Below are 115343 nucleotides of genomic sequence, written 5' to 3'. Positions count from 1 at the left end.
ATCGGGTTTATTGTGATCCCCATTCCTTTTTGCTCGCTCTCGCTGACCGCAGGTATGGTCACGGCCAATTGCGCCAGAATAGCCGGATCCAGCACTAGCGATACCGCAACGTAGGGCTGCCCCTCATCAGTATCAAGAATCTGCCCACTCAAGGGTAAATCCAGGGCACTGATGAGGTATTGCTCACTGTCGTAACTCAGAAGATGGTTGTTGATCGCAACCCGCTTCGAGCCTTGCAGGATGAAACAGATCATCGAGCGATACAGGCATGGCGTCTTGTCGGTAGAGCCTTGTCCAACGCAGATGTCTACCCGCGGGATCCGTGTGATAGTCAAGCCTGGTGGCGCATGGCGCAGGGCAATTTCAAGGTGCGCTGCAAGATCGTTATTCATGAAACGATTATGCCAATGCCGCGTCACCACGCAAGGTAATTGAGACAATCAGGCAATAAACTGAGCATATTGGGCGTGGGTTACAAACAGGGTTTTGTCTATCTTGAGCGGGTCAAGAATGCACCGAAAGGCGCAACTAACCTACAGAGATAGCCCATGACCAACCAGATCGCTCTCATCACTGGCGCCAGCCGTGGCCTTGGCCGCAATATGGCTCTTCACCTCGCCAAGCGCGGCGTCCACATCATCGGTACCTATCGCAGTGGCGCGGCAGAAGCCGAATCGCTGATGCGGGAAATCGAAGCGCAGGGCGGCAAGGCCGCCATGCTGGCGCTTGATATCACTGATACCGCTAGCTATCAGGCTTTTTCGAACGCAGTGACCGATATCCTGAAGACCGTTTTTCGCCGCGAGCGTTTTGATTTTCTAGTTAACAATGCGGGTAATGGTCTGTTTGCAAACTTTATTGATGCGACCGAAGACCAGTTTGCCTCATTGATCGCCACGCACCTTCGCGGGCCTATTTTCCTGACTCAGAAGTTGCTACCACTCATGGAGGATGGCGGTCGTATTTTGAACGTTTCATCCGGCTTCGTGCGCTTTACTCTGCCGGGATACAGCGTTTACGCAGCGGTGAAGTCAGCAGTCGAGGTGCTGACCCGTTACATGGCCGTGGAACTCGGTTCGCGGAAAATCCGGGTGAATGCGATTGCCCCAGGCGCCATCGCAACCGATTTTGGGGGTGGTGCGGTACGCGACAACAAAGATGTGAATGCCTATGTGGCACAAGGGATCGCTCTGGGTCGTGTCGGTCTTCCGGACGATATAGGCGGTGCAGTTGCGGCCATCCTGTCGGATGACATGGCCTGGGCTAACGGGACGACGTTTGATATTTCGGGCGGCCAGTTGCTCTAGCCACACCTGAATGGGTGTCCGGAATCATTGGACCATTACACTCCAAGTGATTTCGGTTTGGGTACAAAAGGGCCCCTAAGAGACCTTTTTGCTTGGAGGCTGTTATTTAGAAACGGCTATTACCTGATCACTTATAAGCTGAACTAAAATTCGCACAGGCTCCGTAAAACTGTGTCGAGACCGATGTACCAGCCCGATATCCCGGTGAAAGGTGTGTTGTCCCAAATCGATCGCTCGTACACCTGCGGGCCATTCCTGATGAAGTTCTGTCTGTGGCACCAGCGCTATGCCTACACCTTTTTCAACTAGCTTGATGATGGCCTCCAGCTCATCCAGTTCGCAAACCTCCTGCAAGGTGAAATGCATCTGCCGCAGGAAACGATCGACCTGTCTGCCGCCGAAGGATGATCGGTCATAACGAATGAATGGCTGGCTGGACAGCAGTTCCGACCAGTCTTCTCCCTCTAGGTCACTTGGCACGATCAGTCGGTAGGGCTCTAGTGCCAACGTCGTCCAGCGCAGGTCACTTTGAAGGGAGAAGGGCGGGCGAATGATCACGGCCATGTCGATCTCACCGGCGTCGACGAGGTTCACCAGCTCCATTGAAAGGCCCGGGATGACACGTGTGCGGCACTGCGGACACTGTTGGTGAAACTTTGCTAGCGCATCGGGCAAATAGGAGCGCTGCACGGACGCAATCGCACCGATGTTGACCAGCACGCTGGGAGGCTTGCCCAGCGTTGTAGAGCCCAAATTGTCATAAAGCCTCAGCAGCTCTTGCGCCTGCAGAAGTATCTGGTGGCCCATTTTGTTGAGATGGGCTGAGCGTCCTTTCCTGTCGAAAATTTCAAAACCGAGCTCGGTTTCCAGGCGCTGGATTTGCGCGCTTACGGCGGCCTGAGTCAGGCCGATCTTGTTACCGGCAGCGGCGAATGTGCCTTCCCGCGCCACAGCAATGAGTGTCTTCAGTTCTTTGATCATTCACAAATATTAATTGTGTTTCTAAGAAATATATATTGATTTTTATGTTCTGTTTTCCGTCTTACGATGTTTTCCACCCCCGGCAACGGCTGAATCCAGAGAGCCAATGACGGTGGAAATACTCGCCAACCAACAAAAAATATTTGGAGTTCTGATGAGCCTCTCGCCATTCCACCTCGCAATCCCCGTTTACGACCTGGCTGCAGCTCGCACCTTTTACGGTGAGGTTTTTGGTCTTGAAGAAGGGCGCTCCAGCACGCAGTGGGTAGATTTCGATTTTTATGGTCACCAACTGGTGATTCACGAACATCCAAAAACCGCTTCGCAGGAAAGCGTTCATAGCAACCCGGTCGACGGGCACGATGTTCCAGTTCCGCACTTCGGCATCATTTTAGGTTGGGAACAGTGGGAGGCACTGGCCGAACGTCTGAAGTCGTTTGGTACCGAATTCGTGATCGAACCGTACATACGTTTCAAAGGCCAAGTGGGTGAGCAAGCCACCATGTTTTTGTTTGATCCGTGCGGCAACGCTCTTGAGTTCAAGGCTTTCAAGGATATGAGCCAGCTCTTCGCCAAGTAACAACACCCATGGCACAACTGCGTTGTGCCATTTGATCTCAAATGAGCTGGAAGCTCATGACTCTAGCAACTGCGAATAGACGCAGACCTTTCATTCCAACAAGAAGGCTAGACATGAAACGTATTCCCTTGGTGTGGCAAATCGTTGCCGGGCTGTTGCTTGGCGTGCTTGTCGGTTGGTACTTCAATACGCATCCGTATTATCAGACATGGGTGAGTGCGGAGATCCTCAAACCACTCGGCGATATCTTCATCAAGATGATGAAGATGGTGGTTGTACCGATTGTGTTCTGTTGCATGATCCTGGGCATCGCAGGCGGTGGCGATAACAAGTCGTTTGGTCGCATGGGGATAAAGTCGCTGGGCTACTTTTTTGCCATTACCGCCTTGGCCATTGTCATTGGCTTGTGTTTCGCCAACGTTTTCGAGCCGGGTACGGGCACCGACATTTCCGGTATTTCGCACGGTACTGCAGCGATCACTCTGGAGCCGTCCAAAGGCGCATTGGTCATCTTGCAAAACATCGTCCCTGACAATGTGCTGGTTGCTATGTCAGAAGCGAAGTTGCTGTCCGTGCTGTTTTTCGCTGTGCTGTTAGGCATGGCATTGAACGCTCTGCCGAAGGACAAAAGCGCACCTTTCATCGCGGTGGTTCAGAGCCTTTCCGATGCGATGTTCAAGGTCGTCTCAATCGTCATGGCTTACGCACCGATCGGTGTGTTCGGGATGATCGGCGCGACCGTGGCGACGTTTGGGTTCGCCTCATTGTTGCCGTTGCTCAAGTTAATCGGGGTGGTTTACCTGGCGCTGATTGTTTTCGCATTGGTGATACTCGGCGGTATTTGCTACTTGATTGGCGAAAACATTTTCAAGTTGATCCGCTACTTTCGCAATGAGTTGATTCTGGCGTTTTCGAGTGCCGCGTCTGCCGCCGTTATGCCGCAGTTGATGACGCGATTGGAGAACTACGGTGTACCGCGTCGGATCGTCAGTTTTGTGGTGCCGGTGGGTTATGCATTCAACCTGGATGGCGCATCGATTTTTCTCGGTGTGGCGACAATTTTCGTGGCGCAGCTCTATGGCATCGACCTGTCGCTGTCGCAGCAGATCCTGCTGGTGGTGACGATGGTGCTGACTTCGAAGGGCGCAGCAGGGGTGCCGGGTTTTGCCATCATCATCTTGTCAGCGACATTGGCGTCTGCCGGGTTGCCGTTGGAGGGGGTGGCGTTGATTGCCGGCATTTTCAGGATTATCGACAGCGGTACCACCACCTTGAACGTATTGGGCAACGCCATCGCACCTTTGGTGATCGCCAAGTGGGAAAGGGTCGAACTGGAACCCGAGCGGGCTCATCCAGCCGCTAGCGTCTAGTCGTTCGTCAGATACTCAATAGCGGCTCTAGACGACCGGTCTAGTTTTGTTTGGGCTTTGCCCACTATGAAAAAACCTACTCAAGACATGCGACAACACATCATCGATGTAGCGAAGGCATTGATGACCCACAAGGGCTACACCGCTGTCGGTCTTATGGAAGTGCTGAAGGCGGCGGGTGTACCCAAAGGGTCGTTTTATCACTACTTCCGCTCCAAAGAGGAATTCGGCCAGGCACTATTGGAAGAATACTTTCAGGAGTACATCGGGCGGGTAGACGTTGTTATGGCGGCGCAAGGGACGGGTGCCGAGCGGCTCCTTGGCTATTTGCGCTATTGGGCGAAGACGCAGGCGTTCGATCATCCCGAGGAGAAATGCCTGGTGGTGAAACTCGGCGCCGAAGTGTGCGACCTGTCGGAAGATATGCGCGGCGTATTGGAGGAGGGCACCGCGCTGATCATCCAGAGAATCAAGCGGTGTGTTCAGCAAGGAATGGCTGATGGCTCAATCACTTCGACCCAAGACGCAGAAGCACTGGCTGAGTCGCTGTATCAATTGTGGTTGGGGGCATCACTGCTGGTGAAAGTGCGCAATACAACAGCTGCTTTTGACACGGCACTAATGACGAGTGAGCGCCTGCTGGCATAGGGGCGTTTTTTTTAAGACTTTTACTAGACGACCGGTCTACTTAATTGGAGTTTTATGACTGATATTGCTGTAGACACCGACCTTTTTTCGCCCATGAATATGGGCGCGCTGCAACTGGCTAACCGAATTGTAATGGCGCCCGTTACGCGTAGCCGAATGGCCGACGACGGCGTGCCGAATGAAATGCACGCGACTTACTACGCCCAGCGTGCCAGCGCAGGCCTGATCATCGCCGAGGCCACGAACATTTCAGCTCAGGGGCGTGGCTATGCCATGACGCCGGGTATCTGGTCGGAAGAGCAGGTGGCAGGCTGGAAAAAAGTCACCGACGCAGTACACGCGGCAGGCGGCAAGATCGTCAGTCAACTGTGGCACGTAGGTCGCTTCTCCAGCGTCGAGTTGCAGCCGAACGGCGAAGCGCCGGTCGCGCCCTCGGCAATCAAGGCCGAAGGTACCACCTATACCAACAATGGCATGGTCGAAGTGTCCATGCCTCGGGCGCTTGAGACTTCAGAGATCCCGGGGATCATCGAGCAGTACAGGCATGCGGCAGGAAATGCCAAGCGAGCCGGTTTCGACGGTGTGGAAGTCCATTCTGCCAACAGCTATCTGCTCGACCAGTTCCTGCGTGATTCCACCAACCAGCGGACTGACCAGTACGGCGGCTCCATCGAGAATCGGACACGACTGACACTTGAAGTCACCGAAGCCGTGGTGGCGATTTGGGGTAGTGACCGGGTCGGCATCCGCCTTTCACCAGTAACTCCTGATGCCGGTAACACGCCTCCAGACAGCAACGTCATGGCGACCTACGGTCACCTCATTCAGCAGTTGAACAGATTCAACTTGGCCTATCTGCATTTCGTTGAAGGCGCCACCGCCACCTCTCGTATCGTTCCCGAGGGAGTGGATCTGAGTGCGCAGTTCGAAGGGTCGTACATTGGCAACAACAACTATGACCTGGAAATGGCGCTGGAGCGCAGGGCGCAAGGGCGGATTGATGCCGTGGCATTTGGTCGATTGTTCATTGCCAACCCCGACCTGGTAGAGCGCCTGCGTCGCGGCGTCGAGCTGACCATAGCCCCGCGCGAGAGTTACTACGGCGGAGGCGCCAAGGGCTACATCGATTGGCCTACGGCCAACTCCAACTAATTAGAGATTTCCTCGGCGTCAGTTCGGCGCGGGGAGGCTCGGTCGCGAAAGCATTTTCGCCGCACAAGAGGCACTTAAATATGAATTATCTGCAAAACAAGGTCGCCATCGTCACTGGCGCATCTTCCGGCATTGGTGCGGCCACCACCCGCGCATTGGCCGCACAGGGCGCTCGCGTCGTGGCAGCAGCAGTCGATCAGCACGGGTTGGAAGCGTTTGTTGCCGAGCTGCGTGAGGCCGGGAGCGAGGTGGTCGCTTTCACCGCAGACGTTACCCATCTGGATCAAACCAAAGCGCTCGCGAAGTTTGCACAAGACACCTATGGCGCAGTGGACATCCTGGTCAACAACGCCGGCCTGATGCTCTTTTCCAACTGGGTCGATCTGGCCGTGCAGGACTGGGAAAAGATGATCGATGTGAACATCAAGGGCTACCTCAACACTATTGCTGCTGTGTTGCCATTTATGCTTGAACAGAAGTCCGGGCAGATTCTCAACATGGACTCTGTAGCAGGTCATCAGGTCGGCCCGGCGGCGGGTGTTTACAGCGCAACCAAGTTTTTCGTCCAGGCCATGACTGAATCCATGCGAAAGGAGTTGGGCGTGCAGCATGGCATTCGTGTCAACACCGTCAGCCCGGGGGTGATCAATACCGGCTGGGCAGACAAGGTCAGTGATCCTGAAGGGCGTAAGGCTGCCCAAGCGCTGAACAGGATTGCCATTGCGCCTGATGATATTGCCCGCGCAGTGATCTACGCCCTCGACCAACCGGAAAATGTCACCGTCAACGATTTGATCATCTCGCCGACTCGCCAGGATTGGTAATTGTCGTTTGAGTTTTCCGTGTCCGATTGACCAAAAGGGTCACCGGCACATGCAACCAGGAGTACATCATGAGCAATCCAACTTACGTCCAGGAATACAACGCGATCGTTGCTGTTCTGAGTCAGTACAACGAGGGTGGCGCCAAGGCTGACAGCACTTTGATGAAGCCCGCGTTCAACGAGCAAGCGACCATGTTTGGCGTCGACGGCGACAAGCTCGTCGGCGGGGCGATCCAGAATCTGTACGACGTCATCGACAACTCTTTCCGCCCATCTCCCGAAGCCAAAGCTGCGATCGTTCGCATCGACATCGTGGGTACTGCCGCCAGTGCGCGTGTTGATACCGACAATGTTTCGGGGTTTCGATTCACCGACTTCTTCAACCTGCTGAAGGTAGAAGGCAAGTGGACGATCGTCAGCAAGATTTACCACACCCATCCGAGCATTTGAGCGCTTCTGGCGAGGTGTGTTTTACGTCGCCCTAATGAAAGGAGAGAACCATGTCGAAGAACATCAAAGCAGTACCAACTTCCGAGTACAACGCTGTCATCGCTACTGCCAATCAATATGTTGAAGGTCTGCGTGTGGGCAGTGCAGAAGGCGTTGCTCAGGCGTTCCATAAAGACGCCGTGATGTACGGTTTCACAAATGGTGAGCTGCTTGGCGGCCCGATCAAAAATTTGTTTGATTTCGTTCAGAAGAACGGCAGCGCCCCAAAAATTACAACTCGGCTCGACATACTGGCAATCACACCCACGACAGCCGTGGTGCGTGTCGATATGGAAAATGATGCGATCGGTGCCGACTACAACGACTACCTGACCCTGATCAAAATCGACGGCGCCTGGAAGGTAATCGCCAAGGTTTATTACCAGTTCGAAGGTTGAGCATTCACCGATCCCGGTTGAGTCAATGCCGGGATCGGGGCTTATTCATCGTCAAATGGAGAAGCGATTGGTTAAGCAACTCGTCGGGCGAGGTCACGAAGCGATCGCACAGCATCGGAACCCGGAGCCGGAGCGATCTTTGTTCATTTTCTCTAACAAGTGAGCGTGACCTAATTCGTTGTATTAATTGAAATTAATATTAACTTTTCATAATTTGGTGACAAATTGGAACCAAAAAAACACAAGTTTTTGAAATCTCCTATATGAAAATCAATAGGTTACGATTCTGTGTTTTTTTGACAAGTGGTACTGGTCGGATGACACCCGGGGCCTAGGCTTATGGAGAACGTTTCAGAGGCCTGCGTCATGATTAGCATTGGCTCCTTCGTCCACACGACCCGTAGCACAGATCTGTGCTACGTCCTGAGATCCAATTCCCAAAAGGGCGAGCTACGCATCTGCAGGTTACTAGACGGAAACGCATATTGGCTGCCCTACAAGCATGTCATTGTTGAGGCCCAGCCAGCTGAACGTTTTCGCGAGCATGTTCGAGCAGTTGTTGATCAAGAAAAAGCTACAGACGCTTCTGTTCATGTGACGTTTTCGAATTTTTCTGAATACCTGAGCGAATATGTTAGCTCTGCCTTCGAAAGTAACTCTCAGTATGCAATTGATGCCACGGTAAATTTCCTGATTATCGTGCTTAGCGAGCAGGATAATGGAGGCTTCGAACGTTCGATCGAAGTTTTTTATCAGGACGTGTGCTGGTTTTGCTATCAGTTAGGTATGGAGAACCCATCCGAATCGATTGTAAGAGTTCGCTTAGCAAGTATAAAGGCGCAATCGAGCACTGATTCAGGTGCTGAAGCTGAATGCGATGAAGTATAAAGTTGGTAGCCTAGTCGCCTTGCGAGACAGGTCAGGGATGTTCACTGTTGTGAATTATGACGGCTCGGAGCACCAGTTAATAGTTAGGAGTTCGGTGAGTGGCGACATTGTCAGAACCACTGAAGAAAATGTGGCTGCCGCTTCAGATGATGCTTTAAATAAGATCAGAGAAGAGATTTTGGCTGACGCTCCAGTTTTTGAGGATGATAATCGCCCTGTATCGCCGTATACCGATGAGGAAATATTATATGCTACGGGTCGGCAGGAAATATTTGACAAGTTGATAGCTGGCGTTATCAGCCTCGAAGAGACAAAAACTTTGCTTGGGCTTAAAACTACGATGGTCAGAAAGCTAAAGAATGAATATCTGATTATCGGAGACTGGTCAGTTTTTGTTTCAGGAAAGCCTGGCCCAAAAAAGGGGGACACTAAATTCCCGCTTGAAATAGAAGAGCTAATCATAACCGTTGCTGCATCAGACTATACAGGCCCAGGTGCTAATGAGGAACGGGTAATTGATTCCATTATTTCATTATGCGGGAGAATGGTCGCCCCCTCAAGGAGTACTCTACGAAGGCGTTTGCGGGCAATCCATAATGAGCGCGAACAGGTCAAGGTGAAAGAAGGGATAGAAGCTGCTCGGGATAAATTTGGCAGTTATCCCTTCGGAATGAAAGCCAACGCCCCCCTTGAAATTGTTGAAGCTGATGGAAGTCCACTCGATATGCATGTGAGGTGCAGGCAGACTGGAATGCTGCTCGGGAGACCTTATCTCATGTTGATTAAAGATAAGTTTAGCAAAGCGTATCTCGGATTTGCACTTTATTTCGGTGCGCCGAGCAGATGGACTTTGGCGCAAGCTTTAGATATGGCGATTAAACCAAAAGACGATCTGCTCCGTTCTTTGGGACTTGACGACGTCTACAAATGGATTCAGTACGGGCGTATGTCCTTACTTCTTGTCGACGGCGGCCCCGATCTTAACGCGAAAACAGTGAAGGCAGCATGTGAGAGTCATGACGTTCAGCATGCCCGAAGAAAACGCAAGCAAAGTGGCGGTTCGATCGAGCGAGGACTCGGGATTATCAATCGTTATTTTATCCAAACCTTAGAAGGTGCGGTGCCATCTTCTGGAAAAAAGCCTCGTGGAAATAAAATCGAGCAATCATCCATATATTACCTTGATGAGGTTTTTAAGATGATTGTTATTGAAATTTGTCGACGGCACGAAAAAACTGGCTCTGATGGATTCACGGCCAATCAGCGATTTCTGAATCACTACGGCGAACACAATGGCGAAATTCGCACACCGCCCAGATTTGAAGATCCTTTAAGCTTTATAATTGGCATGTACCATGAACATCATGTGAAAGTTAGGAAGAATGCGATACTGATACAGATGGCGTTACGTTACGATCCTGGCCCTTACTTCGGTAAAACCGGCGCTCATGTAAGAGTGAAAATTGATAATTCGAACATCGATCGGGCTTGGGTAATGTCTGATGGTCAGTGGAAGCGCATTGAGCGCTTAGGGCCAGACTTGGAGGAGCTTCGACCATATCAAGACGGCCCAATATCAATGCTTGCATGGAAGGCTAAACTTTACGGTCAACCGAAACCTGGTGAATTAACTGCAGATGGTGAACGCATACATCTTAGCCAGCGTGAGTTCAAGAAAAAGCTGGAAAAGGAGGCTCGGGAGCGAGCTCGGAATGCGGCCAATGCGGAGCAAAGTGAAAGGTTTGGGCCATTTTCCAAGGCTGAACTTGGTAAAGTTAAAAGCAAAGAGAAAAACACGTCAATGGTTGATGCGGCCGATGTTAAGCCTTTGAAAGGTATCGACCTATGAATTCTGATCATAATCACCTTGTCGCCCTACCTAAAGAACAGCGCATAAATTCTTGCATGCGAGAGATTTTTATTATGCGGCCGGAAGTTATGATTGCAATTGACAGCTATAAAAGGTTGCTCACACTTCCAAGACTTTCCGACAATCCGGGCATGTCGATTAAAGCGAAGTCTGGACAGGGTAAAAGCACGATTGGAGCTTATATGGCGAAGCATAGCTGCGCACCAAACTCCGATTGGCCAGGAAAAATTATTTATATCGATCTGGCCAGAAATCCTGCAAATTTGGACTTGACAAAGCTGATGCTAATGGAGATTGGTATTCAATTCAGCCCTGCCAAAAAGCCGCTAAACAGAAGTTATCGGGATCTTGCTATTGCTGAGGGGCTTATCAAAGAAAATAACGTGCGGGGGGCGGTAATTGATGAGGCTCAATTACTCTATAAGGGATTGACTGACCGGCACCGAGAAGTAAACTTCGGTTCCGTAAAAGGGTTCTCTGGCTTCAATTGGGGGTTCAATATTTGCCTAATGGGAGACCCCGACCAGCTTGAAGAGCTTTTTAGATTGGATGATACCATAAGTAGTCGTTTTAATTTGCGTTTAGCCACTCTACCATTGCTGACATGCAATCCTTCATTTATTGCGTTCGCAAAAGGTTTTGTGGAAATGATGCCTCTTCGACAAGAGTCTATTATTGATAATTCCTTCTGCGTGAAACTTTTAAAATTAGCAGCAAGAACGGTTGTTACTGATATCAAAAAAGAGCTATATTCTCCGTTGAGGTCTGTTGTCGCAATTCTCAGAGAGGCATCACAGATTGCAATAGAGTCCGGTGATGAATATCTCAACTCCGAATCTCTAGATAGAGCTTTTTGTATAATGACAAACAAAGTTGATACTCAAGCTTATCTAGATCGGTATACCAGGCTGTAAAAGTAACTGCTGAGCCCGCATGGAGAACATCATGCTCAATCATTCAGCATCAATTGCTAGCGCGCTATGGTCTTGTTTGTCAGGCAATCAACGTGTCCTCACGGCGCTCATTGATTCAATTTGTAATGAGACAGCAGAGAGAGATGATTATACTAGAGCCCCATTATTCTTGGTTGCAGGGTCGCCTGGCTCAGGATCGTCAGCATTATCTTATCAGCTGGAATTTCAGCTGATTTCGAAAGGCAAGAGAGTTTTATCAGTTGAGCGCCATCCTGAAAAACAGACAACCTTATTCTCTTCTGATTTGGTGTGCTCTTTTAAGCTCCCTGAAGAGGTATCAGTAGAATTCAAAAAGCATAAAGGAAAATCGACCCTTAATGAGGTATATTGGCACCTTCTAAACGATAGACATTACGACGTAATAATTGTTCGGGATGCGCATGAATGGATTTCGTTAAAGCTGATTGCTTCCCTTCAATCTTTGTTGGGTATGCAAGAGCTTATTACTCGTTTCGCCAGCATTTCAGTTGTCGCATTCGCGAATCAAGAATCAGTTCAGAAACTTAAGTATGCCACTTCAGGGGCTAATGTGCCTGCATGCATGTTTGAGCTTGTGCCTATGGCCAATGATCAAACATTTCAGAAGTTTGTATATGGTGTCTGTCGAAAGATACTGTCAGCTCGAAATGACGTGGCTTTACTTTCTCCTGAGCAAGTAAAGGCAATTCATGCTAAGTCTAAGGGTTTTATTGGTAGTGCGGTCAAGTTAGTGCAGCTACATTTGGCTGATGCTGATAATCTAGGGTTTTGTAGGTCGGCAGATTTTAAATGGCCGCTACTGAAGCCTAGGAGTGGAGAATCTTTCTCTTCATGGATGGGAAGGCTTTCAGTCGAAGCTAAGAACACCTCACACCTTGAGGCAGTAGAGATTTTCGCCAACCATTGCGCTCGTGTAGCGGTTGATCCCGATAAGCTGTATGAGTTGTCTAGCATCAGGAAGTGCTTCAGTAGCGGGGAGCAAGAAATGTTCGATACTTTCGAGTGTTGTTCTAGTAGCTATCTTCCATTCGGGCAGAGTACAAGCTACTGCCCTGAATGCCAAAAAGTGGATATCAAGGAGGTTGGGCTTCCAGCTTGGCGTTTGGCTTGGCGCCGACTGGATATGTGTGTTTGCCTCGAGCATGAGCCTCCGGTAATGCTGCAATGTCTTTCTACTCCTCACTACTCCCCGCTGGATAAGGCATGGCGTGCATACTGCGAGTACGTCAGCAGCCCAAGTTCTAGGTTGCTCGTTAGCTTTCCCCTCATCAGTAACGGCATGCAAGCCGTCGCAGATAACGAAATGCTGCTTCGGTTGACTGCTAGGGTACAGAACTGGATTCTCACAGATTTCCAAATCAACCAGACTCCAAAGCCATCCAGGCGGGTGGTGGAATTTTTGTTAGGCGTGTGGCTATGCGACCCCTCCTGGCGGAAGGCTCCTGGGTTTGCTTGTTCTTTCTTCTTTCCTCAACGCAAAGGTAATAACGCTAACCTCACTCTCGACACGTCCTTTATCGATTCTCCCCCCCGATATTCATGGGCTACTCCCCGTCAGTTAGCGGTTGCATACTGGATGCTTGGCGTGGCTTTTGGTTTGATTACCCGCGATGAGGCTCAGCTAATTCGTGATGTATGCCGGCCGTACTCTCTTCCATTCCCAGTGGATCGGACTGAGATCAAACGTGTAGGGCTTGGTGTACATGGACGACTCATCCGGGAAGAGCTGATCGCATTGGCCCGCAGCACGCTCACCGGTGAGGATTTAGATCAAGTGATTTGGGCTTTGGATTAGGTAGACATGAACAATTAACCGTTCACCACGTCCTGCTTTTTCAAGTCGTTTTTTTCAACCCGTCGAGCTTATTCTGCGTTTCTGGATTGATTTCTGCACTCATTTTATTATTTTGTGGAACAGTCTCGCCAAACGGATTTATCCCGTCGTCTGTTGCAAATACCGCTTGGCCAGGATTAGATTCCTAACCCGAACAGACTGAATAACTACGCGTATTCTTTTCCAGTCCACAGCAATGAAACTTTCGATAATTTAAATGCACTATGATCACTTGGAAAGATTCTTGACCGTGGCAATTAAGTGCATATTAGCGTGTACGCTTTTGCGCTTGTCCCGGAATAGCAAGGTGCTTGTAACTGCTTGGCCGTGCTGTACCGACTTAATAACGTTCCGTTTAGCATGCTCCGGCCGCTTGGCCGAACCATTGTATCCAGCATCGCTCGAAACGTAGGTTTCGGTACCGTGAAGCAACTGTTCGACCTAGGCGTTATTCGCCACGTTGGCGACCGTTCCTACCAAGCTGTGAACCCGACCCTACGTGGCGCCGACACTAATGTGGGCCTTCATCCTCAAGTGCCATTGATCTCTTTTTTTGTTTGGTGCATCTCGGGATCGCGCGAGTCTTTGACCGAGGGCAGTGCGGCGATCAAAGTGGCATCGACAATGGTGCCTCTTTTGAGCAGCAGACCCAGGCTGGCCAAATGCTGGTTAATCGATTCAAACAACGCTCGCGTGTGCTGATGTGTTTCCAGTAAATGTCCAAAGCGCAGTAAAGTGGCGGCATCCGATGCCGACTCACTGCCCAAATCGACGCAGATAACACCACGAATGGTCTGGCTGTCGTATACGGCATCTCCGGAACCTTCATCAAAGAAACCGAAGCACTGCTGCACAACAAACATGCTCAGCATGCGCGACCACCCAATCACAGGAACGCCGGCGCTGGGCTGTAGCGTTGCTGTAGAACGAAATCACCTGCGTTTCCAGTTGTGCTCAGGATACAAACCGTTCAAGGTCAGCCCAAAAGCCATCGCGATGGGGCTGTTTTTTTTGCCGGTGTATTCGAGCGTGGATATATTTTTCACGTGCGTAATAAGGCTCAGTTAGGGGGGGGCAGTTGGAGCTCAGTGAGCCATGGGTGAGGACGGTTGGCTATTTTTGCAGCGTCTCCTTAGGGAGTTGGTCAGTACAGGTAACTGTGACTTGCCGACAAATCCATTTTTGGTGGCTTTAAGGTATTTTCAAAGAATTATTTCCTGCTATCTCAGTGAGTTGGACTGACCCGGCAGCAAATTTCTAGTCCGACAATTGGCAAGTATTGTCAAAAAGCAATTTAACCCCTTAGATTACGATCCAGCCGAACACGATAATTTGCTCAGTCATGTGGCATTAAATAGATATAGTTGCCATTTTTGTAAGAGTCTTGAGGTGTTACAAGCGAGCACATGAGCGGCTTTCACTTAAAAATTCCAAGGTTTAGCCTCTCCGGGAATTCTGACTGACGGTTACCTGAGGCGTACGTCATAGCCTATGATTCCAGCATAACATACTGAAAATTAATGGCTTTCAATATCGTCAATATTATTTGACAGTAGTGCCAAGCTTTTCATTGGCGGGTGCGATTTAGGCTAAACTAGGATGACGGTGTGATACCACTGGAAAGGATCAGTTATGGCGCGCTCGCATCCTCTCGTCGAGGCTCGGCAGTTAGAGTATGAATTCGAAAAAGTTTTTCGGGGCTTTGAGCAGCGAAAAAAAGAACCCGAGTATGCTCAAGACGTAGAGTTTTTCCGTAAGCTGGAAGAACTAAGGGGCAAGTATGGTTATTCTTTGGGCGAGGTAGTCGATCTTTTGGTGAGCAGATATGTAGGGTCGGTTGAAGCACTCTCTGGTGGGGTGGGGTCAATTAACACTAAGGCAGTTAAGCAACTCGTAGATATTTATGCCGATCAGAAAGAGCCAACTTTGCTAGCTAAGCATGGCGAAGACTGTTCGAGGTCAACCATCGAGCAAGCTGAACAATAAAGTATGAGGTTGAGAGGAAATGGATCGCGTTCAAGAGCTTCTTTTTATCACGAACCGCATAACTAAAGAGTATGAGACTTTGCTACCGTTACTTCGCGATCCAGAGGTAGCTAAGGCAGTATCCTTTTTATCTGAGCTGGACTCATTGGCTGAGAACTATGAATTCATGGCTGTGGACATTGTTCGTTTGATAGACCCAGGACGTGCGGAAAAGATGCAATCTGACTGTCTAGCTCAGGCCAAGAGTCCAAAATCCACACGCGTACCTACGGGCAAAACTACGAAATGATAGGTAGACGGTGCTAATCGTCCAATGCGTTGTCGGGGGCAATTGTGCCCAGAGGTAGGCTCGTCACTTGTCATTTTATCCAATACTCCATCACTGAACTCAGAGCCAACCCCAACCTGGTAGCAGCCTGCCGTGGTGATGCACCTTCAGCCTTAAGGGCGAGCACCACCTTCTCATTCTCGCGATTCAGAGGTCTTCTGCGAGATCTCTTGACTAGAAAGCCAGTGATGTCGAATTGCTCCCGAATCTGCTCCATCCCGCCGGCGTCCTCGAAGTCGGTCAGCTTGGCGATCGAATCGAGAATCCTCTCAGCTGACGCCCGCATGAGCTTTTTGACAGACTCCGGATTTTTAGCATCTTCCTTCTCCTCAGAGAAAACTCGCTTTTTTGTCAGCTACAGATTTCAGCAAAATGGATCCAGCCAGCGATGACTTGAGCCCAGGCGAGTAACTGGAAACAATCAACCCCAGAATCTCTGGACAGACGACTTTGAAATACCTAGCGTTTCGGCGACTTCCTTTCTTGATTTACCTTCCTCTTTGAGCCGCTTGACAGCGCGTCTCTTGCTGTTAGCGATTTCGCGAGCCTGGGCTTTTGATACGAGGCTTGAGCTTCGCTGCTCCTCGCGTATTTCCTCATCTAGGCCGATCGAGCGGAAATGACGAAGCTCCTCCTTCAGCTTGCCTATGACATCCAGAGAGTCCTGTCCACTCTCGATAGACTCGCACAATACCATAAGCGCCAGGGGAGTGATCTCAAGGCTCTTTGAAAGCTCCCGCAGCTTGCCTAGCGATATATTTTTCGACGTACCTGCCTCTAGGGCAAAGGCGTAGCTCCTACTAGAGGGGAGTCGTTCCTGAGTGAGCTCTCTAGTTTTTCGTAGCGCGCGAAGCACCACCGCGAGACTCTGAGTCAGCATGACGACTTGTCCTCAAAGCGGAGGATAAGGCCAGCAAATTTAAGACCCAGCTACTCTGTACATCGAGTATGCGGGTCTGGTATCGTTATGCTCTTCTTGTCTTAATCATACTTTCAAGAAGGGTGCAACAAAAAACATTAGGCATAAATTGACACCTGATGAGTGGACGCAAAAAGTCGGCAAGGACTCATTCCTTTTCGTCCGAAAGCCACATTTCCATGCTCGTTGAATGCAGAAGAAGCGCCGCAGAGCGTTTTATGGCGGGTGGTGTCACTCACACTTTAAGAGCTCTCAAACCGAAATATTGATGTACGGATATAACCATCATGTTTATTTCAGATGAAACTTGTCTTGTAGGCTTCCTTGGCTTTCCAGGGCCTGGCCGCACGGCTTGGCGGATGGTCGAGCGAGACTCGGAAGATTTTTGGTATCACGTTCGCTTTCGCATTTGTGATGGGTCAGGGGTTCGGTTCAAAAAAATGATGCCAACAGACCCCTCTATGTTGGCCCACCTAATCTCACAGCGGAGCCGAGAGCACACGATTGAGGTGGTTCAGGTTGTGACTCCCCCCTGCATGAATGGGAGTTCTTTAGAGCGTATGGAAAAGTTGATCAGTGTGATCGTCGGCTATGACAGAAACGGTGAGTGCGTGCTGCTCCATAAAGTCGATAGCGGAGCAATCTACAGCAGCTCGCCCAGCATCACCGACGCAGGCTTGCTCAGCAATACTCGAATGATCTACGACGCCTTGACTGCCGCCGGGAAGCATTTCCATTGCACCGACTGTCAGACCCCGAATCGCTCTGCCACTACAACAGCGGCAGGTTAATCCATGAAGATCCAAGTCTACTCAGATCTGCACCTCGAGTTCGCTAGGTTCGATCCCACCCCATGCGACGCGGATGTAGTGATTCTCGCCGGCGACATTAATATCAAAACGCGCGGAGTCTCATGGGCGAATGACACATTCCAGTGCCCTGTGATCTATGTGTGTGGCAATCACGAATATTACGGCGGGCACATAGGTCACACATTGCGAAAGATGAAAGAAGCTGCATTGCCCCATGTGCATGTACTCGAAAACGAGATGCTCATTCTCGATGGCACACGCTTTTTGGTCACAACTGCCTGGACGGATTATTCGGCTACGGGTGATGTGGTTGCGGCAAAGCGAGTTGCATGGGATTCGATGAACGATTTTTTGGTGATTCGAGCCGACTTGGATTACAGGCGCTTGCGTCCAGACGACCTAGTCGCTAAGTCAATGAGAGCTCACCTATGGCTAACCCACGAGCTTAATAGACCTTTCGACGGCAAAACAGTGGTGGTCACACACCATGCACCAGTGTTGGATCACCTGGGTGACGATCACCCTGGACATCTGGCTGCAGCGTATGCGAACGATTGGTCAGAGTTACTTAGCAAGTCCGATCTTTGGATACATGGGCACACGCATTTTGCAGCAGACTTCCTCAAGAATGGGTGCCGAGTGATTTCCAATCCGCGCGGTTACCCGGGTCAAAGCACAGGCTTCGATCCTGAGTGCTTGGTGGTGGTTTGAGGGTAAATAGATCTCGTCGGCGTCCTCCATTGGGCTCGGAGTTGATAGATCAAAACTAGCGGGTGTGAGCTCGTTCGAACGGTTCGTTTTTAGTGCAAGTCTGGGATTTTTGAATGGTCAATTTGAATGAAATCTCGCAGTTATTATACGGAGCTGGAGATGAATCGCCTGGCTGGCAGGACTCTGAAGAAGAACTGATCTATTTGGCTGCAAAGACATTCCCAGGCAAAGCATTCTGTGTGGTGAAACAGTGGATCTTGATCGACCTCACCGTGACGCCGGTTGAAAGGGAAAAGCTTACGAGCCTCGGTCTACTTCCCGCGACGCTTTTCGCTCACGAAGTCGTGCTGGACAGTAAAGGTCGTTTTCAATCTGGCATGTGGGTACGCAGTAACTTCGGCAAATCCTTCACTGAAGGCTGCATGTTTGAAACCAAGAGTACAGTCTACCTCCTTTGTGGGGTGGGCCTTAGAAAAGAGGCCAGTATAGGTGCCGCTTTCTCTATGAAAGCCGGTTAAGTAATGACTGCCGCAAATACAGTTGAGTCATTTTGGAGCTTTGGCCGGATGCCAGAAATCATCGAAGTCGAATTTCATAGTAAGTATCTCAGTGACTTTCAACTGAGTCGTCTTGTACAGGCGAGTCTTCGAAAATACACCGTGGCCATTACGGCATATATCAGCGAAGCGGTGATCATTGAAGACAGGTGCCTTGGCGTGTTCTTCGATCACCTTCAGGAAGACGAGGCGTATCGAACAGCCAATGGAGGAATTATTTGCACGACAAAAATTCAAAGGATATGGAAAGAAGGGCGTTTCTGGATTTTGGAAGCTGGGGAGGGAAACTACCTCGTTGGTAGCTTCAAGCGCGGCGGTGGGCGACGTAGTTTCCTTGAGTTGCTTCAATCATATGAACGTCTCAAATCAGAAGATTGAATACTTGATCTCTGGCGTAGTGGCGGTTTGAGTGCATGGCCGTTGATGAGCGCTGGATGGCTATTACGGTTTTGATCTGCAGCGCTCAGAGTTAGACGTGCGGAGCGCTTCAAATTGCAGCTGTCCGGTGAAACTCATTAACCGAACTCGTTCAGCAGTTTCTGCTAAAACTCACGCCTCCGTTGGACAATGCTCAAAATTAGGTAGTCACGGTCGGAGTCTCTCGTCGACGGCTGACTAACGGTCGTTCCTTGTCACCATCACGTCATAAATCAACCCCAAGCTAAATCAAATGGGCCAGGATTTTCCTGACCTAGAGGAGGCTTGCTTGCCCTCTCCACGTACGCGGACAACAACAGAAAACTCCTCCGATAGCCTGGTACCGGCTGCGGAATACGTTCGCATGTCCACAGATCATCAACGCTACTCCACCGAAAACCAGTCGGCGACCATCCATGCTTATGCCATGAGTCATGGCATGGAAATCGTTACCACCTATCGTGATGAAGGGAAAAGCGGCCTGGATATAGGCGGTCGCGATGCATTGCGCACACTGCTTGATGATGTACAGGCCGGGAAGACTCAATTCCAAGTCATTCTGGTCTATGACGTCAGTCGTTGGGGACGTTTTCAAAACACAGATGAGAGTGCTCATTACGAGTACCTTTGTACCAGTTCCGGCATCAATGTGGTGTATTGCGCGGAGCCCTTCGAAAACGACGGTTCGCCACTGGCAACTATATATAAAGGCATCAAGAGATCCATGGCCGGCGAGTACAGCCGTGAGTTGTCCCAAAAAGTTTTCGCAGGCCAATGCCGTCTAGTCGAGAAGGGTTTTCACCAAGGAGGGCCTGCTGGGTATGGACTGCGTCGTGCTCTGATCGATGAGAGAAACGAGTTCAAAGCAGAGCTATCGCGGGGTCAACAGAAGAGCATCCAGACTGATAGAGTCATATTAATTCCCGGCCCGAAAACCGAAATTGAGATCATTCAACGCATCTACTATCAATTCGTACATGAGCAGATGAGCGAATGTGAGATTGCCAATGCGCTGAACGCTGAAGGTGTACTTACCGATTTTGAGCGCCCTTGGAATCGAGGTAGCGTGCATCAGGTGCTGACTAACGAGAAATACATCGGCAACAACGTCTATAACAAGACATCCTCGAAATTACGTAAACGCATCACTCGTAACGAACCAGACAAGTGGATTCGCTGCGATGGGGCGTTTCAGGGCATTGTCTCACTGGGCGTATTTGCTGATGTACGTGAAATCATCTTGCAGCGCTCACAGCGCCTAGACGACGCACAGCTCCTAGAGATGCTTCGCACCCTGTTAAAGCGCGCAGGCACTCTCTCTGGGATGCTCATCGACGAGCAGGACAACATGCCTTCCAGCACGACCTATGTAAGCCGCTTCGGCGGGCTTTTGCGTGCCTATACTCTCATCGGCTACACACCAGACCGAGACTATCGATACCTTGAAATTAATCGGTCACTTAGACAATTGCATCCCCAGGTTCTTGAAGACGTAGTGAAGCATTTCGAGCGCGTTGGAGCGGGAGTCGAACTGAACAATCAAAATGACCTACTGACCGTTAACGATGAATGGACAGCATCCGTAGTCATTGCCCGTTGCCAGGCTACACCTGCTGGAACTCTTCGCTGGAAACTTAGATTCGACAATAGCCTAACGCCCGACATCACTATCGCTGTGCGTATGGAAGAAGCGAATCTTCAAGTGAGGGACTATTACCTTGTTCCCTGCATAGACATGGGGACATGGCCACAAAAAATGACCGAAGAAAACAGCCCCTTGATAGACAGCTACTGTTTCGCAACGCTGGACGTACTTGATGGGCTGGCAGCGCGTTGCTCCCTAAAGGAGGCTTTTCAATGACAGTACCATCTGCATCACGTGATCGCGTCACGCTCATTCCTATCGCGCAAATCCACATCCTGAACCCTCGCTCGAGAAACAAGAAAATTCATCGTGAGCTTATCGAGAATATCAAGACGGTAGGCCTTAAACGTCCAATTACCGTCAGTCGAAGGACTGTGCTGCAAGGACTGCTCACTTACGACCTCGTTTGCGGACAAGGTCGCCTTGAAGCGTTCCTTTCGTTAGAAGCTACAGAGATTCCGGCGTTTGTCATCGATGCGGTAGAGGAAGATTGTCTGGTCATGAGCCTGGTAGAGAACGTTGCTCGAAGACAGCATCGTCCTATAGACCTGATGAACGAAGTTGGGCGCCTAAAGGAGCGTGGTAAAACAGACACGGAAATCGCACAAATAATTGGCACCACGTCCTCATGGGTAAACATGATTACGGGGCTGCTGGAGCGCGGCGAAGAAAAGCTCCTATCTGCAGTTGAAACGGGCTTGATTCCTCTAAGCATGGCCACGGATATCGCCCGCAGTTCGGAGAGTGAAATACAAAACGTACTCACTGACGCTTACGAACGAGGAATAAGGGGGAAGAAAATTACAAAACTGAGACATCTTCTAGAGTTACGGGCCAAAAAGGGCAAGCTTGTCCGTGGAAACCCGTTAGGAGGTAGCCAAAGTAAGAAGAAACGAATGACTCCTGTAGACCTGAGACGTCTTTTTGAACGAGAGGCCGAACGCCAGCGTCTGATGGTGAAAAAAGCAGCCTTCACTCATGATCGAGTGGTGTTCGCCACGCAAGCTATCAAAGAACTGTTGTCCATCAGGGATTTCGCACAACTGCTCTCTACCGCGTGCCTGGACTCATTGCCGAAACTTATACAAGCTCGACTAAAGCAATAAGGGGACGTCGATGTCAAATCAGCCACCCGAGCCTACCAGCCATCATCCAGCTACTGTGCCTAAAAGTGCTTTTTTGAGTGAATGCGTTCGAATAAGAGTGGCCAATATTCTTCCTCTTAAAGTCTCACGGCCATCAGTAAAAGAAAGTCTGAAATATCAACAAATACTTGCTTCGATCCAGGATGTGGGTTTGGTAGAACCGCCTGCTGTTACGCCTGTCCCCGGGCGCGACGGGCATTACTTTTTGCTGGATGGCCATCTGCGGGTTGAGGCGTTGAAAGATCTGGGAGAATTAGACGTAGATTGCTTAGTGGCGACTGACGATGACACGTACTCCTACAACAAGCGTACCAATAGGCTTTCTGCTGTCCAGAGTAACAAAATGATTGTTCGAGCTATGGAAAGTGGTGTCTCGGCGGAACGTCTAGGTAAAGCCCTTGGATTATCACCGCAGACGATTAAACAAAAATTTCGTCTGCTCAATGGCGTCTGCGAGGAGGCTATTGCCCTTTTGCGCGATACAAGTTGCCCAGCCAATGTATTCAACCTTTTAAGACAAATGAAACCCCTGAGACAGATCGAAGTTGCTGAATTGATGGCAGGAAACAAAAATTTCTCAGTCATGCTCGCCAAGGCACTTTTGGCCGCCACACCGTCCGATCAACTCGCTATTCAAAGAAAAATCCAACCAGAGCAACAAGTCTCTGCTGAATCAATCGCTCGGTTGGAACGTGAACTTGCCGCCTTGCAGATGCAGATCAAAATAGTGGAAGACGATTATGGCCCAGACGTACTGCATCTAACTGTCATCAAAGGTTACCTAACCAAGCTTCTTGCCAACGCTACCGTTGTCCGATGGCTGGCCAAGCATCAACCTGAGTACCTTAAAGAGTTCCAATCCATCGCGGAGCTGACGGAGCTGCCGTGGGGAACCGAGGAATCAGATGAAGAAGTTCAGACTTGACCTGACAGTGACCCGATTTGCGGTCGTGACTGTAAGGTCAAATTTAGTTGATCATCTCGGCTTGCCAGATTTTCTTTCCATATTTAAATGTCTAAGCAGGCACTAGGCCACAATATTTTTTTCCGCGATGAGTCCGCGCATCATTTTTATTGGGTCAGAGTCTGGCCAAATCAGCTACCTATGGACACGAAGCTTCGGTGAAATGCATCATCCCGCTCGACTGAAAGGCGAGGTCATTAAATCCAAGTTGCCAAGTTCGCCGACCACCTGCCTCTCTATCGACAGGAAAAGATCTTCGGCCGTGCCGGCCTGGCCATCCCGTGTTCGACACTGGCGCAGTGCGAGGAGCAATCCGGCGTGCAACTTCAGCCGCTGACAGATGCGCTACGCGAAGCGGTGCTGGGCCAGCGCGTAGTCCATGTCGATGAAACGCCAGTACAAATGCTGTCGCTAGGATAGAAGAAAACCCACCGTGCTTACGTCTGGGCTTATAGCAGCACGCCGTTCTCGGTATTCAAGGCCGTGGTCTACGACTTCAGCCCTGGCCGTGCAGGCGATTATGCGCATAACTTCCTGGGCGCCTAAAACGCCAAGCTGGCCTGTGACGACTTTGCTGGCTATTAGGCCAGCTTCGAGCTGGGCATCACCGAAATTGGCTACATGGCCCATGCGCGCAGCAAGTTCTTCGATCTGCATGTAGCCAATAGAACCAATTGGTGGAGCCGGCACTCCATTCGATTGGCGGGCTATACGAAGTCGAGCTACACGCCAAAGAAATGAGCGGCGAAGACCGTTGGCGATTACGCCAGGAAACGGCTGTGCCCATTGCGGAGCAACTGTATGTATAGATACTGGCCCAGCGCGAGCTAGTGCCCGAGGGCTTGGCTACGGCAAAGGCCTTGGATCACAGCCTTAAACGCTGGGTAGCGCCGACGCGCTACCTGGAAGATGGTGCCGTACCCATCGACAATAACCAGATCGAGAACTTGATCCGGCCATGGGCGCTTGGACGGTCGAACTGGCTGTTTTCTGGGTCGCTATGCAGCGGGCAGCGGCGATCATGAGTCTGATCCAGTCGGCTCGCATCAATGGGCATTATCCGTATGCTTATCTCAAGGATGTGCTGCAGCGGCTTCCAACGCAGCGAGCCAGCGAGTTCAATCAACTGCTGCCACATCAGTGGGTGCCTGCCTCATCTGGGCAAGTGGTGTTCGCTGGCCGCTTATACTTGGTCGTCTAAGCGCATAATATCTACGACTATCCAAAGCTGGCTTTTGTAGTTTGACCGCTATCTCAATCACATCACCAAGACCAACACATGCCTGCGATTATCCGCCTTGCTTTACCTGAAGATGCACAACTGCTGCCCGCCATTGAAATCTCCGCTGCTCAAGCATTTCGCATGATTAATGAGTTGAGTTGGCTGGCTGATTCGCCTCCGATGTCCATCGAACGTCATAGCCAACTCATTGCGCTATCGACATGTTGGGTTGCACTTGATGCCGAAAATCAGCCACAAGGATTTCTCAGCAGCGAGCGGTACGGCAGTGATCTTCACATCTATGAATTATCAGTGATGCAATCGATGCAAGGAAAAGGTACAGGGCGGCGTCTGATTGAGGCTGCGAAGGGCTATGCGCGCTCAAGCAGACTTAGTTTTATAACGCTTACGACATTCACAAATGTGCCATGGAATGCACCATTTTACTCCCGCGTAGGCTTTCAGACTAAAGCAACCACAGATCTGGATCAGAGGCTGGCGGGGATATTGAGCGAGGAGTACAAGCATGGATTCGCTCCGGAAAGTCGGTGTGCCATGGCATGGCCAGTGACTTAATTACAAAACTGTCAGACCTCTACGCGTATAGGAAAGGAAGGTGTGTCAGCCGGACGCTTACGAAAATCCATCGATACTGTAAATAGTGGGCCGAGCACGGGCTCCAATGACAGGCCACGCTAACAATCGTTGTAAAGGATTAGGTTGTTGAAGATATTCCTAGATTGCGAATTTACCCAGCTAAATCAGGATATCGAAACTGATATCCCTAGCGCTGGCGTCGGAGTCAGGCGACGAATTCTATGTTGAACTGACGGATACTTATTCGGACGAGGAGCACAGTGATTTCTTCATCCAAAACGTTTTACCGCAGCTCGATCCTCTGCGATATGGTCAGTCGCTTATCGAAGCTCGAGCTTCGTTTCGAAAGTTTCTTGAGCGGCTCTCGGGTTTAGTTACTCGCTTTCATTTACTTCACCACTGCCTGTGCCAACTACACCTTCACTTTTTGGTTGCCCACGATCATCAAAGGATTGGGTGTTACGAGCGCCTCACATACTGGGATATATTCCGAAATTCCTTATGTGTTTTCCTCACTCGGGGTGCTCTTTGTGTCGGCGAGTTCTGACAAGTGCAAAGAGCGTCGATGGCATGTGGCTGTCCAGCACGTTCATAAGCCGTTTCACCTCCATCGCGTAGCGGTCAATCGCGTACTCAAGCTTTTCATCGGCGTAGTGGTAAAAGTGGCCAAAGCCGCCCCCCAGATAGGGAGTCCTTCCCACCTGCCAGAACAGCCAGGACATGCAAGAGGAGCGAGTCGATCCAGCAGGCAGAAACCGGTCGAATCTTTCCCCCAGATAGACAAGGATCGCCCCGGATTCAAAGATGGGTAATGAATTGCCGACGCCAACGTCGACAATTGCCGGGATCTTCTAATTTGGGTTGATTTCACAGAACCCCGTGGAAAACTGGTCACCCTTGGAAATGTCGATCAAGTGGGCATCGTATTCTGCCCCTTCGCGCTGCAGCTGCTTCAGCTCATCGAGCATGATCGAGACCTTGATACCGTTAGGGGTGTGCATTGAGTAGAGCTGGATGGGGTGCGTACCCCAAGGCAGTGAGCTCTGGAACGTCGGGCCGGAAGAGGGGCGGTTGACCATCGCGAATCTACTCCCACCTTCCGCGGGCATTTCCCAGATCTTGGGCGGAAGATAGTGAGACATTTGTCATTTCCTAGTCGGCGTTCTGAAAATTCATGTTGGCCGATGACACCAGCAACATTAAGCCCGCATTCGGATAAGGCGGTATAACGACTCGCGTTGTTCGGGCTGAGGAAGCGTCAAGACCCGCAAAGCTCCGTGCCGATCGTTCGTGACACTTGAGCAGGTAACGATTAGCGTTACACCGACACCTTGCAGATCGGTATTCTAATAAGCATTCCCTTGGACTAATGTCGACGTTTTCACGACCATAGGGTTGCCATGATGAGCGATACAACGAGCAAGGGCGCGAAGGTCGCAGTGAAGGTTTGGATCGATTTTGTTTGCCCCTACTGCCTATTGGGCGAATCGATCGTCGACCAGGCAACGGAAGGACTCGATGTGGACATCGAGTGGATGCCTTTTGAGTTGAGGCCGTATCCGACGCCCACGTTGCGCCCTGAAGATGACTACTTGCCGCGCGCCTGGGAGTCGGGCGTCTACCCGACAGCTGCACGCATGGGAATACCAATAAAACTTCCGACAGTGTCACCTCAGCCTTACACCCGTGACGCATTCTTGGGGCTTCAGTACGCGGCGGAGCAGGGCAAGGGCATTGAATATGCCGATGCAGTACTAAAGGCGTTTTTTCAGCAGGATCGCGATATTGGCAATCTGGATGTGCTCCGAGACATTGCCAACAACCTCTCGCTTGATCTAAAAGGGTTCGAGGCGGCTCTGATTTCCAAAACGCGGCAAGAGCGCCATGAAGCAGCTTTGGAATATGCTCATAAAGTCGGTATCCGCGCCGTTCCGAGCATTGCAGTCGGTACGAAAATGTATTCGGGGACGCCTGAAAGCTCGACTCTGCGAGCTGAAATACTCGCACAATCACGCTGACGGAATTGCTAATTACTTAAGCCGTGATGAGATGGCCGCAGCATTTTTGAGACCGCTATTCCTGTTCCATGGCTGCCCTCAGATGCTCAATGAACAACGTCACCCGGGGAGGCAGGTTTTTGTTGGTGGGCAGAAGGGCCCAAACACTGAGGTCTTGCGGGGTGACGTTGTCGAGCACCACCTCAACGAGCGCTCCAGAATTGAACTCGCGTTTGACGTCCATCAGCGTGAGTTGCGCGAGGCCTAAACCCTCCATACACAGCTCGCGAACTGAGTCGACGTTGTTACAGCTAACTCGGCCTTCGATGCTGACCACGGTAGGTTGTCCATCGGCGATGAACGTCCACTGTGGAACATTCAGAAGTCTGATGCAGTTATGACGATGCAGATCCTCCAGGCTGCTCGGCACGCCATGCTGGGTAAGATACTCGGGAGATGCGCAGACGACGCGGGCATTATTCACGATTCGCTTGGCGATCAGCGTTGAGTCCCTTAACGGCGCCACACGGATTGCGACGTCAATCCCTCTGCCTACAATGTCCAGGACATCATCGTGTAGCTGTAGCTCCACCCTCAGTTCGGGGTTCTGCTCGAGCAGCGGCTTAATCAGTGGCATCACATTGCGCCGTCCTATCCCTGATGGAGATGTGACTCGCAGCAGCCCGGATGCGCCCTTTGGGTTGGGTGAGAACAGAAACTTCGCGCTTTCCTCCGCTTCGACCATTGCTTTTGCATAGGGCAAAAAATCTTCACCTTCAGGTGTAAGCGAAGTTGAGCGTGTTGTCCGGTGAACTAGTCGGGTTCCAAGCTCCTCCTCAAGACTTGCCAACCGTCTCGATGCTGCCATGGCTGAAATTTCCAAGCGTTTGGCTGCTTGAGTCAAGCTCCCGGAAGAACTCACCATCAAGAATACATGTACGTCGTTTAAATTCATGATTCGTTGATCTCTACTGGAGGCACTGGCTCTAGAACGGTTGTCCAGAACCAGGACGCTTGGCCAAAATCAAAAAGACACGGCTAAACAGTTGGTGATTTGCTGCATGTCGCAGGCAACCGAGTTGTCTCGATCTTCTCTCTGGCCATACCGCTCAGCCCGTGCGACACCGTCATTCTACGACAAGATCGCAGCCTGATTATAACGTAAATCGTTATATCGACTTGTCGCTTTGGCGGGATTCTATTCACTGATTGTCACGCCTAACGTAGACCGATGACTTTTCATTTCCGTTGGCATCCTATTTCTATACCAAAGATATGAGTCGATTTTTCGCGTGTCTGAAGCATTGGAATATGGAATGGTCGGAATCAATACCGGGCTGATTTCTACAGAGGTGGCTCCGTTCGGGGGGCATCAAGTCTTCAGGGCTCGGTCGTGAAGGCTCGAAGCATGGTATCGAGGACTACCTCCAAATCAAATATCTGTGCCTGAGCATTTGATTCTATAACTAGCAAGCCTCCAGCACATCGAGCGGCCAAATGCTGGAGTGGCGCTATCACTTTGGGCTACCGGGCAATGCGTCTCGGTACAGGAGCTCAAAATGGATCTGGGGCTTGCTGGGAAACAGGTGTTAGTGACTGGTGGGTCGAGGGGTATTGGTCTGGCTGCCGTTAAGATTTTTCTGGAGGAGGGTGCATCGGTGGTTATCGTGGGTCAGAACTCTGATAACGTTTCCGATGCAGTCGCCGACTGCTCCAAGCTCCACCCAGACAATGTAAGTGGAATCGTAGCTGATCTTGCTACCGCGCAAGGTCGCAAGCTAGTTGTGGATCTACTACCGAGGATCGATGTTCTTGTTAATAATGCCGGTGCGATTCCAGGCGGTGGGATGGACGCGGTTGATGACGACACTTGGCGCAAAGCATGGGAGCTGAAAGTTTTTGGCTAAGTTGAGCTTTGCCGTGAAGCGTTGGCCATCATGCGCTCAAATGAGCGGGGTGTGATTGTAAACGTGATCGGTATTGCCGGCGCAGCGCCACGTTTCGACTACATCTGCGGTTCAATGGCTAATGCAGGTTTGATTGCATTCACACAAACCGTCGGCGCTGATTCAACCAAAAAAGGCGTGAGAGTAGTGGGCGTAAATCCAGGGCCTACTGAAACCGAGCGCTTGGTCAAGCTTTACAGGGCTAGAGCCGAGCAGCGATTCGGTGACGAGAACAGATGGCCTGAAATACTTCAGCATTTACCCTTTGGTCGCCCGGCCAAGGCGCAAGAGATAGGGGATTTGATCGTATACCTGGCGTCCCGGCGCGCGTCTTACCTCAGCGGTGTTGTGGTGGACGCCGATGGTGGTGGCCGTTTCTCGGGATAGGTTCGGGCGACGGTATTGAGTTCACCCCAACAATGCGCTGCCGAGGGCGGCGCACTGTTGGGGGCGGTTACTACAGGCGGGCTGGGCAGGTAGAGATCAGCTCAGTCCTGTCGGCATGGACGAGTACGTTGTGCTCGAACTTCACATAGCCAGTGTCTTCGCGACCTGCCATGCATTCAATCGCGATAGCCATTCCGGCCTCAATTTTCGTCTCGTTGCCTGGAACAAGCCACGGTGACTCCCACCCGATACCGTACGAGTGGCCGTGCAGCGGATAGCCACAGTAGATTTCGCGCTTCTGAAGCTCGGCAAACACGACGTCATAGAGTGCTTGCGCAGAGATGCCTGGACGGCATGCTGCGACGCCGGCATCGATAGCTGCGATTGCTCCGTCATACACCTCGTTCTGAGCCGAGCTCCATTTACCACCCGTGACGACTGTACGGGAAAAATCCCAGCAGTAACCCTCGACTGCAGCGCCATACATGTCACAGTGAAAAATGTCCCCTGAGTCAAGAGGGCGAGTTGTCCACTGTGGCGCCATCCCGTCGGAATACAGTGCCGAATGGCGACCGGACGAACAGGCGGCGTCGATCATGGCACTGCCGCGGCGTATAGCCACGTTGTAAGCCTCGGCTACTGCATCGGCTTCAGAAGTCCCAGGAGTGGATGCACTCTTCATCATGGCTTCCATCGAGGCATTTCCGATGACGGCGGCTTCGCGAAGCAGCTCGAATTCAAACTCCGACTTGTGAGTTCTCAATGCTTCAATCACGTAATCAAGCTCGATGAAGTCGACTCCTTTTGCGGAGTTAAGCAAGCGCTTGTAGACGGAAGCTACTAGCCACGGCCCAGCTACCAATCCAACCCTGGAGTTGCCAAGACCCATCTCACGCAGCGTTGCTGCGACTTTATCCGGAACGAAGCCATCGGCTGAGCGGACGTCTTGAACACTGACGATGTCTCGGCGGATCGCGGGTGACTCCGTGATCAGGATCGGCTCGCCATTAACTGGGATGATTACCGCACCATGAGACAGTCCAGCCCAAAGGCCAGGAAGATCCGGGGCGTAAGGGAATACGGGGCAGTAGTTGGCGAGGTAGATAAGGTCGTTGGCAGTGTCCACTGTCCCCCCACCTTTCCCCCAAACCACGAGAGCCTCAACACCGCATGCCTTAGCCGATGCCTGGGCACGTTTCCATCGGTTTTCGTATTCTGATCTTGGTGTGCGATTGGTAAGCAAGGTTGTTTCCTCATGCGAGATGAATGGATGCAACCAGCTTAAGGGGGCGTACTGTTGACGATAAGTGGTGAAGATGTGTATAGGTTATGAACCTACGGTTCATAGTGAAATGACGATGATTACGACTGCACCTTCTTTGCTCCCAGCACTATCCGTGTTTGTCATGGTCGCCCGTACATTGAGTTTCACGAGGGCCGGAGCTGAGCTCAGTGTCAGTGCGACTGCCGTCTCCAAAACCATCAAGCAACTGGAGGCGACCCTTGGCGCGCGACTCTTAAATCGGACAACTCGGAGCGTTTCGCTAACCGATGCAGGAGCTCAATTGCTTGCGGTGTTGGGCCCCGCTTTAGAATCCGTAGAAGGCGCCATCGAGCTCGTACGCTCTTCATACGATCAGCCCAGTGGGGAGCTTCGTATCAACACATCTCATGTCGCATTCGTGACCATGGTGGAGCCTTACCTCGCCGAATTCCTTGCCCTTTATCCAGATATAAATGTCGAGATATCAGTCGACAATGAGCTCACCGACATAGTTGGCAATGGGCTTGATTTGGGCATCAGATTGGGCCACACGGTGCAACGGGATATGGTGGGCATACCATTAGGAGTACCGCAGCATCGCGTCGTTGTGGCCTCCCCGGATTACTTGCTTAAGTGCGGCGTGCCACAAACGCCTCAAGAGCTCGTCAGTCATCGATGCATCAGGCAGCGGTTGCACTCGCGCGGGCAGTTTTACGAATGGGTGTTTCGAATGGGGGGGCGTAACGTCCAGATCAACGTTGCTGGCAACTTGATCTTTGATGAGATGAGAGCCGTGGTTTCAGCGGCCTGTAACGGCGTAGGTGTCGCGTACGTATTCAAACAGTTCGCACAGGCTCAAATTGGTAAGGGAGCTTTACAGGTGATACTGGAGAGCTACAGCCCTCCCGGCGAGCCTTTCTTCCTTTACTACCCACACAGGACTCAAATGCCAGCAAAGCTTCGGGTATTTGTGGACTTTATCAAGAGCAAATACAGGTAGCACACCCGGTGCGCCCTTGTTACTGACTACGCGTTGATACGCACGCTTGAGGTTGGTCGGTGCAAGCACCCGCTCCATCAGCGTGTCTGGCTCTGCGTTCGTCCACGTCGCAGACGCCGCCGATGTTCGCGCCCTGTCTGCCGTCATCTTCGGATAACGTCCGGGACTTGGAGAAAAAGTTTTCTCTTGGAGAATATTCTGCGTTTCAATATACGACGAGACTCTGACACCTACTGGCGGCATAACCTGTTCAGCCCTTGGTGACGCTGTTGGCCAGCACAGCCAAACTGGTTGCGCTTGCGCGCAACGGCCATGCCTGGCGCACCATAAAAAAGCCCCGCAGTTGCGGGGCTCGACGCAAATACCTACGTCAAATAGATCTCTTAAGCCAGTTCGCTGTCTTTGATGTTGGCAATTGGGCTGAGAATCGATGGATCGAAATCCCGCAGGTCTTCGCCATTTTTGGCACGAGTTGGCAGATCAGGGTTTGCGAGCGCGCCTCTGCCATAGGCAATAACATCGGCACCTTCCTCAAGCAGCTGTTCTGAGCGGCTCAGGTCGTGGAGTGAACCGTTCGTGATCACTGTCACTCCAGGAGCGTGCAGCCTTGCAAGCGTGGCAAGACTTTTCTCTGTATTGGAGAACGCTGGCTGCCACGCTTCAAATTCAGTGACGTGGATGTAGTCCACACCGAGGTTGGCAAGAGCCTCGAACACCACGTTGGCGCCTTGCTCTCCCTCCGACCATTTGTGGAAGAAATCATTAACTTTGCCTTGGGAAATTCGCACGCCCAAAGCAGAGCCTGGTTTGATCGTTTTCTTAACCGCTTTCACGGTTTCGAGAATCAGCTGTACTCGGTTAGAGACGTCACCACCCCAACGATCGGATCGGCTGTTGCCGTAATCGGTGAAGAACTGGTCGAGCAGATAGCCATTTGCGCCGTGAATTTCTACCGCATCAAAACCAGAGATATGGGTAGCAAGATGCGCTGCGCGTGCAAAGCCTTCGATCGCATCGGCAATGTCTGTTTCCGAAGCCTCTTTAGGGATAGGGAACTTCCCTTTGCCGTAGTAGGAAGTCATTTGCTCACCACGGGGCTGGACAGCGGAAGGGCCAATACTGCCTTTTACGAATCGATTGCCCTGTACCAACGGCCCCGCGTGCATGAGTTGGGCTACGATCTTGGCTCCGGCCTTGTGGGTCTGTTCTACGATGGTTTTCCAGGACTCAGCTTGAGTCTCATCACTCATCCCCGGTTGGAACAAGTTACCTTGCGCATACTTTTGATCCGTGTAGAGCCCTTCGGTGATCAGCAGTCCAAATCCACCCTTGGAAAACCGATCGTAGTACTTCGCCATGAGCTCCGTTGCACTGCCTTCTTCAGTGGCACTGACACGAGTCATTGGCGCCACCGCAAAACGGTTCTTGAGCTGAAGTGGCCCAGCATTGTGAGGTGCGAAAAGCGGATCTTTAGCGGTCATAAATTTCTCCGAAGGGCTGTTGCCCATGTAGTGATTCATGGCACCAAGATACGTTGCTCGGATGTGGCTTAGAATTGAGGCATTCAGATAAGGCAGCGTAACGATTAGCGTTAGATAACCAATAGGGGACTGATCACGCCCAGTGGTTGGCGGAAGCAGGAATGATGAGGAGCAAAAGGATACGGATGACAGATCCCATTTGCCGCAGCATGTTGAGCAGGACGAATCTCAACTCACTTCAGGGGGCAATGTTGGGGTAGGGAGCGTTCCTGCGGATCAAAGAGACGCTAGGAGTATCTCAAGGGATTCGTGCTCCCACGTGGACAGCAACTCGCATGGATCTGTGCCTTGCTGTCTTGACGCATCAAGTCGGTACTCACGCCCATCGGGGCAGTAGGCAGAGTCGCAGTAACTCAACGTATTGCAGTGGTTGTACAAGGTAATCACCCAGCCATCGACTTTTACGGTCATCAGGCCGGCGTTGATGTCAGTCCATCTGTGGTCACCTATACGTCGCGCAGAGCGCACGCCAAGAGCGACAATCTTGACTCATCCTCGTGGAGCCATGAGCGCGATACGCTGAAACGAAATGAATAGGACGTTAACCGGCGGCGCCAACGCTATGAGCGAATGCCTGCTAAAACTTCGCAAGCTCGATCTCAATCACCTGATGGTCTTCGTCGCGATTTACGAATGCTAAAGCGTGTCAGGTGCGGCGTCAGCGTTGGGCATGAACCAACCTGCAGTGAGCATGGCGCTGAAGAGCCTACGCAAAGATTTTCAGGACAAGCTGTTCTTCAGATCTGGCTGCCGGGTCTGCGCCACTCACTTGGCGACCAAACTGGTGCAGCGCATTATTCCCGCAGTCTCACAACTAAATCTGCTGACTCACCTCACAGGCAGCGAATGATTCAGCAGTCGCAAATGGCCGCACATGAGGGAAATCTGTCAGCCGGCATCCAGCTCATCTGCACTTGGCAAACTGCTATCTGCGGCTCTGAGCTGGTCAATCTCATCAAGCAGATCAGCATTAGCTTCAGCCCAGTCGTAAAGCGCAAGGAGAGGCTCTACAAACCTCTGGCCATTGGTCGTCAATGAGTACTCAACCATTGGTGGAACCACCTGAAATACCTTGCGAGCGATCAAACCGTCCCGCTCAAGTTCTCGAAGCGACTGAGTCAGCATTTTCTTGGAGACGCCAGGCATGCATCGTTGGAGCTGACCAGTGCGCAAAGTACCAAAGCTCAGGATGTAGATCACCATGGATGTCCATTTAGGGGCCATCAGCACATGGATTCGGCGGGGTGGGCAATCCTCGCGAACGATGCGAGGGATTGCTAGGTTCGGAGCAATAGGGTCAGTCATGGTTACCTTTAGGTGCATAGGTCACAAAATAGTGCCTAGTCGACAAATCGGATCTGGCATAGCAATCTTACTCCATGCAGCAGATCCTGTCCCCATCTGCCGAGAACCAGGAGTCCATTATGTCAGTACAGAAAATGCGTGCCCAACTGCTGAATGATTACGCCGACGGCACTTTCAAAGAAGTAAGCGTCGACCGTCCCGTAGCAGGTAAAGGTCAAGTGCTTGTCCGCATTGTTGTCAGCGGTGTGAACCCGATTGATACCAAAATTCGAGCTGGCGTTGCCCCATATGCGATGCCCGAACTGCCGGCAATTTTGGGCACCGATCTCGCCGGGGTGGTTGAGGAGGTCGGTGAAGATGTTACAACTTTCAAAGTCGGCGACGAAGTGTATGGTCTGGCCGGTGGCGTACGGGGCCTTCAAGGCTCGCTGGCTGAGTACTCTGCCGTCGACGTAAACCTTCTGGCTATCAAACCAAAAAACGTATCTATGCGCGAAGCCGCTGCCATCCCGCTGGTCTTCCTGACAGCATGGGAAGGCTTGGTTGACCGCGCCAACGTTGGTGCCGGGCAAAGTGTACTGGTGCAAGGTGGTGCGGGGGGCGTGGGTCACGCGGCTGTCCAGATCGCAGTTGCCCGGGGCGCTAAAGTTTTTGCTACTGCTTCGAAAAGTAAGGCTGCGATCGTGGAGTCTTATGGCGCAACTGCCATTGACTACAACACATCATCCGTCGATCAGTACGTTGCCGAACACACAGCGAGCGTGGGGTTCGACGTCGTTTACGACACGGTCGGCGGCAAGAGCCTCGATGATTCTCTCGTAGCTACATGCCCATACGGTCACGTGGTGAGTTGCGCCGCGTTCGGAACCCATTCCCTGGCGCCAGGTTCGTTACGGTGTGTCACGCTTTCTGGCGTGTTCGTGCTCTTGCCCATGTTGAGCGGGGAAGGGCGCGCCCACCACGGCGACATTCTTCGTGAGGCAACCAAGCTGGTTGAAGCGGGCCAGTTCAAACCTTTGCTCGACAGCCACACCTTCAAGCTTGCTGATGCGCAAGCGGCTCACGAACTCCAGGAGTCGGGTAAAGCGTTGACCAAGATCGTCATTGACATCGCGTAACACCCTTGCAGGTAAACCTGTCTAGGCGAGCACAGAGCGGTAACTTGAAGCGACGCGGTAACAACCCGCTTCGCTTCTCCGCTTGCAGGCTACTCAGGCCATATCTGCGAATGTAACTGACTTAACAGCATAATCTGACGCTCACGCCATTTTGGTGATTCAAGAGCGCTGCGAGCGGCTGCCTGCTCCTTGGGTTACGGCGAGGAGCAGTTCAAAAGACTAGCAACCTAGAAAAACCGATCCACCTGACCATCACATACTAAGCTCGCAGGAACACCATGTCTTGAGCTTGATGAGCCTGATCCACCCAAGCAGGAAATTTGTTGTTCTCGCATGGAGATGTAGAAAGGTACAAGGTCTTTAAGTGACGGGCTTAACGACCAAAGCGGTGCACAAAAGTCTCTACTCCAGCGTCAAACTGGCTAAACCATCTGCGAGGCGCGTAGTTCGTGGACGGTTCATATTACTTCTGCTTTGGGCTTACCCCCTTCGGGGTGCGGCTGGCGTGAAACCAAACCCTGACTACGTCAAGTTTTGGCCCTACGGGCTTTCATTCTCAAGCCTTTGGCCCATCGGGGGCCGGCGCGCTCCGCTTGCGCTGTAGGGGCACGCCACAATTAGGCAACCCCTGCCCATCGCTCATTGTTTATAAACTAATGCGTCAACTACAACGCCAAATGCGGATGAATGCTCTCGTCGATTCGGATAGTAAAGATGGTAGCCCGCGAACGGCTGGCACCAATCTTCCAGAACCCGCACGAGACTGCCCTCCGCTAGTTCGTTGGCCACCATGTCCTCTGGAAGAAACGCCAAACCACACCCCGCAACAGCCGCACGCAAAATTGGCACGCTGCTGTTGAATGTCCATTGCCCTTCTACGCGTGCCTTGAGTTCGTGACCGTTCTTCTCGAAATCCCACTGCATGAGGCTCCCATGAGTGGGGAGACGCAGATTAATGCAGTTGTGCGCGGCCAGATCCGCCGGCTCCATGGGGATTTGCTGCCCTTTGAAATATTCAGGCGAGCCCACCACTGCGATTCGCAACGATGGGCCAATCGGTACGGCAATCATGTCCTTGGCTACCTGTTCGCCCAGGCGCACACCCGCGTCATACCGCTGCGCGACGATGTCGGATAGAGCGTAATCGACGGTGATTTCGACCTTGATATCTGGGTAGTCGGGCAGCACTTTCAACAACTTTGGCCAGAGAATATTGTTCGCAGCATGCTCGGACGCCTGGATGCGAACATTGCCGGCAGGAGTGACGCGAAACTCGCTTACGGCGGCCAGTTCCAATTCGATCTCGTCAAAGCGCGGCGCCATCGATTGATAAAGCCGCTGACCTGCCTCGGTTGGTGAAACGCTGCGGGTGGTGCGCGTCAAAAGGCGTACCCCGAGCCGGCTCTCCAGTGCACGCATGGTGTGACTTAATGCCGACTGCGAGACGCCCAACTGTGCAGCGGCACGGGTGAAACTGCCCGCGCGGGTGATGGCCACGAAAGCTTGCAGATCATTGAGATTAGCGCGGGACATTGATGAGAGCCTCTCATGAGGGACGCGTGATCATTCCATGAAAGCAGGTTGCGCACGGATGCGCGACCCTCAGAGAACTCAATACAGGGTGCGAGCGTAAAACGCCGTCAGTTTCCCAATTGCGGCGTCGACATAGCGAGGCACCCAATAGGTTTCAATATGCGTGGCGCCGTCGAGGATGAACATTTCCTTGTCCTTGGTGCCAGTAGCTTTGGGGAGCGCATCCTGGGTCATATACAGGCTGTCGGCCTTGCTGCCAGCAATCATCAACAACGGTTGGTTGATCATTTCGATATGGTCGGTGGCGTCGAAACGCATCAGATCCAGCAGACTGCTGGTGGTGTATTTGAAGGTCGAGTTCGGGTGTGCGTGGGTCTTCCAGTAGTATTCGTAGCCTTGGCGATAAAGCTCGAAGGGCAGCTTGGCAATCTGTTCATTAGTAAGGTTGGCATCACCGGAATACAGAACCGCACCACCGGCTGCTTCTTGCGCACGTGCCGCCGACGCCTGCTGCAGACGTTGTTGAATGCTATCTTTTTGCGAGTCGTTATAGCCGTTGCGACGCACCAGGCCCGAGTTGAACATGCTCACTGTCGCCAGCGATTTGAAGCGTTTGTCGGTTTGCGCCGCAGCTAATGAGTAACCGCCCCCACCACAAATACCGAGCAGACCCAGGCGGTTGTCATCAACGCCGGCAAACTGGCTGATGAAATCGGCCATGCCGTGGATGTCTTCAATGCGATACGAGGGTTTATCGATGCTACGCGGTTGACCATCGCTGGCGCCCTGGTATGCCGCGTCGGCGGTAATGGTGATGTAGCCCTGTTCGGCCAGACGCTGGGCGTACAGGCCGGCGACTTGTTCTTTCACACCACCATTGGGGTGCGCGACGACCACGGTCGGGTAAGTCTTCTTCGCATCGTAATTGGCCGGGGTGTAAACGTTGGCGGCGATGTCTAGACCATTGAGCTTGTAGCTGACTGGGTGGATATTGACCTTGCCCGGTTCGTTCTTGGTGATCGCGCCGTCATAGGCCAGCGTGAACGGGTTCTTTTTGTAGTCGGCGGCCAAGGCTTCACCGGCAGATAGACCGACCAATGCCGACATGAGCGTGGCTTTGAGAGTGTTTTTCACGTGAAACTCCTGAGCAATCAAAAGGGAGGCAGTCGAAAGGACGGGCGGATCAGTCCAGCTGTTTTTCTTTGAGGAATTGCGACACCAGATCAGCGATCTGCACGTTGTTCAGATCCGACATGGGGAAGTGGGTATTGCCGTTGATGCCTGTCTCGGGCAAGTGGATCAGTCGTACATCGCCACCGTGCTGATTGACCGCGTCGCGCCATAGCCGGGCCATCTTAAGGCGAGCGCGCCAACTGTCCTGGGCAGGCAGATCGATGGCCTGATCGGGGATGTTGTCGCCGTAAATGATAAGAATCGGGATTCGCGTGAGCGCCATGAATTGCTCCATCGGCACAGCCGCGCCTTGCACCGTGTCAAATGCGCTGGGAATCGGCGCAGGTACTTCACCTTCGGCAAACACGAAGCTGCTACCAGGCTCGAATGCCACGATAGCCTTAACCTTGTCGTTCTTGATCGCCGTCAACCAGCCCGGCCCGCCACCTTGCGAATGGGTGAACAAGATTCCCGGGCCGATTTTGTCGAATAGCGCCGAGACGCCATCAGAGACGACGCCCATTTCGAACGGCCCGGTGTTCGGCGTCATTGCCCGGAAAAACTGCTCGCGGGTCTGGGCATCCTGTGCCACTTGCACGCCGTTGAAGTAGTTGGGCCACAGGCCAATGCGGAACTGGTTGAACCACAGTTGTTCGTCCGGCGTCGGCTTGATTGTGGTCTCGACTATGCTGCGCCCGGCATCACCACGCCGTGGCTGATCGATAAGATAAACGCTGTAGTGACGCCGCAGAAAAATATTCTGAAAACCTTCGCGGCCATCGGCGGTGGTCTCCCAGGTTTTGGAGAACTGACCCGCGCCGTGCCACATGACGATGGGCAGTTTTCGCGCATCGACCGGGATTTGGTAGAAAGCGTAGGCGTGGTCACCGTGATAGGTCTGGCCGTCGGGCGTCATTGGTTTGCGCGGGTTGAACGTACCTGGTGCAGTCGTCATCGTTCCGCCAGCGGCGAAGCTGCCTTGTTTTTCTATTATCAGTGGGCCGGAACTATCGGGTTGGCTTGCGCAAGCTGCCAAAAGGCTAAGGAGTGTGGCACCCAACAATTTTTTAGCGGTCATTTCATTTCCTCGAAGCTGCGAGGGCTTGAGCCAGCGCTGTACCCGCACGCTCGGCGGTCTGGGCATCACCGTGCTTTTTCAATAAATCGGTCACTTGACGCAACTGCGCTGCGCTGAGTCCGACACGAAGGCTCGCCAGCATGTGCGAGCGGAGTTGCGATTCCACTCCCGGTGTTGCCGCTAGCGCTCCGACAGTCGCCAGTTCGCGGCTTTGCCAATCGAGGTTGTCGCGCTCGAAGATGTCGCCGAACAGGTGGGATTGCAGGAACTGGTTGATCACTGGCGCGAATTCGAACACCGTTCCTTTGACCGGGGCGCCGGAGATCTTGGTTTGATTCGCCGTACCCGCCGCCAACAACTCAGCCCCGACCGGAATCGCCCGGCTTGGTTCGCGTCCCAGCGCATCTGCAATGCCGCGTTGTTTGCGTGCCTGCACCACAGTCATCAGCTCGTTTAAGGCATTAAGGCTCCGCGGGAAACCGACGTAGGCGTAGAGCTGTACGAGAATTTCCCGAGCTTCGCTGACGCTCAGGCCCGCATCGAGTCCTTGGTTGAGGGCTGCGTTGAGGCTAGGCATGTCGCTAGTCGCCATAAACGCGGCAATTAGGGGAATCGCTTGCTGTCGGGTCGACAGTGATTCTGAGCTGGCGGGTGAGATCGTCACGGTTTGCGATGCCTCGGCTGCTTGAGTGGTCACGCTGAACATCGCACCAGCGCTTAAACAGAGCATCAACAGTGCGGAGAGGGCAGTGGTCTTGCTTGCGTCACTGGTCATCATGAGGCTCTATCCATTGCGAGTCGTTGCGGTGTTGCTGGATCGTACGGAGGATGGTTGGGGAGATTAACCCCGGTATTGCGCAAGGACTCCTGAGCAGAACTCATGAGTGCTCGTTGCGATAATCGCCGAAATCCCGGCGCGACCTCGCTGGTGCGGGGCCTAGCGGTCGGATGACTGTTTGCGGCGTGGGTGCCGGACAAGCAGCTTCGACACATTCCGTAACTTCATTTACCAGAGTATTGCGCCTCAGAGACCTGCTCCGCCCAGGTGACGGTCTTGCCGTCCTCGGCTTCAGCGATGGCGATGTGGGTCATGCCGTTGCTGGCCGTGGCGCCATGCCAGTGGCGGGTATTTGGCGGAATCCAGACAATGTCTCCCGGACGAATTTCCTGACGCGGGCTACCTTCTTGCTGCACGTAGCCGACACCCGCTGTGACGATCAGCGTTTGCCCGAGTGGATGGGTATGCCACGCAGTTCGTGCGCCGGGTTCGAAGGTTACCGTGCCACCGCCGATGCGTGCTGGCAGTTCTCCCTTGAACAGGCCATCAACGCGCACCGTGCCCGTAAAGGTTTCCGCCGCGCCTCTAATCGAAGGCTGCGAGTCGTTCGGGGTTATGCGGATTTCACTGGCTGCCTGCGACTTTGCCGTCATAAGTGAAAAAGCAACGAGTGGTGCGATTAATCGGTTCATTGGATCAATTCCGGTCAGGCAATGAAGCGGCTCCGTACACGGAGCCGCGTAGGGCAGACTCAGAGTCCGGTCATCTTCAGCGCCGATTCCGGCAAGCGTTCACCGTGCACTTGAATCTGGGCGATCTGCTCGTTGATCACGCGCAGGTTGTCATCCGTCAGTTGCAGTTCAACTGCGCCAAGATTCTCTTCCAGCCGATGTTGTTTGGTCGTGCCAGGGATGGGCACAATCCACGGTTTTTGCGCTAGCAACCATGCGAGTGCCACTTGCGCCAGCGTGGCGTTTTTGCGTTGCGCGACGGCTTTCACCACATCGACCAACGCCAAGTTGGCCTTACGCGCCTCAGGAGAAAAACGGGGGACAAAATTGCGGAAGTCGCTGGCGTCAAATTGGGTGTTCTGATCGATCTGCCCTGTGAGGAAGCCTGCGCCAAGTGGACTGAACGGAACGAAGCCAATACCCAGTTCCTCCAGTGCGCCAAGGAGTTCCTGTTCCGGGCCACGCCAGAACAGCGAATATTCGCTCTGCACCGCCGTCACTGGCTGCACTGCATGTGCCCGGCGAATAGTTTGGACGCCCGCCTCGGATAGACCGAAATGCTTGACCTTTCCCTCGGCGATCAAATCCTTAACGGCGCCGGCCACGTCTTCAATCGGCACCTGCGGATCAACGCGGTGCTGATAAAACAGGTCGATGCACTCAGTACGTAAACGCTTCAACGATGCCTCTGCCACAGCGCGTATGTGTTCTGGGCGGCTGTTGGTGCCGCCGCCACGTGCGCCAGTGATCAAGTCAATATCGAAGCCGAACTTTGTGGCGATCACCACTTTTTCGCGGATCGGCTGTAAGGCTTCACCCAGCAGCTCTTCATTGGCGAAAGGGCCATACGCCTCGGCGGTGTCGAATAGGGTGACGCCTTGCTCATGGGCCGAACGAATCAACTTGATCATGGTGGCTTTGTCGGCGGCAGGCCCGTAGGCCGAGGTCATGCTCATGCAGCCCAAGCCCAGTGCGGAAACTTCAAGGCCGTTGCCCAGCGTGCGGGTTTTCATAATGTCACTCCGTAACGAATTCGATTAACGCGTGATGGGGTGATCGCTCAACCAACCGTTCACGCGCTCCATGGTCTTGCGTTCCTGCTCACCTTCCATCACAAAACCTTCCAATACCTTAGCCTTCGGTGCGTGTTTTACTAGCACGCTGCGGCTGTTGCCCAAGCCATAACCGCCGTGGGTGTTGAAGGGGATGAGGATCTTGCCGGTCAGGTCGTGAGCACTCAAAAAAGCACGGATGATTGGCGGCGCAGTTTCACCCCAGATCGGAAAGCCGAGATAAATCGTGTCGTACTCGTTGAGGGCGCGAATCTTGCTTTGCAGCTCGGGTTCGAAGCCTTTGTCACGCTCCTGACGCGCCTATTCCACGGTCTGCAGATAATCCTCGGGGTAGGCGTGGGCCGGGCGAATTTCGAAGAGGTCGGCACCAAGGCCGCGTTGAATCAGCCCGGCGACCACGTGTGTATTGCCAGAGCGAGAAAAGTACGCAACCAGAATTCGAGAGCCTGAACGCGGTGCTTCACTGGTGGTTTGCGTGTCAGCAAGCGACAGTAGCGGCGCACTCGCAAGTGCGGCGATGACCGTACGCCGCAGCGGGTCGTGATCGTTGCTCATCGCCCGACGCGTTCCTTGAGTGATTCGGGATAACGCTCGCCTTCGATGCGGATCTGCGCCAGTGCAACATCAATCGCTTTGAGGTCGCCCGCATCGAGCGTGATGTCCGCGCCGCCGAGATTTTCTTCCAGGCGATGCAGTTTGGTCGTTCCCGGAATCGGCACAATCCATGGCGTCTGCGCCAGTAGCCAGGCCAGTGCTATCTGCGCTGGGGTGGCTTGTTTCTGTGCAGCGATTTTCCGGATCAACACCACCAGACCTTGGTTGGCTTGCAGCGCCGACTGGCTGAAGCGCGGGACAATGCTGCGGAAATCGTCACTTCCGTAAGTGGCCTCTGCCGATACGGTGCCGGTGAGAAAACCCTTACCTAGCGGGCTGAACGGGACGAAGCCAATACCCAATTCCCAAAGCGTCGGCAAGATCTCCTTCTCAGGCTCGCGCCACCACAGCGAGTATTCGCTTTGCAGCGCTGTGACCTGTTGTACCGCATGGGCGCGACGAATGGTTTGCGCACTTGCCTCTGACAGACCGAAGTGCTTGACCTTGCCTTCACCAATTAGATCCTTTACCACACCGGCGACGTCCTCGATGGGCACGTTTGGGTCAACCCGATGCTGGTACAGCAAATCGATGTAATCGGTCTTCAATCGACGCAACGAACCCTCGACGGCTACACGTATGTGCTCGGGGCGGCTGTTGAGAATTTGCTGCTTATTGTCGTCACCGAAGGTAAAGCCGAACTTGGTGGCGATCACCACTTCATCGCGAACCGGTGCCAATGCTTCACCCACCACTTGCTCGTTCAGGTAAGGCCCGTAAACCTCGGCGGTATCGAAGAAAGTGACGCCTTTATCCACCGCCGAGCGGATCAGCGAGATCGCTTGCTGTGTGTCCGTCGCCGGGCCGTATCCATGGCTCAAGCCCATGCAGCCGAAACCGAGTACTGATACTTCAAGTGAGCTGTTGCCGAGTGTGCGCTTGTGCATTTCGTTCTCCTGAATATAGCGTTGGAGAACAGTAAGCGTGCTAACGACTTCGGACTAGACGGGTAAATCTGCAAGGGGTCATGAGGGGTGCTCATCAATTACCTTTTGTAGTTGCGGTTAGCAACGAACTACGGTGTCCCGAAGAGTTCGGGAGTGTGCACCCAGCTAACGCGCGCTCAGGTGGATCGTAAGCGTCTGCCCAACACACCTTTCGTGATTAAACGGGCGCCCACCTGTGCGGCAACAGCTCGGTAATCTCACTCGCACACTGCGTCGGTAGGCCGTGTGAACCCAAATCTATCTGGCTGGACAAGGTTTTTGGCGAGAGCAAAAAATTTCGGTGCTGGCGCAGATTGCTGTAGATATGGCGCACTTTGCGTTCTTGCTGAAGTTCAAACCCCCTACACTTATCTTTTTGATAATCAGAGATCAACTCGAAGCTTGAGCTGGGATGGAGATTCGATGACACGTAATCAATCATTTTACTTTGACTTCGGTTGGCAGGTTTTACTGAAAGATATGGGCTTTCAACCGAGTCATGTACTGCGAAAGGCCGGGCTTCCAGAAGATCTATTTTCTCGCGAGGGGTATGCACTTACTACTGATGAGTATTTCCGCTTCTGGCGTAACCTCGAAGCCGAAGCAGGAGATCCCCTATTTTCCTTGGGCATGGTCGAGAAGGTCTCAGCCGAGTCTTTCATGGGGTACGTGCACGCGCCCGAGCCCGAGCCCGAGCCCAGTCTTCGGCTCACCCGAAATGGCATCGCAATCCATAAAATTCAGGGCGTGAGCTTCACTTATAAATCCGATCCAGTTCACCACGAGCCCTGGTCAGAAGGAACACGTCACTACGGGATTCGATAATTGCCAACGTCATTTGCTTTCCAAGAACCGTGACGATCGATGCCCGGTGGAGCAGAGTGGTGCGACACGGTGCAGTGAGGAGATCGACAAGTACAAAGATTCGCCTATAGCATCGTGGGCACCCATTAATAAACTCGCATTATTCGCCAAGGGAATGACGACTCATGATCACCAGAATTCACATCCGTGGGTACCGCATCTACAAGGATTTCAACCTTCTTCCGAACCCGAAAATGAACATTTTGGTTGGGGGTAACGACGCGGGTAAGTCCACCTTGATGGAAGCGGTTTCGCTGGCCCTGAACGGTCGGATCGGCGGCCGCAGCGTCCTTGAAGAATTGAACCCGCACTGGTTCAACACCGAGCTCGTCAAGGAGTTTCTAGCGGAGCGAGCTGCCGGCAAAAAGCCCGCATTGCCCGAAATCCTGATAGAACTTTACCTGCGCGATGACGATGAATTGCAGGTGCTTTGTGGTGCCGTGAACACCGCCGTCCCAACCAATGCCTGCCCGGGAGTCTTCTTGAGGATCTACCCCAACGAAGAGTACCAGGACATGCTGGATGACTGGCTCAAGACACCCAATGCCCTGCTGCCCGTTGAGTACTACACGTGCGAATGGCGGTCGTTCGCTGATCGGGAGCTTACCAAGCGTCCGCGGGTGCTGTCGGTGGCAACAATCGATTCCAGGACAGTCAAATCCTCAGCGGGTGTGGACTACCACCTGCGCCAGATCCTGAGCGACCACCTGGAGACCACTGAGAAGGCTGAAATCTCGTTGGGCTTTCGTACTGTCAAAGCCTCAATGACCGATGGTGCGCTGGCGACAGTCAATACACGGTTCTCGACACTGGGTGCATCATTGCTGGCGGAGCCTATGGCATTGGCTATGGATCAGACGTCGCGCACGTCCTGGGAAAGCGTCATTACCCCTCATGTAGACAATGTTCCCTTCTCGATGGCAGGCCAGGGTCAGCAAGCTGCGATCAAGATATCGCTCGCGATGAAGCGTCACTCGGCCAAAGTGAAGATCGTCATGATCGAAGAGCCCGAGAATCACCTGTCACACACCAGTCTTACCACTCTGCTAGACCGCGTTGAAAAGCTAGCTTCTGACGACCAACAACTGTTTGTGTCCACGCACAGCACGTATGTGCTCAATCGCCTTGGCCTGAACGCGCTGCACCTTCTGAATAGAAATTACGCGTCGAAGATTACGGCTCTTGATCCCGGAACTGTCCGGTACTTTCAGCGCCTTCCTGGATACGACACGCTCCGTCTCGTGCTGGCTAAAAAGGTTGTCCTGGTGGAGGGGCCGTCTGACGAAATCATTTTCGAAAGGGTGTTTCACGACGTGCATGGGTTAACACCTATGGCTGCCGGCATCGATATCATCAGCATGCGGGGGCTTGCGCTGGCCCGCTGTCTTGAATTGTGTGCTGCCGTCGATAAACCGGTCGCGGTGATGCGAGACAACGACGGAATTGAGCCTACCGATCTTCGGGTGTCGGTCGAGAAATGGCTGGACGGCACGAAACGCGAACTCTTCATCGGCCAGGTGAGTGATGGCCGTACCCTCGAACCGCAGCTGATTACAGCGAATGGTGAAAGTCATCTCAGAGAGGTGCTCGGAATCACGCCGAAGGCAGACTTGGTGACCTGGATGACTCGCGAAAAGACTGAGGGTGCTTTACTTATCGCCGAGTCCCCGAAAGCTCTGTCCGCCCCGAATTATATGAAGGAAGCGGCGGAGTTCATCCAAAATGCCTAACCATTTGACGCTTGCAGTCGCCGGGGGCAGGAAAACTCAAGGGCTCGTTGATTACTGCCGCGAAGCGACTGATCGAAAGATTGCAGTGTTGACCTTCACGCAAACGAACCAGCAAGAGATTCGATCGCGCTTGGCAAGCCAGGCAGGCGACAGCAACACCATGGAAGTCATGGGTTGGTACACCTTTCTGCTTCGTCATTTCGCACAACCATTCCTACGGTTCAAATTCCCTAAGGATCGGGTCAAGGGCTTTGACTTTGAAGGCAGACCCTTCAAGTTTGCCACGGGTAGAAGTAGGTTCATGGACTCGGGTGACCGGGTCTACGGATGCGAATTGGGGAAGCTCGCGTTTGAGTTGATGGAAGCGACACCGACGCTTCTACGCAGGTTGGAGTGCATCTACGATAAAATATTGATCGATGAAGTCCAGGATCTCGCCAGCTACGACTGGGAAATTTTGGAGGTGCTTCTGGGCTCGAAAATTGATGTGCGCATGGTGGGAGATGTCAGGCAGGCGGTTTTGTCTACAAATCCTCGAGGCCAGAAGAACAAGAAATTTGGCTATGCCGCGTCGCTGGAGTGGTTCAGGGATCGCGAAGCGGAAGGCTTACTAACCATCACCTATGCGACCACGACCTACAGGTGCAGGACAGAGATTGCTACTTTTTCCGATACCATATTCGACGCAACCTGGGGGTTCCCAGATACCACCTCGGAGAATTTCGACGCTACAGAGCATGACGGTGTATTCCTTCTCCACACGCAGCATGTCGAGGAATACGTCGGCCGTTATAGGCCACAGTGCCTGAGACATTCCGTGAACTCGGCAAAGCATCTCGATCTGGATTTCCAGAATTTCAAAGGGGTAAAGGGAGCGACATTCGAGCGGGTATTGCTTGCACCCACTACTAATATTGAGAGTTTTATCAAGAAGGGAGCGCATCTAGAAGCTACGGCCGCGGCGGCATTCTACGTAGCCGTAACCCGGGCCCGGCAGAGTCTTGCGATCGTCGTCGACAAGCCCGGGGAATCGAAGCTACCGGTATGGGCCCCATAGGCTCGATGATTGCTGGATTGGAGGTTTACAGGGCTCTGCAGGACTTTGCAGAGCCGGCAATTGCTCTTCAGCAACATGATCGCCTTTGACCTCGACCCCATCAATCCTGATCGGCTGCTCTATGCCTCGAAGGACTCCGGTGAGCGGGAGTTGGGGCTTGCGCGGTGCACTCAATTCAACAACCGAAACCTGGTGTCACTGGCCCACAGTTTGGGGTTACGGATTCGGCCATGGCCATTCGAATCAAAGAGCTGGAGTTGGTGCGCTGGCCTTAGGGAGGCCAGTTTCACCAGGGTTAGATCTTCAGGTCATCCGGGTAGTCTTCCACGGGAAGCCCTGCAACAAGGTATCCGTCTTCCGACCTGGTCTGCGACTCCACATGATGCATGGCCAAGCAGAGGTAAACCAAAGCGGCTCGGCATAACCGTATGATCAGGTGGGTCTTCGCAACGAGATCCTCCCTCTCGATAACAAAGGCTAGCTGGTCTGCATGGCGCTCCGACGCACCAGCAATCCAATGGAACGCATCTACGACCTTGGCATGTTTGTGTTCAAGATGGTTTCTCAATTCATCCAGGGCCTTCGCATCAGGAGTTGCGACGCTCCTGAGTACTTCGGAGTAGATGTCTTGGGATACCCAATAGAGCGCTCGAAGCGGCGAGTTGTGGGTTGATATAAACTCTCGCCGAACAGTCCATTCCTGCGTTGGGCCTCCTTTTTTGCGTGGTTCGAACCAAAGCGTTCGGAAGCTCACGCTTCGCTCAGGGATTCCCAGTTGCCAATAGCCGTTGACGAAATACGCCACCTTATCCAGCAGCGAATAGGCATTACGGAACGCGGTCTTGATCTGCTCCAGCCCTATCGAATACAGGGCATAGTCACAGTTGAAAGCCAGTGCGACTTCTTTGTCAGCGTAATGGACTGAGCGGGCCTGCTCGCCCTGAAACAGAGAGTGGCGGGCGTAGGCATACTCCTGCTTCATCTGATTAAAAAAGGCCAAGTAGGTAATGCCCACCTCGGCATTGTGGTTAGGCAGGCGCAGCGTGTCATAGGCCGCGACGGGGAGGGCGCCTAGATCGTTCATGGGGTTCAGGAACAACTGGTTGTCCAGGCACCACTGACGATACTCACGCTCCGCTTTGGACTTGCCAAGATTGTGGTCGAACAGCTCAGTGTCATCCTCCTGGTCGACCTCTTCAGCGAGTCTCACCTGGTACCACTTGAATGCCTGAATAGCTTCATTTGTGGTTGCTCCGTCACGGCCCACTCCACCTTCGATGGCAGACTCTAAATGCCGGCGCGCGTGAACAAAAAACCAATGGGTATGCCCAGGGTCGTACAGCGCGCCGCCATAGCGCACGAGACCTATCCCTTGGTTACCGAGTGCCATCCCAAGTATGGGCTGCTCCACCAAAGCTCTGCGCCACTCAGACAAAGCTTCTATCCAGCGGCCGCAGGCGCTCAGGGCGTTCCCAAGGTTGCAGTGAATCTTGGCACGACGGTCAGCCGGTATGGCCGTGAAACCCTCATGTTGAATGGCTGCACGCAGGAAATACAGCTCGTTCAGCAGGGCGGGATGGTTGACAATGGTTGCCTGGTCTTCTTGATATTCGATGACATACAAGTGAGCCCAGGCGTTGGCACAGGAATACAAAACAAGGCACCCTGCAGTACGTTCGCAGAGCGCCACGACCTCGCTTGCCAGCTCAGTCGCTCGCCCTAAGAGCGCGACATCCTGCGCATCACCTGCCGAGTCTACGAGGCAATCGAATGCATTCTGCAGTTGGTCAGGATGATCCCCAGAGCTGACAAGCGTCTCGACTACCTTGAGCCAAGCATGGCGATCATCGGCTAGAGGCTGGTAATTCTTTGCTGCCAAGCGTTTGTGCATTCAAGCTGTCCATTAATGAGTGGACTGAAGATTACGCGTTTCCGGAGAGTTGTGTGCGAATGCCCGTCCTATTACGACAGACATTCAGTGTCCGAATAGCAGGAGTGCGAACGGAGCTAACGTTGCAATGATAAATGGGTATGATGGGTAGTGTCTCGGAATGACGCCACACCAGACGCCAGGGCGGTGGCCACTACTGGGAGGAGGGTGAGGGAGGTACGTTCTGGTTGACCTGAAGAGTCATACCCCAGAGGACAATCTTCATGAATAAATTGCTTAGCTAGTAGGCAGCCTGGGCAAGTCGTATGAAGCGACAAGCCGAATTTGGGGTCATCTAGGAGTCTTTTTTTTACGCGCGGGGTGCCGATTTTCGCGCGTCGTACACTACTCATGGGATAAGGCATCAGAGAGTTCTTGAACGAGAGAATTCAAACTAGCCTCGTCCAGCCTCCATTGCGCACAGCTGCTCGTATTAGCGAAATCACGCAGCTACAGAGTGGAAGATTTACGCAGGCTTGAAAACGTAAGATTTTGAAACTTCGCGGCAGCAATCCTTATCTGCGGCTCATCTGAGCCTTGAGCCATCTGCACCAACTGATCCCTACACTTTCGCGCAAATTTTCCTTCAGGGGAGGACTCGAATAGCTTAGCAAGTGGAAGGGGTTGATCGGGATCGAGCTCTAAGTGCTTCAAATAGCTCTCAAAAATGAATGTGAACTGCTCATTCAAAGCCCTAATTCCACCTCCTGGGAGCGTCTCTACCCATGCCCCATGCGCGCCCTTATAAAATTGATTCAATAGCCCTGGATTGCTTGAATTCCCCATCAGCCTGCGTCTTGACTGCCGAGACCACCTAGCAAGCGCAAAATACACCAGAGTACTTTGTTTATACATCTCACCATGAGACAACGCCCCAAGACTCGCCATATACCAGTCCATTTCATACTCAGTCAATTTATGGAAATTCTTAACAGCTTTTTTCTTATGGAACCCCCTGAGGACTGGACTTAACCCTGGTTTACAAACCTCCCGGCGATAGAAATCAATGAACCTATTGATCACGACTTGTGCCATGCCAAACTGACATGAAGCATCACGAGGCGTTGACAAAAATGGACGCCAAGCAGGGTTTACCATCCAGCTTTCGTAGGGCTTCAATGGGTTCGGCAGGAATTTCAAGCTCACTGTAGGAGCGCACCAATCAGCGCTGGGAGAGCTAAAGAACTCCCCATAACGGTGCAGATCCCGAGCCCGCAGACTCAATAGTGACAAACCTTCGGAGAAGCACCAATTGAGAAGACGCTCGAGATGTATGGTCTCGAAGTAATAAGCCTCATTGGCTTGCTCTGGAGGCCAGCTGTGGGCGATCCAAGCCAGGTAACGCTGGCAGTACCATAAGCTAATGAGTGGAAAGCAAGACTCATCTACAGCTGCAAGCCGAGCTAGCAACTCGTTATTCTCCGGAAACTGAACCAAACCAGAGGGTCGCCACTGAGCGTACGGGCAAAATATCGGAAAAGGGACAAACGGTGACATCATGCGGACACCAGCATCGTAAGATCATTGAACGAGTTACGAACATTGTAGACGCTGGCAGAATGCATTATCGGGCGACACTGATGAATGAGTGCCGAGGTCAAGGCGAGGCGAGGCATTGTTGGCTAAGCCGTTGATATTCCACTCGACACAGGTTCATGAAAAAACCGACACAGAATGGTGAAAATGAACAATCTTGATCTGCTCTAACATAATACTGAATTTAACATAATATACATTATGCGTAATTACGCATGCGCCTATTAGGGCCAGTGTCTCTCACATTTCAAGGCTGGCAATCCCACTCTGGAGCGATCCCCGTATTTCGGTGCCTACAACAATGCCCTGACACGATCTGCTACGAACATTCTGCGCGCTCTGTTCGGTTTTTTGCATGCCCATCGCTTTTCTGCATAATTGCAGGCTTTGCATTGAGCTTGTCTGCCAACACCACAATGGAATGACACATGATTAGACAATTCGAACATGACGACATGGAACGCGTTCTGGATATCTGGCTGAGCGCATCGATCAAGGCACATGGATTTATTGACGCTTCGTTCTGGCAATCCCATGTTGCGACGATGCGTGACGTTTACATCCCGGCATCAGAAACGTTTGTCATCCAAGACAAGTCCAGGGTTCTGGGTTTTTGTAGCTTGCTGGGTGATCAACTGGCTGCAGTGTTTGTAGACCCTGACGTTCAAGGCACTGGCCTGGGCAAACAGTTGCTCGGACATGCGAAAACATTGCGCAATGAGTTGAACCTGACGGTTTATAAGGAGAATGCGCCCAGTATTGCCTTTTATCAGTCGCAAGGCTTTGTGCTGATCAAGGAACAGATTGACTCGCAAACCGGCCATGCCGAATACCTGATGCAGTGGTTGTCGAGCAGAACTTTTTGAGGGATGGCCAACATCTTGTGCTCCGGTAGATGTTGGCCGCAATCAGTGGCGCTGATTGCTGTGCATGGTCAAAGTCGATCCGTTACTGCACCGGGGCTCGCGATCATTTTTGAAGTGTCGCCCCCCAAATACAGGCTTCATAGATGATGCCATTCCATGACGAGCAATCATTTTTACAGGTATGTTGGCCCATGCTAACGCAGGCATTGGCTGTCTGTGAAAAGGCCAGAGTAAGTACAAATACAATGATTAATTGTACGGCTGGTTTCATATAAAAAGCTCTTGAGCTGAAATTGATGGTGGTTGCCAGCCTACCTTTCAGGCCCTTGTTGGATTGGACTCGGCAACTGTCGATCGCAGTATTGCGTGATTACACCAGGATAAAAGTCGGCAAAAACCGACGAGACGCGGAATACCTTTCCCGCGTTCTCGAGTGAAATTACAGCTAAATACTAGGTATAAATCCTACTGCGCTCGAGTGACTTTCATCCCAACCAATAGCTGGTTTATATGCGAAAAAACGATAACTAAACTAAAGAACTATTTAGTATAGTTATAACTAGGGGTGAATCTTAACTCTTTCGCCGTGAAGCCAGTTCGAGTTTTGCGCGGCTCAATGATGTTTAAATTCTTGACGCCCTCCCCGATGTAATTAACGCCTGACTGTTAGTGGCAGGGTTGAAGTTACGGGTTAATACCAGCATCGACACAACCGCTACAACCAGTACCCACCAAGCACTGACGAAGCTACCCGTGAGCTCTCGAAGCCAGCCGGTCATCCATGGCGACACAGCATTGATGAGGAACCCCACCCCTTGCACAAAGCCGGCAAGGCGCCCTACTTCGGACGATTTGCGCGAATGGTCGAGAATCAGAATCATGCTCAGGGCAAAACAGGCACCCAGGCCGAAGCCGATCAATGCCACCCACAGGTGTGGCGAATCAAGCGGCCACATCACCAGGCCGACAAAACCCAGCGCCTGCGCGCTAAGGCTGATCGACAATAGCGGGCGTCTGTCTGTACTGCGATGTGCCAGCGTAGGCATCACAAGTGCGCCTATTACCTGGAATACAGTCATAAAAGCCAGAAGCGAGCCGCTTTGTGTTGCGCTCCAGTCCATTTGCAAATAATAAGCGGGTAGCCAGGCAACCATGCTCATGTAGCCACAATTGACCAGGCCAAAATACACCGCCAACAACCACGCCCGACGGTTAAACCACGGGAGCTTGGACGGCCCGCCCATACTCAGGGCAGTACCGGCAAGGGGCAGCAACCACCACGCCACCAGTGCCACAGCCGCCGGGACCAGCCAGATCCCCAGCCCAGCCTGCCAGTGGCTGAAGTGCCCGGCAATGAACGGGCTAAGCAGTGCCGCCAGACCGCCGCCTGCCATAAGCGATGCGCTATACACGCCCAAAGCCAGCGCTACACGATGCTGGAACTGGCGTTTGATCAGCGCCGGAACCAGAGCCTGAATCAGCGCAACACCAGCGCCGCCCAACAAGGCTGTGGCCATCAGGGCTTCGGCTTGCAATACATACAAACGCCAGAGGCATGCGCCCAGTATCATCGTAAGGCCCAAAGCTACTCCACGGCGCTCTCCCAAACGGGCTTGCAGGCCAATCCCGTACAAGGCCACCAAGCCCATGCAAATCACTGGCAAGCTGGTCAACCAAGCACTGCTTTGAAAGCTCATGCGAGTGTCGGCGCGAATCTCCAGTAACAGCGGGCTAATGGAGCTGAGAATCGGGCGCATATTGAGCCCGATGACAATCAGCAGCGCCCAATTGGCAAAAGTGCGTGCAGAGGCTCTATTCAGGCACATTCAAAGCTTTCCAATCGCGGTAGATTTCGACCATGACCGGTTGTGCAAGATACTGTACCGGCAACTGCTGGTCGCACAATGGTAGAGCCATTTGCTGGTAGATCGCGGCGGTAGACAGCCCGAAAGGCTCGCCCTGCTGGTTCGTGGTGGCATACACCACCCTTGAAACACCACACAGGTACATAGCGCCTAAGCACATCGGACACGGCTGACCACTGGCGTAGATAACACATCCATCCAGACGTGCACCCAGCTGCTCACAGGCCGCACGTATCGCTAGCATTTCTGCATGAGCGGTAGGGTCCTGGCTGATATGGATTGTGTTTACCGCTTCCACAATCACCCGACCGTCTTTGACCAGTACTGCACCAAAAGGTCGACCGCCGGAGGCAACGTTGTCGGCGGCCAATTCCACTGCACGTTGCAGGTAATGCTCATCGTTATACATAGGAACTCCAGAACGAAAATCAGTGCGCGCCGGCATTGCGCAGCAATTGTGCAATAGTGTTCTGACCGCGTTTTTGCGCTTGCTGCAGCGGGCTCAGACCATTGCTATCGGGCAAGTTCAGATCTGCGCCCGCCTCGATCAGTTGGGTCACAATTTGTTGATGTGCCAGGCCTCCATCGGAAAGCACGATGGCTTCCATCAAACAAGTCCAGCCCAGACGGTTTTTGTAATCAAGATCAACGCCCGCCGCGATCAACAGGCGCACTGTTTCAACATGGCCGCGCTCGCACGCTGGGATCAAGGCGGTGCCACCATAGCGGTTGGTACTCTTTAGATCAGCGCCATGGGACAGGACAAGTTGCAGGATTTCATTGCGTCCGCTTGCACCTGCCAACAGATAAGGGCTGTCCTGGATCAGATTTTTCTGATTAACGTTGGCGCCGGCTTCGATTAATGCCTTGGCGATTTCTGTCTGGTTTGATCTCGTTGCAAGCAGTAACGCACTGCTGCCATCAATCGTCTTGACGTTGAGGTTTGTACCTTCCGCTATAAGTTGCTGCACCCTCCCCAGCTCACCGTCCTTCACGGCAGCGAGCAGTGTCTTGTCGCTGGCCATGACCACTCCGATCATAAGCAGCCCGGCCGTCAATAGGCCGTATTTGAGTGTCAAGGAGCCCATGTCATGCCCTCTTATAAGTTTTATGAAAAGCCAGTATGGTCAGCGCCTAAGGTATTCTGAAATTAAATATAAGCATGCCTTTCAGTGGCTTTATGCATGGAGTTGCAGATGTTCGATCCCGTACTGTTACGCAGCTTTATCGCTGTAGTGGACTGCGCCAATTTCACTCGGGCAGCCCAACGCCTGCATCTCACTCAGTCCACGGTCAGCCAGCAGATACGGCGCCTGGAAGACAGTCTTGGCTGCAAGCTGCTTAACCGCGAACAGCGCCGGGTAATTGCCACACCAGAAGGCGAACGCCTACTCGCTTATGCTCGACGCATTCTGGTGCTTCAGGAAGAAGCCCTGGAGGTGCTGTTTAATTTGAAAAGTGAGGGCGTATTGCGTCTAGGCGTACCCGAAGACTTTGCTGCCGAACGCTTGATGCCGATTCTCTCGCGGTTTGGCCAAGAGCATCCCGGAGTACGCCTGGAAGTCACCAGCGGTTTGGGCCCGGAGCTGCTGGGGCTGTATCGCCAAGGCGAGTTCGACCTTCTACTGGTCAAACAGATGGGACAAGGTGTCGATTGCCTGGCTTCCTGGCCTGAACCCATGTGTTGGGTGGATAGCCGCTCACTACCGGCCTTGGGACGCGACCCATTGCCTCTCGTTGCCTTTCCTGTAGGCGGTTTGTACCGCAATGAAATGCTTCATCACCTGGAGATGGCAGGATGGCGCTGGCGCATCAATTACTCGAGTGCAAGCCTGGCCAGTGTCTGCGCTGCAGTGGCTGCTGGCTTGGGAATCAGCTTGCTGCCAGAGCGGGTGATCCGCCCGGATCACAAGGTGCTGAAAGCTGGCAGTGGCCTGCCTGACATTCAAGGGGTATTTCTGGCTCTTTACGGTCAAAGCGGACTCAGCCACGCGGGCAAGCTGTTGCAATGCCAACTGACAGAACTATGCGAGGCACTCTGAAAAAATTAGCTTTGGGTTTTGGGCTGGATTTAAACGTGCTAGTGTCGATGCATGACTGATTATTGCAACACCTCGACGACCACCACCACGACCGCACAATGCGGTGCGTGCGAAGTGTCGTGAAGCAATAGCAAACGAACTTCAAAGGCCCGCCAGCGATGGATAGGGCCTTTTTTTGTGCCCTTGTGTCGCTGGTTTAAACGCAAGGAGATGCACCCATGTACGCCCTGTTGATTCTTGATATGCAGATTGGACTTGTTCACGGCCCGGACAAACCTTGGCGCAGCCCAGAGTTACTGGAAACCGTGAACGCCCTGATGGATAAGGCTCGCAGCGCCGGTGCCGCGATTTTTCTTGCACGCCATATCGGCCCTGTTGGCTCCCCTATCGAACCCGGCAGCCCGTTGACGATGTTGGCCCCTGAATTGAGGTTGCAAGGCGGCGAAGTAGTGTTTGAAAAACGCCGGCCCAATGCCTTTAGCCTGACAGGGTTGGCGGATCAGTTACGCGCTTGCGGCGCTACCGGTGTGGTGGTTGCCGGGATGAAAACCCAATACTGCGTCGACAGCACTTGCCGGGCTGCTCGTGACCTTGGCTTCGATGCCGTGCTGATCGCTGACGGCCACACCTGCTCAGATACCCCCGAGTTAAAGGCTGAGCAGATTGTTGCTCATCACAACGCAACCCTTGCCGGACCGTTCTGTCAATTAGTTCAGGCACAGGACTGGACCTTCTAAGCCCGCCCCCCTCTCCAATCGCCCGGCACTGACAATTTGTCGCAGGGCCGGGTTTTTGTTAAAGTCTCAAAACTAACTATTTAGTACAAAGATGTTTCGGACATTTCCCGGTCTGTCGATCTGACCTGCTCGGGGTCTTGACGCTCTGCAGAAACTCCGGTCACGCCTGCGCCTGCTTTTCAAGCAGCTACAGTTAAAGGCAATGCCCTCCCCCAACCGTTCATGCATCAATAGGGTCATGCACCATGATTAAATCTCAACCTACGGCAGCTGTAAGCCGTTGGCCCATCTGGGTCGCCGCTCTCGGTGTGCTGGTCTTCGGACTGCTGTTTATAGCCGGTGGCGGTTATCTAGCCACGCTCGGAGGCAGCCTTTATTTCCTGCTTGCGGGCCTTGGCATGCTCGTCTCCTCCGTGTTGCTGTTTAAACAGCGCCTGTCAGGTGCCTGGCTGTTCGCCGCAGTGATGGTAGCCAGTATTATCTGGGCGCTGATGGATGCCGGGCTGGTGTTCTGGCCACTGGTTTCACGCCTGTTTGCCCTGGCCGTGCTGAGCCTGGTGGTCGCGCTGGTTTACCCGACACTGCTCAAAGCCAATGGCCTGAGCGGTAACGGGGGTTACGGGCTGAGTGCTGTACTGGCCGTGGCCATCGTTGCCGGTGCCTGGGGAATGTTTCAGCCTCACGCTTCGGTATCGCCTACCGGTGACGGCCCTGGCCTGACCAAGGTCGATCCGGCCAAGGCCCAGAAAGACTGGGCACATTACGGTAACGACGAGGGTGGCAGCCGCTTTGCAGCGTTGGACCAGATCAACCGCAGCAACGTTTCCAAACTGGTTCCGGCCTGGACCTACCAGACCGGTGATGTAGCCATCAGTAATGGTAACGGCGCGGAAGACCAGATGACCCCGCTGCAAGTGGGTGACAAGGTATTTATCTGTACCCCGCACAACAACCTCATCGCTCTGGATGCCGACACGGGTAAAGAGTTGTGGAAAAACAACATCAATGCCAAGTCGGCTGTCTGGCAGCGTTGCCGTGGCCTGGCCTATTTTGACGCCACTGCCGCAGTCACCCAGCCAACCGATGGCAGCACTCCTGCCGCCGCTGTGACAGTTGCTCCCGGCGCTGCGTGCCAGCGTCGCCTGCTGACCAACACCATTGATGCGCGCCTGATTGCTGTGGACGCAGACACCGGCAAGTTCTGCCAGGACTTCGGCACCAATGGCCAGGTTGATCTCAAGGCCGGGCTTGGCAATGTGCCTGACTCCTACTACCAGTTGTCGTCGGCGCCATTGATGGCGGGCACCACAGTGGTGGTTGGCGGCCGTGTTGCCGATAACGTGCAGACCGATATGCCTGGCGGCGTCATCCGTGGTTTCGACGTGGTCACAGGCGCCATGCGCTGGGCTTTTGACCCGGGCAACCCGCAAGACAAACAAGCGCCGTCTGACGGCAAGACCTATGTTCGCAGCACGCCTAACAGCTGGGCGCCGATGTCTTATGACCCGCTGATGAACACTGTGTTTTTGCCGATGGGCAGTTCGTCCACCGATATCTACGGTGTGGAGCGTACGGCGCTGAATCACAAGTACGGCGCATCCGTATTGGCGCTTAACGCCACCACCGGCGATGAAAAGTGGGTTTATCAGACCGTCCACAATGATCTGTGGGACTTCGACCTGCCGATGCAACCAAGCTTGATCGACTTCGCTAAGCCTGACGGCAGCAAGGTGCCCGCGCTGGTGATTGGCACCAAGGCTGGCCAGATCTTTGTGCTTGATCGCCACACCGGCCAGCCTCTGACCAAAGTTGAAGAAGTACCGGTAAAAGCATCGAACATCCCGAATGAACCTTACTCGCTGACTCAGCCAAAATCCGTGGGCATGCCGCAGATTGGCGCGCAGACCCTGACTGAGTCGGACATGTGGGGCGCAACCCCATTCGACCAGATGCTGTGCCGTATTTCGTTCAAGAAAATGCGTTACGAAGGTTTGTACACCGCACCGGGCACCGATGTTTCGCTCAGCTTCCCCGGTTCACTGGGCGGCATGAACTGGGGCAGTCTGTCGACTGATCCGGTACACGGCTTTATCTTCGTCAACGATATGCGTCTGGGCTTGTGGATACAGATGGTGCCGCAGCAAAAAGAGGCTGTTGCCAACTCCGGTGGCGAAGCGCTGAACACTGGTATGGGCGCAGTACCGCTCAAAGGCACGCCATATGCCGTAAACAAGAACCGCTTCCTGTCGGTGGCAGGTATTCCGTGCCAGGCGCCGCCTTTCGGGACGCTGACGGCCATCGACATGAAAACTCAGAAGATCGCTTGGCAAGTACCGGTAGGTACTGTGCAGGATACCGGTCCTCTGGGTATCAAGATGGGCCTGAAACTACCAATCGGTATGCCGACTCTCGGCGGTACGCTGTCCACTCAAGGTGGCCTGGTGTTTATCGCAGGGACGCAGGACTACTACTTGCGCGCCTTTAACTCGGCCAATGGTGAAGAAGCCTGGAAAGCCCGTCTGCCGGTCGGCAGCCAGGGCGGCCCGATGACATTTGTCTCGCCTAAAACCGGCAAGCAATACATCGTCATCACGGCTGGTGGAGCCCGCCAGTCGAATGATCGCGGTGACTACGTAATCGCTTACGCGCTGCCTGACAGCCAGTAAGCGTTAGTTCCAATGGGAGCTGGCCTGCCAGCGATGCAGACGGCGGAGTGTTTCAGACACTCCGCCGTGATGCCATCACCGGCAGGCAGGCTCACACACTAGCTGATTCCAGCTGCCTTGCTCAGCAACACCCGCGTCACACGCCGCTCTTCAACTTCGACTACGGTCATGTTCCAGCCTTCCCATGTCAGCTTGTCGCCAACCATTGGCAGGCGATCCAGCAAACTCATGACCATCCCGGCCAGCGTCTGGTAGTCATCCGTTGCCTTGGCCGCAAAGCCGATGTGCTGACGGATTTGGCTCAAGTTCAAGCCGCCACTGACCAGATAACCGTCCTCTTGGGCAACGATATTCGGCCCTTCTATTTCGCTGGCATCCGGCAGCTCACCGGCGATGGATTCCAGGATGTCGGTCATGGTCAACAGGCCGATAAAATCACCGAACTCGTTGATGACGAACGCGATATGCGTCGACTCTTTGCGCATCTGCTCCAGCGCATTGAGGATCGTAAAACTGTCCAGCAGGTTGACGGCCTTGCGCGCCATTGCTTCCAGGTCAGGTTGATGACCTGCCAGCAGCTCTTTGAGCAGCTCCTTTTTATGGACAAAACCCAGCGGTTCATCAACCCGTCCGTCCCGGATCAAGGGCAGTCGGGAGTACGACGAGTGCATCAGAGTCGTGCGGATGGTCTCTGCCGAATCGGCCAGGTCGATATGGTCGATCTCGGCCCGTGGCGTCATCACCGTGCGAATCGGGCGTTCTGCCAGTTGCAGTACACCACTGATCATCACCCGCTCGCGCCGATGGAAGACTTCCTGGTCATTGCCGCCCTCTAGCATGTCGGCAATCTCCTCCCCCACTTCATCCGCGCTCAGGGTGCGACCGCCGAGCAAACGCATGACCGCATGGGCCGTACGCTCGCGCATTGGGCGCAGGCCCTGCACGCTTTTCTTGCGCCGTGCGCGGGCGATCTGGTTCAGCACTTCGATCAGGATCGAGAAACCAATGGCTGCGTACAGATAGCCTTTAGGGATATGGAAGCCCAAGCCCTCGGCGGTCAGGCTGAAGCCGATCATCATCAGGAAGCCAAGGCACAGCATGATCACTGTCGGGCGACTGTTGACGAAGTGGGTCAGCGGCTTGCTGGCAATAATCATCAGGCCAATCGAGAACACCACGGCAATCATCATCACCGACAGATGTTCAACCATGCCCACCGCGGTAATCACCGCATCCAGGGAAAACACTGCGTCGAGCACCACAATCTGCGCCACGATCGGCCAGAACATGGCATAGCCCATCCCCGACGAACGCTCGGCCACATGCCCTTCGAGCCGCTCATGCAACTCCATGGTGGCCTTGAACAACAGGAACAAACCACCGAACAGCATGATCAGGTCACGGCCAGAGAACGCTTTGTCGAAGACCTCAAACAGAGGCTGTGTCAGCGTCACCATCCACGAGATGCTGGCCAGCAGGCCCAAGCGCATCACCAGCGCCAGCGTAAGACCAATGACGCGCGCACGGTCGCGCTGCTCCGGTGGCAGCTTGTCAGCCAGGATGGCAATAAACACCAGGTTATCAATGCCCAGTACCAGTTCCAGCACAATCAGGGTCAACAGGCCGAGCCAGGCCGTGGGATCTGCAATCCATTCCATAGGTATCAGTCAATCTCACGAAGGTTCAGGGTTAACGAAAAACGCGCACAGACAAGCGCAGCAACAGATGTGCTGTCGAAGAACGGAGGGCTGGAGAAAGGTGGCGCGTGCTCGATAGCGATGATCAAGCGAAGAAGGGACGCAGGCTCAGAGCTGCGACTGGGTGGTTCCTTAAGGGTGTTCATACAAACCTGTAGTGAATTGGGGATGTAATCCTACAGTGATTAACCCCAATTCCTGTGAGCTGACTTATTACAAAATTTAACAAGTCCACCCGCCCCGGTGTTACTCGACTTGCTGGGCGAACCATTGCAGCACCTGCGCGCACGCCGGATGTGAGGCCGCTGCAGGTTGCAGGCACAACGAATAATTGCCCCCGGTTTTCAACGCTTCACCGAACGGAATCACCAGTACCCCGCGCTGAATCGACTCTGCCGCCAGCGTCATATCCGTTACCGCAACGCCCAGGCCACGCGCCGCTGCATCCAGCGCCAGCTCGTCCAGGTTGAAAGGGATATGCCTGTAGGCATCCAGTGGCTTGCCGTCATTCGCCGCCAGCCAGTCAATCCAGGCTTGCTGGTCGGCAGAGCGATGCAGAAGCGCAAAGCGCACCAGATCGTCCATCGACGTCAGCGGCCCCAGGCCCGGCGCGCACACCGGCACCAATGCCTCGTCAAACAGTGCCAGGCAAGCTGGATCACTCGAAGGTTCGGGCAAATAGAGAATATAGGCGTCGCTATCGCTGGCTGGTTCGACAACTTCGGTGGCCACCGTCTCGATCGACAAGGCGATGTCCGGGTGCTGCAAGTAAAAATCGCTCAGCTTTGGCAATAACCAACGTACGGCCAGGGACACATGCATGCGAATGCGAAAGGGTCGTTTCTGCGGTGACAGCCGGTCCTCAAGGGTCTTCAGTTGCTCAAGAATGGCGCGGGCGCTGACCAGCACCTGCTCGCCTTCGGCAGTCATGCGCACGTTACGGCTGGTTCTGGCGAATAGAGCAACACCGAAGTGCGCTTCAAGTTGCTGGATCTTTCGGCTGACTGCGCTTTGGGTCAGACACAAGGTTTGCGCCGCTTGGGTGAAGCTGCCCGAGTCAGCAACCTCAACCAACGCTTGCAAGCCCTGGAGTGACGGTACGTGGCGAATCTTATCCATGCGTTTTTAGAATCAATCAATGAATTTATAACGTTGGTTATATCACCAGCCCCGGCATAAATTCCAGCTATAGAGAGCGCCAACTGACAGCAGTCATGCATAACGTGCATGTATTAGCCTCGCAGAAAAGGCGTAACAACAGGCAAACGAGGTGAAACGTGAAAAATGAATGTGGCTGGATTGCTCTTGCAGGAACCTCCCCCGGCCGTGATCACCTCAAAGGCTCGGAGAAAGCCGACTGGCTGATTATTGGCGCAGGTATCACCGGATTGAGTGCGGCCCATTCACTGGCTGAACTGCATCCTGAAGCGCGCATCGTAGTTGTCGACCGCCAGCGCGCGGCTCAAGGCGCTTCTGCGCGCAATTCCGGGTATGCCGTGGCCCACGAAAATCCGGGCGATGATGAGTTGATAGGCAAGAGCGGCTTTGCCGGGTTTGCGGTGGACTCTTCGATTGGTCAGGCGGCTGGCGATGAAGTACGCATGCGTATTGCTCGTCATGGCATCGACTGCGAGTACCGGGATTGCGGTTACTACTTCGCGGTCAACGATCCGCGCAAGTTGAGCCATGTCGACGCCAAGCTCAAAACCCTCAACGCGGTGGGCGCGTCTGCACAGTTTCTGCAAGGCGAGCAACTGGCACAAAAGCTCGGCACTCGGCATTACCAGGCCGCAATCTGGTGCGGCAATGGCAACGCGTTGTTGCAGCCCGCCAAGTATGTCAAAGGTTTGCTGGATGCATTGCCGGCCAATGTCACCGTCTTTGAGAACACCGAAATTACCGGACTGGAACGCTTGAGTGGCGGACGTATTCGAGCCAATGGCACCCAGGGCAGCATCGAGGCCAGCCAGGTGTTGGTGTGCCTGAATGCCTTTATTCCCCGCGCCGGGATCGATAGCAGCGCGACCTTTGCGATGGAGCTCAGCGCCAGCCTGACCCGTCCTTTGACCGACAAGGAATACCAGGCTATCGGCGGTGTGGAGCCGTGGGGCGTGCTATCGACCCGCCCATTGGGCGCTACGGTACGGCTGACCCCGGATCGTCGGGTGATGATCCGCAACACAGCGGAATACCGCACCAGGGATCTATCCAGCAGTGATCTGTTGCAGCGTCGAAAACACCACGTACTGGGCTTGCAGCGTCGCTTCCCCGGTCTTGGCGAGCAAGATATTCACTACACCTGGACCGGGCATCTGAGTGCTACCCGCAGTGGGCAGCCTTACTTTGCCAAAGTGGAAGAAGGCATTTACGCCGTAGCTGGCTGCAATGGCTCCGGCGTAGCCCGCGGCACCCTGTGGGGGCGTCTGCTTGCCGAAGTGGCATCCGGTGTCAGTTCCCCCCTGTTGCAATCGGTCATGGACAGAGCCCAACCAGGCTGGCTCCCGCCGCGCCCGTTCTTCGATATCGGTGCGGTGTTACGAATGCGCATGGAAGCCGTCAGGGCCAAGACAGAAATCTAAAAACTCTCACACCACAAAAGAATAAAAGCTCCTTGAAAAGGTGATTGAACATGCACATCAACACGATTTCCCTGGCGGTAATGCTTGCGGCGTTCTCGACAGTCAGCCATGCGGCCGAGAGCGTCAACATTTCCAACTGGAACGGCTATATCGCCGACGACACCCTGACCACCTTTACCAAGGAAACAGGGATCAAGGCCACATACGACATCCATGACAGTAACGAAGTGCTGGAGTCCAAGTTGATGACCGGCAATACCGGTTATGACGTGGTCAGCCCGTCCAACCACTTTCTGTCCCGGCTGATCAAGGCCGGTGCCATCCAGAAGCTTGACCGGAGCCAACTGCCCAACTGGAAAAACCTTGACCCGGTGTTGATGAAAAAACTGGAAGTGAACGACCCCGGCAACCAGTACGGCTACCCCTACATGTGGGGTACGGCGGGGATTGGTTACAACGTAGAGAAGATCAAGGCGATCTTTGGCACGACTGATGTGACCCGCTCCTGGAGCCTGTTTTTTGATGAAAACAACATCAAGAAACTCAGCCAGTGTGGCGTAGCGATTATCGACAACCCGACCCAGGTGTTGCCGATCACCCTTAACTACCTGGGCTTGCCACCGCATAGCCACGAGCCTGATGACTACAAAAAAGCCGAGCAGGCGCTGTTAAAAATTCGGCCATATGTTCAGTACTTTCACGCTTCCAAGTACATCAGCGATCTGGCCAACGGCAATATCTGCGCGGTGATCGGTTTTAACGGTGACGTGGTGCAGGCAGCAGCCAGCGCCAAGGAAGCCAAAAACGGGATCGATATCGCTTATTCAATCCCCAAGGAAGGCTCAACCTTGTGGCTGGATATGGTGGTCATGCCCAAAAGCGCGCCCCATGAGAAGAATGCCTACACCTACATGAACTACCTGCTGACCCCGCAAGTGATTGCCAATATCAGCAACCATATCCACTACGCCAACCCTAACCAGGCGGCGGATGTCTATCTGTCGCCAGAGGTCAAGCAAGACCCGGCGATCTACCCTTCCAAGGAAGTGATAGACACGCTGTTCACCGTGGAAGACTTGCCAGCCAAAATCGCACGCCTGAGCACACGCTTGTGGACCAAGCTTAAAACCAATACTTGAGGCATTGAGTGTGTGGGAGCGAGCCTGCTCGCGATGGCTTCCCCCCTCGGGGCATTGCCTGCATCGCGAGCAGGCTCGCTCCAACCAGTATCAAGATTGTGCTCTTACAGCAAAAACCGGTCTGTCACATTGCGCCGCTCGTTGTCATCACGCACGTCATAGCTGACGGTGGTGGCAATGTTGGCGTGGTGGGCCAGTTTTTGCGCGATCGATACATCGTACTCTTCGATAACCCGGGTGATAAACGAGCGGCGAAAGTCGTGGGGCATGATGTCCACCCCTACCTGCTTGCCCCGCTGTTTGGCGATGTAGTAAATCGCATGTTTGGTTATGCGCTCGCGGGTGATGTGATTGCCACGGCGGATGCGATTAAACAGAAACTCGTCATCACTGACCCCCTCCGGCAAGTTCGCCCGCCGAAACGCCAGCCAGGCTTCAAGCTTTTCAAAGGCCCAGGCCGGGGCGAACTTGATCAACTCCTTGTTGCCCTTGCCCAACACCTGCAGGCTGCGTTGCGCTACATCGACCTGCCATAGATCCATGTTCACCGACTCGGACTTGCGCATCCCCGAGCCATACAAAATCGCAATGATCGCTGCGTCCCTCAGCCCTTGCGGGCGCGGGTCTGCGGCACACACATCCATCAGTTCACGAATCAGGTTGCGCCGCAGGTTACGGCCCTTGACCAGGCGCGAGCCACCGCCCGCCTTTACTGCGCGAACCTTGAGCAAATGGTCCTGGGTAATCAGATTTTGCTGCCATGCCTGATTCATCACGCCGCGAATGGCATTCACATACAGTGATGAGGTGTTGGGGGCGTAACCGTCCTCCCGCAACGCCGCTACCAGAGCGGTGATGTGCCCCGGTTGCAATTGGTGCCAAGGGAAATCATCGATCGCCACATCTTCAACGCCCAGGCGATCCGCCGCGTCCTGCAATACATAGCGCATGGTCTGGCGGCTGGACGGTGCAAGGCGCTGAAGATAAAGCGCAACAGGGGCTTGAACCTGATTTAACTCAATGGCTGAAACCAGCGTTACGGCAGGGTCAATAGTCGACAAAAGCACTCTCGATACGGGTTGAAACACGACCTAATATAACCCATACCCATGATAATTCAGCGCAGTTATAGCGTTTTGATCAGCGTTCAAATCCCCGCGCCAGCATCAGGGCCACGCCCAACAACATCAGCGCCGTTGCCCTTTGCAGCAACACCTGGCGCGACGGGCTCTGCAGGACTCGCCGAATACGCTGACCGAAGTAGCAATACAGGCAGCCGCTGGCGAACTGCAACAGTAAAAAAGCCAGCCCCAGCACCACCAGATCCTGCGCCCTGGTAGCACTGTCCTGCCCTGCAAACTGCGGAAATACCGCACTGAACATGACGATGGTTTTCGGATTGGAAAAGCCAGTGAGCAACCCCTTGCCAAAACGCCCCTTGAAACCGCTGTCCAGGGTTGCCGTACGTTCCAGCGCCAGCCCGTTACTGGTCCATTGCCGCCAGGCCAGATACAGCAGATAGGCAACGCCTATGTACTGCAACAGCTGACTGATCAGTGGGTTGCCCTTGATCAGTTCTGCAAAGCCGACGGCGAAAATCAGGATCGACACCAGATACGCCGCACTGGCGCCCAGTTGCACCGGCATCGAACGCTTCAAGCCTTCCTGCATGCCAAAACCCATCAATAGCAGGGTCATGGGCCCGGGGCTAAAGGTCATTGTGGCGCAGAAAATCAGAAAATAAGAAAACGAAACAAGTGTCAGTTGGGTGGCCATTTCGATTGTTACATCCCGCAATCAACGCTCGAACCTATGCGAGCGACACCGCAGTCTAGGCAGGGCGCAACAGAATGGGCAGATGAACCACCGGCAAACTTTACCGACCTTTACTGGTAACATGACCGGCAAAGTCTGAGGCCCTGTATGCACCTACCTACCGTTTCGTTCCAGCCTGGAATTCCCAAGGTCCAGCAGATCGTTGATGCCCTGAGCGAGGCCATCGACAGCGGCCTGCTCAGCGCCGGCAGCAAGCTGCCCTCTGCGCGAGTGATGACCGAGCACTGGGGCGTGAGCAAATTCACCCTGATTGAAGCCCTTGATCGCCTGCGTGGGCACAACCGCATCACCTCCAGTCAGGGCCTTGGTTACTTTGTCGTGGCAAAACCTGTACCGCCACGGGGGGCCGGGCTTGATTTGTTGCCACAGGATTTGACCAGTGTGTTGCGCCGCTCCCTGATCAACGCCAGCAGCGCCTTGCGTCCGGGCGGCGGGCACTTGCCGGAAAGCTGGCTGCAAACCAGCTCCATGGGCGCCAGCGTGCGTCAGATCAGTCGCTCGCCCGCCCTGCAACTGGCCAGCTATGGAGACCCGGCAGGCTATTTGCCGTTGCGTCTGGCCTTGCAGCAAAAACTCTCGGGGCAAGGTATCGAGGTGCCTGTCGAGCAGATCATCACCACCGCCAATACCGTGCAGGGGCTGGACATGCTGCTGCGCTTGCGTATCCGGCCCGGCGATACGGTGCTGTTGGATGCGCCCTGCTACTTCAACTTTCACGCAAACCTGAGCCTGCATGGTGCCCGTATCGTCACCGTTGACCGCACCGCACAGGGTCTTGACCTGCAAGCGCTGGAGCAGATCCTGATCGAGCAGCGCCCCAGTCTGTATATAACCACCAGCCTGCTACACAACCCCACCGGGCACTCCTTTTCGCCGGGGCAGGCCTATGGCTTGCTGGAACTGGCCAAGCGCTATGACTGCCATATCATCGAAGACGATCTCTACGGCGATTTGCACCCCGGCCCGCCGCCGCGACTGGTTGCGTTGGCCGGGGTGCAACACGTGACCTACCTCAGTGGCTTTTCGAAAACCCTCAGCGCAAATCTACGGGTCAGTTTTGTGGTTGCCGCGCCACAAGTAGCCGCCAACCTGACGCAAATGAAGCTGATGTGTGGCGGCATCACCGCGCAAATGCTTGAACAGGTGGTGGCTGCGATGCTCAACGACGGCAGTTATCACAAACACCGTAAGCGCATGGTGCAAGGCCTGCAGACCTGCGGGGCAAAGGTTGCCGGGTGGTTGCAACGGCTCGGTTTTACCCTCGACCACCCCTACGAAGGCGGCTTGTTTATTTGGGCGACCTTGCCACCGGGTTTCGATGCGCAAACCCTGGCCCGGCAGGCATTGGCCCAGGACGTGGTACTGGCTCCGGGCAGTTTGTTCGGCCACGATCTTGCATTGCAACGCTTGCTGCGTTTCAACGTAGCTCATACCGACCAGCCGGGGGTCATGGCCGCCGTTGAGGCCTTGCTCGCTAGCGCAGCTTGAGCGGATCAACCAATCCTGCCGCGATGGCCATGCCTACCAGGTCCGGCAAATGCTGCGCCTGCATGCGCTTCATCACCCTGGAGCGATACAGGTCGATGGTCTTGGGACTTACCGCCAGTTGCTCGGCAATTTCACGGGTGGTATAGCCCTTGACCAGAGGCAGAAATACATCCCGCTCCCTGGGTGTCAGGCTCTGCAGGCGCGCTTCAAGTTCCGTTTGTTCCTGGCCAGCGCTTTGCTGCACATTACCGGTGCTCAATGCCTGCTGGACGCTGTCGAGCAGCAACTGCTGGTTATAGGGCTTTTCGATAAAGTCATGGGCGCCAGCCTTGAAGGCACGGACCACAATGGGTACATCGGCATGCCCGCTGACAAAGATCACCGGCATCTTGATCCCGCGCTCCTGCAGGGCCTGCTGCACATTGAGCCCGCCCATTGCCGGCATTCGAATATCCAGTACTACACAGGCATTGAGCGCGGGATTGCAGGCATCGAGAAAGGCTTGCCCACCGGTAAACGCCTGGGCATTCAGGCCCACGGACTCCAGCAGCCAGACCGTCGAGTCGAGCATGCCCTGATCGTCATCCACCACGTACACCACAGACCGGGTTTGGGTTGTCATGTTTATTCTCTTGTTGGTTTGAGTGAAGCCATCAACGGCAATCTGCAGCACATCAATAAACCTACGGGTTGTGGCCTGGCCTCGAGTTCTCCGCCAAAGCCTTCAATGATGCTGCGACTCATCGACAACCCCAGCCCCAGCCCGTCTACCTTGCTGGTGTAAAACGGGGTAAACAGTTGCTCAAGCTGCTCGGCACTGACTCCGGGGCCTTGATCCTGCACGCTGATCAGCAGTGCCCCGCCTGCAATTGCCTGAGCCTGCAAAGTGATATTTGAAGCCTGCCCAGGATGCTGCTCGTTGTTGGCGTCTATGGCATTGCGCAGCAAGTTGAGCAGTACTTGCTCCAGCAGCACGCGGTCGGCGTAGACCAGCGCCAGGTTGTCCGGCAATTGCTGCTCGATGTTTACGTTACGCTCGCGGGCTTCCCAGGCGCACAGACTTACGGCCTGACGCGCCACCTCACTGACATCCAGCGCTTGCAGGTTACGTCGACCTTTGCGCAAAAAGCCGCGCAGGCGCTTGATCACTTCGCAAGCGTGGTGGGCATGCAGGTTGATCCGCTCCAGCCCCTGTGCCACTCGCTCTACGGCCTGGGGATTAGTGCCCAGGGTTTGCAGATAACGTTGGCTGGCATTGGCGTAATTGACCACGGCCGCCAGTGGCTGATTGATTTCATGGGCTATCCCGGAGGCCAGTTCACCAAGGGTGATGAGTCGCGCCGTGTGGGCCATTTCGTCCTGATGATGACGTTGTTGGGCTTCGCGCAGTTCGCGCTCACGCATATCCCTCGCCACCAGCGAGAAGAACCGCTCACCGGCGGTCGAACGATGGGCCAGCAATAGCAGCGACACCGGCACCGAGGGTTCGCCGTTCAAGGGCAGTACGCGGGCTTCACTGCTCCACAACCCATGTTTTTCGGCGCTGCTCCAACCGCTGGCTTCGAGCGTCTCCAAGGTTTGCGCGGTCAGGAACCCGCTTAGCGAAGGCATTCCCTGTGCAGGCAGCAAGCCGAGGATGCGCCGCGCCGCCGGATTGAGATAGGACACCCCGCCAGCGGGATCAATAAACAACACCGGATCGGGGTTGGCCTCGACCACATCCGCCAGCCGCCGCTTGTTTTCTTCGGCCTGAATGCGCGCGGTGATATCCCGCGACACACTGACCACTTCCACCACGGCCCCGGTATAGGTCTCGCGAATTGCCCGGCTCGCCGTTTCGAACCACAGGTAATGCCCCGCGTGATGGCGAATGCGATAAGTCATGGTGTGATAGCCATCGAGCTGCAGGGCATCACGGGCCTGGCGCAGTGCTTGTTTCAGGTCGTGAGAGTGAAACAGGCGCTGCGCCAGGGTGCCGCGTAGGGCCTCGGGCCAATAACCGAGCAAGGTCCAGGACGCCGGAGACGCATCGAGAAAACGCCCGTCAGGGGTATGACGCGAGATCAGGTCCGTGGTGTTTTCGGTAATCAGCCGATACAGACGCCGGGCCTTGGCCGCTTCACGCCCCTCGCGCAATTCGGCACTCGCCTCACGCCCACGCGCCACCACGTATTGGCTGTCGGGGTCGGGGATCAATGTCCACAGCCAGATCTGTTGGTTGCATTGCGCCTCTACCTGCTCAATGGCTCTGCCCTGTTGCAGGCAGGCACGCACCAGCTCGGGCAGGTTGCCTGGCAACAAGGTGATCGCGTAGCTCAGCGCCTTGCCCGCCAGCAGGTCGATCAACGCCCGGTTTGCTTTTAGCGGCAAGCCGTCTGCGTCGAGGATTACAGTGGGTTGAGGATCGTGGATCAGCAGGGAAAGCGGCATTCGGCATCCTGGCGTCTGGGCGATATTTTTTAATATAGTACAACTACTATAGTGCTTAGGTATTACTTCCATATCAAACGCAGAGTGAGCTATAAGTCAGACCGGACATAAAACTGACCCGCTCGCCACCGGCAGAACGGGCAGCCACAGAGCTAACAATCAGCCACCGGAATGACCCTCATGTCGATTTTTGAGCACGGCCTTGAGCCGACTGCCGTAAACCATATAGCCCTGTCCCCGCTGGGTTTTATCGAACGCACCGCCAGTGTCTACCCCGACTACCCTGCCGTGATTCATGGCTCCATTCGCCGCACTTGGGCGCAGACCTACAGCCGTTGCCGCCGCCTGGCCTGTGCACTGGCCGGGCGCGGAATTGGTCAAGGCGATACCGTGGCGGTGATGTTGCCCAATATTCCGGCGATGCTTGAAGCGCATTTCGCGGTGCCCATGATTGGCGCCGTGCTCAATGCCCTCAACGTGCGCCTCGACGCCGAAGCCATCGCCTTTATGCTGGCTCACGGCGAAGCCAAGGTATTGATTGCCGACCGTGAGTTCCATGACGTGGTCCACGCTGCCGTGGCCATGCTTGACCATCCGCCGCTGATCATTGACGTGGACGACCCCGAGTATGGCGAAGGCCAACCGGTCAGCCTGCTGGATTATGAAGCACTGCTCGCGGAAGGCGACCCCGACTATGACTGGCAGTGGCCCGCGGATGAGTGGCAGGCGATTGCCCTGAACTACACCTCCGGCACCACCGGTAACCCCAAGGGCGTGGTGTATCACCATCGCGGCGCTTACCTCAATTCCCTGGGCAACCAGATGGTCTGGGCCATCGGCAACCATCCGGTGTATCTGTGGACCTTGCCGATGTTCCACTGCAACGGCTGGTGTTACCCATGGATCATCACCGCCCTGGCCGGTGTGCACGTGTTTTTGCGTCGAGTAGACCCGCAAAAAATCCTCAATCTGATTCGTGAACATCAGGTCACGCATTTGTGCGGCGCGCCGATTGTGCTCAATGCGCTGGTCAATATGCCCGAGTCCGCCAAGGCCGCCATCGACCACCCGGTGCATGCGATGGTTGCAGGCGCGGCGCCACCGGCCAAAGTGATTGGTGCCGTGGAAGAAATGGGGATCAAGGTGACCCATGTCTATGGCCTCACCGAGGTCTATGGCCCGGTGACCATCTGTGCCTGGCATGACAAGTGGGATGAACAGCCCCTCGCCGAGCGGGCACAGATCAAATCCCGCCAGGGCGTGCGCTACCCTACGCTGGAAGGGGTGATGGTAGCCGACCCGAAAACCCTGATCCCCACGCCCCGTGACGGCGAGACCATGGGTGAGATTTTCATGCGCGGCAACACGGTGATGAAGGGCTACCTGAAAAACCCCAGCGCCACGGCCGAGGCCTTCGAGGGTGGCTGGTTTCATACCGGTGATTTGGCCGTGTGCCACCCGGATGGCTATGTCGAGATTCGTGACCGTCTCAAGGACATCATCATTTCCGGCGGCGAAAATATTTCCACGATTGAAGTTGAAGGCGTGCTGTATCGCCACCCCGGGGTAATGGAAGCGGCAGTGGTTGCCCGCCCGGACGAAAAATGGGGCGAAACGCCGTGCGCCTTTATCACCCTCAAGGCCGACCACCAGCAGGTGCGCGAGACCGAGATCATCGCTTTTTGTCGCGACCATCTGGCAGGCTTCAAAGTACCGCGTACCGTGGTGTTTACCCTGTTGCCCAAGACTTCAACGGGGAAAATCCAGAAGTACGTGCTGCGCGACATGGCCAAAGCGCTTTAACCATCATGTATAGCCGCTGCGCAGCCCATCGCTGCCTCGTGCCTCGCCAGCGGCTACCCAATACGTAACAACGAGGTTCTTATGCCTGAATTCAATGCCCCGCTTCGCGACATGCGCTTTGTCCTGCACGAAGTATTCGAAGCCCCTGCGCTTTGGGCCCGGCTGCCAGTACTGGCTGACCATGTGGATGCCGACACCGCCGATGCAATTCTCGAAGAAGCAGCCAAAGTCACCGGCCAATTGATTGCCCCGCTCAACCGCAGTGGCGACGAGGAAGGCGCACAGTGGCAAGCCGGTCAGGTCAGTACGCCCAAAGGCTTTAAGTCAGCCTATGACACCTATATCGAAGGTGGCTGGGTTGGGTTGTCGGGCAGCCCGGAGTTTGGCGGCCTTGGCATGCCGAAAATGCTCGCGGTGCAATTCGAAGAAATGCTCTACGGCGCCAACTCCAGCTTTGCCCTGTACTCGGCACTCACCAGTGGTGCCTGCTTGGCCATCGACGCCCATGCCAGCCATGACCTTAAAAGCACTTACTTGCCACCTCTGTATGAAGGCCGCTGGGCCGGGTCCATGTGCTTGACCGAAGCCCATTCCGGCACGGACCTGGGGATTATCCGCACCCGCGCCGAGCCGCAGGCAGACGGCAGTTTCAATATCAGCGGGAGCAAGATTTTCATCACTGGCGGCGACCAGGACCTGACCGAAAACATCATCCATCTGGTGTTGGCCAGACTGCCGGACGCGCCAGCCGGGCCACGGGGCATTTCCTTGTTTTTAGTGCCCAAGGTGCTGGTCAATGCCGATGGTTCGCTGGGGCACGGCAATGCCGTGAGCTGCGGCTCCATCGAACACAAAATGGGGATCAAGGCTTCTGCCACCTGCGTGATCAATTTTGACGCCGCTCGCGGCTGGCTGATCGGCGAAGCCAACAAGGGCCTGGCAGCCATGTTTACCATGATGAATTACGAGCGCTTGTCGATCGGCATTCAGGGTATCGGTTGCGCTGAAGCTTCCTATCAAAATGCCCGTACCTATGCCCGTGAACGCCTGCAAAGCCGTGCACCTACCGGTGCTGTGGCGCCGGACAAGATGGCTGACCCGATCATCGTTCATCCCGATGTGCGGCGCATGCTGTTGAGCATGAAGGCCATGACCGAGGGCGGTCGGGCATTTGCCAGTTATGTGGGCCAGCAATTGGACCTGGCCAAGTTCTCGACCGAGCCTCAGGAGCAACAGGAAGCCAGTGCGCTGGTGGCCTTGCTGACGCCCGTGGCCAAGGCTTTTTTCACCGACACCGGGTTCGACAGCTGCGTGCTCGGCCAGCAAGTATTCGGCGGGCACGGCTATATTCGTGAGTGGGGCCAGGAGCAACTGGTTCGAGATGTGCGCATTGCGCAGATTTATGAAGGCACCAACGGCATTCAGGCGCTGGACTTGCTGGGCCGTAAAGTGCTGGCCAATGGTGGGGTGACCTTACGCATGTTTACCGCACAGATCCGCGACTTTGCCACCCAACCCGGCAAGCCTTACGCCAGCGAGCTGCTCGAAGCCGTCCAGCGGCTTGAAGACCTCAGCGACTGGCTGCAAGCACGGGCCAGGGTCAACCCCAACGAAACGGGCGCTGCCTGTGTCGAGTATCTGCATCTGTTCGGCTATGTAGCGTACGCCTGGCTATGGGCGCGCATGGCCGATGTGGCGCAACGCTCGCTGAGCGCCGATCCGGCGTTCTACAGCGCCAAACTGGCAACCGCACGGTTCTATTTCAACCGCCTGCTGCCACGCACCTTGAGCCTTGAACAAGCAATCCGGGCCGGGAGTGATTCGCTGTTCGAACTCGACGCCGCAAACTTTTAGTCCCTTCGATAAAACGGCGGCCTGCTAAGGGCCGCCGCGTAGTGTTGCAGCATGGTCTGGGGAACTAAATGCTCAGCTCATCCAGCAGCAATACTTCACGATGTACCAGCAGCTCACCCACCGCGTGGGCCATCGCCTGATAGTGGGCAGTGGTTTTGTGGTGCTCGAAGGCCTCCATATCTGCCCAGCCTTCAATAAACACAAAGCACTCGGGGTCAGTACGATCCACGTGCAAGTCATAGAAAAGGCAGCCCGGCTCGGCTCGTGAACCTTCGACACAGGCGCGCAATGCCTGTTCGACAGTTTTGCCATGCCCTGATTTGGCACGCAACGTGGCAACAGTCTTGATGATTTGAGACATATCTACTTCCTACAGCTTTCGGTGACTTAAGCGCTCAATAGTTGCGCAATTTTATCCTTGATGAGGAGCCTTTGCTCCTTGAGCTTGCGCAGCACATCATCCGGCACACCGATTGCAGCGTTGGCTTCGGCGTCAACAACTTCGGCATCTTTTTCGCTGTACTGCACAAACAGTTGGTTCAGATGAGCGTTTTCGCTACGAAACTTGCTCACGGCCTCATTAGTAAGCCCCAAGTCCTGTAACAAGTCGTGCTTGACTGGCATATCTACACCTCATGGACGTTTCAGTAACGGGATCAGGCGCTGTGATCGAGCCCGATCAAAAATACGCGGTTCACTGTGAACCCACCTAAGCAATAGCACGCAATAGGTCACTCAGAAAGCCAAACGCTGATTATTAGTCATGCTGCCTGCCCTTTACCCGTAAACACGAGCCCGGACTTCAGAACGTCCTGAACAGCAGTCTCACCCATCGGGCGCCAATTTAATGGCTAAAAAATAGAAAGTGATATTTTTTTGACTTTTATCGCTTCTGAACATGGGTTTGGGTATTTTCAAATGCTAAGATGCTGACTTTCCTACACGAATTAAAGTGAAGTACTACTCTTGTCGACAAAGACTAGGTCGGGCTGAAATAAAATATACGGTCAGGGCTGACTTATAACTATGCCAATCGTCATTCTATTGGCGCCATAACAAAGTTAACCCTCAAGGCGATAGCTGATTGCTCCTCATGGACGACAGTACTAAACGCCTTAAAATATGCTTATCCCTGGGGGGACGTTACGCTTGGTTCATATCAGTTTGGCCATCAGCGGATTGCTCGATCAACAGATCGTATTGCGCGCTGGCGGCTTGTATTGGGTCTCGGTCGATCAGCCGGCGGACGCAAGGTTGCTGGCTCGCCAATTTCTGGAAGCCATCCCCGAGCACGTTCCTGCAACGCTGATTGCTGGTGCCGGTTCGGTGCAGAGCATCATCAGTGAGCTGGCTCCTGATCGCGGCCCGGACAAACTCAAGTTGTTCGAAATCGAGAAGCGGGTTATCGATCGCGGACTGGCGACGTTGACCCGTGATCTTGGCCGTGCGGGCATTGCCCCCTCAAGCCCGATACTGCTGATTTTGCCTTCAAGCAGTTGGCCTGAAACCATCAAGGCCTCACAGTTGAAACGCTGGTGTGAGCGTGTGATTGCCTGGCTGCAAGCGCACGACGCAACGTTATTGCTGATCACCCACGGCGAAGCTGCACTGCTGCACAAACAGTTGCTGCAAATAAATCAGACCCTGTCCGGTTTAAGCCATCTGTATCGCTATAACGGTGATCTGCGCTACCAGTTAAATTTCTGGCACAACGATCTGGGCGTCAGTGCGGGCCAGGAGTTCAAGCTTTCGGTGCAGGACAATGCCCTGAGCGTGATCCCGCAGTCCGAGGTCTATACCCAGCCACGGGTGGCCGACGATCAGCACGTGTACCTCGCCGAGCGCACCGTACTGGAAGGTGCACCGTCGATGTCCAAGCACTGGTATCTGTTCGAGAACCGCGAAGCGTTGCTCGCAGCGGTCCAGACAGCCCGTGCTGCCACGGTCATCGTGGGTATCGACAACAGCTACCAGTTACTGGAATTGGCCCAGCAACTGCACGATATGCGTGAGCAATGCGGCCCTGATCTGAAGATCGTGGTGCGGGAAATGGAACCCTCGGTGCGCTACCGCGATGAACGTTTGTTGCTGGCGTGCGGGGCTAACTTGATTGTGCCTGACGGCACCCTGCTGTCACGGTTCCTGAGCATGCTCGAAAGCGTTCAGGGCCAGCGCTGGCAATACACCCAGAATATCGACTTTGCGACACTGCTTGAACGCCAGCGCCCGCCACAGATTCGCGGCCTGGTGAGCCCTCGCGTGTTCTACGAAACCATCGAGCAGATCTACGAGGATAGCTCGGGTGAGGTGACTCACCAGTTGATGAAGTTCCAACCGGTTCCCGGGCTAAGCGAAGAGCTGTTTCTGAACCAGATGTGCCTGCGCCGTTTCGGCGACATCGCGTGCTTGTTGGGCGATGAGTTGTACCTGTTTCTGTTTGCCTGCCGCGCCGACGGCCTGGACCCGGCACTGGGCAATATCTGCCGCCTGCCCTGGCGTGACATGTTCGTCCAGCGTCGCGTGCTGAGCGGGCTCTCCGATCTGCCTGAAGAGGCCTTTATGCAGGCGGATTCGGTGCCCTCGTATTTACATATCCCGATCGAGAACACGGTCTTGCAGGCAGCACCTGGCGTCAATGAACGAGCGCCACTAACCCCCAAAAGATTAACACTGCCTATCAGTGAGCACCGTCATGACGTTTCTTGAGCTGCTTGATGTCATCGCCCTGACCTGCGTGGTGACCATATTGCTGACGCTGTTTTGGCAGCGCATCCGGATGTACCTGAAAAGTCATTTCGAGCAGTACCTGTCGCCTCGCTACTTGAAATCACGCGGCGTTCGACGTCGCGCACCTGCCAGTCCTGCTCAGAGAACGCCCGATGAGTCTGTATAAATCCGATGCCGCGGCACAAAAAATTGCCGGGGCATGGCGCGGCCTGGGGGCCTGGAACCTGTATTTTCTGGCCAAGTTCCTGCTGGCCTGGACAGGCCATCTTAATTTTCAGGTATTGCCCAACCTGATCTTTGCTGTGGTCCTGCTGATTCCCATTACCCACCCGATACTGCGCCGTGTACGTACGCTGGTTGCCATTCCGGTGGCTGTGGCGCTCTTTTACCAGGACACCTGGTTCCCGCCGTTCAGCCGCCTGCTGGCACAGCCCGGCGTTCTGGACTTTTCTTTCGTCTACATCGTCGAGTTGCTGGGACGCTTTATCGACTGGCAAGTGTGCGCCATGTTGTTGTTGCTGATCGTCGGTTATATCTTCCTCAGCCAGTGGCTACGCCTGACCACCTTCACCCTGCTGGGTTTTGCCTGGTTGGGCATGGGTAACCTGCAATGGCTGCTGCCACCTGCTGCCGCGCCGCAAATGGCAGGCACTCAGGCGCCAACCGGGCAAACCGGCAGTACGGGCGAGCCCGACGACGCAACGCTCAATGGTTATCTGGACAAGTTTTATCTCAGCGAGTCGACGCGCAAGGTCGAATTCAAGGAGCCTGCGGTCAAGCCGCAGCCGTTCGACCTGCTGGTAATCAATATTTGCTCCATGGCCTGGGACGACCTGGAGGCTGTGGGGTTGCGTGACAACTCGCTGTTCAGCCAGATGGACGTGATTTTCGACAACTTCAACTCGGCTACCGCCTACAGCGGCCCGGCGGCGATTCGTGTGTTGCGCGCCAGTTGCGGTCAGACCTCCCATGCGCAGCTGTACAAACCACCGGCAGATCAGTGCCTGTTGTTCGATGACTTGCGCAAGCTTGGCTTCTCCAATGAGCTGATGCTTAACCACACCGGGGCATTCGACGGCTTCCTCCAGGAAGTTCGCGAACAAGGCCAGCTTCCGCCTGCGGCACTGGGTGTGGTGCCGGCAGGCTTGCCACGGACCTACGTCGGTTTTGATGGCTCGCCGATCTGGCGCGACCGCGATGTGCTGAGCAAGTGGTGGCAACACCGCCTGGCCGAAGACACACCGAGCATGGCGCTGTTCTACAACACCACCAGCCTGCACGACGGCAACCGCCAGGTGCAGTCCGATGGCGGCACCCAACCGGCTGACTACAGCAGCCGTGCACAGATCCTGCTCGATGACCTCAATGCGTTCCTTAAAGAACTGCAAAAAAGCGGGCGCCGCGTCGTGGTAGCCATCGTGCCCGAGCACGGTGCGGCGCTGCATGGTGACCGGATGCAGATTGCCGGCATGCGCGAAATCCCGAGTGACTCCATCACGCATGTACCGGTGGGTATCAAGCTGATCAATATGGGCGACAACGCTCAAACCCAGCCGGTACACATCGGCGAACCAAGCAGCTACCTGGCCGTGGCGGAAATCATTGCGCGCCTGTATGCCGATCCGGCACTGGGTAACGGCCAGACCGTGGACTGGTCGAAACTGCTCACCGACCTGCCGCGAACCCCGAAAGTATCGGAAAACTCAGGGACAGTTGTGCTGGATTACAACGGCAAGCCCTATGTGCGAATCAAGGAGAATGGCGGATGGCTGCCCTACCCACAGCGGTTCAAATAAGCGCCGATATTCTGTCACGCAGACAGCGGGCCGATGACATCGCGCGCCTCAAATCGATGATGGAGTTGCACGCACTGGAATATGTCGACGTGTCGGCCCATATGGAGCTGTTGCAGGCTTTCGAACGGTGGCCGTTGCTGGCCTACCTGGAGGCGCAGTACCAACTGCCCGTTGACCTGCAAAAACACAAGGAGCCAAGCCCATGATTGCCATGAGTTTGCGTGGCGTTCGTGGTGGCGTGGGCACCAGTTCGACACTGGCGGCTCTGGGTTATGCACTGCATGAACTGGGGCAGAAAGTCCTGTTGGTAGACATGTGCCCGGAGAACTCCCTCGGCCTGCATTTCAACCTCAACCTGGCCCCGCGCGAAGGCTGGGCCAGGGCGACGCTGGATCAACAGCCGTGGCATGAACACGCCTGGAGTGTCGAGCCCGGCCTCTGTGTGCTGCCTTATGGGCAGGTGCAGCCGGCCGAATACACCCGCCTGGATGCCCTGCTGCTTGAGCAGCCGCAACTCTGGAGCCAGCGTCAGGCCGCGCTGGCGGATGCGTTTGACTGGGTGCTGTTCGATCTGCCGCAGCGTTTGCCAGGGCACGCGGCCAACCCCCACTGCGATATTGCAGTGATGGTGCTCAATGCCGATGCCGCCTGCCACGTGCTGTTGCAGCCGCTACTGGCGAAAAAGCCGTTGTTTCTGGTTAACCGTTTCGATGCCGCTAGCCAGTTACAGCGCGATCTGGTGCTGATCTGGCAACATCGCTATACCCAATCGCTGGTACCCCTGAGCCTGCATGCGGACGAAGCGATGGGTGAAGCCCTGGCCAGAAGCGAGCCTGCCGGTCGCTATGCACCTGGCAGCCTGATTGCCCACGACATTATCAGCCTGGCCAGTTGGTGCCTGCTGCGTGGCCGGAGGCCTGCATGATATCGCGCTGGTTTCCCTATACACGCTTGCGTCGTGAGCAAAACTGCACCCGCTTTACTGCCTTCACCATGGCGCTGATTCAAGCCCTGGGCTGGGTTTTCCTGCGCCTTGAGTCACCCAACTGGAAAGCCCTGCGTGCACAACAGTGGCGCCTGTACCCGCATCTGGCCAACAAGCGCTCCACCATTGGCGACCCGCTGCGCTACATCGTGCAAACCTTGTGGCTGCTGGTAGTGCGAACCCCCAATCTGGATCAGATCGGGCGCAAGCGTACCCGACGTCGTGTTGGCGCGTATGTGTCGGCCGTACTCAATATTGTGCAACGGCCATGGAACCTGCTGTCCAACTCCTTTGAGCATTTACCCGCGGCCCTCAGCCCGCAAGTGAGCAAAGGCTCGCACTGGTGGAGCACCATGCGCTGGCCAACGCGCAAGGTGCTTTACATCGCCCTGGGTACACTGGCAGTGGCGTTGATCGTGCTGTGCATCACCGAACCCTTCGGTTACCTGGCGCAACTGGTGTTTGTGATACTGCTGTGGGTACTGGCAATGCTGGTGCGACGCATGCCGGGGCGCTTTCCTACCCTGTTGCTGATCGTGCTGTCGATCATTGTTTCGTGCCGTTATCTGTGGTGGCGCTATACCTCGACCCTGAACTGGAACGACAACCTGGATCTGGTGTGTGGCTTGATCCTGCTGATCGCCGAAACCTACTCCTGGCTGATTTTGCTGCTGGGCTATGTGCAGACCTCCTGGCCACTGAACCGTCAACCGGCGCAACTGCCACCCGATACCGATGAATGGCCGGTGGTGGATCTGTTGATTCCGACCTACAACGAAGAGTTGTCGGTGACCCGGGGCACGGTTTACGCGGCTCTCGGGCTGGACTGGCCGAAAGACAAATTGCGTATCCATTTGCTCGATGACGGCAACCGTCCAAGCTTCAAGACGTTCGCTGAAGAAGTAGGCATCAATTACATTGCCCGTACCGACAACCGCCACGCCAAGGCTGGCAACCTCAACCATGCCCTGACGTTGATCGATGGCGATCTGGTGGCGATTTTCGACTGCGACCACATGCCCGCCCGCTCCTTCCTGCAATTGACCGTGGGCTGGTTTCTGCGTGATCCGAGCCTGGCACTGGTGCAAACCCCGCACCACTTTCTCTCGCCGGATCCGTTCGAGCGCAACCTGGGTACATTCCGCAATCGCCCCAACGAAGGCGAGCTGTTTTACGGCTTGATCCAGGACGGTAACGACATGTGGAACGCCGCGTTCTTTTGCGGCTCTTGCGCCATCGTCCGGCGTACCGCAATCGACTCCATTGGTGGCTTTGCGGTCGAAACCGTGACCGAGGATGCCCACACTGCCCTGCGTCTGCATCGTAATGGCTGGACCTCGGCCTATCTGCGCATCCCCCAGGCTGCCGGCCTGGCGACCGAAAGCCTGTCGGCGCATATCGGTCAGCGTATCCGTTGGGCGCGAGGCATGGTGCAGATTTTCCGTACCGACAACCCGTTGCTGGGTAAGGGCCTGACGATCTTCCAGCGCATCTGCTACACCAACGCCATGATGCACTTTCTGGTGGGCTTGCCGCGGCTGGTGTTCCTTACTGCCCCGCTGGCCTTTTTGTTGCTGCACGCCTACATCATCTATGCCCCGGCCGTGATGATTCTGCTCTACGTGTTGCCGCACATGATCCACGCCAGCCTGACCAACTCGCGAATGCAAGGCGCGTATCGCCAGACATTCTGGGGGGAGGTCTACGAAACGGTACTGGCCTGGTACATCGCTCGGCCCACCACCGTGGCCTTGTTCAGCCCGTCGCGGGGCAAGTTCAACGTCACCGCCAAGGGCGGCATGATGGAAGAAAACCAGTTTGACTGGCAGACAGCCAAGCCATACCTGGTGCTGTCGCTGCTCAACGTGTTGGGTCTGGGGTTTGCCGTCTGGCGCCTGTTTACCGGGCCCAAGGATGAGATTTTCACCGTGCTGGTCAGTGTGCTGTGGGTGGTTTACAACCTGCTGATCATCGGTGCCGCGGTAGCCGTTGCAGCTGAAGTGCGTCAGGTGCGTCACACCCACCGCGTGCTCACACGTTTGCCAGGCGCGATCAGGTTGGCCGACGGCCACAGCTATCCCTGTGAGCTGGTGGACTACTCGGACGGCGGTGTCGGCCTGCAACTCAGCCAGCCGCAACAACTGCCTGTCGGTACACCGGTGTCGCTGATTCTTCAGCGCGGCAACCGAGAGTTTGTGTTCACCGGCATGCTGACTCGCTCCCATGATTTGTTTATGGGCTTGAGCTTTGCCCAGTTGCCGCCCGAACAAAAAATTGCGTTCGTGCAGTGCACCTTTGGCCGCGCCGATGCATGGCTCGATCACAACAGCGGATTTGAAGCCGACAAGCCGATCCAGAGTCTCAAAGAGATTCTCGCCCTTGGTGTTAAGGGCTACTACCGCCTCTACGAATACATGCCAGCCTGGCTACGCCTGATGGCACGACCTTTTTTACGCGTTTTCCAGTGGCTGGGCAGCTTTTTGCCGCGCATGCCAAAAGCGCCCACCCCCTTATCTTCCGGCCAGTGAGCAGATCATGAGTCGCATAACTAAAAAAGTAATCTTCGCCAGCCTCGCGCTGATGACCTTCGCCTCACAGCTGATGTCGGCCCCCTTGCCTTTACCCGGCAATTCATCTGTATCCACTGCACTGCCAAAACCACCGGCCGAGCACACGGACCAGGTGTTGCCAAGTTGGCCGGTGACCTACACCTTTGAGCAACTGGGGCGCGCTTCCGACACCCTATTGCTGGGTATCAACAGCGCCGAGCAAGTGGAGTTCGGCCTGCGTCGCGACCGAATCGCCAGTGATGCCAGCCTGCAACTGGAATACACGCCCTCGCCTGCGCTGATCCCGACGCTGTCGCATATCCGGGTTTACCTCAACGACGTGCTGATGGGCGTGCTGCCGATCGAGAAAGACCAGCTGGGGCGCAAAACCTCGCAGAAAATGGCTCTTGATCCACGACTGATTTCGGACTTTAACCGGGTACGCCTGGAGTTTATCGGTCACTACACCGATATCTGCGAAGATCCGGCCAACAACACCTTGTGGGTCAATATCAGCCGTGGCAGCGGCATCGTTCTGCAAGAACAGGCCTTGAGCCTGCAAAATGACCTGGCGTTCTTCCCGCTGCCGTTCTTCGATCCACGCAACAACGGCCCGCTGGAGCTGCCGTTTGTGTTCGCCGCCAACCCAACGCTTGGCGAGCAAAAAGCGGCAACCATCCTGGCGTCATACTTCGGTAGCCAGTCCAACTGGCGCGGAGCAAATTTCCCTGTGTTGTTCGACACCCTGCCCAAGGTGCCTAACAAGGATGCAATCCAGCCAACAGTCGTGTTCGCCACCAACGATCACCGACCTGCATTCATGAGTGATCTGGAAAAATTCCCGGCCGTTACGGCACCTGTGGTCGAGATGATTGACCACCCGGATGCGCCTTACAGCAAGATTTTGCTGGTCATGGGCCGCAACGAGGAAGACCTGGCAACAGCCGCCAAGGCGCTCGCGCTGGGTGGTAACCTGCTGCGTGGCTCACGCGTGACCATCGATAAGGTCCAGGAGCTGCAACCGCGTAAACCTTATGACGCCCCGGCCTGGATGCGTACCGACCGGCCCGTGCGCTTTGCCGAGCTGATCTCCTATCCGCAGCAGCTGCAAGTCAGCGGGCTGCAACCACGGCCTATCACCCTGGATGTGAACCTGCCGCCCGACCTTTTTGTGTGGCGCAACCAGGGTATTCCGCTGCGCACGCAATACCGCTACACCGCGCCATCGGCCAATGATGATTCGCGCCTTAACATCAGCCTCAACGACCAGTTCATCACCAGCCTGCCGTTGCTGCGCAAAGACACCAGCAACCTTGAAGAGCTGCGCCTGGCAGTGCTGTCCAATGACACGGCCAACGTCAACGACAAGTTGATCGTACCTTCGCTGAAAATTGGCGACCGCAACCGCCTGCGTTTCGACTTCAACTTCGCCAGCACCATGGGCAGCGCCCAGCGTGATCGCTGCCAGACCATCCTCCCGGCCAACACCCAGGCGATCATCGACGAAGACTCGACGATCGACATGTCCGGCTATCACCACTACATCAGCATGCCGGACCTCAAGGCATTCGCACGTAGCGGCTTCCCGTTCAGCCGCATGGCCGATATGTCGGAATCCATCGTGGTGGTGCCGAGCAAAACCACGCCGACCCAAATCAGCACCCTGCTGGAAGCCGTGGCCAGCATCTCCGCCCGCTCCGGCTACCCGGCCTTTGGCGTGCGCTTGAGCAATGACTGGCAAGCCGCATCCAAGGAAGATGCCGACCTGCTGTTGTTGGGCGAAATGGCCCCCGATATGCGCGACAACCCGGACTTGACCCTGTTGTTGCAGCGCCAGCGCGACATGTTGGTACAGCCTTACGGCACTTCCGGCATCGATGCCAGTAATCGCCGCGGCCCCTCAACTGACGGTCGCAACATGCCGGCCAACCGGGTCGAAGTGACAGCACAAGCACCGATTGCGGCAATTCTGGGCATGCAGTCGCCGTCTCACAACCAGCGCAGTATCGTGGCACTGCTGGGCAATGACGATGCCGACTACAGCCTGCTGCGCGAGGCCTTGGGCGACAGCGGCAAGATGGACGCCGTTGCGGGCTCGGTGGCCTTGATCCGCAGCAGTGGGGTTTACAGCCAACTGGTCGGTGACCAGTACTTCGTCGGCAACCTGCCGTGGTATCTGCTGCTGTGGTATCAGCTGTCTGAACACCCGGTGTTGCTGGCAGTACTGGCGGTGATCAGCGTGGTGCTCAGTGCATTCCTGTTGTGGCGTGCCCTCAGCTGGGCGGCCAACCGCCGCCTGCACAAGGATGACTGAAGCCATGCAACGATTGGCGGCACTCGCCCTGACTCTGACCCTAGGCTGCGCTCCTCTGGTGGCGAGTGCAGCATCCTGTAACTGGCCCGCCTGGGACAGTTACAAAAAAGCCATGATGAGCAACGATGGACGCATCATTGATGGCTCCTCGGAGCAGATGATCACCACCTCCGAGGGCCAAAGTTACGGGCTGTTTTTCGCCCTGCTCGGCAACGACAGGAAAAGCTTCGCCAGCATTCTCAACTGGAGCCGTAATAATCTGGCCAGCGGCAGCCTTGAGGACCATTTGCCGGCGTGGCAATGGGGGCGTGCCAAAAACGGCAAGTGGCAAATCCTGGACACTAACAATGCCAGTGATGCCGATCTGTGGATCGCCTATAGCTTGCTTGAAGCAGGACGCCTGTGGCAGTGGCCGCAGTACGTGGCGCTGGGGCAAAACATGCTCTGGCGCACTGCCGCGCAAAGTCTGCGCAAGATGCCCGGCCTGGGCCTGATGCTGTTGCCGGGGGATGTCGGTTTTGACAGCCCCCAAGGCTGGCGCCTGAACCCCAGCTATTTGCCGCCACAACTGCTGGCACGGTTTGCCCGCATCTCTCCGGTCTGGGCGGAATTGGCGCGTAATCAACAGCGCATGCTGATCGAAGGCTCACCCAAGGGTTTTGCGCCTGACTGGCTGTTGTGGAAGGCCGGTGGCGGCTGGGCTCCCGACCCCAAGGACGGCTCGCTCGGGGACTACGATGCAATTCGGGTCTATTTGTGGGTCGGCATGCTGGCTCAGGACGCGGCCAACCGCCAAACCCTGCAACAGCACTTTGCGCCCATGGCCAGCCTCACCCAGACCCTGGGTTATGTGCCAGAAAGCGTTAATGCCCTGACTGGCAAGTACACCGGCAAGGCCCCAGTGGGGTTTTCTGCTGCAATGCTGCCACTGCTGGCCAGTCTCGATTCCCCTGCGCTGGCAGTACAACAGGCACATGTACAACAGCAACCGCCTGCGGCCGATGCTTATTACAACCAGTCACTGCTGATGTTTGGCCAAGGCTGGGATGAACAACGCTATCGCTTTGACAAGGATGGACAGCTTTTACCAGCGTGGGCCAACACATGCCAAAAATAACAACATGGGCGCTTCTGTTCAGCGGGTTGTCCTCTGCCGCCATTGCCCAACCGAACACCGTGCAGGAACAGCAGCAGTGGCTACTGGAGCAGGTGCGGATCGGCGAAGCGATGTACCGCGAAGACCTGGTGCGTGACTCACTGGCGCGGTTGCAACTGATCGCACCGAACAACCCGCAAGCGCTGATGGCTTCGATTCGCCAGGCCTTGCTGGACAAGAATCCTGAACTGGCCAACCAGCGTCTGGCCAAGTTGCAAAGCATTGCCCCAAACTCTGCGGCGCTACGTCAAGCGCAGAGCCTGATGAAGCTGCAAGACCCGCAAAGCCAGAAGGACTTGCAACAGGCACGGCTGTACGCCGCTGCCGGCCGACCGGATGAAGCGGCGGCGATTTTCGAAAAGCTGTTCGGCAATGACCCGCCGGATTTCGCCACGGCCCTGGAATACCTGCGCATCCGCAGCAACATCCCGGGCCAGCACCCCAAGGTCATCGAGCAGTTGCAGGTCCTGGACAAACAGTACCCCGGCAACGTCGGTCTGCGCCAAACCCTGGCCGACCTGCTGTTTCGGGAAAACCGCGCCCCCGAAGCCCTGGCCGTATTGCAACAACTGTCCACCGATCCGCTGGCCAGTAACGCGGCGGCCGAGCGCGAATACATCTACCTCAATACATTGCCCGTCAATGGCTCTACGGCCCGGGCCTGGCAATCGTTTGTCGGCCGTTACCCGTCCTCGCCACTGATCGGCGAAGCCAGTAAAAACCTGCAACAGCAGCAGCATTTGCTCGGCGACCCGGCCTGGATTGCCGGGGCACAAGGCAAGCAGATGATCGATCAGTCGCGCAACCCGGTTGCAGCTGAAGGCCTGTTGCGCCGTGCCCTCAAGCAATACCCCGAAGATCCGACCCTTTATGGCGCGCTGGGCATGGCCCTGTTTCGCCAGGGCCGCTATGCAGAGTCGAGTGCCAACTTCGCCACGGCGCGGACCAAGGATCAGGACACCTCCAATATCAGCAAGTGGCAGGACCTGATGGATGCCAGCCGCTACCGCATGCTGCTCAGCCAGGGCGACAAGGCCCTGGAGCAGAATAACCTTGCAGTGGCGCGCAAAGCCTATACCCAGGCGCGCAAGGCCAAGGCCAGCGATGCCGACCCGGTGATCGGGCTGGCAAACATTGCCCTCGCCGAACACAACGACATCCAGGCCGAAGCCTTGCTGTTGCAGGCCCGACGCCTGGAGCCCGGCAATGGCGGTGCCGTCCGTGCTCTGGTGCGCTTGTACAGCGCGCAGTCACCACAAAAAGCCAAGGATTTTCTCAATAGCCTGCCACCTTCCAGTCAAAAGGACTTCGCCGGGCTGCGCCAGAGCATGGCGCTGGACGAACTGAACCAGCAAGCCGACGCGGCGGCGGCACGCAAGGACTGGCCGCAAGTCGTGGCGTTGCTCAGCAAGATTCGTGAGCTGACCCCCGATGAACCTTGGCTGACTTACCGCCTGGCAAACGCCCAGCGTGAAATCAACCAACCGGGTGCGGCAGATGACAGCTTCAAGCAACTGATTCGCCGTCAGGGGCAAAACCCCGAAGCACTGTATGCCTATGCGCTTTACCTGTCGGGTACCGATCGTGATGCCAGTGCCTTGAGCGTGCTGGAGCAACTGCCCAAGACGCAGTGGACCGACTCCATGCGTGAACTGGACACCCGCTTGCAACGCAACGTACTGGTGGCCCGCGCCGATAGCCTGCGGGCTGCCGGACAAGAGCCGCAGGCCATTGCCCTGCTGATGAAGAACCCGGATAACGACGACCTGATGACGGTCGCCGGTTGGGCCCAGGAGCGTGGAGATTTTACCCAGGCGCAAAATCTCTATGCCCAGGTGTTGAGAAAGCAACCTGGCAATACTGATGCACGACTGGGGCAAATCGAAACCCTGATTGCCAGTCAGCAACTGCCCCCTGCCCGCCAGCAGCTGGCACAGTTCCAGCCCGCACCAGGGACTGTGCTGACTCCTTCGCAACAACGTCGTGTGGCCAATGCCTGGGTCGCCGTGGGCGAGCCCGACAAGGCCCAGGCCATTTATGCCCAGTTACTCAAGTCACCCCAGGCCGACCCTCTGATGTACCGCGATGCGGCACGGCTGATAGCGGTCAAGCAACCGCAACAGGCGCTGGACTACTACGCCAAAAGCATGGCCGCAGCGGGCTTGCTTGCACCTGAGCAGGCTAACCCACGTGACAATCGCGCCATGACCATGGCCAGTCGCGAAAAGGACGATGACCAATGGCTGGCCAGTAGCCTGCGCAGTGATGTGGATGAACTGTACCAGCGGCAAAACCCTACGGTTCACCTGTACACCGATTACGGCTGGCGTTCGGACAAAGCCTCTGCCGGTACTTCCGATACCGACACGCGCACCACCATCCTGCAGCTGGACCTGCCGATTGCCGATGGCACCGGGTTTGTCCGGGCCGAACAGCTGAGTATGGACGCGGGTCAATTCAAGGCCGATCCGGACGGCCTCGTTCGTGAGAATTACGGCACCTGTGCGGTGGCGGTCAATCGCAAGGGCACCAGTGGCCCGAACTTCTCGGGTTGCGATGACCGTACTCAATCGGCTAACGGCACCATGATGGCGGCCGGTTGGAAAAACGAGGTCTGGAACGTCGATATCGGCCGCACTCCGGATACCTTCAAAGTACCCAATTGGCTGGGAGGCGTAGCCTACAGCAGCAAGATTGCTTCAGTGGGCTGGACTCTGACCGGTTCGCGTCGCCCATTGAGCAACTCAATCCTGTCTTATGCCGGTGCAACCGATCCCAATACCGGCGTCACCTGGGGCGGCGTGACCTCGAACGGTCTGACCCTGAGCCTGAGCCACGACGAAGGTGGCGTGGACGGTGTCTGGGCCAGCCTGGGGCAGCACTGGTTACGCGGCAAGAATGTCGAAGACAACCACAAGAGCACAGCCATGGCGGGTTATTACTATCGCTTGGTCGAACGCGCCGACGAGCGTATGCGCACCGGCCTGACGCTGATGTACTGGGGTTATGACAAGGACTTGAGCGAGTACACCCTGGGCCAGGGCGGTTATTACAGCCCGCAGAAGTACTACTCGATTGGCGTACCGCTGAACTACGCATTCCGCACCCCGAACTGGTCGGTGTCACTGGAAAGCTCGGTGAGTTGGTCGTATTCCAAAAGCGATGCCAACGACCTGTACCCGCTCAGCGGGCTGAATGACAAGATCCTGCAGGTGGTGGATCAGGAAGGCTACAAGCTGGCCGACCCCCTGGGACAAACTTCGGGCGGCAGCAGCACAGGCATTGGCTATCGTTTACAAGGGCTGGTGGAGCGCAGGCTGACGGACAACCTGGTGCTGGGAGGCGGCTTGCTCTATCAGCACAGTGAAAGCTACGCCCCAAGCCGGGCGATGCTTTATCTGCGCTATACCTTCGATACTTGGCAAGGCAACTTGCCGATGCCGGTGCAACCGTTGATACCTTATGCCGACTTCAGATAACGGCGCCTGATTGTAGCCGCTGCCGAAGAACGAAGGCTGCGATAAGGGGCGAAGACCCACCCTTCCCGGCCCATCGCAGCCTTTGTTCCTCGGCAGCGGCTACATTGGCGGTTAGCGCTTGACCGGCGTACGCATGGTCACGAACTCTTCGGCAGCCGTCGGGTGAACACCGATGGTTTCGTCGAAATGCTGCTTGGTCGCGCCTGCTTTCAGGGCAATCGCCAACCCCTGCACGATCTCACCGGCTTGCGGGCCAACCATGTGGCAACCCAGCACCTTATCGGTTTGCGCATCGACCACCAGCTTCATCAGCGTACGCTCCTGGCACTCAGTGAGCGTCAGTTTCATCGGCCGAAAGCTGCTCTCGAAAATCTGCACCTTGTGCCCCGCTTCAATTGCCTGTTCTTCGCTCAGGCCCACGGTGCCGATGTTGGGCAGGCTGAACACCGCTGTCGGGATCATCCGGTAATCCACCGCACGGTATTGCTCAGGCTTGAACAGTCGACGTGCAACCGCCATGCCTTCTGCCAGCGCCACCGGTGTCAATTGTACGCGGCCGATAACATCACCAATGGCCAGAATCGACGGTTCGGCACTCTGGTACAGATCGTCCACTTCGACAAAACCGCGCTTGTCGAGTTTGACCTCGGTGTTCTCCAGGCCCAGGTTGTCGAGCATCGGGCGACGGCCAGTGGCGTAAAACACGCAATCGGCAATCAGCTCGCGCCCGTCTTTAAGCGTGGCCTTGAGGCTGCCATCGGCCTGCTTGTCGATACGCTCAATATCGGCATTGAACTGCACGTCCATACCGCGACGGGTCAGTTCTTCATGCAAATGCTTGCGCACTGCTCCATCAAAACCGCGCAGGAACATGTCGCCGCGATACAGCAAGGAGGTTTCGGCCCCCAAGCCGTGGAAAATCCCGGCAAACTCAACCGCGATATAGCCACCGCCCACCACCAGCACACGCTTGGGCAGCTCCTTGAGGAAAAACGCCTCGTTGGAACTGATTGCGTGCTCATGGCCCGGGATTTCAGGGATTTGCGGCCAGCCACCGGTTGCGATCAGGATATGTTTGGCAGTGTGGCGCTGACCGTTGATTTCCACCTCATTAGGCCCGGTCAGTTTCGCGTGGCCTTCGATCAAGGTCACGCCACTGTTGACCAGCAGGTTGCGGTAAATGCCGTTCAGGCGATTGATCTCGCGATCCTTGTTGGCGATCAGGGTTGCCCAGTCAAAGTTGGCTTCGCCAAGCGTCCAGCCAAAGCCTGAGGCCTGCTCGAAGTCATCCGCAAAATGCGCACCGTAGACCAGCAGTTTCTTGGGGACGCAGCCAACGTTGACGCACGTCCCGCCCAAGTAGCGGCTTTCGGCCACAGCAACTTTTGCACCGAAACCTGCAGCAAAACGCGCAGCACGCACGCCACCAGAACCCGCACCAATTACAAACAAATCAAATTCGTAGGCCATTTCTCTCTCCTAGGCAGGCCATCAGCATAATCACTCCAGCGCGATTGACCAGCGCGGGAGGTTGCCGAAGGCAAAAAAACGAAAAAGCCACCCGAGGGTGGCTTTGTCTTGAAGCTCTCTACAACACCGCGCTTTTAGTAAGCCTTGCCGGTTTTGTAGAAGTTTTCGAAGCAGAAGTTGGTTGCTTCGATGTAGCCTTCAGCGCCACCGCAGTCAAAACGTTGGCCTTTGAATTTGTACGCGATCACGCAACCGTTCTGTGCCTGTTTCATCAGGGCGTCGGTAATCTGGATTTCGCCGCCTTTGCCCGGTTCGGTCTGTTTGATCAGGTCGAAGATGTCCGGGGTCAGAATGTAACGGCCAATGATGGCCAGGTTCGACGGTGCGTCTTCCGGTGCCGGTTTTTCAACCATGTTGCGCACGCGGTACAGATCATCGCCGATCATTTCGCCAGCGATCACGCCGTACTTGTTGGTCTCTGCCGGATCAACTTCCTGGATCGCAATGATGGTGCAGCGGTACTGGTTGTACAGCTTAACCATTTGCGTCAGAACGCCGTCGCCTTCCAGGTTGACGCACAAGTCGTCCGCCAGTACTACGGCAAAGGGTTCGTCACCGATCAGTGGGCGGCCGGTCAGAATTGCGTGACCCAGACCTTTCATTTCGGTTTGACGGGTGTAAGAGAACGAACATTCGCTCAGCAGACGACGGATACCGACCAGGTACTTTTCTTTATCAGTACCCTTGATCTGGTTTTCCAGCTCGTAGCTGATGTCGAAGTGGTCTTCCAGTGCGCGTTTGCCACGTCCTGTCACGATGGAAATTTCAGTCAAGCCAGCATCCAGTGCTTCTTCAACCCCGTACTGGATCAGTGGCTTGTTCACCACCGGCAGCATTTCTTTAGGCATGGCCTTGGTCGCTGGCAAAAAGCGAGTGCCGTAGCCGGCTGCTGGGAACAAGCATTTCTTGATCATATGAGTCCTTAAAAGGGCTGTGTGTTCCAAATTTGGCGCAGTCTAATCAGGCGGCATCGACGTTACAATGCCTCTCGATAGCAAACTGATGCCAACGTAGATAAATATTTAGGGCATTAGTTCCATTGCTATTGTTGCGGGTTGTTCCCCAGCGGGTGTTCCAACCAATAAAACCGCACGCCTGCCCGCTTGTAAATACCTGCTCACATACTGGCAACACCCGTAATGCCCTTGCGCTATCATCACGCAATTCATGCAGCTAACAAGGCAGTTCTTAGATGTCCGCACCCATCAGCGTCAACGGTTACGAAATCAAACCCAACGAAACGGGCGAATGGTGCGTGTTTGACGCATCCGGCGAAAACATTGCAGGTCCATTCAACACGCAGGAAGCGGCCATTGAGGTGGCTTCGGTGCTTCAGGACCAGCCTGCGCCACCAGCCCGTCGGCGCAACAAGAAAAACTAACCCTACTTTCGTGATGACAACACTTCGATGAAAAAAATTCTGACCTTGCTCGCTCTGGTTTCACTAGGCGGTTGTGCAACAGCGTCCAATACCTACCTTGCCGACGGCAAACAAGGACTGAGCATAGACTGCTCGGGCGAGGCCATGTCGTGGGCCAAGTGCTACGAAAAGGCGGACGCCTCTTGCGCCGGTACGGGATACAACATCGTCGGCAGAAATGGTTCGCCTGCGATCAGGGAAGACGACAAGACCTTGGGCGTCGATGTGGGTAATTTCAACAGCCGAAATATTGTGGTTACGTGCAAATAGGGTTTGTTGACGGATGCCGCTAAAGCGCAAGGCTTCAGCGGCATTAGCGGTTATTGGACGCCTTGTCCGATCAGCACGCCATTCACGGTCTGGCCGTAGACGTTTACCCCGTCATTGGCATGGTACTTGAGCCGGGTTTTTTCCACTGATCCCTCGACCAAGCGTGGGTCCTGTGGCCGTTCATGGGTGTTTACATACGCCGCTACATCCCACGCCTGCTCGTCACTCAAACTGTTGGGCTTGCCCAGCGGCATGTTGTGTTTGATAAACGAGGCCGCCGTATTGATCCTGTGCATGCCAGCTCCCCAGTTGTAGGACTCTTTGCCCCATAGCGGCGGCATTACGTAATCATCGCCAGCCTTTTGCCCTTGTCCGTTGTCGCCATGACAAATCGCGCACTGATCCTTGTACACAGCCGCACCACGCACCAGGTTGTAGCCACCTTTAGGCTCTGACACATCGGGGTAGCCGCGACCAGGCAGCTCAACACCTACAGGAGCCTTGGTCGACAGCCAGTAGGCATATGTCGAGAGAGCTGTAATTTCCCTGCTATCGGCCGCCGGAGGCTTGCCACCGTTCATGCTGAATTGAAAGCAGCCTTGCAGGCGTTCGGCAAAAGTATTGACCTTGTCGTTCTTCTTTCGATACGCCGGGTACATGGGGTAAGCGCCCCAGAGCGGCGCCGAGTTGGCCAGCCGGCCCTGATCCAGATGGCAGTTGGTGCAGTTAAGCCCGTTGCCAACGAACTGTGGCGCCTGACGCTTGGTATCGACAAACAGGGCATAACCGTCCATGACCATTTTGCCGTAGGCGTTGTCCGGCAGTTCGCTCTGTTGCGGCGGCTGAAAGTAGGTGATGTGTTCGGCAGGCACAGGAACTTTGATCTGCGACTGATCCTCCATCGCAATGGTCGCCGCCCCCACTCCCGGGCTCAGGAGAATCGAAAATGCGCAGACGGGCATCAGGATTTTCATGGCGTGACCTCCTTGTGACCCACAGTGGCGAAATAGTCGGCAACCGCCTTGATTTCATCCTCGGTCATGGCCTTGGCGATATGGCCCATCAGGTCATTTGGATCGTTTTTACGCGTGCCATCGCGCCAGGCATTCAACTGCGCAGTCAGGTACAACGCAGGCTGATTGGCCAGTGGCGGGAAAGCGCTCCCCACGCCAACCCCGCCAGGCCCATGACAGCTGACGCACTCGGGGATCTGGCGATCCCAGGCGCCACGCAAGGCCAGTGTCTCACCCAGGCTGGCGGGCATGCGACTGCGGTTGATGGCGGGTACTGCAGGAGCCGGCATAGCGGCGATAGTGCCTGTCACGGAAGTGATTTCCTGGTCCGTCAATGCCTTGGCCAAGGGTTGCATCACGGGGCTGACCCGCTTGCCACTTTGAAAATCATGTAGCTGCTTGCTCAGGTAATCGGCAGAAATACCGGCTAATCGCGGAAAACCGGCTGGCGCCAGTCCCATGCCATCTGCACCGTGGCAAGCCACGCAGGCGGTTGCGCCCGGCTGGGCTCCGCCCTGCAAGTAGATGTTGGGTTGCGCCTGAACGTTGCTGAAAACAAGCAACATTACGCTGCTCAATAGCGTTCGGTTAAGTGGAATCATGACCAGCTCCATTATTGTTATATGCTTAGGCCTATAAAATATAAGCATATGGAGCGTAGGAGAATTCCTACAAGGTCACAACACTGCTTTTAGCCTGTTTACAATGAAGTCGCGAAAAAAAACCTGACGCGGCGCAAGGCAGTCGTCAGGTTCGGGGCAGTTACGGATGAGCTGAAGCGGCGCTTCAATCAACCGGAAATGCAGTGTGTTGCCGCTTTGCGAATGTCTCCCGGACGCACCGGCACATTGGACATGCTTTCGTAGACCTTGATACTGCTGCCGCCGGAGCGCTCTTCAATATCGATGACTGCCGTTGGATTGGAAGTCAGCTTTTGCGGAACAATGATCCGGAACCCTTCTTTATGCGGTTCGATCTGGGGTGCCTTGCGCGTGATGGACAGCTGCTGCACCAGGCATTGTGCGTAGGCGTCCGGCTTCTTGCCCGAAATCACATTCAGCGTGGGCAGCGTCTGTTCTATGTCTGTGACAGATGCACAGCCACCCAAAACCAGCATCGCCGCTAATACGCCCCACTTCATATACATTCTCCGTTAAAGACCCTACGACCGCAGAAACTCAGAATTTCTCCCGGGTCATAGTGAATAAATACTCAATAGTGGCGGATTATCCACGTTTTACGTCAAACTCACCCGCATCACGGCATAATACTCGGCTTTAGCCCCCTGACGGGGCTCGAGCACATGCTATCGTGCTGATTTTTCAGCAGATTCCACCTTTTTGGAGCACCCATGAAATTTATTCACCAGCGCGAGCACCTTAACGAAGACGATATTGTCGTCATCGAGTGCTCCCAACCCTGCAATATTCGCCTGATGAGCGATGCACACTTTCGCAGCTTCAAAAATGGTGGCCGTCACTCCTACCATGGCGGTGCTTTCAAGGATTTCCCGGCTCGCATCACTGCGCCGAGCACCGGTTTCTGGAATATCACCATTGATACCGTCACCACCCGCGCCATCAGCGTAACCCGCAAGCCGAGCTTCCAGCCGACCATTAAAATCGTACGTCGCTCCAGCTCCAAACTCCGCTAAGCCCAAGGCAGGAATTACAGTGCAAACTACCAAGTACGTGATCAAGTACAAGCTCAATGACGAACGCCGTTTTGAGTTTGCTCAGCTTCAGTCAGGCTCGGAAGAAGAAGCTCGCGCAGCACTTGAGAAGCTCCACAACGATGCAGACGATGTAATCACCGACATCAAGGCGAGCAAGGCGCTCTAAGCCCCATGTCTCTGGATCTGTTTGCCGAGCAGGATTTGCAGCAGCCCGCCCGGGTCGAGCGCATCGGCGATCAGGCGTATGTGCTTCGCGGCTTCGCCTTGCCCGCACTCACCCAACTGCTGGCGGCCCTTGATGGCGTGTTGCGCCAATCGCCCTTGCGGCAGATGCAGACGCCTGGCGGCTTTACCATGTCCGCCCGCTTGAGCAGTTGCGGCGATCTGGGCTGGGCTAGCGACCGCGACGGTTATCGTTACAGCCCTGTCGATCCGTTAAGCGCCCAGCCCTGGCCAGCCCTGCCTGCAGCCTTTCTCACACTGGCGCGAACGGCAGCCGAAGCGGCAGGGTTCAATGGTTTTGTACCTGATGCTTGCCTGATCAATTCCTACGCTCCAGGCGCCAAAATGTCGTTGCACCAAGACAAGAATGAGCGCTCCTTTACGGCGCCCATCGTGTCAATTTCTCTGGGCCTGCCCGCGACCTTTCAGTTTGGCGGGTTCCAACGAAGCGCAACGACACAGCGTATTTCGCTGTTCCACGGTGACATTGTGGTCTGGGGTGGCGTTGACCGCTTGCGCTATCACGGCGTGCTGCCGATCAAGCCAGGGCACCATTCGTTGCTGGGCGAGCAGCGAATCAATATCACCCTGCGCCAGGCAGGGTGAACCGGATTTAACCCTTTACCCCCTCCCCGAGCCTTTGCGGGTTTACAAAGCGCTATAAATATTTATATATAGCGACTATCTTCCCAGCGCCCAACACAACTAAATACAGATGGGCCGCCCTCGCCTCTAAATGGAGTTTTGTCATGACCGCTCGTGCTCGCCCCTTTGTCCCATCCGTGCTCGCCATATTTATCGGGTGCAGTGCTTTCACTTCGGCCCAGGCAGATGAGGTGCAGGTCGCAGTAGCTGCCAACTTCACGGCGCCGATTCAGGCCATCGCCAGCGATTTTGAAAAAGACACCGGGCACAAGCTGATTGCGGCGTATGGCGCCACAGGCCAGTTCTATACCCAGATCAAGAACGGCGCGCCGTTTGAGGTTTTTTTGGCTGCGGATGACAGCACCCCCGAAAAGCTTGAAAAAGAAGGCGATATTGTTCCGGGCTCGCGCTTCACCTACGCCGTTGGCACCCTGGCGCTGTGGTCGGCCAAAGACGGCTACATCGATGGTACTGACAAGACGCTGATCGGCAATCAATACAAGCACCTGTCCATTGCCAACCCCAAAGCAGCGCCCTACGGCCTGGCGGCCACCCAAGTGCTGGCAAAGCTGGACCTGATAGACAAGGTCAAAAACAAGATCGTTGAAGGCCAGAACATCACCCAAGCCTATCAATTTGTTTCCACCGGCAACGCTGAACTGGGTTTTGTAGCCTTGTCACAGATCTACAAAGACGGCAAAGTCAGCAGCGGCTCCGCGTGGATTGTCCCGGAGGCGATGCATGACCCGATCCGGCAAGACGCGGTAATCCTTAAAAAAGGCGAGAACAACCCTGCCGCCAAGGCCCTGGCCGAGTACCTGAAAGGTCCAAAGGCCACTGCCATCATCAAATCCTATGGTTATCACCTGTAAATGCCGCTCACGAGTGCTGACTTTTCTGCGATTTGGCTGACCCTGCAACTGGCGTCATTGACTACCGTCATTTTGCTGATTGTCGGCACTCCCATTGCATTGTGGCTGGCGCATACCCGGTCGCGGTTGCGCGGCCCCATCGGCGCAATCGTGGCCCTGCCCCTGGTCTTGCCACCTACGGTTATCGGCTTCTATTTGCTGCTGACAATGGGGCCGCATGGCTATGTTGGCCAGTTCACCCAATTCCTCGGGCTTGGCACGCTGACCTTCAGTTTTGCCGGGCTGGTGATCGGTTCGGTGATCTACTCCATGCCCTTTGTCGTGCAGCCCTTGCAGAACGCATTCACGGCCATTGGCCCCAGACTGCTTGAGGTTGCTGCCACACTGCGGGCAAACCCGTGGGACACCTTTTTTAGCGTGATCCTGCCGCTGGCCCGGCCCGGGTTTATCACGGCCGCGATTTTGGGCTTTGCCCACACAGTCGGTGAGTTTGGGGTGGTGCTGATGATCGGCGGCAATATCCCGGAAAAAACCCGCGTGGTCTCGGTGCAGATTTACGATCACGTCGAGGCACTGGAATATGCTCAAGCGCACTGGCTGGCCGGGGCGATGGTAGTGTTTTCGTTTCTGGTGCTGCTGGCACTGTATTCGAGCCGCAAATCTCAAACCAGCTGGAGCTGAACATGACGTCGCAGATCAACCTTCGACTGCAGCACAGCTATCCAGGTTTTTCCCTGGATCTGGACTTGCAACTGCCCGGCAAGGGGGTGACCGCGCTCTTCGGTGATTCCGGCTCTGGCAAGACCACCTGTCTACGCTGCATTGCCGGTCTTGAACGCGCTACCCAGGCCTATGTGCAGATCAACGATGAAGTCTGGCAAGACAGCCAGCGAGATCACTTTGTCCCGGTGCACAAACGCGCACTGGGCTACATCTTTCAAGAGGCGAGCCTGTTTCCTCACCTCTCGGTACGGGCCAACCTGGAGTTCGGGCTCAAGCGTATTGCGCGCCATGAGCGCCGGGTTGATCTGGCCCACGCCACCGAGCTGCTGGGCATCACCCACCTGCTGGAGCGCGCACCGAATAACTTGTCGGGCGGCGAACGTCAGCGGGTCGGTATCGCCCGTGCATTGCTGACCAGTCCCAAACTGTTGCTGATGGACGAACCCCTGGCCGCGCTGGACAACCAGCGCAAACGCGAAATTCTGCCGTATCTCGAACGTCTGCACGCTGAGCTGGATATTCCGGTGCTCTACGTCAGCCACTCCCAGGATGAAGTTGCGCGCCTCGCCGACCATATTGTGTTGCTCAGGGAAGGCAAGGCACTTGCCAGCGGCCCTATCGGCGAAACCCTGGCCAGGCTCGACCTGCCTTTGGCACGGGGCGATGACGCTGGGGTGGTGATTGGCGGGCAGGTCTGCCATTACAACCTGCACTATCAGCTTCTGACGTTGCAACTGCCTGGTAGCACCCAGCAGTTGCGGGTCGCGCATGCATCGCTGGCTGTTGGCCAGACCCTGCGAGTCAAGGTCCAGGCCCGGGACATCAGCCTGAGCCTGGTGCCTGGCGAACACAGCAGCATTCTTAATTGCCTGCGGGTGACGGTGGTCAGCGAAACTGCCGCCGATAACCGGGCCCATGTGCTGGTGCGCCTGGATGCTGACGGCACCACCCTGTTGGCTCGAATCACCCGCTTCTCACGTGACCAGTTGCATCTGTACCCCGGGCAAGCACTTTGGGCCCAGATCAAGGCGGTGGCAGTGCTCGCCTGAAGCATTGGCCGCAAAGAACGACTGCAACACGGCATGCCTGCCTGGTCTGTGTAATTATTGCCGCCACAAGAAAGCACGCTTACGTGTGAGGTAATAATCAGGATGGATATTTTTCAGGCAATGCGGGTGTTTGTCCGCGTGGTCGAGACCGGCAGCTTTACCGCCGCGGCACAGGCGCTGGGTTATTCCACCGCACAGACGTCGCGGTTGTTGTCTGAGCTGGAATCCTCATTGCAAGCCCGCTTGCTGCAACGCAGTACTCGACGTTTGGCGCTGACCGAAGTGGGAGCGCGCTATCTGGAGCGCTGCCGAATGATTCTTGGGGAAATCGAGGACGCTAATGCCGAAGCTGCCGGTGCGCACCTGATCCCGCGTGGTCATTTACGCGTGCAGTCCACCACCGGGCTGGGCATCCAGTTGCTGGCACCACTGGTGGCCCGTTACACGGAGCTTTACCCGCAGGTCAACGTCGACTTGACCCTCTCGCAGCGCCAGCCAGACCTGCTTGAAGAAGGCCATGACGTGGTGATTACCCTGTCTGCCAACTTGCCGGACTCGGAATTGGTCGGCCAGCAACTGGGCAGCATCTTCAGCGTCATCAGTGCCGCGCCGTCGTACCTCAAGGGCCAGGGCATCCCGAAAACCCCCAACGAACTGCACGAGCACCGCTGCCTGCATCTTGTGGACCCGTTGTTTACCGACAGCTGGACCTTTCGCGATGATCAGGGCGAGCAAGTGATCCGCCCCGGCAACGTATTTCAGGTCAACGTGGCCGAAGCCATGGCGCAAGCGGCCGAGGCCGGGCTCGGGGTGTGCCTGCTACCCGACTACGTGGCGGTAGGTTCTTATCAGCGTGGTTCTTTGGTGCGCTTGCTGCCGCAGTATCGGCTGCATGAGAAAAGCATCTACGCGCTCTACCCTTCCCGGCGATTTCTGGATGCCAAGGTCAAAACCTGGGTCGAGTTTTTGAAGCAGGAAATACCCAAAGTACTGGAAGGACACCAGGCCATCGTCGATGACCCGGCACACTGGGCCTAAGTGACTTGGGTGGCCGCGCGCAGTTGCTCGCGCAAGGCAATGGCGGTGCGGTCAAATTGCAGGGGGGTGACCGAGATGCCGCCCTGGGTGACGACTTGGGTTTCGGTGTCGGCCGCTTCCGGGTGCTGGTGCCGAGTAATGCTCAGCCAGTAGTACTTGGCCTCGCGAAAATCGGTGCGTTCGATGGCGTCCACTCCCTCCATGCGCCCGGCGCCCTGACGGGTGATTTGTATTGGCCCGGCCTCTTCTGCCGGTACGTCCGGAAAGTTGATGTTCAGGCAGGCCGATTGCTCCCAGCCTTTACCCAGCAATTGACGAATCACCCCTGGGGCCAATGTGCGGGCAGTGTCCCAACGTACCGAGCTGCGACGGGTGAAATACTGGCTCAAGGCAATGGACGGAACGCCCATCAACAAGCCGGTCATGGCCGCGCCTACAGTGCCGGAATACAGCGTTTCAACCCCCAGATTGGCACCTTTGTTGATACCTGAGAGCAACAACTGCGGCGGCTGGTCCATCAACTGCTGCAACGCCATCGCGACACAGTCGGCAGGCGTCCCGGAAACCGAAAACCGCCGTTCACCGCGCTTGGTGACGTGCAACGGGTGGTGAATGCTGATGGCCGTGGAGATGCCGCTTTGGTCATGGTCCGGTGCCACTACCCAGACCTCATCCGCCAGCTCGTGTGCCACTGCCTCTAGCGCTTCAAGGCCGGGGGCATCAATGCCGTCGTCGTTAGTGATCAAAATCCGTTCGAGCCGAGCGCTGTGCATGGATGCATTCCTTGTGTTTGAAGGCCATCGTCAAATGCAGGCGGCCAGTCAGAAGCAAGTCTCTAACTGGCCGTTTTAAGCTAACCGCTTAGATGCCCTGCAATGCCAGGTCCATCGCAAAGTAGGTCAGGATCATGTCCGCACCGGCACGCTTGATCGAGCCCAGGCTCTCACGCACAACCCGTGCTTCGTCAATGGCACCGGCCATGGCGGCGAATTTGATCATCGCGTATTCACCGCTGACCTGATACGCGGCCAGAGGCAGATGCGAGGCCTGACGGATGTCGCGAATGATGTCCAGGTAAGCACCGGCTGGCTTGACCATCAACACGTCGGCGCCTTCCTGTTCGTCAAGCAACGACTCGCGAATGGCTTCACGACGGTTCATCGGGTTCATCTGGTACGACTTGCGATCGCCTGTCAGCGCGCTGCCACCGGCTTCACGGAACGGGCCGTAGAGTGCTGACGCAAACTTGGTCGAGTACGCCATGATCGAGGTGTCGATAAAACCGGCACCATCCAGTGCGCTGCGGATTGCCTGCACCTGACCATCCATGGCAGCGGATGGTGAGATAAAGTCTGCACCTGCAGCGGCGGCAGCTACCGCTTGTTTGCCCAGGTTGATCAGGGTCGCGTCGTTGTCGACACCGTGGTCGTGCATCACGCCACAATGACCGTGGGAGGTGTACTCGCAAAAGCAGGTGTCGCTCATCACGACCATGTCCGGTGCGGCATCCTTGCTGATACGTACCATGCGCGAAACCAGGCCGTCTTCACGCATGGCATCGCTGCCGGTGGCATCCAGATGGTGAGAAACACCAAACAGCATCACCGACTTGATACCCGCACGGGCATAACGCTCGATTTCACCGGCCAGCTTCGACTCAGGAATCCGCATCACCCCCGGCATGCTGGTGATCGGCACGAAGTCGTCGATTTCTTCTTCGACGAAAATCGGCAGCACCAGGTCTTTGAGGCTGAATTCGGTTTCCTGGAACATGTCGCGAAGGGTCTGGGAGCGGCGCAAGCGGCGCGGACGAACAGCGGGGAACTGGTTAGGCATCATGGTTCCTGATGGGCAGATTCAAAAAACAAACGAGCCTTGGCCAAGGCTCAATGGCGAAACAAATACAGGATTGAACCTGCAATTGCAAAACATCCGCCCGGTCTGCGGCCGGTTGTCGCGGGGGATTTCTTGTGGGAATGCTGGAGTTGAGTACCGGTTGAACATTTCGTAAAAAAGCGTAGCATGGCCACCCATGATTCTCGAACAGCTTAAAGCCCTGGGCAATGACACTCGCATGCAAATGATGGAGTGGCTCAAAGACCCGCTCAGCAATTTCCCGCCTCAGGATCACGGTGATCCTGCGATTGGCGTATGCGTGACCCATTTGCAGCACAAGGCCGGGCTGTCACCTTCTACCGCTTCGGCGCACCTGGCCATTTTGCAGCGTGCCGGGTTTGTCCTGACCACCCGCATCGGCAAATGGACCTACTATCGACGCAATGAACAGGCGATCGACGACTTTGCGGCTAGGCTGAAAATCGAGTTGTAATTTTTACTTATACATTTCGTTATTTCGCGCAATGTAAAAATATGAGGAAGCCCCATGAGCACTAAAGCAATCTTCGTCCAACCCGGCGGCGGTTATCAGAATGTAGTGGTTGGCAGCAGCGAAGCGCGTGCCCCCGGTATCGGTGAAATCACTGTACGTTTACACGCTAACTCTCTGAATTATCATGACTTTGCAGTTGTAAGCGGCATGTGGGGGCCGAGCGAAAAGCGCATCCCCATGGCCGATGGCGCGGGCGAAGTGATTGCCGTTGGCGCTGCGGTGAGCGAGTTCAAGGTTGGCGACTCGGTAGTCAGCACCTTTTTCCCGGACTGGATCGACGGCACACCGCTGGTTGAAGGTTTTGTCACCGTCCCCGGTGACGGCATTGACGGCTACGCCCGTGAGCAAGTGACCGCCCAGGCCACTTCGTTCACCCTCGCTCCCACCGGCTACAGCCATGCCGAAGCATCAACCCTGACCACCGCAGGCCTGACCGCATGGCGCGCGCTGATGGCTGATGACGCCCTCAAGCCTGGCGACACGGTATTGGTACAAGGCACCGGCGGGGTTTCGATTTTCGCCCTGCAATTCGCCAAAATGGCTGGCGCCACGGTGATAGCCACCTCCTCCAGCGACGAGAAACTGGAGCGCCTCAAGGCGTTGGGCGCAGATCACGTGATCAACTACCGCAAGGACGCCCAGTGGGGCGAAACTGCCCTGGCCCTTACTGGTGGTCGCGGTGTCGATCACATCATTGAAGTAGGCGGCCCAGCGACCCTTGAGCAATCGATGATTGCGATTCGGGTGGGCGGCCACATTTCAATCATTGGCATCCTCAGCGGCGTAACCGGCGCAATGAACTTCGTGCCGATGCTGATCAAGCAAGTACGCCTGCAAGGCGTGCTGGTCGGTAGCCGCAGCCAGCAGCAGGCCATGGTTCGTGCGATCAATGCCAACGGCATGCGCCCCGTGATCGATCGTCATTTCCCGCTGAGCGAGATTGTCGAAGCGTTCAAGTACCAGGAAACCAACCAGCATTTCGGCAAGATCATTCTGGACATCTAAGCCCTCACTTAAGCGAGCGGTACTGCTGTGGGAGTGAGCCTGCTCGCGAAGATCTTTACTGGATAATCACGACGCTCTTGAGGCCTTCGCGAGCAGGAGCGCTCCCACAAACACCCCCTCCCCACAGCGTAAAAACCTCGACAAAGGCTCTAGCACGGGCCTTTTGTCGATATTTATTGTCTGACAATGTAGAAAATACAGTTGCGATCAATTATCATCCGCGGTTCGCGCAGCACCCTGTTACTCCACTTAAAGAAAATCAAAACGTCGCAGGGTGCTGTTTAAAGGGAATGACCTGAGGCGCTCATGCACCGCTTTACTTTCAGCAAATCATTGATTTGCGCAACATTGGGGATTATCAGCCTGCCGTCTTTCGCGGCGTTGCAACCAGAATCAGAGGCTGCCTTGGCGGGCGAAACCCAAAGAGCCTGCCATTTCAACAAAGATACCAGCACCGATTGCACCACGACCTACCGCTACACCATCCTCACCAACAATGGGCGAGAGATGCTGTCGCGTATTGACTTCAGTTTTCCCGAGACAGATCAACTGGAGATCATCGACGCCCAATCGACACAACCCGGTGCCAAGCCGGTGGCACTTGCCCAATCGCAAATCGACACGCGCATGGCGCCCAACCCGGATCAGGGCTTTTTACGGGCCAGACAAACCTCGATTGCTTTCCCGAACCTGCGCATTGGCACCCGGATCACTTACACCGTGCGCGAGCATACGGCGGCAAAACCGCTGATGGAGCACTTCCATTACCTGATGATGTTCGGCCCTACCCCTGTGCGCTCCGATGGGTTCAAGAGTACTTTTACCGCCGAGCAGCCGATTGTCTGGCGCAGTGAGCTGATGGAAGACTTCACGTTCACCCCGTCTGCAGACAACAAGACACTGGTGATCGAGCAGAAAAAACCGCGTTTCGTGAATTACATCAATGAAGCCGGGAACGCCTATATCCGTGAGATGCCACGGGTTGAAATCGGCAGCTCAAACCAGGTGCAGGAGTATTTTGGCAACCTGGCCACACGCTACAACGAAATTCTGGCTGCCAAGCTGCCTGCTAACGCCGCCAAAGCCGTGTCTGGCCTCAAGGGTTTGCCGCCCGCGCAACAAGTGTCCGGTCTGATGCAATTTATCCACGATCAGTACCGTTATCTGGGCGACTGGCGCGCCACAGATCGCGGCTATGTGCCATTTACCCTGAGTGAAATCGAAGAGCGTGGTTACGGCGACTGTAAAGACCTTTCGATACTGCTGACTGCCATGTTGAAGGCCAGCGGCATCCAGGCTGAAACCAGCTGGGTCAGCCGCGGCAGCAATCCGTTGGGTCTGCTGCTGCCTGGCACCAGCTCAGCGAATCATGCAATCGTCAGGGCCCAGGTCGACGGCCAGGTCTGGTGGCTTGACCCAACCAACCCGGTGTTCTTGCCGGGTCGCAGCATGCCCGACATCCAGAATCGCTGGGCGTTGGTCGTCGATGCCGAAGGCAAGGTGCGTCAGGATCACATCCCCGAAGCAGCACCGAGCCTGAGCATGGCCGTGAAGAAGTTCGAGCACTTCAACCGCGATGGCCAGGCACGCACCACCGCTGAAGTCGAAATGGGCCAGATGACGCTGATGCAGCTCAGCTATGCCGACACCGACTCAGGGGTTTCCGCCACGGATCTGAACTTGTGCAATCACTTTGGCAAGGAAATCAGCGACTGCAAGATCAGCCGCGAGAAAACCGGCTTTGTGGTGCCCGAGCGTTACAAGGTACACGCCACCCTGACTAATTTGCGGGCACTGGAAAACCTGTCCGGGCAGCAAATCTACAAGCCGGCGTTTATGAGCGAGCGCTGGGACAGCCTGATGAACTATCGCCGCACCGGGCAACTGGCTGATTTGTATATGGCGGATCCGGAGAAAGTCACCTACGACATCACGTTGTCAGGTGCCAGGGTTGGCAAACCAATCAACACCTGCTCCGTGAGCTCGCCGTGGTTTGATATGGAACTGAGCAGCAAGCGTAACAAGGATGAGTATCGCTACCTGTACTCCATGACCCAAAAGCACAGTTGGTTAAGTCACGACGAGATCATGAGCGCGCCGTTCGAAGCGATGCTCCAGCAAGCCCGTGCCTGCAACGAAAAGATGCAGCAAGTGGTGCAACTCAACAGCAAGGGCTGATAGCGGCTGGATCACCCACAATCAGCCTGACCCCATTGCGGGGTCAGGCTTTTTTTTGGGTTGTCAGGCGATGGCAGTATCTACCAGCACTTGCGCTTCCTCGACCAGGCGGCTCAGGTGCTCGTCACCGATAAAGCTCTCGGCATAGATTTTGTAGATGTCTTCGGTGCCCGAAGGGCGTGCTGCGAACCAACCGTTTTCGGTCATTACCTTAAGCCCGCCAATCGCTTGGTCGTTGCCTGGGGCATGGCTGAGGATCCGGGTAATGGCTTCACCGGCCAGGCTCGTTGACTTGACTTGCTCGGGTGACAACTTGCCGAGCAGGGCTTTCTGCTGCGGGGTAGCCTTGGCATCGACACGGGTCGAGAACGGCAGGCCCAGCTCTTCAGTCATTTTCTGGTACAGCTGCGAAGGATCACGGCCAGTACGAGCGGTCATTTCTGCGGCCAATAGCGATGGGATCAAGCCATCCTTGTCGGTCGACCAGACGCTGCCGTCCAGACGCAGGAACGAAGCCCCGGCACTTTCTTCTCCGCCAAAACCCAACGAACCTTCGAACAGGCCGTCGGCAAACCACTTGAAGCCTACCGGCACTTCATACAGACGGCGCCCCAGACGCGCAGCAACGCGGTCAATCAAGCCACTGCTGACCACGGTCTTGCCAACCGCAGCATCTGCGCGCCATTGCGGGCGGTTCTGGAACAGGTAGTCGATGGACACAGCCAGATAGTTGTTCGGCGCCAACAAGCCGCCTGATGGCGTAACTATGCCGTGACGATCGTGATCCGGGTCACAGGCGAATGCCACGTCGAAACGCTCTTTAAGCCCGATCAGGCCCTGCATGGCGTAGCTGGAGGACGGGTCCATGCGGATCCGGCCATCCCAGTCCACGCACATGAAGCGGAACGTCGGATCGACCGCGGTGTTCACCACTTCCAGATTGAGACCGTAGTGTTCGCCAATCGCCGACCAGTAGCGCACACCGGCGCCACCCAGCGGGTCGACGCCCAGACGCAAATTGGCACCGCGCAGGGTGTCCATGTCGATCACGTTTTTCAGATCGGCAACATAGGTGTTCAGGTAGTCATGGCGGTGCGTGGTGCTGGCCTTGAGTGCCTGCTCATAGCTGATGCGCTTGACCCCGGCCAGTTTGGCCGCCAGCAGTTCATTGGCCTTGGCTTCGATCCATTTGGTGACATCGGTATCGGCCGGGCCACCGTTAGGCGGGTTGTACTTGAAGCCACCGCTTTCAGGCGGGTTGTGCGACGGTGTAATCACCACGCCATCTGCCAGGCCGGTGGAGCGGCCACGGTTGTAGCAGATAATTGCGTGGGAAATGGCTGGCGTCGGGGTGTACTCGTCGCCCGCGGCAATCATGGTTTCGACGCCATTGGCGGCAAACACTTCCAGGGCGCTGGCACCGGCTGGGGTCGACAGTGCGTGGGTGTCGATACCGACAAACAGTGGGCCGTTGATACCCTTCATTTGACGGTAGAGGCAAATGGCCTGGCTGATAGCCAACACATGCCACTCATTGAAGCTCAGCTCAAACGAACTGCCACGGTGCCCGGAAGTACCAAAGGCGACCCGTTGCGTGGCGATCGCTGCATCGGGTTGACCGGTATAATAAGCGGTCACCAGTCGCGGTATATCGACCAGCAACTGAACGGGAGCCGGTTTGCCCGCAAGAGGACTGAGTGTCATGCAAAACCTCGGGAAATTAATGATTCGGAGGAAAAAAAACAGTTTACTGGCAGTTCGACATTGGCGAGAAGCAATCTATCCACGCCACGTGCTCTGTTTTGCACTTTAATGCACTATTCGTTGTCTGATATTGATCCAGACACGTTGTTTAATTCACCTGGGTATACATTTTTAGTTCTGAAATAAGGAAGCAGCATGAAACCACTGGTGATCAGTGCAGCCGTATTACTCTCCCTGAGTACGCTGTGCAGCGTGGCCAACGCCGCCAAACTGGAAGACGTCGCCCCCTACCCTAAAGCCGAAGCGGGCTTTAGCCGTCAGGTCATTCAACTGCCAAAACAGAAGAATGAAGACGACTTCAAAGTACAAATCATCGCGGGCAAGACCTTGCAGGTCGACTGCAATCAGCAGCGCCTGGGCGGTAAGCTGGAAGAAAAGACCCTCAAGGGCTGGGGCTACCCGATGTATCGCCTGAGCAAGGTCAGCGGCCCCATGAGCACCATGATGGCCTGCCCTGAAGGCAAGGCGCATCCCGAGTTTGTGCCGGTCGTGGGTGAAGGTTTCATGTTGCGCTACAACAGCAAGCTGCCAATCGTGGTGTACGTGCCCAAGGGTATCGAAGTGCGTTACCGGATCTGGTCGGCCTCCAAGCAGATCAAGCAGGCTGTGAGCGAATAAGCACTGCCTGATTTGTTTCCGTGGGAACGGGCTTGCTCGCGATGAAAGCACCGCGCTATCTCGGATCAACCGCGTTACCGGTGTCGCGAGCAAACCACTCCTACAAGATTACTGGGTGCTACTGCAAACCCACGCGATACAGCACGCCATCGTCCTCGTCGGTCAACACATACAAATAACCATCCGGGCCTTGGCGTACGTCGCGGATACGTACCTTGAGATCACCCAGCAAGCGTTCCTCATGCACTACCTTGTCGTCGCTCAGTTGTAGCCGGATCAGCTCTTGATCTGCCAAGGCGCCAATAAACAGGCTGTGCTGCCAAGGCTTGAAACGGTCCGAGTCGTAGAAGGCCATGCCACTGATGCCGGGCGACCTCTCCCATACGTGATGCGGGCCAAGTGTGCCTTCGGCGGTTTTGCCCTGAGCTTCGGAGATCGGCAGTGAAGAGTAGTCAACGCCGTGAGTTGCCAGCGGCCAACCATAGTTTTTGCCGCGCTCGATCAGGTTGATTTCATCTCCCCCCTTGGGACCGTGTTCGTGTGTCCACAAGGTCCCCGTCCATGGGTTCAGCGCAGCGCCCTGTTGATTGCGATGCCCGTATGACCAGATTTCCGGCCTCACGCCTTTCTGGCCGACAAAAGGGTTATCGCTGGGGATACGTCCGTCCGGGTAGATGCGCACAACCTTGCCCTGTAACTTATCGAGGTCCTGCGAGGTCGGGCGCTGGTTGTTTTCGCCCAGGGCAATAAACAGGTAACCGTCACGGTCGAACACCAGGCGTGAGCCAAAGTGATTGCCGGTAGACAGCTTGGGTTGCTGACGAAAAATCACTTCAAAGTTGCTCAAACGGGTCAAGTCATCCGACAAGCGTCCGCGGCCAACGGCGGTTCCCGCTTTTCCATCTTCCCCTCCTTCGGCGTACGACAAATACACCAGTCGGTCTTCGGCAAAGCTTGGCGACAACACCACATCGAGCAGGCCGCCCTGCCCTTTGGCCCACACCTTTGGCACCCCCGATAGCGGCGCCGATAGTTTGCCCTCAGGGCTTACAACGCGCAGGTTACCTGGGCGTTCGGTCACCAACATGCCTTGTTTGTCAGGCAGGAAAGCCAGCGCCCACGGATGATCAAGCCCTTCTACGATCGCAGTTGCGGTAACCGTTCCAGCCTCGGAAGCAAACGTCTTCTGCGCATCGGCCTGAACCGATAACGTAACGTTGAGCAGCGAAGCGGCGCACAACGTGGCCAGCAAGGTTTTTCTCAACATCAGTCATTCCTTGTTCGATTATGGTTTGTCTCGCGGTTGTAGCGACGGAGCGGTCGGTTTGAGGGTCTGAGGGGGCGCTTGGTTTCGCTGGTAACCATTGCCTATTCTGCCGTTGTCGATGCCCTGGTTTGGCTGCATGGGGACGGTCGACGGTCCTCTTGGGCCGGGCACTGAAGGTCCCGAGCCCTGACGGCTGTTGGGATTTATGCGCTGGATGACATTATTCGCGGGTGGGGTATTGGTTAACGGGGTGTTTTGCGCCATCAGCGCGCTGCGGTTAGTTGGCGTTGAGCCATCCGTGACATTTGAACCCGCTTGCGCCTGGAAGGTAAGTATCCCCCCTATCAGCAGCAAAAGACTGAATTTAACCGTATGCATCACACCCTCCATTTCTGGTCGACCTTAAACCTTTGATGGCCCTGTGAGTGACAGGTTCGGTTTCACGGTCAAATAAACGTGTCAGGTGTCGATTTCAGGGCCAATCTCGATCACTGTTGACTCTCGCGCTTGCGCCAGAAGCGCCTCGCGGCAAACTTGATAGCAGTCTTCGATATGGCCATTGCCGACCATTTTCATCACCCCGAAGCTGATGGTGGCAGCCACCGCCTGGCCCACAAACGGGACGAAGCGAATCACTGACTTGGTCGCCACTTTGGCGCCCATCTTGCGTACCAGCGACATGACCAGCGTTCGGCTGATGAACTTGCCGATAACTTCACTGCCAATACCGGTGACAGCCACGATAATCAAACGTTTCGAGCGCGAGTCCATTTGCTCGATCTGATGCGGGGTTAACCCGAATTTACCGTTGATCGCGGGCAACATCTCAACCAGTAGCGCCACATCAGTGCCAATATCGAGGCCCGGCAGCGGGATTGCGGCGGCACCTGCCGACACTGCGGAGCGTTTGGTGACCATGGACCTGCACTCGTCACGAATGCGATCAAGTTCGGCTAATGATCTGATTAACATAGAGTTCCCCGACAGTTAGAGATAAAACCAGCGTAGTCTACTACGCCCTTCTGACCAGCAAGGCAGGCCTGTCTTTATATAGAGGGGTAACCGGGCAGGAAATTCACAACAGCTGGGGAGTTTTTAGCCGCAGGTGGGCTCAAGCATAGGGGCAGCCTGTACTCTTGCGAAGTACAGGCCTGGGGCGCGAGGTTATACGTCTTTTTTGACTTTGGCCCATTCAGCCTTGAGCTTGGACACGAAAGATTCTTTTGGGGTTTCCTTGCAGGCAGTCACCACCAGCGGGGTGATTTTAGCGATGCCGTCTACATCCAGTACTGCATCTTCAACTTTGCCTTTTTTGTTAATGGCTTCACCCAAACCCACGGCGGTCGGCTGGAAGCTTTCGTCCACCGCCAGGAAATCAGCGCACGTCCACTGTGCGACGGGTTGTTTGGTTTCAGCCTGAACCAACGAAGACAGTGCAACCAGACCCACAGCGCCCACAAACAGAATGTGCTTCTTCATATATAAATATCCCTATTTTCAAAGATTCAGTAACATGTGTTCTGCCGCAAAGAACATAGTATCGAATGTTGTGTCTGTCAAAAAAACAACCAACTTATCAGCAACTTCATCGCCATGCGCCGACCTGATAATATTTAACACTCAACATCAAGCCACACCAACTCGCGCGCGATAACTTTATAAGCTCGCCCCTGATTCAGCCATCTGCTCACCCAGCCGGCTGGGTGGTAATGCGTTTGCTTTTATTGAGAAAGAATAACTTTCATCGCCTTCTCCTTTGCCGCGTTCCCGAACACCTCATATGCCTGGAGGATGTCAGACAGTGCAAAGCGGTGAGTAATCAACTTGCCTGCATCGATTTTTCCGGATTGCACGGTTTTCATCAGCATGGGCGTTGTATTGGTGTTGACCAGCCCGGTTGAAATAGTGACGTTTTGAATCCACAGTTTTTCCAGATGCAGCTCAACGCTTTTTCCATGAACCCCAACGTTGGCGATACTCCCGCCCGGAGCGATCACCGATTGACAGGTATCGAAGGATGCCGGGATGCCTACCGCTTCAATTGCAACATCTACCCCGACCCCTTGGGTCAGCTCGAAAATACGCTCAACCGCATTTTGCGTATTGATATCGACGACATCTGTAGCTCCAAAGCGCAAGGCGACTTCGAGCCGATTGGTATCGCCATCCACCATGATCAACTGAGCCGGAGAGTAAAACTGTGCAGTCAGCAGCGCAGCCATCCCTACTGGGCCCGCACCAACGATCACAACACTGTCACCCGGCTTGACCTTGCCCGCGAGTACGCCAATTTCAAACCCGGTGGGCAAAATATCGCTCAGCATTACCAGGGCTTCCTCATCCGCGCCTGCCGGCACCGGATACAGGCTGTTATCGGCATGGGGAATACGCACATATTCAGCCTGGGTGCCGTCAATCAGATGCCCCAGGATCCAGCCGCCATCAGCACAATGGGAATACATCTGGCGGCGACAGTTGGCGCAACTGCCACATGAGGTGATGCATGAAATCAGGACATGGTCACCGGGCTTGAAATTGCGTATGGCCGAGCCGACTGCCTCTACCACCCCTACCCCTTCATGACCCAAAACTGTGCCTTGGGTAACTTCTGGCACATCGCCTTTGAGAATGTGCAAATCCGTACCGCAGATGGTGGTGTGGAGGATTCGTACAATGGCGTCAGTCGGTTTATCAATGACCGGCTTTGGGATATCGGCCCAGGCTTTTTCGCCAGGCCCCTGATAGGTGAGCGCTTTCATGATGGCTTTCCTTTACCGGATCAAAAATCATCAACAGCTGCCACTCAGGTGCACCCCTCACGGCAGCCCTCAAAATCATTGATGCAGTTAAGCAGCCTTTTTCAGGCGCGCCCTTGCCGCAGGTCACAAAAAGCGTTTCCTGACTAGCGGTGCGGATGAACCGTGAAAAATACCAGCTTGGTCACAATTGGGCGTACCACCAGAATGCACAGGAACGCGACAGGCATCGCCAACTGATAGGCATGCAGCGCATTGCTTAGGAAATTACCCTCAATCCCGGAGTTTGCTGCAGTGATCACCAGCGACATCAAAAACGCCATGATCGTTGCCATGTAAAAAGCGAACACGTACGGCGTAGCACGTGCTGTGAGCTTGAAACGTGTCGTAGAAGCGGTATCGGAAGATGCTTTTGATGTCATGACAGGCCCTTTTAAGCGTTGAATTTCAGGAGGCATGAACCTTAACAAGATCAAAAACAGGCAACTAGACGCTTACGCATAGTTACTTTATAAAGAAAAACTTACGAATAGCCTTTGGGAGCCAACCAACGTGAACCTGTTAGCGGCGATTGCCTGCTTTATCAAAGTGGTAGAAACAGGCTCCATCGTGGGGGCAGCCAAAAACCTGGGGGTTAGCGCACCAGCTGTGAGCCAGACCATCAACCGCCTGGAAGAGCATCTGGGGGCGCGTCTGCTACAACGCACCACGCGCAGTATGGCGCTGACCGAAAACGGTGCGCTGTACTTCGCGCGGGTGCAGCGCATTGCTTCAGATCTGGATTCGGCACAAATGGCCATTAGCACTGGCGAAACCGAGCTTCAAGGACGGCTGTGTATTGCAGCGTCCTCCGCCTTCGGGCGGCATGTATTGGCGCCATTGATTGCCGGTTTTGCTGAACGCCACCCGCGCCTGGCCCTTGAGCTGCGCACCACCGATGGCAAGATCAATCATATTCAGGATGGGATCGACCTGAGCCTGCGGATCAAACCGCAACTGGAAGAAGGCATCGTAGCGCGCAAAATTGCTTCAATCCCTTTTGTAGTTTGCGCATCCCCAGCCTATCTGGAGCGCGCCGGCATCCCGCGGACCCCTGAAGAACTCCAGCAACATGCCTGCCTGGCCTTTCGCTACCCGTTGGACGGACGGCTGTTGCGCTGGGGGTTTATTCGCGAGGGGGAGCACTATTACGCAACGTTGAATTTCACCGCGATCAGTGACGATATCGATGCGCTGGCTCAAATGGCCATCCACGGCGCCGGGATCGCACGTCTGGCCGAGTTCGTAGCTGCATCCTGGATCGAATCAGGCCAACTGGTTGCCCTGCTTGAGCACAGCCATGAATCGAGTGAATCTAGCGCCGAACCGCTGGATATATATGCCTGTGTTCAGGATCGCGCAGCCATAACTGCCAAAGTTAAAGCGTTTATGGATTACTTGACCGAGCATCTGGGCCAGCGCTGGCCAAAGGAAATTACCGTCAGCGCCCAATCGAGTGCATAGCCATGTTTTAGAGCGCACTAACGTGGTGCGCAACTCATATGGATTACATTCATAATTTAATGCATTCGAAACGCGCTATAAGCCTTTAATTTTTAATATATTTACGTTATTCATCGAAAATAAACCTGCTCAGACACATTTCTTATTTATAACGCTCTGTTACACTCATGTCATAATGCCATTTATGGAAGAGTCATATGACCGTAACAACTAAGCGTGGCTGGAAATGGGCATACCGCAAGTTGCGCGATCTGCACTGCTCGCGCGCTTCTGCGGCCTACAGGGCTGCCCTTTACGTACTCCGCGGCGATACGGGCACCTTTATATGTGAAGTAACGCACAAAAAAATTCGAATAAACCGTTGATCGGCCTACTGTAAAGTTATTGGGCAGCATCTCGTGTGAGGCTTGTTAAAACCAACTCTTACTTGAGGCTGTTGCTTACAAGACAGCAACAAGTCAATTAACTAAAAAGAATATACTTATTCTTTTATTATCAGTCTTGGCCAACACAGCTCTGGCTCACAGGTGCCAACGGCGTACCACAACGCCGCTAGCGCCACCCAGCATCAGATGCTCTCCTGCAGAATCCAGCTCGCCCCCGCCTGTCGGCATCGTTCATGGCATAGCTGGATGGGCAGTAGAGAATTACCCTATGGCTCCTTGCGTCACAAATGAGCCTACCCGGTAAATAAACCCCTGTTTTGCGCCACCAAAGGCATCTTGCCCAAGAAAAGCCGGGGATACGCTACCACCTGCCATATAACTGTCGTCACACCTATGCGACAATATGCTCAATGTCCGGCATGAATCCCGCCTTTATTGCTCAGCAACTTGGCCGTAGCGTCCAAATGTTGCTCTTTACTTATGCGCGCTGGCTTAACCCTAGCGGTGATCGGGATGAGATGGAAAAGCTCTTGAATGGCCCAGGATTGGCCCAAGCGACAAAAGCACACCGCGTAACTCCTTGATAGGTAACCCCTTTGATCTCCACAGCTAACATCACGATGCAGTTCGGCGCAAAGCCGCTTTTCGAGAACGTTTCCGTAAAATTTGGTGCTGGTAACCGTTATGGCCTGATCGGTGCCAACGGTTGCGGCAAGTCCACCTTCATGAAAATCCTCGGCGATGATCTTGAACCGTCTGGCGGCCAGGTCATGCTGGAGCCGAACGTGCGTCTGGGTAAATTGCGCCAGGACCAGTTCGCTTACGAAGAATTCACCGTTCTCGACACCGTGATCATGGGTCACGAGGAGCTGTGGAAGGTCAAGGCCGAGCGCGATCGCATCTATTCGCTGCCGGAAATGACTGAAGCAGACGGCATGGCCGTTGCCGAACTCGAAACCGAGTTTGCAGAAATGGACGGTTATACCGCCGAATCCCGCGCTGGCGAGCTGCTGCTGGGCCTGGGTATTGGTATCGAACAGCACAACGGCCCGATGAGCGAAGTGTCGCCGGGTTGGAAGTTGCGTGTTCTGCTGGCTCAGGCGCTGTTTTCGAACCCTGAAGTACTGCTGCTCGACGAACCAACCAACCACTTGGATATCAACACTATCCGCTGGCTGGAAAACATTCTGACTCAGCGCAACAGCCTGATGATTATCATCTCTCACGATAGGCACTTCCTGAACAGTGTCTGCACCCACATGGCTGACCTGGACTACGGCGAACTGCGTCTGTTCCCGGGCAACTATGACGAGTACATGACTGTCGCCACCCAGTCGCGCGAGCAACTGCTGTCGGAAAACGCCAAGAAAAAGGCTCAGATCAACGAGCTGCAAGCGTTCGTCAGCCGCTTCTCGGCCAACGCCTCGAAATCCAAGCAGGCCAGCTCCCGTGCCAAGGCGATCGACAAGATCACCCTGGCCGAGGTCAAGCCTTCGAGCCGTGTCAGCCCGTTCATCCGCTTTGAACAGAACAAAAAACTGCACCGCCAGGCAGTCATGGTCGAGCACATGGCCAAAGGTTTTGATGGCAAGATTCTGTTCAAGGACTTCAGCTTCACCGTTGAAGCCGGCGAGCGCGTCGCGATCATTGGCCCGAACGGTATCGGTAAAACTACCCTGCTGCGCACTCTGGTCAACGAACTGACCCCGGATGCCGGTACTGTGAAGTGGACTGACGCTGCGGAGCTGGGCTACTACGCCCAGGACCATGCCCACGACTTCGAAGACGACATGACCCTGTTCGACTGGATGGGCCAGTGGACTCAAGGCGAGCAAATGGTACGTGGCACCTTGGGCCGCATGCTGTTCTCCAACGATGACATCCTCAAGTCAGTCAAAGTGATTTCCGGTGGTGAACAAGGTCGCATGCTGTTCGGCAAGCTGATCTTGCAAAAGGCCAACGTGCTGATCATGGACGAACCAACCAACCACTTGGATATGGAATCCATCGAAGCACTGAACCTGGCACTCGAGAACTATCCGGGTACTCTGGTATTCGTCAGCCATGACCGTGAGTTCGTATCCTCGCTGGCCACTCGTATTATCGAGCTGAGCCCAAGCGGCGTGATCGACTTCAGCGGCACCTACGATGACTACCTGCGCAGCCAAGGCGTTGTGTTCTGATTTCAGACACCCCGTATCGCTAAGCAACTAGTCGTAACGAAAACCCCGTCCTGGTGACGGGGTTTTTCGTTTTAAGACGGGTTACCTGACAAACCGCAGCGCCTGCATCGCGAGCAAGCTCGCTCCCGCAGGTTTTGTGGGAGCGTACATAGTTAGCCTGCTTTCATTTATCCCGACGCCGCGCCATCATGCCGATCATCGATCGTCAGCCGGATTATGTGCTTATGCCTGCGCAACACCCCTCCCCCACGAGCTCCCTGTCGGTCACCCTGCAAATTTTGTCGATCGTGTTTTACACCTTCATTGCGTTTATCTGCATTGGCCTGCCGATTGCCGTGCTGCCGGGCTACGTACATGACCAACTGGGCTTCAGCGCCGTGGTCGCGGGGCTGACCATCGCTTCGCAATACCTGGCAACGCTGCTCAGCCGTCCCTCGGCCGGGCGACTGGTAGACAGCCTCGGGACCAAGCCCGCCATCGTCTATGGCCTGATCGGGATCGCCATAAGCGGTGTGCTCACCTCCCTGGCAGTGGCGCTTCAAGGCTGGCCTTTGCTGAGCTTGTGCATTTTGATTGTCGGCCGGGTTTTTCTCGGCATCGCCCAAGGCCTGA

105 protein-coding genes and 7 pseudogenes (2 of these 112 cut by a window edge) are annotated in these 115343 nt (G+C 55.1%); 67 read left to right on the top strand and 45 right to left on the bottom strand.

What is annotated here, in order from left to right; translation table 11 throughout:
• Positions 1-392 carry the beginning of an AraC family transcriptional regulator gene (locus N7D90_RS12260; RefSeq protein ID WP_261738267.1) on the bottom strand. The gene continues 508 nt to the left of window position 1, outside the view, so 392 of the gene's 900 nt are visible here — the first part of the coding sequence; it begins with the start codon at positions 390-392; its stop codon lies off the left edge, out of view.
• A gap of 156 nt (positions 393-548) precedes the next feature.
• Between N7D90_RS12260 and N7D90_RS12255 the strand changes: the two genes are divergently transcribed.
• Positions 549-1307: an SDR family NAD(P)-dependent oxidoreductase gene (locus N7D90_RS12255; RefSeq protein WP_261738266.1), complete on the top strand. Its 759-nt coding sequence runs from the start codon at positions 549-551 to the stop codon at positions 1305-1307.
• A gap of 102 nt (positions 1308-1409) precedes the next feature.
• Here N7D90_RS12255 and N7D90_RS12250 read toward each other — a convergent pair whose 3' ends face one another.
• Entirely contained in the window at positions 1410-2288 is an 879-nt protein-coding gene (locus tag N7D90_RS12250) for a LysR family transcriptional regulator (protein ID WP_261738265.1), read from the bottom strand.
• A gap of 154 nt (positions 2289-2442) precedes the next feature.
• Here N7D90_RS12250 and N7D90_RS12245 point away from each other — a divergent pair, with 154 nt between their 5' ends.
• From N7D90_RS12245 to N7D90_RS12195, 11 genes are all read left to right on the top strand, one after another.
• Positions 2443-2868, top strand: coding sequence for a VOC family protein (locus tag N7D90_RS12245; protein ID WP_039762906.1), 426 nt, complete (start codon positions 2443-2445; stop codon positions 2866-2868).
• A 113-nt stretch (positions 2869-2981) separates the two neighbouring features.
• On the top strand, positions 2982-4238 hold the full coding sequence (locus N7D90_RS12240; protein ID WP_261738264.1) for a cation:dicarboxylate symporter family transporter: 1257 nt from the start codon (positions 2982-2984) through the stop codon (positions 4236-4238).
• 66 nt (positions 4239-4304) lie between these two features.
• Positions 4305-4886, top strand: a complete 582-nt coding sequence (locus N7D90_RS12235; protein WP_261738263.1) for a TetR/AcrR family transcriptional regulator — start codon at positions 4305-4307, stop codon at positions 4884-4886.
• Between the two features lie 54 nt (positions 4887-4940).
• A complete protein-coding gene (locus N7D90_RS12230) occupies positions 4941-6038 on the top strand; it encodes an alkene reductase (RefSeq protein ID WP_261738262.1) in 1098 nt (365 codons plus the stop codon).
• A gap of 80 nt (positions 6039-6118) precedes the next feature.
• Entirely contained in the window at positions 6119-6862 is a 744-nt protein-coding gene (locus N7D90_RS12225; RefSeq protein WP_261738261.1) for an SDR family oxidoreductase, read from the top strand.
• 68 nt (positions 6863-6930) lie between these two features.
• Entirely contained in the window at positions 6931-7311 is a 381-nt protein-coding gene (locus N7D90_RS12220) for a nuclear transport factor 2 family protein (protein ID WP_261738260.1), read from the top strand.
• Between the two features lie 50 nt (positions 7312-7361).
• Positions 7362-7748, top strand: a complete 387-nt coding sequence (locus N7D90_RS12215) for a nuclear transport factor 2 family protein (protein ID WP_261738259.1) — start codon at positions 7362-7364, stop codon at positions 7746-7748.
• Positions 7749-8114: 366 nt separating this feature from the next.
• The gene (locus tag N7D90_RS12210; RefSeq protein ID WP_261738258.1) at positions 8115-8636 is read left to right on the top strand and encodes a hypothetical protein; all 522 of its coding nucleotides are present in this window, start codon (positions 8115-8117) and stop codon (positions 8634-8636) included.
• 94 nt (positions 8637-8730) lie between these two features.
• Complete coding sequence (locus N7D90_RS12205; protein ID WP_261738257.1) at positions 8731-10485, top strand: integrase; 1755 nt, start codon at positions 8731-8733, stop codon at positions 10483-10485.
• Positions 10482-11420 carry a TniB family NTP-binding protein gene (locus N7D90_RS12200; protein ID WP_261738256.1) on the top strand — a complete coding sequence of 313 codons (939 nt, stop codon included), beginning with the start codon at positions 10482-10484 and terminating at the stop codon, positions 11418-11420. The genes N7D90_RS12205 and N7D90_RS12200 overlap by 4 nt, the downstream gene beginning before the upstream one ends.
• 31 nt (positions 11421-11451) lie before the next feature.
• Positions 11452-13254: a hypothetical protein gene (locus N7D90_RS12195; RefSeq protein ID WP_261738255.1), complete on the top strand. Its 1803-nt coding sequence runs from the start codon at positions 11452-11454 to the stop codon at positions 13252-13254.
• A 138-nt stretch (positions 13255-13392) separates the two neighbouring features.
• Here N7D90_RS12195 and N7D90_RS12190 read toward each other — a convergent pair.
• Positions 13393-14357 (bottom strand): annotated as a pseudogene (locus N7D90_RS12190) (IS5 family transposase).
• A gap of 568 nt (positions 14358-14925) precedes the next feature.
• On the opposite strand from N7D90_RS12190, the gene N7D90_RS12185 reads away from it, so the two are divergent.
• Both N7D90_RS12185 and N7D90_RS12180 read left to right on the top strand, forming a co-directional pair.
• Positions 14926-15279, top strand: a complete 354-nt coding sequence (locus tag N7D90_RS12185; RefSeq protein WP_261738254.1) for a hypothetical protein — start codon at positions 14926-14928, stop codon at positions 15277-15279.
• Positions 15280-15298: 19 nt separating this feature from the next.
• Positions 15299-15568, top strand: coding sequence for a hypothetical protein (locus N7D90_RS12180; protein ID WP_261738253.1), 270 nt, complete (start codon positions 15299-15301; stop codon positions 15566-15568).
• A 460-nt stretch (positions 15569-16028) separates the two neighbouring features.
• Here the strand turns inward: N7D90_RS12180 and N7D90_RS12175 are convergent, their stop codons facing one another.
• Positions 16029-16487, bottom strand: coding sequence for a helix-turn-helix domain-containing protein (locus N7D90_RS12175; protein ID WP_261738252.1), 459 nt, complete (start codon positions 16485-16487; stop codon positions 16029-16031).
• Between the two features lie 599 nt (positions 16488-17086).
• Here N7D90_RS12175 and N7D90_RS12170 point away from each other — a divergent pair.
• From N7D90_RS12170 to N7D90_RS12130, 9 genes and pseudogenes are all read left to right on the top strand, one after another.
• Positions 17087-17317: a hypothetical protein gene (locus tag N7D90_RS12170; protein ID WP_261738251.1), complete on the top strand. Its 231-nt coding sequence runs from the start codon at positions 17087-17089 to the stop codon at positions 17315-17317.
• 3 nt (positions 17318-17320) lie between these two features.
• The gene (locus N7D90_RS12165) at positions 17321-18049 is read left to right on the top strand and encodes a metallophosphoesterase family protein (RefSeq protein WP_261738250.1); all 729 of its coding nucleotides are present in this window, start codon (positions 17321-17323) and stop codon (positions 18047-18049) included.
• A 113-nt stretch (positions 18050-18162) separates the two neighbouring features.
• Positions 18163-18567: a DUF6957 family protein gene (locus tag N7D90_RS12160; RefSeq protein ID WP_261738249.1), complete on the top strand. Its 405-nt coding sequence runs from the start codon at positions 18163-18165 to the stop codon at positions 18565-18567.
• A gap of 3 nt (positions 18568-18570) precedes the next feature.
• The gene (locus tag N7D90_RS12155; protein ID WP_261738248.1) at positions 18571-18984 is read left to right on the top strand and encodes a hypothetical protein; all 414 of its coding nucleotides are present in this window, start codon (positions 18571-18573) and stop codon (positions 18982-18984) included.
• A 403-nt stretch (positions 18985-19387) separates the two neighbouring features.
• A complete protein-coding gene (locus N7D90_RS12150) occupies positions 19388-20884 on the top strand; it encodes a recombinase family protein (RefSeq protein ID WP_261738247.1) in 1497 nt (498 codons plus the stop codon).
• Complete coding sequence (locus N7D90_RS12145) at positions 20881-21774, top strand: plasmid partitioning protein RepB C-terminal domain-containing protein (protein WP_261738246.1); 894 nt, start codon at positions 20881-20883, stop codon at positions 21772-21774. Before N7D90_RS12150 ends, N7D90_RS12145 begins: the two co-directional genes overlap by 4 nt.
• Before the next feature lie 10 nt (positions 21775-21784).
• Positions 21785-22738, top strand: coding sequence for a plasmid partitioning protein RepB C-terminal domain-containing protein (locus tag N7D90_RS12140; protein ID WP_261738245.1), 954 nt, complete (start codon positions 21785-21787; stop codon positions 22736-22738).
• Positions 22739-22978: 240 nt separating this feature from the next.
• Positions 22979-23978 (top strand): annotated as a pseudogene (gene tnpC / locus N7D90_RS12135) (IS66 family transposase); the annotation flags it as partial.
• Positions 23979-24056: 78 nt separating this feature from the next.
• Positions 24057-24575 (top strand): GNAT family N-acetyltransferase, encoded by a 519-nt coding sequence (locus tag N7D90_RS12130; protein ID WP_261738244.1) that lies wholly within the window; start codon positions 24057-24059, stop codon positions 24573-24575.
• Positions 24576-25108: 533 nt separating this feature from the next.
• On the opposite strand, the gene N7D90_RS12125 is transcribed toward N7D90_RS12130, so the two are convergent.
• A complete protein-coding gene (locus N7D90_RS12125) occupies positions 25109-25318 on the bottom strand; it encodes a hypothetical protein (protein WP_261738243.1) in 210 nt (69 codons plus the stop codon).
• Positions 25319-25447: 129 nt separating this feature from the next.
• Positions 25448-25738: a hypothetical protein gene (locus N7D90_RS12120; protein WP_261738242.1), complete on the bottom strand. Its 291-nt coding sequence runs from the start codon at positions 25736-25738 to the stop codon at positions 25448-25450.
• 261 nt (positions 25739-25999) lie between these two features.
• On the opposite strand from N7D90_RS12120, the gene N7D90_RS12115 reads away from it, so the two are divergent.
• Positions 26000-26614, top strand: coding sequence for a DsbA family protein (locus tag N7D90_RS12115; RefSeq protein WP_261738241.1), 615 nt, complete (start codon positions 26000-26002; stop codon positions 26612-26614).
• Between the two features lie 55 nt (positions 26615-26669).
• Here the strand turns inward: N7D90_RS12115 and N7D90_RS12110 are convergent, their stop codons facing one another.
• Positions 26670-27548 (bottom strand): LysR family transcriptional regulator, encoded by an 879-nt coding sequence (locus N7D90_RS12110; RefSeq protein WP_261738240.1) that lies wholly within the window; start codon positions 27546-27548, stop codon positions 26670-26672.
• 284 nt (positions 27549-27832) lie between these two features.
• On the opposite strand from N7D90_RS12110, the pseudogene N7D90_RS12105 reads away from it, so the two are divergent.
• Both N7D90_RS12105 and N7D90_RS12100 read left to right on the top strand, forming a co-directional pair.
• A pseudogene (locus tag N7D90_RS12105) lies at positions 27833-28051 on the top strand (aldehyde dehydrogenase family protein); the annotation flags it as partial.
• Positions 28052-28152: 101 nt separating this feature from the next.
• Positions 28153-28926: pseudogene (locus tag N7D90_RS12100) on the top strand (short-chain dehydrogenase/reductase).
• Between the two features lie 70 nt (positions 28927-28996).
• Here the strand turns inward: N7D90_RS12100 and N7D90_RS12095 are convergent.
• Positions 28997-30052, bottom strand: a complete 1056-nt coding sequence (locus tag N7D90_RS12095; protein WP_261738239.1) for a M24 family metallopeptidase — start codon at positions 30050-30052, stop codon at positions 28997-28999.
• Positions 30053-30278: 226 nt separating this feature from the next.
• Between N7D90_RS12095 and N7D90_RS12090 the strand changes: the two genes are divergently transcribed.
• On the top strand, positions 30279-31190 hold the full coding sequence (locus tag N7D90_RS12090; protein WP_261738238.1) for a LysR family transcriptional regulator: 912 nt from the start codon (positions 30279-30281) through the stop codon (positions 31188-31190).
• On the opposite strand, the pseudogene N7D90_RS24700 reads toward N7D90_RS12090, so the two are convergent.
• Positions 31190-31337 (bottom strand): annotated as a pseudogene (locus N7D90_RS24700) (group II intron reverse transcriptase/maturase); the annotation flags it as partial. The gene N7D90_RS12090 and the pseudogene N7D90_RS24700 sit on opposite strands and share 1 nt — an antisense overlap.
• A 236-nt stretch (positions 31338-31573) precedes the next feature.
• A complete protein-coding gene (locus tag N7D90_RS12080) occupies positions 31574-32671 on the bottom strand; it encodes an NADH:flavin oxidoreductase (RefSeq protein WP_261738237.1) in 1098 nt (365 codons plus the stop codon).
• 730 nt (positions 32672-33401) lie between these two features.
• Between N7D90_RS12080 and N7D90_RS24695 the strand changes: the two genes are divergently transcribed.
• Complete coding sequence (locus tag N7D90_RS24695) at positions 33402-33581, top strand: hypothetical protein (RefSeq protein ID WP_410012294.1); 180 nt, start codon at positions 33402-33404, stop codon at positions 33579-33581.
• A gap of 38 nt (positions 33582-33619) precedes the next feature.
• Here N7D90_RS24695 and N7D90_RS12075 read toward each other — a convergent pair whose 3' ends face one another.
• Entirely contained in the window at positions 33620-34036 is a 417-nt protein-coding gene (locus N7D90_RS12075; RefSeq protein ID WP_261738236.1) for a winged helix-turn-helix transcriptional regulator, read from the bottom strand.
• 119 nt (positions 34037-34155) lie between these two features.
• Between N7D90_RS12075 and N7D90_RS12070 the strand changes: the two genes are divergently transcribed.
• Positions 34156-35154: a zinc-dependent alcohol dehydrogenase family protein gene (locus N7D90_RS12070; RefSeq protein ID WP_261738235.1), complete on the top strand. Its 999-nt coding sequence runs from the start codon at positions 34156-34158 to the stop codon at positions 35152-35154.
• Positions 35155-35793: 639 nt separating this feature from the next.
• Here N7D90_RS12070 and N7D90_RS12065 read toward each other — a convergent pair.
• From N7D90_RS12065 to N7D90_RS12030, 8 genes and pseudogenes are all read right to left on the bottom strand, one after another.
• Entirely contained in the window at positions 35794-36687 is an 894-nt protein-coding gene (locus N7D90_RS12065) for a LysR family transcriptional regulator (RefSeq protein WP_261738234.1), read from the bottom strand.
• 78 nt (positions 36688-36765) lie between these two features.
• Entirely contained in the window at positions 36766-37821 is a 1056-nt protein-coding gene (locus tag N7D90_RS12060) for an alpha/beta hydrolase (protein ID WP_261738233.1), read from the bottom strand.
• Positions 37822-37870: 49 nt separating this feature from the next.
• On the bottom strand, positions 37871-38815 hold the full coding sequence (locus N7D90_RS12055; RefSeq protein WP_261738232.1) for an alpha/beta hydrolase: 945 nt from the start codon (positions 38813-38815) through the stop codon (positions 37871-37873).
• 124 nt (positions 38816-38939) lie between these two features.
• Complete coding sequence (locus tag N7D90_RS12050) at positions 38940-39716, bottom strand: carboxymuconolactone decarboxylase family protein (protein WP_261738231.1); 777 nt, start codon at positions 39714-39716, stop codon at positions 38940-38942.
• A gap of 224 nt (positions 39717-39940) precedes the next feature.
• Positions 39941-40408, bottom strand: a complete 468-nt coding sequence (locus N7D90_RS12045; RefSeq protein ID WP_261738230.1) for a cupin domain-containing protein — start codon at positions 40406-40408, stop codon at positions 39941-39943.
• 59 nt (positions 40409-40467) lie between these two features.
• Positions 40468-41460 carry an aldo/keto reductase gene (locus tag N7D90_RS12040; RefSeq protein WP_261738229.1) on the bottom strand — a complete coding sequence of 331 codons (993 nt, stop codon included), beginning with the start codon at positions 41458-41460 and terminating at the stop codon, positions 40468-40470.
• Between the two features lie 24 nt (positions 41461-41484).
• Positions 41485-42075: pseudogene (locus N7D90_RS12035) on the bottom strand (flavodoxin).
• Positions 42072-43061, bottom strand: a complete 990-nt coding sequence (locus N7D90_RS12030) for an aldo/keto reductase (RefSeq protein ID WP_261738228.1) — start codon at positions 43059-43061, stop codon at positions 42072-42074. Before N7D90_RS12030 ends, N7D90_RS12035 begins: the two are co-directional and overlap by 4 nt.
• 462 nt (positions 43062-43523) lie before the next feature.
• Here N7D90_RS12030 and N7D90_RS12025 point away from each other — a divergent pair, with 462 nt between their 5' ends.
• The 3 genes from N7D90_RS12025 (at position 43524) to N7D90_RS12015 (ending at position 46751) form a co-directional block, all read left to right on the top strand.
• Positions 43524-43925, top strand: a complete 402-nt coding sequence (locus tag N7D90_RS12025) for an AraC family transcriptional regulator (RefSeq protein WP_261738227.1) — start codon at positions 43524-43526, stop codon at positions 43923-43925.
• A 164-nt stretch (positions 43926-44089) separates the two neighbouring features.
• Positions 44090-45694 carry an ATP-dependent nuclease gene (locus N7D90_RS12020; protein ID WP_261738226.1) on the top strand — a complete coding sequence of 535 codons (1605 nt, stop codon included), beginning with the start codon at positions 44090-44092 and terminating at the stop codon, positions 45692-45694.
• The gene (locus tag N7D90_RS12015; protein WP_261738225.1) at positions 45687-46751 is read left to right on the top strand and encodes a UvrD-helicase domain-containing protein; all 1065 of its coding nucleotides are present in this window, start codon (positions 45687-45689) and stop codon (positions 46749-46751) included. Before N7D90_RS12020 ends, N7D90_RS12015 begins: the two co-directional genes overlap by 8 nt.
• Before the next feature lie 295 nt (positions 46752-47046).
• On the opposite strand, the gene N7D90_RS12010 is transcribed toward N7D90_RS12015, so the two are convergent.
• Positions 47047-48642 carry an LA2681 family HEPN domain-containing protein gene (locus N7D90_RS12010; protein ID WP_261738224.1) on the bottom strand — a complete coding sequence of 532 codons (1596 nt, stop codon included), beginning with the start codon at positions 48640-48642 and terminating at the stop codon, positions 47047-47049.
• A 489-nt stretch (positions 48643-49131) separates the two neighbouring features.
• A complete protein-coding gene (locus tag N7D90_RS12005; protein ID WP_261738223.1) occupies positions 49132-49827 on the bottom strand; it encodes a hypothetical protein in 696 nt (231 codons plus the stop codon).
• Positions 49828-50645: 818 nt separating this feature from the next.
• Here N7D90_RS12005 and N7D90_RS12000 point away from each other — a divergent pair.
• On the top strand, positions 50646-51083 hold the full coding sequence (locus N7D90_RS12000) for an N-acetyltransferase (protein WP_261738222.1): 438 nt from the start codon (positions 50646-50648) through the stop codon (positions 51081-51083).
• A 623-nt stretch (positions 51084-51706) separates the two neighbouring features.
• Here N7D90_RS12000 and N7D90_RS11995 read toward each other — a convergent pair.
• Genes N7D90_RS11995 through N7D90_RS11985 form a run of 3 tightly spaced genes read right to left on the bottom strand, consistent with a single transcriptional unit; the run spans position 51707 to position 53988 of the window.
• Positions 51707-52909, bottom strand: coding sequence for a CynX/NimT family MFS transporter (locus N7D90_RS11995; protein ID WP_261738221.1), 1203 nt, complete (start codon positions 52907-52909; stop codon positions 51707-51709).
• A complete protein-coding gene (locus N7D90_RS11990; RefSeq protein WP_261738220.1) occupies positions 52896-53357 on the bottom strand; it encodes a nucleoside deaminase in 462 nt (153 codons plus the stop codon). The genes N7D90_RS11995 and N7D90_RS11990 overlap by 14 nt, the downstream gene beginning before the upstream one ends.
• A gap of 19 nt (positions 53358-53376) precedes the next feature.
• Positions 53377-53988: an ankyrin repeat domain-containing protein gene (locus N7D90_RS11985; RefSeq protein ID WP_395246429.1), complete on the bottom strand. Its 612-nt coding sequence runs from the start codon at positions 53986-53988 to the stop codon at positions 53377-53379.
• A 156-nt stretch (positions 53989-54144) separates the two neighbouring features.
• On the opposite strand from N7D90_RS11985, the gene N7D90_RS11980 reads away from it, so the two are divergent.
• From N7D90_RS11980 to N7D90_RS11970, 3 genes are all read left to right on the top strand, one after another.
• On the top strand, positions 54145-54990 hold the full coding sequence (locus tag N7D90_RS11980) for a LysR family transcriptional regulator (protein WP_261742357.1): 846 nt from the start codon (positions 54145-54147) through the stop codon (positions 54988-54990).
• Between the two features lie 218 nt (positions 54991-55208).
• Positions 55209-55727: a cysteine hydrolase family protein gene (locus tag N7D90_RS11975; protein ID WP_261742356.1), complete on the top strand. Its 519-nt coding sequence runs from the start codon at positions 55209-55211 to the stop codon at positions 55725-55727.
• Positions 55728-55972: 245 nt separating this feature from the next.
• A complete protein-coding gene (locus N7D90_RS11970) occupies positions 55973-58393 on the top strand; it encodes a glucose/quinate/shikimate family membrane-bound PQQ-dependent dehydrogenase (RefSeq protein ID WP_261742355.1) in 2421 nt (806 codons plus the stop codon).
• Positions 58394-58491: 98 nt separating this feature from the next.
• Here N7D90_RS11970 and N7D90_RS11965 read toward each other — a convergent pair whose 3' ends face one another.
• Both N7D90_RS11965 and N7D90_RS11960 read right to left on the bottom strand, forming a co-directional pair.
• On the bottom strand, positions 58492-60051 hold the full coding sequence (locus tag N7D90_RS11965; RefSeq protein WP_261742354.1) for a TerC family protein: 1560 nt from the start codon (positions 60049-60051) through the stop codon (positions 58492-58494).
• 285 nt (positions 60052-60336) lie between these two features.
• Positions 60337-61209 carry a LysR substrate-binding domain-containing protein gene (locus N7D90_RS11960; protein ID WP_261742353.1) on the bottom strand — a complete coding sequence of 291 codons (873 nt, stop codon included), beginning with the start codon at positions 61207-61209 and terminating at the stop codon, positions 60337-60339.
• Positions 61210-61367: 158 nt separating this feature from the next.
• Here N7D90_RS11960 and N7D90_RS11955 point away from each other — a divergent pair, with 158 nt between their 5' ends.
• Both N7D90_RS11955 and N7D90_RS11950 read left to right on the top strand, forming a co-directional pair.
• Positions 61368-62669, top strand: a complete 1302-nt coding sequence (locus tag N7D90_RS11955) for an NAD(P)/FAD-dependent oxidoreductase (RefSeq protein WP_261742352.1) — start codon at positions 61368-61370, stop codon at positions 62667-62669.
• Positions 62670-62719: 50 nt separating this feature from the next.
• Entirely contained in the window at positions 62720-63808 is a 1089-nt protein-coding gene (locus N7D90_RS11950) for a polyamine ABC transporter substrate-binding protein (protein ID WP_261742351.1), read from the top strand.
• Positions 63809-63912: 104 nt separating this feature from the next.
• On the opposite strand, the gene xerC is transcribed toward N7D90_RS11950, so the two are convergent.
• Both xerC and N7D90_RS11940 read right to left on the bottom strand, forming a co-directional pair.
• A complete protein-coding gene (gene xerC / locus N7D90_RS11945) occupies positions 63913-64860 on the bottom strand; it encodes a tyrosine recombinase XerC (RefSeq protein WP_261742429.1) in 948 nt (315 codons plus the stop codon).
• Positions 64861-64948: 88 nt separating this feature from the next.
• Positions 64949-65584 (bottom strand): LysE family translocator, encoded by a 636-nt coding sequence (locus N7D90_RS11940; protein ID WP_261742350.1) that lies wholly within the window; start codon positions 65582-65584, stop codon positions 64949-64951.
• Between the two features lie 147 nt (positions 65585-65731).
• Between N7D90_RS11940 and N7D90_RS11935 the strand changes: the two genes are divergently transcribed.
• Positions 65732-67132 carry a PLP-dependent aminotransferase family protein gene (locus tag N7D90_RS11935; RefSeq protein WP_261742349.1) on the top strand — a complete coding sequence of 467 codons (1401 nt, stop codon included), beginning with the start codon at positions 65732-65734 and terminating at the stop codon, positions 67130-67132.
• Here the strand turns inward: N7D90_RS11935 and N7D90_RS11930 are convergent.
• Together N7D90_RS11930 and N7D90_RS11925 are read right to left on the bottom strand one after the other, a co-directional pair.
• A complete protein-coding gene (locus tag N7D90_RS11930; RefSeq protein ID WP_261742348.1) occupies positions 67119-67754 on the bottom strand; it encodes a response regulator transcription factor in 636 nt (211 codons plus the stop codon). The genes N7D90_RS11935 and N7D90_RS11930 overlap by 14 nt on opposite strands.
• 2 nt (positions 67755-67756) lie before the next feature.
• Entirely contained in the window at positions 67757-69562 is a 1806-nt protein-coding gene (locus N7D90_RS11925; protein WP_261742347.1) for a PAS domain S-box protein, read from the bottom strand.
• 180 nt (positions 69563-69742) lie between these two features.
• On the opposite strand from N7D90_RS11925, the gene N7D90_RS11920 reads away from it, so the two are divergent.
• The gene (locus N7D90_RS11920) at positions 69743-71365 is read left to right on the top strand and encodes an acyl-CoA synthetase (protein WP_261742346.1); all 1623 of its coding nucleotides are present in this window, start codon (positions 69743-69745) and stop codon (positions 71363-71365) included.
• 81 nt (positions 71366-71446) lie between these two features.
• On the top strand, positions 71447-73219 hold the full coding sequence (locus N7D90_RS11915; protein ID WP_261742345.1) for an acyl-CoA dehydrogenase C-terminal domain-containing protein: 1773 nt from the start codon (positions 71447-71449) through the stop codon (positions 73217-73219).
• Between the two features lie 64 nt (positions 73220-73283).
• On the opposite strand, the gene N7D90_RS11910 is transcribed toward N7D90_RS11915, so the two are convergent.
• Entirely contained in the window at positions 73284-73580 is a 297-nt protein-coding gene (locus N7D90_RS11910) for a putative quinol monooxygenase (protein WP_261742344.1), read from the bottom strand.
• A 26-nt stretch (positions 73581-73606) separates the two neighbouring features.
• Entirely contained in the window at positions 73607-73843 is a 237-nt protein-coding gene (locus N7D90_RS11905) for a YdcH family protein (RefSeq protein ID WP_261742343.1), read from the bottom strand.
• Positions 73844-74368: 525 nt separating this feature from the next.
• Here N7D90_RS11905 and bcsE point away from each other — a divergent pair.
• From bcsE to bcsC, 9 genes are read left to right on the top strand one after another with little or no spacing between them, the layout of a single operon-like run.
• Entirely contained in the window at positions 74369-75925 is a 1557-nt protein-coding gene (bcsE, locus tag N7D90_RS11900) for a cellulose biosynthesis protein BcsE (RefSeq protein WP_261742342.1), read from the top strand.
• Complete coding sequence (bcsF, locus tag N7D90_RS11895) at positions 75912-76112, top strand: cellulose biosynthesis protein BcsF (RefSeq protein WP_261742341.1); 201 nt, start codon at positions 75912-75914, stop codon at positions 76110-76112. Before bcsE ends, bcsF begins: the two co-directional genes overlap by 14 nt.
• Positions 76099-77742 carry a cellulose biosynthesis protein BcsG gene (gene bcsG, locus N7D90_RS11890; RefSeq protein ID WP_261742340.1) on the top strand — a complete coding sequence of 548 codons (1644 nt, stop codon included), beginning with the start codon at positions 76099-76101 and terminating at the stop codon, positions 77740-77742. Before bcsF ends, bcsG begins: the two co-directional genes overlap by 14 nt.
• Positions 77712-77948 carry a cellulose biosynthesis protein BcsR gene (gene bcsR, locus N7D90_RS11885; RefSeq protein WP_261742339.1) on the top strand — a complete coding sequence of 79 codons (237 nt, stop codon included), beginning with the start codon at positions 77712-77714 and terminating at the stop codon, positions 77946-77948. The genes bcsG and bcsR overlap by 31 nt, the downstream gene beginning before the upstream one ends.
• A complete protein-coding gene (gene bcsQ / locus N7D90_RS11880; protein WP_261742338.1) occupies positions 77945-78667 on the top strand; it encodes a cellulose biosynthesis protein BcsQ in 723 nt (240 codons plus the stop codon). Before bcsR ends, bcsQ begins: the two co-directional genes overlap by 4 nt.
• Positions 78664-81255 (top strand): UDP-forming cellulose synthase catalytic subunit, encoded by a 2592-nt coding sequence (gene bcsA / locus N7D90_RS11875; RefSeq protein WP_395246399.1) that lies wholly within the window; start codon positions 78664-78666, stop codon positions 81253-81255. The genes bcsQ and bcsA overlap by 4 nt, the downstream gene beginning before the upstream one ends.
• A 7-nt stretch (positions 81256-81262) precedes the next feature.
• Complete coding sequence (gene bcsB, locus N7D90_RS11870) at positions 81263-83590, top strand: cellulose biosynthesis cyclic di-GMP-binding regulatory protein BcsB (protein ID WP_261742337.1); 2328 nt, start codon at positions 81263-81265, stop codon at positions 83588-83590.
• A 4-nt stretch (positions 83591-83594) separates the two neighbouring features.
• Positions 83595-84707, top strand: a complete 1113-nt coding sequence (gene bcsZ / locus N7D90_RS11865) for a cellulose synthase complex periplasmic endoglucanase BcsZ (protein ID WP_261742336.1) — start codon at positions 83595-83597, stop codon at positions 84705-84707.
• Entirely contained in the window at positions 84695-88225 is a 3531-nt protein-coding gene (bcsC, locus tag N7D90_RS11860; RefSeq protein ID WP_261742335.1) for a cellulose synthase complex outer membrane protein BcsC, read from the top strand. The genes bcsZ and bcsC overlap by 13 nt, the downstream gene beginning before the upstream one ends.
• Positions 88226-88336: 111 nt before the next feature.
• Here bcsC and gorA read toward each other — a convergent pair whose 3' ends face one another.
• Positions 88337-89695, bottom strand: coding sequence for a glutathione-disulfide reductase (gorA, locus tag N7D90_RS11855; protein ID WP_261742334.1), 1359 nt, complete (start codon positions 89693-89695; stop codon positions 88337-88339).
• Between the two features lie 134 nt (positions 89696-89829).
• Entirely contained in the window at positions 89830-90669 is an 840-nt protein-coding gene (gene galU / locus N7D90_RS11850; RefSeq protein WP_095036572.1) for a UTP--glucose-1-phosphate uridylyltransferase GalU, read from the bottom strand.
• 278 nt (positions 90670-90947) lie between these two features.
• On the opposite strand from galU, the gene N7D90_RS11845 reads away from it, so the two are divergent.
• Both N7D90_RS11845 and N7D90_RS11840 read left to right on the top strand, forming a co-directional pair.
• On the top strand, positions 90948-91136 hold the full coding sequence (locus N7D90_RS11845) for a DUF2188 domain-containing protein (RefSeq protein WP_261742333.1): 189 nt from the start codon (positions 90948-90950) through the stop codon (positions 91134-91136).
• A 27-nt stretch (positions 91137-91163) separates the two neighbouring features.
• Positions 91164-91445: a hypothetical protein gene (locus tag N7D90_RS11840; protein ID WP_261742332.1), complete on the top strand. Its 282-nt coding sequence runs from the start codon at positions 91164-91166 to the stop codon at positions 91443-91445.
• A 50-nt stretch (positions 91446-91495) separates the two neighbouring features.
• On the opposite strand, the gene N7D90_RS11835 is transcribed toward N7D90_RS11840, so the two are convergent.
• From N7D90_RS11835 to N7D90_RS11825, 3 genes are all read right to left on the bottom strand, one after another.
• On the bottom strand, positions 91496-92419 hold the full coding sequence (locus N7D90_RS11835) for a c-type cytochrome (protein WP_261742331.1): 924 nt from the start codon (positions 92417-92419) through the stop codon (positions 91496-91498).
• Positions 92416-93060 carry a c-type cytochrome gene (locus N7D90_RS11830; protein WP_261742330.1) on the bottom strand — a complete coding sequence of 215 codons (645 nt, stop codon included), beginning with the start codon at positions 93058-93060 and terminating at the stop codon, positions 92416-92418. The genes N7D90_RS11835 and N7D90_RS11830 overlap by 4 nt, the downstream gene beginning before the upstream one ends.
• A 188-nt stretch (positions 93061-93248) precedes the next feature.
• Positions 93249-93599, bottom strand: a complete 351-nt coding sequence (locus N7D90_RS11825) for a hypothetical protein (RefSeq protein WP_261742329.1) — start codon at positions 93597-93599, stop codon at positions 93249-93251.
• A gap of 210 nt (positions 93600-93809) precedes the next feature.
• Between N7D90_RS11825 and N7D90_RS11820 the strand changes: the two genes are divergently transcribed.
• The 7 genes from N7D90_RS11820 to N7D90_RS11790 all read left to right on the top strand — a co-directional run bounded on the left by N7D90_RS11820 (position 93810) and on the right by N7D90_RS11790 (position 98682).
• Positions 93810-94112, top strand: a complete 303-nt coding sequence (locus tag N7D90_RS11820; protein WP_048361752.1) for a DUF1883 domain-containing protein — start codon at positions 93810-93812, stop codon at positions 94110-94112.
• 19 nt (positions 94113-94131) lie between these two features.
• Entirely contained in the window at positions 94132-94299 is a 168-nt protein-coding gene (locus N7D90_RS11815; protein WP_261742328.1) for a hypothetical protein, read from the top strand.
• A gap of 5 nt (positions 94300-94304) precedes the next feature.
• Positions 94305-94961: a DNA oxidative demethylase AlkB gene (gene alkB / locus N7D90_RS11810; protein ID WP_261742327.1), complete on the top strand. Its 657-nt coding sequence runs from the start codon at positions 94305-94307 to the stop codon at positions 94959-94961.
• 143 nt (positions 94962-95104) lie between these two features.
• A complete protein-coding gene (gene modA, locus N7D90_RS11805) occupies positions 95105-95872 on the top strand; it encodes a molybdate ABC transporter substrate-binding protein (protein ID WP_261742326.1) in 768 nt (255 codons plus the stop codon).
• On the top strand, positions 95873-96553 hold the full coding sequence (modB, locus tag N7D90_RS11800; protein WP_261742325.1) for a molybdate ABC transporter permease subunit: 681 nt from the start codon (positions 95873-95875) through the stop codon (positions 96551-96553). It abuts the gene before it with no gap.
• A 2-nt stretch (positions 96554-96555) separates the two neighbouring features.
• On the top strand, positions 96556-97644 hold the full coding sequence (gene modC, locus N7D90_RS11795) for a molybdenum ABC transporter ATP-binding protein (protein ID WP_261742324.1): 1089 nt from the start codon (positions 96556-96558) through the stop codon (positions 97642-97644).
• Between the two features lie 102 nt (positions 97645-97746).
• Positions 97747-98682 (top strand): LysR family transcriptional regulator, encoded by a 936-nt coding sequence (locus N7D90_RS11790; protein ID WP_261742323.1) that lies wholly within the window; start codon positions 97747-97749, stop codon positions 98680-98682.
• Here the strand turns inward: N7D90_RS11790 and surE are convergent.
• Positions 98679-99455 (bottom strand): 5'/3'-nucleotidase SurE, encoded by a 777-nt coding sequence (gene surE / locus N7D90_RS11785; protein WP_261742322.1) that lies wholly within the window; start codon positions 99453-99455, stop codon positions 98679-98681. The two genes, N7D90_RS11790 and surE, sit on opposite strands and share 4 nt — an antisense overlap.
• A gap of 88 nt (positions 99456-99543) precedes the next feature.
• A complete protein-coding gene (hemB, locus tag N7D90_RS11780; protein ID WP_261742321.1) occupies positions 99544-100518 on the bottom strand; it encodes a porphobilinogen synthase in 975 nt (324 codons plus the stop codon).
• A gap of 196 nt (positions 100519-100714) precedes the next feature.
• Here hemB and N7D90_RS11775 point away from each other — a divergent pair, with 196 nt between their 5' ends.
• The 3 genes from N7D90_RS11775 (at position 100715) to N7D90_RS11765 (ending at position 104254) form a co-directional block, all read left to right on the top strand.
• On the top strand, positions 100715-101011 hold the full coding sequence (locus N7D90_RS11775; protein ID WP_019822791.1) for an ArsR/SmtB family transcription factor: 297 nt from the start codon (positions 100715-100717) through the stop codon (positions 101009-101011).
• Between the two features lie 54 nt (positions 101012-101065).
• Complete coding sequence (locus N7D90_RS11770) at positions 101066-102076, top strand: zinc-dependent alcohol dehydrogenase family protein (protein ID WP_261742320.1); 1011 nt, start codon at positions 101066-101068, stop codon at positions 102074-102076.
• 306 nt (positions 102077-102382) lie between these two features.
• Positions 102383-104254 (top strand): DUF3857 domain-containing transglutaminase family protein, encoded by a 1872-nt coding sequence (locus N7D90_RS11765; RefSeq protein WP_261742319.1) that lies wholly within the window; start codon positions 102383-102385, stop codon positions 104252-104254.
• 63 nt (positions 104255-104317) lie between these two features.
• Here N7D90_RS11765 and pgm read toward each other — a convergent pair whose 3' ends face one another.
• A complete protein-coding gene (gene pgm / locus N7D90_RS11760; RefSeq protein WP_261742318.1) occupies positions 104318-105958 on the bottom strand; it encodes a phosphoglucomutase (alpha-D-glucose-1,6-bisphosphate-dependent) in 1641 nt (546 codons plus the stop codon).
• Positions 105959-106153: 195 nt separating this feature from the next.
• Here pgm and eco point away from each other — a divergent pair, with 195 nt between their 5' ends.
• Entirely contained in the window at positions 106154-106636 is a 483-nt protein-coding gene (gene eco / locus N7D90_RS11755) for a serine protease inhibitor ecotin (protein ID WP_261742317.1), read from the top strand.
• A gap of 118 nt (positions 106637-106754) precedes the next feature.
• On the opposite strand, the gene N7D90_RS11750 is transcribed toward eco, so the two are convergent.
• The 5 genes from N7D90_RS11750 to N7D90_RS11730 form a co-directional block, all read right to left on the bottom strand.
• Positions 106755-107903 (bottom strand): PQQ-dependent sugar dehydrogenase, encoded by a 1149-nt coding sequence (locus N7D90_RS11750; RefSeq protein ID WP_261742316.1) that lies wholly within the window; start codon positions 107901-107903, stop codon positions 106755-106757.
• Positions 107904-108362: 459 nt separating this feature from the next.
• Positions 108363-108821 (bottom strand): hypothetical protein, encoded by a 459-nt coding sequence (locus N7D90_RS11745; RefSeq protein WP_261742315.1) that lies wholly within the window; start codon positions 108819-108821, stop codon positions 108363-108365.
• 246 nt (positions 108822-109067) lie between these two features.
• Positions 109068-109382 (bottom strand): acid-activated periplasmic chaperone HdeA, encoded by a 315-nt coding sequence (hdeA, locus tag N7D90_RS11740; protein WP_261742314.1) that lies wholly within the window; start codon positions 109380-109382, stop codon positions 109068-109070.
• Between the two features lie 242 nt (positions 109383-109624).
• The gene (locus tag N7D90_RS11735) at positions 109625-110662 is read right to left on the bottom strand and encodes a zinc-dependent alcohol dehydrogenase family protein (RefSeq protein WP_261742313.1); all 1038 of its coding nucleotides are present in this window, start codon (positions 110660-110662) and stop codon (positions 109625-109627) included.
• Between the two features lie 143 nt (positions 110663-110805).
• On the bottom strand, positions 110806-111081 hold the full coding sequence (locus N7D90_RS11730; protein WP_261742427.1) for a DUF2798 domain-containing protein: 276 nt from the start codon (positions 111079-111081) through the stop codon (positions 110806-110808).
• Between the two features lie 130 nt (positions 111082-111211).
• Between N7D90_RS11730 and N7D90_RS11725 the strand changes: the two genes are divergently transcribed.
• The 4 genes and pseudogenes from N7D90_RS11725 to N7D90_RS11710 all read left to right on the top strand — a co-directional run.
• Complete coding sequence (locus N7D90_RS11725) at positions 111212-112162, top strand: LysR family transcriptional regulator (protein ID WP_261742312.1); 951 nt, start codon at positions 111212-111214, stop codon at positions 112160-112162.
• 739 nt (positions 112163-112901) lie between these two features.
• Positions 112902-113132: pseudogene (locus N7D90_RS11720) on the top strand (site-specific integrase); the annotation flags it as partial.
• A 12-nt stretch (positions 113133-113144) separates the two neighbouring features.
• Complete coding sequence (locus tag N7D90_RS11715; protein WP_261742311.1) at positions 113145-114731, top strand: ABC-F family ATPase; 1587 nt, start codon at positions 113145-113147, stop codon at positions 114729-114731.
• Positions 114732-114955: 224 nt separating this feature from the next.
• On the top strand, positions 114956-115343 hold the 5' end (the start) of the coding sequence (locus N7D90_RS11710; RefSeq protein ID WP_261742426.1) for an MFS transporter. 800 nt of this gene lie beyond the right edge of the window; 388 of the gene's 1188 nt are visible here — the first part of the coding sequence; the start codon lies at positions 114956-114958; the stop codon falls past the right edge of the window.

The sequence above is a fragment of the Pseudomonas fragi genome (assembly GCF_025426255.1).
Taxonomy (GTDB): Bacteria; Pseudomonadota; Gammaproteobacteria; order Pseudomonadales; family Pseudomonadaceae; genus Aquipseudomonas; species Aquipseudomonas kulmbachensis.
The sequence above is the reverse complement of the archived record's forward strand: the minus strand, read 5'-3'. Positions and strand labels throughout refer to the sequence as shown.

Bases quoted from the DNA above. Each gene is read 5' to 3' on its own strand.
- N7D90_RS12255 (WP_261738266.1), top strand. From the start codon at position 549: ATGACCAACCAGATCGCTCTCATCACTGGCGCCAGCCGTGGCCTTGGC.
- N7D90_RS12250 (WP_261738265.1), bottom strand. From the start codon at position 2,288: ATGATCAAAGAACTGAAGACACTCATTGCTGTGGCGCGGGAAGGCACA.
- N7D90_RS12245 (WP_039762906.1), top strand. From the start codon at position 2,443: ATGAGCCTCTCGCCATTCCACCTCGCAATCCCCGTTTACGACCTGGCT.
- N7D90_RS12240 (WP_261738264.1), top strand. From the start codon at position 2,982: ATGAAACGTATTCCCTTGGTGTGGCAAATCGTTGCCGGGCTGTTGCTT.
- N7D90_RS12235 (WP_261738263.1), top strand. From the start codon at position 4,305: ATGAAAAAACCTACTCAAGACATGCGACAACACATCATCGATGTAGCG.
- N7D90_RS12230 (WP_261738262.1), top strand. From the start codon at position 4,941: ATGACTGATATTGCTGTAGACACCGACCTTTTTTCGCCCATGAATATG.
- N7D90_RS12225 (WP_261738261.1), top strand. From the start codon at position 6,119: ATGAATTATCTGCAAAACAAGGTCGCCATCGTCACTGGCGCATCTTCC.
- N7D90_RS12220 (WP_261738260.1), top strand. From the start codon at position 6,931: ATGAGCAATCCAACTTACGTCCAGGAATACAACGCGATCGTTGCTGTT.
- N7D90_RS12215 (WP_261738259.1), top strand. From the start codon at position 7,362: ATGTCGAAGAACATCAAAGCAGTACCAACTTCCGAGTACAACGCTGTC.
- N7D90_RS12210 (WP_261738258.1), top strand. From the start codon at position 8,115: ATGATTAGCATTGGCTCCTTCGTCCACACGACCCGTAGCACAGATCTG.
- N7D90_RS12200 (WP_261738256.1), top strand. From the start codon at position 10,482: ATGAATTCTGATCATAATCACCTTGTCGCCCTACCTAAAGAACAGCGC.
- N7D90_RS12195 (WP_261738255.1), top strand. From the start codon at position 11,452: ATGCTCAATCATTCAGCATCAATTGCTAGCGCGCTATGGTCTTGTTTG.
- N7D90_RS12185 (WP_261738254.1), top strand. From the start codon at position 14,926: ATGGCGCGCTCGCATCCTCTCGTCGAGGCTCGGCAGTTAGAGTATGAA.
- N7D90_RS12180 (WP_261738253.1), top strand. From the start codon at position 15,299: ATGGATCGCGTTCAAGAGCTTCTTTTTATCACGAACCGCATAACTAAA.
- N7D90_RS12175 (WP_261738252.1), bottom strand. From the start codon at position 16,487: ATGCTGACTCAGAGTCTCGCGGTGGTGCTTCGCGCGCTACGAAAAACT.
- N7D90_RS12170 (WP_261738251.1), top strand. From the start codon at position 17,087: ATGGAAAAGTTGATCAGTGTGATCGTCGGCTATGACAGAAACGGTGAG.
- N7D90_RS12165 (WP_261738250.1), top strand. From the start codon at position 17,321: ATGAAGATCCAAGTCTACTCAGATCTGCACCTCGAGTTCGCTAGGTTC.
- N7D90_RS12160 (WP_261738249.1), top strand. From the start codon at position 18,163: ATGGTCAATTTGAATGAAATCTCGCAGTTATTATACGGAGCTGGAGAT.
- N7D90_RS12155 (WP_261738248.1), top strand. From the start codon at position 18,571: ATGACTGCCGCAAATACAGTTGAGTCATTTTGGAGCTTTGGCCGGATG.
- N7D90_RS12150 (WP_261738247.1), top strand. From the start codon at position 19,388: ATGTCCACAGATCATCAACGCTACTCCACCGAAAACCAGTCGGCGACC.
- N7D90_RS12145 (WP_261738246.1), top strand. From the start codon at position 20,881: ATGACAGTACCATCTGCATCACGTGATCGCGTCACGCTCATTCCTATC.
- N7D90_RS12140 (WP_261738245.1), top strand. From the start codon at position 21,785: ATGTCAAATCAGCCACCCGAGCCTACCAGCCATCATCCAGCTACTGTG.
- N7D90_RS12130 (WP_261738244.1), top strand. From the start codon at position 24,057: ATGCCTGCGATTATCCGCCTTGCTTTACCTGAAGATGCACAACTGCTG.
- N7D90_RS12125 (WP_261738243.1), bottom strand. From the start codon at position 25,318: ATGTCCTGGCTGTTCTGGCAGGTGGGAAGGACTCCCTATCTGGGGGGC.
- N7D90_RS12120 (WP_261738242.1), bottom strand. From the start codon at position 25,738: ATGTCTCACTATCTTCCGCCCAAGATCTGGGAAATGCCCGCGGAAGGT.
- N7D90_RS12115 (WP_261738241.1), top strand. From the start codon at position 26,000: ATGAGCGATACAACGAGCAAGGGCGCGAAGGTCGCAGTGAAGGTTTGG.
- N7D90_RS12110 (WP_261738240.1), bottom strand. From the start codon at position 27,548: ATGAATTTAAACGACGTACATGTATTCTTGATGGTGAGTTCTTCCGGG.
- N7D90_RS12090 (WP_261738238.1), top strand. From the start codon at position 30,279: ATGACGATGATTACGACTGCACCTTCTTTGCTCCCAGCACTATCCGTG.
- N7D90_RS12080 (WP_261738237.1), bottom strand. From the start codon at position 32,671: ATGACCGCTAAAGATCCGCTTTTCGCACCTCACAATGCTGGGCCACTT.
- N7D90_RS24695 (WP_410012294.1), top strand. From the start codon at position 33,402: ATGAACCAACCTGCAGTGAGCATGGCGCTGAAGAGCCTACGCAAAGAT.
- N7D90_RS12075 (WP_261738236.1), bottom strand. From the start codon at position 34,036: ATGACTGACCCTATTGCTCCGAACCTAGCAATCCCTCGCATCGTTCGC.
- N7D90_RS12070 (WP_261738235.1), top strand. From the start codon at position 34,156: ATGTCAGTACAGAAAATGCGTGCCCAACTGCTGAATGATTACGCCGAC.
- N7D90_RS12065 (WP_261738234.1), bottom strand. From the start codon at position 36,687: ATGTCCCGCGCTAATCTCAATGATCTGCAAGCTTTCGTGGCCATCACC.
- N7D90_RS12055 (WP_261738232.1), bottom strand. From the start codon at position 38,815: ATGACGACTGCACCAGGTACGTTCAACCCGCGCAAACCAATGACGCCC.
- N7D90_RS12050 (WP_261738231.1), bottom strand. From the start codon at position 39,716: ATGATGACCAGTGACGCAAGCAAGACCACTGCCCTCTCCGCACTGTTG.
- N7D90_RS12045 (WP_261738230.1), bottom strand. From the start codon at position 40,408: ATGAACCGATTAATCGCACCACTCGTTGCTTTTTCACTTATGACGGCA.
- N7D90_RS12040 (WP_261738229.1), bottom strand. From the start codon at position 41,460: ATGAAAACCCGCACGCTGGGCAACGGCCTTGAAGTTTCCGCACTGGGC.
- N7D90_RS12030 (WP_261738228.1), bottom strand. From the start codon at position 43,061: ATGCACAAGCGCACACTCGGCAACAGCTCACTTGAAGTATCAGTACTC.
- N7D90_RS12025 (WP_261738227.1), top strand. From the start codon at position 43,524: ATGACACGTAATCAATCATTTTACTTTGACTTCGGTTGGCAGGTTTTA.
- N7D90_RS12020 (WP_261738226.1), top strand. From the start codon at position 44,090: ATGATCACCAGAATTCACATCCGTGGGTACCGCATCTACAAGGATTTC.
- N7D90_RS12015 (WP_261738225.1), top strand. From the start codon at position 45,687: ATGCCTAACCATTTGACGCTTGCAGTCGCCGGGGGCAGGAAAACTCAA.
- N7D90_RS12010 (WP_261738224.1), bottom strand. From the start codon at position 48,642: ATGCACAAACGCTTGGCAGCAAAGAATTACCAGCCTCTAGCCGATGAT.
- N7D90_RS12000 (WP_261738222.1), top strand. From the start codon at position 50,646: ATGATTAGACAATTCGAACATGACGACATGGAACGCGTTCTGGATATC.
- N7D90_RS11995 (WP_261738221.1), bottom strand. From the start codon at position 52,909: ATGTGCCTGAATAGAGCCTCTGCACGCACTTTTGCCAATTGGGCGCTG.
- N7D90_RS11990 (WP_261738220.1), bottom strand. From the start codon at position 53,357: ATGTATAACGATGAGCATTACCTGCAACGTGCAGTGGAATTGGCCGCC.
- N7D90_RS11985 (WP_395246429.1), bottom strand. From the start codon at position 53,988: ATGATCGGAGTGGTCATGGCCAGCGACAAGACACTGCTCGCTGCCGTG.
- N7D90_RS11980 (WP_261742357.1), top strand. From the start codon at position 54,145: ATGTTCGATCCCGTACTGTTACGCAGCTTTATCGCTGTAGTGGACTGC.
- N7D90_RS11975 (WP_261742356.1), top strand. From the start codon at position 55,209: ATGTACGCCCTGTTGATTCTTGATATGCAGATTGGACTTGTTCACGGC.
- N7D90_RS11970 (WP_261742355.1), top strand. From the start codon at position 55,973: ATGATTAAATCTCAACCTACGGCAGCTGTAAGCCGTTGGCCCATCTGG.
- N7D90_RS11965 (WP_261742354.1), bottom strand. From the start codon at position 60,051: ATGGAATGGATTGCAGATCCCACGGCCTGGCTCGGCCTGTTGACCCTG.
- N7D90_RS11960 (WP_261742353.1), bottom strand. From the start codon at position 61,209: ATGGATAAGATTCGCCACGTACCGTCACTCCAGGGCTTGCAAGCGTTG.
- N7D90_RS11950 (WP_261742351.1), top strand. From the start codon at position 62,720: ATGCACATCAACACGATTTCCCTGGCGGTAATGCTTGCGGCGTTCTCG.
- N7D90_RS11940 (WP_261742350.1), bottom strand. From the start codon at position 65,584: ATGGCCACCCAACTGACACTTGTTTCGTTTTCTTATTTTCTGATTTTC.
- N7D90_RS11935 (WP_261742349.1), top strand. From the start codon at position 65,732: ATGCACCTACCTACCGTTTCGTTCCAGCCTGGAATTCCCAAGGTCCAG.
- N7D90_RS11930 (WP_261742348.1), bottom strand. From the start codon at position 67,754: ATGACAACCCAAACCCGGTCTGTGGTGTACGTGGTGGATGACGATCAG.
- N7D90_RS11925 (WP_261742347.1), bottom strand. From the start codon at position 69,562: ATGCCGCTTTCCCTGCTGATCCACGATCCTCAACCCACTGTAATCCTC.
- N7D90_RS11920 (WP_261742346.1), top strand. From the start codon at position 69,743: ATGTCGATTTTTGAGCACGGCCTTGAGCCGACTGCCGTAAACCATATA.
- N7D90_RS11915 (WP_261742345.1), top strand. From the start codon at position 71,447: ATGCCTGAATTCAATGCCCCGCTTCGCGACATGCGCTTTGTCCTGCAC.
- N7D90_RS11910 (WP_261742344.1), bottom strand. From the start codon at position 73,580: ATGTCTCAAATCATCAAGACTGTTGCCACGTTGCGTGCCAAATCAGGG.
- N7D90_RS11905 (WP_261742343.1), bottom strand. From the start codon at position 73,843: ATGCCAGTCAAGCACGACTTGTTACAGGACTTGGGGCTTACTAATGAG.
- bcsF (WP_261742341.1), top strand. From the start codon at position 75,912: ATGACGTTTCTTGAGCTGCTTGATGTCATCGCCCTGACCTGCGTGGTG.
- bcsG (WP_261742340.1), top strand. From the start codon at position 76,099: ATGAGTCTGTATAAATCCGATGCCGCGGCACAAAAAATTGCCGGGGCA.
- bcsR (WP_261742339.1), top strand. From the start codon at position 77,712: ATGGCTGCCCTACCCACAGCGGTTCAAATAAGCGCCGATATTCTGTCA.
- bcsQ (WP_261742338.1), top strand. From the start codon at position 77,945: ATGATTGCCATGAGTTTGCGTGGCGTTCGTGGTGGCGTGGGCACCAGT.
- bcsA (WP_395246399.1), top strand. From the start codon at position 78,664: ATGATATCGCGCTGGTTTCCCTATACACGCTTGCGTCGTGAGCAAAAC.
- bcsB (WP_261742337.1), top strand. From the start codon at position 81,263: ATGAGTCGCATAACTAAAAAAGTAATCTTCGCCAGCCTCGCGCTGATG.
- bcsZ (WP_261742336.1), top strand. From the start codon at position 83,595: ATGCAACGATTGGCGGCACTCGCCCTGACTCTGACCCTAGGCTGCGCT.
- bcsC (WP_261742335.1), top strand. From the start codon at position 84,695: ATGCCAAAAATAACAACATGGGCGCTTCTGTTCAGCGGGTTGTCCTCT.
- gorA (WP_261742334.1), bottom strand. From the start codon at position 89,695: ATGGCCTACGAATTTGATTTGTTTGTAATTGGTGCGGGTTCTGGTGGC.
- galU (WP_095036572.1), bottom strand. From the start codon at position 90,669: ATGATCAAGAAATGCTTGTTCCCAGCAGCCGGCTACGGCACTCGCTTT.
- N7D90_RS11845 (WP_261742333.1), top strand. From the start codon at position 90,948: ATGTCCGCACCCATCAGCGTCAACGGTTACGAAATCAAACCCAACGAA.
- N7D90_RS11840 (WP_261742332.1), top strand. From the start codon at position 91,164: ATGAAAAAAATTCTGACCTTGCTCGCTCTGGTTTCACTAGGCGGTTGT.
- N7D90_RS11835 (WP_261742331.1), bottom strand. From the start codon at position 92,419: ATGAAAATCCTGATGCCCGTCTGCGCATTTTCGATTCTCCTGAGCCCG.
- N7D90_RS11830 (WP_261742330.1), bottom strand. From the start codon at position 93,060: ATGATTCCACTTAACCGAACGCTATTGAGCAGCGTAATGTTGCTTGTT.
- N7D90_RS11825 (WP_261742329.1), bottom strand. From the start codon at position 93,599: ATGAAGTGGGGCGTATTAGCGGCGATGCTGGTTTTGGGTGGCTGTGCA.
- N7D90_RS11820 (WP_048361752.1), top strand. From the start codon at position 93,810: ATGAAATTTATTCACCAGCGCGAGCACCTTAACGAAGACGATATTGTC.
- alkB (WP_261742327.1), top strand. From the start codon at position 94,305: ATGTCTCTGGATCTGTTTGCCGAGCAGGATTTGCAGCAGCCCGCCCGG.
- modA (WP_261742326.1), top strand. From the start codon at position 95,105: ATGACCGCTCGTGCTCGCCCCTTTGTCCCATCCGTGCTCGCCATATTT.
- modB (WP_261742325.1), top strand. From the start codon at position 95,873: ATGCCGCTCACGAGTGCTGACTTTTCTGCGATTTGGCTGACCCTGCAA.
- modC (WP_261742324.1), top strand. From the start codon at position 96,556: ATGACGTCGCAGATCAACCTTCGACTGCAGCACAGCTATCCAGGTTTT.
- N7D90_RS11790 (WP_261742323.1), top strand. From the start codon at position 97,747: ATGGATATTTTTCAGGCAATGCGGGTGTTTGTCCGCGTGGTCGAGACC.
- surE (WP_261742322.1), bottom strand. From the start codon at position 99,455: ATGCACAGCGCTCGGCTCGAACGGATTTTGATCACTAACGACGACGGC.
- hemB (WP_261742321.1), bottom strand. From the start codon at position 100,518: ATGCCTAACCAGTTCCCCGCTGTTCGTCCGCGCCGCTTGCGCCGCTCC.
- N7D90_RS11775 (WP_019822791.1), top strand. From the start codon at position 100,715: ATGATTCTCGAACAGCTTAAAGCCCTGGGCAATGACACTCGCATGCAA.
- N7D90_RS11770 (WP_261742320.1), top strand. From the start codon at position 101,066: ATGAGCACTAAAGCAATCTTCGTCCAACCCGGCGGCGGTTATCAGAAT.
- N7D90_RS11765 (WP_261742319.1), top strand. From the start codon at position 102,383: ATGCACCGCTTTACTTTCAGCAAATCATTGATTTGCGCAACATTGGGG.
- pgm (WP_261742318.1), bottom strand. From the start codon at position 105,958: ATGACACTCAGTCCTCTTGCGGGCAAACCGGCTCCCGTTCAGTTGCTG.
- eco (WP_261742317.1), top strand. From the start codon at position 106,154: ATGAAACCACTGGTGATCAGTGCAGCCGTATTACTCTCCCTGAGTACG.
- N7D90_RS11750 (WP_261742316.1), bottom strand. From the start codon at position 107,903: ATGTTGAGAAAAACCTTGCTGGCCACGTTGTGCGCCGCTTCGCTGCTC.
- N7D90_RS11745 (WP_261742315.1), bottom strand. From the start codon at position 108,821: ATGGTCACCAAACGCTCCGCAGTGTCGGCAGGTGCCGCCGCAATCCCG.
- hdeA (WP_261742314.1), bottom strand. From the start codon at position 109,382: ATGAAGAAGCACATTCTGTTTGTGGGCGCTGTGGGTCTGGTTGCACTG.
- N7D90_RS11735 (WP_261742313.1), bottom strand. From the start codon at position 110,662: ATGAAAGCGCTCACCTATCAGGGGCCTGGCGAAAAAGCCTGGGCCGAT.
- N7D90_RS11730 (WP_261742427.1), bottom strand. From the start codon at position 111,081: ATGACATCAAAAGCATCTTCCGATACCGCTTCTACGACACGTTTCAAG.